A 113336-nucleotide genomic window follows, 5' to 3' on the forward strand; every position below is an offset into this window, starting at 1 on the left:
CTCTTTATTTCCACTCGACCTTTTCAGGGTGCAGTCCGTGGACGCCCTTATACGGTGAAACCTCGGGCGGTGTCCAGCCTTGCAGCAGCGCGGGATCCAGCGCGTAGACCTCCACGCCCAGCGGACGGCAGACGTCGATGGGGTCGCGCGCCTCGGGGCCCCACATGGGCACGGAGAGGTCGCCACCCGGGCAGGTGGACAGGGCGCACAGCAGGTCCATTTCGGCGAAGAACTCCAGGTAGTCGCCCGGCTTGGCCGGGCATGCCTTCATGAAGTATTTGTCGTCGTCGTTCAGGCCGGTGACCTGGAACACGTTGAGCACGTCATGGACGTCGAATTCGGTCAGGCCGTGCGGCGCCACCGCGCGCGTCAGGTTCGAGTGGCAGTGGAAGTGGAAATCCTCGCCGCTGAGCAGCTTGTTCACGTACGGGTCGCAACGCGTGCCGAGCAGATCGTGGACGCGGCCGCCATCGCTGTCGACGCCATAGTCGGCGAGCGTGTCGTCGGTGATGGTGACCATGGGCCGCAGGTACGGCAACGTGGACCAGATGCGGTCATGCGTGCTGACGTGCGCCTGTTGCAGCTGGCGGGTGCGCGACGCCCACATGCGCTCGCGCGGGTTGTGCAGGTTCCACATGTTGAAGTCCGCCACCTGGGGGCCTTCCAGGGTCACGATGCGGAACACGTGGCCGGCGGGGACCTTCCAGGCGAAGCCGCTGCGGATGGGAACGACGTGGGATTCGACAAGCTTGCGCTGCGCCGGGTCGGCGATGAGCGTGCGGTAGAAGTCCCGGTCCACATTCAATACCGAACCCTTGCCTACCTGGTACGCCGCGGGGTAATTCGACATGGTCTGCCTCCTGATCCGATCCTGGAATCAACGCCAGGATTGTTGAACAATCATGGGGCAGTATACAGGAGCGAAGCGGGGCGGAAAGGCCTTTTCAAAAGGGTTGCACGGCATTCCCGGAAGCGCTGCAAACCTGCTTGATCGTCTGGCGCAGCCAGCGATGGGCGGGGTCGCCGTCCAGCCGCGGCGGCCAGGCCTGCACGACGGTGACCGGGGCCACGGGAACCGGCACGGCGAACGCCCGCAGCTTCAAGCCCAGGCGCTCCACGCCGGGGATCAGGTCCTTGGGCATGGACGGCAGGATCAGGTCCGAATCGGCCAGCGCGAAGATGGCGGCATGGAACGTGGGAGTGATGAGCGACACGTGACGTTCCAGGCCCTGCTCGGCCAGCGCGGCGTCGATGGGGCCCTGCGAGCGGCCGCGGCGCGATACGCCAATGTGGTCGTAGGCGGCGAAGCGCCGCGGCGTGATTCGTCCGGCGAAGATGGGATGTCCGGCTCGCGCCAGGCCGCAGAAGGCGGTGGTGAAAAGGCGTTGCACCTTGATATCGGCGCCGAACTTTTGCGATGAGCCGATATAGAGGTCCGCGTTTCCGGCCAAGGCATCGCCATCGTCCTCGCCCTCCGAGACGAAGCGCAACACGGTGCGCGGCGCGTAACGGCCAAGATGCTCGCGCAGGCGGCCGCCGTAGCCGCCCACGAACACGTCGTTGGCGCGCAGCGTGAACACGCGCTCCAGGGTGGCCAGATCGACGTCCTGGCTGAATTCCGCGAACACGGCCTGCGCCTGTTCCACCACGCTTTTCACGCGTCCGTGCAGGTCCAGCGCCCGCGGAGTGGGCGCCAGGCCCCGCCCCGATCGGACCAGGACGGGATCGCCCACGGCGCGCCTTATGCGGGCCAGGCTGCGGCTGACGGCCGGCGTGCTGAGGTTGAGGCGCCGCGCCGCGCCGGCGACGCTGCCCTCCTGGATCAGCACGTCCAGGGTCAGCAGCAGGTTGAGATCTAGCGATTTCATGCGGCCAAGCATAGCGCGGGCCGATGAGCGTCCGGGGTTTGGGAGTTGTCCGGCGTGCAATTCTGGATTGCGCATGGCGGCATTCCCCGGCGTCCGGGGCCGCGCCAACATGCGGGTCTGGGCGGCGCGTGGGCGTTCGCCGGACGAGAACCGAGGAGAAAGAAATGGCGCTGGATGTTCTGGAGCTGCATCATCACGCGGTGCGCATGCCGCTGGACAAAGTCGCGGCCATGGGCGCGTTCTATGGAGACGTGCTGGGGTTGGACACCGACAAGGGCCGATGGGAGATTCCGGGCATCGCCGGATACTTCCTGGACATGGGCAACGATTGTCAGATCCATCTGCTGGGCAGCGATGGCCCTTCGCCCTATTCCCAAGGCCCGGGCCGCGATCCTGTGGAAAACCATGTGGCGCTGGCGGTGCGCGACATCGCGGCGTCCGAAGCCGAATTGCAGCGCCTGGGAGTGGAGTACTGGAAGCTGGACAACGTGGCGGCCCCGGAGCTGATGCAGCTGTTCCTGCGCGACCCGGTGGGCAACCTGATCGAGTTGCATCAGATCGGCCGCTGCCGCTGCAAGCGCAGCGACCGCGCATTCGCCGACGCCAAGGCCGCCGAAGGGGCTGCGCCCACGCAGGCGCGGGATTGAGGCGGCCGGAGACAAGCCATGTTCATCGACCTGAATGAGCTGGAGGGCCCGGCCCGCTACAAGCTGCTGACGGCGGCGATCGTGCCGCGGCCCATCGCCTGGATCGTGTCGCGCGATACGCACGGGGCGACGAACGTGGCGCCTTTTTCGTTCTTCAACGTGATGTCCGGCGATCCGCCCCTGATCTGCGTCGGCATCGGCGTGCGCGGCGACGCGCCCAAGGACACCGCGCGCAATATCGCCGAGCGCGGCGAATTCACGGTGAGCCTGGTGTCGGCCCCGCTGGCCGCGCGGATGAATGTCACGGCGGTGGACTTTCCCGCCGGCGTGGACGAGTCGCTGGAAGCGGGGCTCATCCTGTCGCCGTCCCGGCGCATCGGCGTGCCATGGGTGGCGCAGTCTCCGGTGGCGTTCGAATGCCGCGTGCACGAACTGATCCGCATCGATCGTCGCAGCCTGGTGGTGGCGGGCGTGGTTGCCATGCACGTGCGCGACGAGGTCGTGGCCGACAGGAACAACCTGTACCTGGACGGCCCCCGAATGGATCTGCTTGCCCGCCTGCACAACCCGGGCTGGTACTGCCGCCCGCAGGCGGCCTTCCAGATGCCCCAGCTGACGCTGGCGCAATGGGAGGCGCTGAAACTATCGGGCGAGGCCGACAGCTATCTGGAGCAGGATCTCGCGTGAGAGCGCGTGCGTCGGCGCGCTTTCAGCGCGCCGGGCGCGCCTTCAGATCCCCCATCTCTTCCTGCATGAGCTGGTGGGCATAGCGTGAGAACACGCTGACCAGGCGGGTGCGGGTGTGGTACGGGGGATAGAGCAAGGCCACGGTGACCGGCACCGCCGGACTGAACGGGCGCACTTCCACGCCATTGGCTTCGAATTCCTCGCGCGCCGCCAGCGGATTGATAAGGGCCACGCCCAGGCCCGCGCCGACCAGGGCGCAGATGGACGAGCCCAGCCCCGCCTCGGCCACGATCTGTCTTTCTATCTTGGCCGTCTTGAAGACCGCGTCGATTTTCTCGCGCAGGGGCGTACCGCTGGTGAAGGCCACGAACGGCTCGCCCGCGAAGTCGGCGGGCTTGAGCTTCTTCAGCCTGGCCAGGCGATGGCCCTTGGGCACCACCGCCACGCAGCTCATCGTCAGCACCGGTTCCACCTGGATGCCGGGAGAGTCTCCCGACAGCATGGCCAGCCCGGTGTCGCAGAAGCCTGAACTGATCCAGTTATGCACCGTGCTGGCGTTGCCGGAATGGATGGACACCATCACGTCCGGGTATTCCGTCTTGAAGGCGGCGACGATGCGCGCCAGCAGGCCGCCGGCCAGCCGCGGCATGGCGGCCACGCTCAGGCGGCTGGCGCTGAAGGAGCGGATGCTGGCCGCGGCCGACTCCAGGCCAGCCAGGCCGATGAAGGTTTTCTCCACCTCCTGGAAGAAGCGCGACCCATCCTGCGTGGGGGTCAGGCGGCTGCCGTTGCGGTCGAACAAGGGGAACTGGGTGATGGCTTCCAATTGCGCGATTAAGCGGCTAACGTGCGGCTGCGAGGTATGCACGCGCCGCGCGGCGGCCGTCATCGAGCCGGTCATCATGACGGCCCGGAAGGCCTCGATGTGTCGCAAGCCCATCCGTGGAATGGCCATGTCAAATCCGTATAGAGGAATACTCGATTGGAACTGGATAAAACCATACTGCTAGTTGATACTTTTCGCCAACCGCGGGGCTCATCGCGGGACGCGGCGGTTTCCGGCGGGCCAGGAAGCGCCGATCGTGAATATAAGCATGCGCCGCTTGCCCGGCGCCAAGGGAATCAGATGAAAGCACTTGCTGTGATCTCCGTCGCCGCGGCCCTCGTGGGCAGCGCCGCATCCGCTCACGCCGAAGGCCCGAGCCGCCTGGACAAGATCCGGGAATCCGGCGTGATCACCCTCGGCCATCCCGAGACCTCGGTCCCGTTCGCCTACCTGGACGGCAACCAGAAGCCGATCGGCTACACGGTGGAGATCTGCCAGGAGATCGCCCAGTACGTGAAGGCCGCGCTGAAGCTGCCGAAGCTGGACGTGCGCTACAACCCGACCACGTCGGCCACTCGCATCCCGCTGCTGGCCAACGGCACCATCGATCTCGAATGCGGCAACACCACCAACAACCTCGAGCGCCACAAGCTGGTGGCGTTCGCGCCCACCACCTTCGTGGCCCAGGTGGTGCTGGTGGCGCGCAAGGATGGCGGCGTGGACCCCAACAACCTGGAGTCCTTCCGCGGCAAATCCATCGCCGCGCAGGCCGGCGGCCAGACTTTCCGGTTGATCTCGCAGTTGAATGCGAAGGGCAACCTGGGCATCACCATGGCGCCCACCAAGGACACCGCGGAAACCCTCCTGATGGTGGAATCGGGCCGCGCCGCCGGGTCCGCCAACGACGACGGCATTGCCTACGGGGTGGTGGCTTCGGCGAAGAATCCGGACGTGTTCGTGATCGGGAAGAAGGGCCTGGAGGTGGCGCCCTACGGCATCATGGAACCCAAGGACGACCCGGCCTTCAAGAAAGTGGTGGACGACGCGGTACTGGACCTGATCAAGACGGGCAAGGTGGCTGCTATCTACGACAAGTATTTCAATTCGCCGATCCCGCCCAAGCAGATCAACCTGAAATACCCCATGAGCGACGCCTTGAAGCGCGCGCTGGCCAATCCCACCGATTCCGGCGACCCCAAGGTATACGAGTAAGCGGGCGGTCCGCGGAAGGCAGGTCTTTCCGCGGCCCTTGCCGGGGCAAGGGTGCCGGCCGCCGGACGCGGACGGCATCGCCATCGAAGGACGGGTATGAACTACAACTGGAGTTGGGGCGTCTTCCTGGAGATGTCGCCTGATGGCGTGCATACGTTCCTGGAGACGATTCTGATCGGCGTGGGCTGGACCCTCGCACTGGCCCTGACGGCGTGGGTGTTCGCGCTGTTGCTCGGGTCCTGGCTGGGCGTGATGCGCACCGCTCAGTCCCGCCTGATGAATGCGATCGGCGCGACCTACGTGGAGCTGTTCCGCAACGTGCCGCTGCTGGTGCAGATGTTCCTGTGGTATTTCGTGCTGCCCGAGCTGCTGCCGCACGCCTGGGGCCTGGCCATGAAGCAGATGCCGCAGCCTTGGGGCCAGTTCGTGCCGGCCTTGCTGTGCCTGGGCTTCTACGGCTCGGCGCGCGTGGCGGAGCAGCTGCGCGCCGGCATCCAGTCGCTGCCGCGCGGCCAGTTCCAGGCGGGTACCGCGCTGGGCCTGACCGAAGCGCAGGTCTACCGCTACATCATCCTGCCCGAGGCGTTCCGCATCGTGCTGCCCCCGCTGACGTCCGAGTTCATGGGCACGGTCAAGTACTCGTCGGTGGCGCTGACGATAGGCCTGCTCGAACTGACCGGACAGGCGCGTTCGATGGCGGAGTTCAGCTTCCACATCTTCGAGGCGTTTTCCGCCGCCACCGTCATTTACCTGATCCTCAATGGCATCGTGGTCTTCGGCATGCGCATGATCGAACGCCGCGTGGCGGTGCCCGGCCTGATCGGCGCCGCGGCCAAGAGGCCCTAGCATCATGGGCAAATTCGACTTCGATGTGATCGGCAGCGCCCTGCCGTACCTGTTCCAGACGGGCATGACGTTCACGCTGACGCTGACCGCGCTGGCGGCGGTGATGGGGCTGGCGCTCGGCACGCTGCTGGCGATGATGCGGCTGTCGCGCTTCAGGATACTGTCGGTGCCGGCGGGCATCTACGTGAACGTGATGCGTTCGATCCCGCTGCTGCTGGTGATTTTCTGGTTCTACTTCCTGATGCCCTACATCGCCGCCTGGGCGGTGGGGTCGTCCACCCCGCTGCGTATAGGCGCGTTCAATTCGGCGGTGATCACCTTCACGCTATTCGAGGCCGCGTACTTCTGCGAGATCATGCGCGCCGGCATCCAGTCGATCGCGCGCGGCCAGGTGTCGGCCAGCCTCGCCCTGGGGCTGACGTCGTGGCAGGGCATGCGCTACGTGGTGCTGCCGCAGGCGTTCCGCAACATGGTGCCCGCGCTGCTCACGCGCGTCATCATCCTGTTCCAGGACACCTCGCTGGTGTATGTGCTGTCGCTGACCGATTTCCTGGGGGCGGCGGCCAAGATAGGCCAGCGCGACGGCCGCCTGGTGGAGCTCTATCTGTTCGTGGCGGTGGTGTATTTCGTGATCTGCTTCACGGCGTCCCGCCTGGTCAAGCTGCTGGAAAAGCGCACGCGGGTGCTGCGCTAGCCCGCCGTTCCGGTCCTCTCCAAGTTATCCACAGGGTTCAACGATGCAACTTACCCCCAAGCCCCCGATGATCGAGATCAGGCAGGTCAGCAAGTGGTACGGCGCGTTCCAGGTTCTGGACGATTGCTCGACGACCGTCGGCCGCGGCGAAGTCGTGGTGGTATGCGGGCCGTCCGGGTCCGGCAAGTCCACCTTGATCAAGACCGTGAACGCCCTGGAGCCCTTCCAGAAGGGGGACATCGTCGTCAACGGCATTTCGGTGGGCGATCCCCGCACCAACCTGCCCAAGCTGCGCGCCGTGGCAGGCATGGTGTTCCAGCATTTCGAGCTGTTCCCGCATCTGTCGGTGACCGAGAACCTGTGCCTGGGCCAGCTCAAGGTGCTCAAGCGCGGCAAGGACGAGGCCCGCCAGCGCGCGCTGGCCCTGCTGGACCGTGTGGGCCTGTCCGCGCACAAGGACAAGCATCCCGGCGAGCTTTCCGGCGGCCAGCAGCAGCGCGTGGCGATCGCGCGGGCGCTGTCGATGGACCCGGTGGTGATGCTGTTCGACGAGCCGACCTCCGCCCTGGACCCAGAGATGGTGAACGAGGTGCTGGACGTGATGACCGACCTGGCGGGCGACGGCATGACGATGATGGTGGTGACCCATGAAATGGGGTTTGCCCGCCGCGTTGCCGACCGCGTGATTTTCATGGACGGCGGCAAGATCGTGGAGGACTGCGAAAAAGAGCAGTTCTTCGACAACGTAGAGGAACGTGCCCCGCGCACGCGCCAGTTTCTTTCCAAAATCCTGCAGCACTGATAGCCATGACCCAGCGTACCCCCGCCGCCCCGCGCCCGCCCGTAGACTTGCGCAGCGACACCGTCACCCGTCCCACCGAGGCAATGTACGAGCGCATGCGCGCCGCGCCGATCGGTGACGATGGCCTGGACGGCGACCCCAGCGTGCGCGAACTGGAAGCGCAGGTGGCCGCGCGCCTGGGCAAGGAAGCCGGGCTGTTCGTGCCCAGCTGCACCATGGCCAATCTGCTGGCCGTGCTGGCGCAGACGCAGCGCAATGAACAGGTCGTGCTGGAATCGTCGGCCCACATGTACACCTCGGAACGCGGCGCGGCCACGTTCACCGGGCTGTTCTACCTGGGCGTGGCCGGCGCCGACGGCGCGATGGACCTGGGCCGCCTTGAAGACGCGCTGCAAGGCGGAGGACATCGGCTGAAGACCTCGCTGGTGGCGATGGAAACGTCGCACAACAACGCGGGCGGCGCGGTGCTGCCCCTGGACCACATGCAGGCCGTCCACGGCATGGCGCGCGCCGCCGGCGCGGCGGTGCACCTGGATGGCGCCCGCCTGTTCAACGCCGCCGTGGCCTTGGGCGTGGCGCCCGGCGACATCGCGCGCCACGCGGACACGGTGTCGCTGTGCCTGTCCAAGGGCCTGAGCGCGCCCGTGGGCGCCGTGCTGGCGGGCGGCAAGTCCGTCATGGCCAGTGCGCGGGTGCTGCGCCGCATGCTGGGCGGCACTCAGCGCCAGTCGGGCATCATGGCGGCCGCGGGCCTGGAAGGCGTGCAGGCGATGGGCGACCGGCTGGCCGAGGATCACGTCCGCGCCCGCCGGCTGAGCGACGGCGTCAACCGCCTGGCGCCAGCGCTGTCCGCGACCGTGCCCCAGACCAATATCGTGCAGGTGGAGACCGCCGGCACCGGCAAGGGCAATACGCAATGGGTCGCGGCGCTGCAGGCGGCCGGCCTGCTCGTGCGCCCATGGGGCCGCACGCGGCTGCGTTGCGTGACCCACCGCCACATCGGCGATGCGGACATCGACGCGGCCGTGCTCGCCTTCGAAACGGTACTGAACGCAGGCTGATCTGCTCCGTTCCTCGGGGTGCGTCCGATGCGATAATGCCGCATGTCCACGACCCACCTTTCCCGAAAAGACTATCTCTGCGCATTGGCGGTCGTTGTCATCTGGGGTTCGAACTTCGTCGTCATGAAGATCGGCATGCGGGGCCTTTCCCCCATGATGCTCGGCGCCTTGCGGTTCGCCCTGGCGGCCTTTCCCCTGATTCTCTTCGTGCGTCCGCCGAAGTTGCCCTGGCGCTGGATCGCGGCCTACGGCCTGGTGCAAGGCCTGGGCCAGTTCGGGCTGCTTTTCACCGCGCTCAAGTTCGGCATGCCGGCAGGCATGGCTTCGCTGGTCATCCAGACCCAGGCCTTCTTCACGCTGTTGCTGGCGGCGCCCATGCTGCACGAACGCGCCCAGCGGCACCATTGGATTGGGCTGGGCGTGGCCGCCGTGGGATTGGCGGTCATCGCCGGCGGCCGCGGCGAGGGGCCGGGCCAGATGACGATGCTGGGCTTTGCGCTGACCCTCGGCGGCGCTTTCATGTGGGCCGTGTCCAATATCATCGTGCGCCTGGCCAGCCGCAAGGCGCCCGGCTACGACCCTTTCGCCTTCATCGCCTGGAGCAGCGCCGCGCCGGTGCTGCCCTTCCTGCTATTGGCTGTGCTGATCGACGGCTGGGAGCCGGTGGTTGGCATGGTGACCGGCATGGGATGGGGCGAGGCGCTGTCCGTGCTTTACCTGGCGGGGCTGGCGACCTTGCTGGCCTACACCCTGTGGACGCAGTTGCTGACGCGCCATGCGGCGGCCAAGGTTGCGCCGTTCTCGTTGCTGGTGCCGGTGGTGGGCCTGTGGGCGGCTTCCATGGCCTTCGGCGAAAGCCTGCTGCCGCTGCAATGGCTGGGCGCGGCCTGCGTCCTGGCCGGCCTGGTGCTCAACCAGCTGGGCGGGCGCTGGCTGCGCACCCGCTGAGCCGAACGGCCGATCCCGCCGCCGTTCCTTCCGCCGTTTTTCAGCCTATCGGATTACGCCGTTCCGGCGGGACGGCCGGGCGGCCTTACAGCTGCTCGAAGCGGATGTAACGCTTATCCGTGTACTCCCTGCTCGTGGTGACTTCTTTCACGTCGGCGCCGGGCGGGCCGCGCCGCAGCCACTCCAGCATGTGGTCGACCTGGTCGGGCGTGCCCTGCACCACGGCTTCGACCGTGCCGTCCGGCAGATTCTGCACCCAGCCCGTCGCGCCCAGCAGATGGGCGCGGCGGACCGTGGCGTGACGGTAGCCCACGCCCTGCACGACGCCGCTGATGGCGACGCGGACGGTTTCGATGTGGGGGGCGGATTTGGGGTCTTGCATGCGGTTTCCTTCGGATGATGCGCCGCCTCTGGCGATATGCGTAGGCGGTATTGGCTACGGCGGATGATCTATAGGCCCGATGGGCATCGAAGCGATACGTTAGAGCTCATGTCAAAACGTGCCAACGGGAACACCCGCTACCAGAGCTTGGAGAAGCCATTATGGAAGAGACCAGTTTGTTGTCGGAAGTAGAGACAGCGCGCTACAGGGAACAAGGGTACCTGGCCCTGAAAGACATGTGCCCGCAAGACGAGGTGGGTTACATCCGCAGGACGCTGATGGATCTGTTCGCCAACAAGACCGGCTACAACGAGGGTGCGCAGTACGACTTCGTCAGCCGCGACGATCCGTCCAAGCCGGCCAAGTTTCCCAGTTTGCACGATCCGCGCCATTATGCCCCGGGCCTGCTGAAGACCACCTATCACGAGCGCACCCTGGAGCTGGCCCGCCAGCTGCTGGGCGAGGATGCCGCCCTCTACGGCGAGCACGCCCTGCTCAAGCCCGGCCCCCATGGCCCCGAGACGCCGTGGCACCAGGACGAGGCGTTCCGATCGCCGGACTTCGTCTATAACGAGCTGAGCATCTGGCTGGCGCTGCAGCCGGCCACGATCGAGAACGGCTGCATGCAGTTCATCCCCGGCTCGAACAAATGGGACGTGCTGGAGCACCGTTCGCCGGGCGGGGACAAGAGCCTGCATCCGCTGGAGTGCTGCGGCGACTTTCCGCGCGAGCAGGCCGTGCCCGAGCCGCTGGAGCCGGGCGGCATCACGGTGCACGACGCCCGGACCCTGCACTTCACCGGTCCCAACACTTCGCAGTCGCCGCGCCTGGCCTACATCCTCATCTACAACACGCCGCCGGTCTACAAGCCCGGGCGCCGCGAGTTTCCGTGGCTGGAAGGGCGCTGGACCGACAGCCAGACCCGCAAGAAGCAATGGCATAAGCGCGGCGGCCTGGCCGTGGACGTGATGCGCCGCCTGCCGGCCGCGAGGCTGACCAGCCCGCGCTGGGTGGCGTGGGCCACGATCCGGGCCGTAACGAAGGTCTGGCCGCGATAGGGGGCGCGGGGGCCGGAAGAGCCCTTGCGGCAGGGGGGCGACCGAGGCCGGCAAGCGACGCTTGCCGGCCTCGGCGCGTATACTGAGCGGCGCCGCGGGCTTGGAGCCCGGCGGCGCCCCGAGGCCGCCCGCAGCTGGTGGCCGGGATCCAAAAATAAAGATCGCAGCCGCCCCTCCACTCTCCATAGACCACTCCATGACCGCTAACCTTTCTACGATCACCTGCATCGAAGATTTGCGCGCCGTTGCGCAGAAACGCGTGCCGCGCATGTTCTACGACTACGCGGATTCCGGCGCCTGGACCGAAGGCACCTATCGGGCCAACGAGAGCGATTTCCAGAAGATCAAGTTGCGTCAGCGCGTGGCGGTGAACATGGAAGGCCGGTCGCTGCGCACCACCATGGTGGGCCAGGACGTGATCATGCCGCTGGCCATTTCGCCCACGGGCCTGACCGGCATGCAGCATGCCGACGGGGAAATCCTGGCGGCCAAGGCGGCTGCGGACTTCGGCGTGCCCTTCACGCTGTCCACGATGAGCATCTGCTCCCTGGAAGACGTGGCGGCCGCGACCCGCAGGCCTTTCTGGTTCCAGCTCTACGTGATGCGCGACCGCGAATTCGTGGGCAATCTCATCGACCGCGCCAAGGCCGCCGGCTGCTCGGCGCTGGTGCTCACGCTGGACCTGCAGATCCTGGGCCAGCGCCACAAGGACATCAAGAACGGCCTGTCGACGCCGCCCAAGCCCACCCTGCGCAATCTCATCAACCTGGCGACCAAGCCGCGCTGGTGCATGGGCATGCTGGGCACCAAGCGGCGCACCTTCGGCAACATCGTCGGCCACGCCAAGGGCGTGAGCGACCTGTCGTCGCTGTCTTCCTGGACGGCCGAGCAATTCGACCCGCGCCTGAGCTGGGACGACGTCGAATGGATCAAGCAGCGCTGGGGCGGCAAGCTCATCATCAAGGGCATCCTGGACGTCGAGGACGCGCAACTGGCTGCCAACAGCGGCGCCGATGCGCTGATCGTCAGCAACCACGGCGGGCGCCAGCTGGACGGCGCCATGTCCTCCATCGCCGCCCTGCCCTCGATCGCCGACGCCGTGGGCGACAAGATCGAGGTGTGGATGGACGGCGGCATCCGTTCGGGCCAGGACATCCTGAAGGCCGTGGCGCTGGGCGCGCGCGGCACGATGATCGGCCGCGCGTTCCTGTACGGCCTGGGCGCCTACGGCCAGGACGGCGTGAGGCGCGTGCTGGAGATCCTGTACAAGGAAATGGACACGACCATGGCGCTGTGCGGCCGCCGTTCCATCGAGCCCGGGGACCGCAGCATCCTGCTGCCGGGAACCTACCCGACGTAATGCGCGTGGCGTACGCCACGATCCTGGATCAACGCTGAAAACGGCGCGCGCCTGTGGAAAACCCGCAGGCTTGCGCCGCGCCTTCCCGAGGACCGACATGCGGCTCATCATCAATTCCGGCGGAGCCCGGGCGACCGACGACTGGCGTTCGAATTTCCAGGCGTGCGCTCCTGAACTGGAGGTGGTGGGCTGGCACGAAGACGTCGATCCCGCCAGCGTGGACTACGCCCTGGTCTGGGAGCCCGATCCGGGCCGCCTGGCCACGTTCCCGAACCTGAAGCTCATCATCAGCGCCGGAGCCGGCGTCGACCACATCCTGGCCGATCCGCAGTGGCCGCGCCACGTGCCGATCGCGCGCATGATCACCGCCCGCACCCAGACCGAAATGGCCGAATTCGTGCTGACGTCGGCGCTGATGCTGACCCGCGAGATCAAGCGGGCCGTGGACAACCAGGCGCGCCGCCATTGGGAGTTCTTCGATTCCGCGCGCATCGCCGCCGAGCTGCGGGTCGGCATCATGGGCCTGGGCCACCTCGGGGCGGCGTCCGCGCAGCTGCTGGCGCGCGTCGGCTTCCAGGTCAGCGGCTGGTCCCGCGGCAACAGCCGGCTGGAGGGCCTGCCCACCTATGCCGGGCAGGCGCAGTTCGGCGAGTTCCTGGCCGCGACGGACATCCTCGTCTGCCTGTTGCCCGCCACCGATTCCACGCGCGGCATCCTCAACGCCGCCACGCTGTCGCAGCTGCCGCGCGGCGCCTGCCTGATCAATGCCGGCCGCGGCTCCCACATGGTCGAGCAGGACGTCGTCGCCGCCCTGGACGGTGGCCAGCTGAGCCAGGCCGTGCTGGACGTGTTCGAAGAGGAGCCCCTGCCGCCGGAATCCGCGCTGTGGTCGCATCCCGGCATCTTGGTCACGCCGCATTGCGCGGCCATCCCGGATCGCAGGGAGCGCGCGCGGCACACCGCGTTCCTGATCGCCGCCTATGAGCGCGGCGAGGCGCTGCCGAACCTCTACGACACGCAGCGGGGCTATTGAGCCGGCGCGAGGCGCGCCGACCGCGAAACCGCAAAATCTGCAAACGTCCCTTCGCTACATTGCCCTCCAAGGAGCCCGCATGAAGCCAGGAACCCTTATCCAATACGCCCGGCGCCTGGATCCCGTCCTGCGCTGGCTGGCAAGCCACCCCGACGCCGATCCCGATCTGTACCGGCTGGCGGAGCTGGCCTGCCTGTCGCCCTATCACTTCCATCGGGTCTATCGCGCCATGATGGGAGAGACGGTGAACGCAACGGTGCAGCGCATCCGCATGCATCGCGCGGCGGCCGCGCTGGCGGACACACAGGCTTCATTGCGAGAGGTGGCGCAGCGCGCCGGCTATGAGTCGGACGCGGCGTTCAACCGGGCATTCGGCGCGGTCTTCGGCATTCCGCCGGGACGCTATCGCGCCGCCCGCTCCCGTCCCTTCGATCCTCAGGAGCTCGGCATGTATCCCATCACCATCGAGAATTTTCCCGGCGTCATCCTCGCTGCCTTGCCGCATCGGGGCAGCTACCAGGACATCGGGCCCGTGTTCGACCGCGCCTTCATGCTGGCGGGTAGCCGCGGCCTGGCCACGCCAGAGACCAGCGGATACGGGGGGTACTTCGACGACCCGGAACAGGTGCCCGTAAAGGAACTGCGCTCGCTGGCCGGCGTGCCGGTGTCCGCCGACGCGGCGCTGGGCGACGGCCTGGAGCGCTTCGAGATCCCCGAGGGCCGCTGCGCCGTGCTCGCGTACACCGGTCCCTACAGCGAGATGGGCAAGGCGTACAACTGGATGTTCTCGGAATGGCTGCCCGGCAGCGGCATGGTGCCTGCCGACTTCCCCATGTTCGAGCAATACATGAACGATCCGCGCAGCACGCCTCCCGCGCAGCTGCTGACCCGCATCCATCTTCCGTTGAAGTAGGCGGCCTGCGCGCCGCGGGCGCGCATTGGGCCGGACCTCGCGGGGGGCTCACCCCACGTTGAGCGTCATGGAGTATTTCATCTTGTCATGCGGGAACGTGGTGATGGTGGCGAGCAGCAGCACGCCGCCCTCGCCGTAATAGCGCCGCGTAATGACGAAACCCGCCGTCCGGGGCTCGACCCCCAGCTGCCTGGCCATCGTCGCGCCGATGGGCGTGGCCGAAAACTCCTGGTTGACTTCCGCGATGCGGTCCCCGAAATGGTCCTCTATCAGGCGCAGGAGCGAGATGCGCGATTTGACCTCGACCCGCAGGTCCGAATGCGCAGGGTCGGTGTAGATCAGCGTGCAGGCGGCGGCGGTGTCCTTGTCGTCCAGGGTCTTGATGGAATTGATGTGCAGCCAGGACAGGCCGGGCTCGCAGCCCAGCGTTTCGGCGAGCCGCTTGCCGAGCTTGACGGTGCGCACGTCCTGCACCAGCAAGGCGGCGTTGCGGGCGTACTGCAGCAGATCGGGGAATTGCGAAATGCGCTGCGTGAAGCGGGTGCCGGCGCGCGCGGTTTCCACTCGCGTGCCCACGCCCGGGCGGCGTGAAACCATCCCGGCCACCGTCAGCATGCGGATGGCCTCGCGGATGGTGTGGCGGCTGGCGTTGAACTGGTCGCAAAGCTCGTGTTCGGTAGGCAGCAGCGTCATGACGGGGTAGCGGCCAGAGCGGATGTCGTGGGAGAGCGTTTGGAAAATGCTCTTGTAACGGGGGCCGCCGGCACTGCCGCCGGGGGCCGGCGACTCCGGCTTGCCGTGTGCTTGCCGTGCTCCGCCGGGGCCGGCCGCGCGCTCGGAGGATCGGGTCATTGGGGAGGCTCCTGGAATTGTTATATGGGGTTTGTACGGACAATAACCCATTGACAAGGGCATCTTGCGAGATCCATTATTTGTCCGGACATTCATGTACGGACAAATTGTACGGCCGACATGAAGTCCAGGAACGTGGGAAGAGATTTTTTTGTCGTGGGGCGCCCTATCGCGCGTCCCTCTTGCGCTCCTGGCGGCATTTGGCGGTTCTTGCAGTTTTCTTCCAATATTCGGGGGTTCTCATGGGCAAGGTACTTGCAGTGCTAGCGGCGGCGGCCATGGCCGCCGGACTCGGCTCCAACGCGGCGGCGCAAAAGCTGGTGGTGGCCGGGTATGGCGGTTCGTTCGAAGACATCATGCGCAAGGACATCTTCCCGCCCTTCGCCAAGCAGCACGGTGTCGAGCTGGACTACGTGGCCGGCAATTCCACCAATACGGTGGCGCGCCTGCAGGCGCAGAAGAGCAATCAGCAGATCGACGTGGCCATCATCGACGACGGCCCCATGTACCAGGCCATCGCGCTGGGCTTTTGCGAACCCATCAAGGGCCTGCCGGCCGACGACATCTACGGGACGGCGCGCTACAAGGACGACAAGGCGGTGGCCATCGGCATCGTGGCGACCGGCATCATGTACAACAAGAAGGTCTTCGACGAAAGGAAATGGGCGCCGCCCACCTCCTGGAAGGACCTGAAGGACCCCAAGTACAAGAAGCAGCTGGTGATTCCGCCGCTGAACAACACCTACGGCCTGCATGCGCTGGTGGAGTACGCGCGCGAAGGCGGCGGCGGGGAAAAGAAGATCGATCCGGGTTTCGACACTTTCAAGAAGGAGGTCGGCCCCAATGTGCTGGTCTATGAACCGTCGCCGGGCAAGATGACGGAACTGTTCTCCAGCGGCCAGGCGGTGATATCGGTCTGGGGCAGCGGCCGCGTCAAGGCATTTGCCGACACCGGGTTCCCGGTGGGCTTCGTGTATCCGCAGGAGGGCGCATACGCCCTGCTGTCGTCCGTCTGCCCGGTGGCCAAGCCCAATCCCAACCCCCTTGCCCAGGCCTTTGTGCAATACCTGGTTTCTCCCGAGGTGCAGGAGAAGCTGGCGACAGCCTATGGCTACGGTCCGGTGAACAAGAAGGCCAAGGTGACCGACGATCCCCGCGTGCCGCTGCCCATCGGCAAGCGCGCCGCCGACCTGATCGTGATCGATTGGGACACGGTCAATCAGAACCGCGATGACTGGAACAAGCGCTGGACGCGGGAAATCGAGCGCTGAGGGCCTCTATCCATGACCTACCTAGTTTTGAACGGCCTGAGCAAGCGCTACGGCGACACCGTCGCCGTGCAGGACCTGAGCCTTTCCGTGAACCGGGGCGAATTCATTTCGCTGCTGGGGCCGTCCGGCTGCGGCAAGACGACAACGCTGCAGATGATCGCGGGCTTCGTCGAGCCCTCGGGCGGCAGCATCGTGCTGGACGGCAGGGACGTCAGCAAGGTGCCCGCCAACAAGCGCGGCCTGGGCATGGTTTTCCAGAACTATGCGCTATTCCCGCACATGACGGCCGCCGAAAACGTGTCGTTCGGGCTGGAGATGCAGCGGGTCAGGAAGGATGAGCGCGAGGCGCGCGTGGCCGATGCGCTCAAGCTGGTGGGCCTGGCGCATCTGGCCGACCGTCATCCGGCGCGCATGTCCGGCGGGCAGCAACAGCGCGTGGCGCTGGCCCGCGCGCTGGTCATCCGGCCTAGCGTGTTGTTGCTGGACGAACCGCTGTCGAACCTGGACGCGAAGCTGCGCGAGGAAATGCAGCTGGAGCTGCGCAGCATCCAGCGCACGGTCGGCACCACCACTATCCTGGTGACGCACGACCAGTCCGAAGCGCTGGCGCTGTCGGACCGGATCGTGGTGATGAACCAGGGGCGCGTGGAGCAGGTGGCCGAGCCGTTCCAGGCCTATGAGGGGCCGGCCAGCCAGTTCGTGGGCGGGTTCCTGGGCAAGGCCAATGTGTTCACGCCGCAGGCCGAGGATTACGAAGGCGAAACGCGCGCCCGCATCGGCGAGGCCCACGTTTCGATGGAAGGCGCGCCCGTGCCGCAGGGCGCCGTGATCGTGCGCCCTGAGAAGATCCTGTTCTCCGAGCCCGCGGCCTGTGCGCTGCCCGGCCGCATGAAGACCCGCGTATTCCAGGGCAACCACTGGCTGTGCCAGGTGGAGACCTCGGTGGGCGAGGTGATGGTGATCCGCCAGAACGATGGCGTGCCGGTGCCCGGCGAAGGCGAGACCGTGCACCTGCGCTGGCGCGCGCAGGACATGTGCGTCGTGTCCCAGCCGCCACGGGGCCAGCCGTCATGAGCGCGCGCGTCAATCCCTGGGTGCTCAGCACGCCGGCGCTGGCCTTGTATGCCACCTTTCTCGTGGTGCCGATGGCGCTGGTGATCCTGATCAGCTTCTTCGACTTCCAGTTCTATGGCGGCATGCAGGCCACGTTCACCTGGAAGAACTACTTCGAGATTCTGTCCGACGGCTACTACTACGAGATCTACGCCCGCACGTTTGGCGTGGCCGCCGCGGTGACGCTGGCCTGCCTGGTGCTGGGCACGGCGGAGGCCTACGTGCTGTCGCGCATGGCCAACCCATGGAAGGGGTTGTTCCTGATGGTGGTGCTGGGGCCGCTGCTGATCTCCGTCGTGGTCCGCACGCTGGGGTGGGCGCTGCTGTTCGGTTCCACCGGGCTGATCAACAAGGCCCTGATGGGCATCGGGTTGATCTCCACGCCGGTGGACCTGATGTACAGCAACCTGGGCGTGGCCATCGCGCTTACGCACGTGCTGGTGCCTTTCATGGTGATCTCGGTATGGGCATCGCTGCAGCGGATCAATCCGTCAACCGAGGCGGCGGCGCTGTCGCTGGGGGCAACGCAGTTCACCGTGATTCGCCGGGTCGTCATTCCCCAGGTCATGCCGGGGATCCTGTCGGGCGCGATCATGGTGTTCGCGATGGCCGCCAGTTCCTTCGCCACGCCGGCCATCATCGGAGGACGCCGCCTGAAGAACGTGGCCACCGCCGCCTACGACGAATTCCTGAATACCCTGAACTGGCCGCTGGGCGCGGCGCTGGCGGTTGTGCTGCTGCTGGCGACGGTCGTGGTCCTGCTGTCGGCAAACCGCATCATCGAACGCAAGTACGGCGCGGTTTTCAATCAGGCGGGAGGCTGAGATGCAATTCAGAAACGGTCCTATCGGCCTGCTGTTCCACACGCTGTTCATTCTCTTCATCCTGGCTCCCATCGTCATGGTCTGCGCGGTGGCGTTCACTTCCGAGGGCTTTATCTCGCTGCCCTCGGGAGGGCTGTCCCTGCGCTGGTTCCGCGCCATCCTGGACAATCCGCGCTTCATCGAGGCCTTCTGGTTCAGCATGGGCCTGGGCACGCTGTCGGCGAGCCTGGCGATCGTGCTTGCCGTGCCCAGCGCGCTGGCGCTGGCCCGCAACCGGTTCCGCGGCCGCGAGGCGCTGGTGGCGTTCTTCCTTTCGCCATTGATGATCCCGCACGTGGTGCTGGGCCTGGCGTTTCTGAAGTTCTTCACCACGGTGGATCTGGCGGGCACGTACGTGGGCCTGGTGGTGGCGCACGTGATCCTGATCATGCCCTACGCCCTGCGCCTGGTGCTCGCATCGGCCACGGGCATCGACCCTGCGCTGGAGCGCGCCGCGCAGTCCCTGGGCGCATCCAACTGGACGGCGTTCAGGCGCGTGGTGCTGCCGTTGCTGCTGCCGGGCGTCGTCAGCGGATGGGTGATCGCCTTCATCACGAGCTTCGATGAGCTGACCATGTCCATCTTCATCGCGTCGCCCTCCACGACCACGCTGCCCGTGCGCATCTTCTTGCAGATCGAAGACACGATCGATCCGCTGGTGACCGCGGTTTCGGCCGTTCTGATCTACATGACCATCATCGCCATATTCATCCTGGACCGCGTGGTCGGCCTGGAAAAGTTGTTTGTAGGAAAGGGACGCTAATGACGGACGAAACGGAATTGGCGCCGCGCGCGCCCGCGCATCGCGGGATTTACGACGCGGCGGTCATCGGCGGCGGCCTGGTCGGCTCGGCCATCGCCTACGGCCTGAGACGCGAACTGGGCCACGTGGCCGTGCTGGATGAGGGCGACGTGGCCTATCGGGCTTCGCGGGGCAACTTCGGGCTGGTCTGGGTGCAGAGCAAGGGCATGGGCCTGCCGCGTTATGGCGTATGGACCATGGCCTCGGCTTCGGGCTGGCCGAGGCTGGCCGCGCAGCTGCTCGAAGAGACGGGCGTGGACGTGCACCTGGAGCAGCGCGGCGGCCTGCATGCGCTGCTGAGCGAAGAGGAGCTGGAGGCCCGCGTCAAGTTCATGCAGACCCTTCTGGCGCAGCCGGGCATGGCGACGTACGACTGGAAGCTGCTCGACCGTTCCGAGGTCGCCGACCTGGTGCCGGGAATAGGTCCGGACGTGCGGGGCGCGACCTGGACGCCGGTCGACGGCATTGCCAATCCGCTCAAGCTGCTGCGCGCGCTGCACACGAGTTTTGCACAGCGGGTTGTGGATTACCTGCCGCGCCGTCCGGCGCAGCGCATCCGCCAGCGTGACGGGGTGTTCGACATCGATACGCCGGCCGGCACGGTGCGCGCGCGCACGCTCGTGCTGGCCTCGGGCCTGTCGAACAAGGAGTTGGGCGCCCAGGTAGGCCTGGACGTTCCGGTGCGCCCGCAGCGCGGCCAGATCGTGGTGCTGGAGCGCACTCGCCGCATGCTGGAAACGCCGCTGTCCACCTTGCGCCAGACCGACGAGGGAACCTGGCTGATCGGCGATTCGCAGGAAGAGGCGGGCTACGCCGACAATCAGGTGGGCCTGCCGATCCTGGGTACGCTGGCCGACCGCGCGGTGCGCACCCTGCCCGCGTTGCGCGAGGTGCGCGTCGTGCGCAGCTGGGCCGCGCTGCGCGTCATGTCCAAGGATGGTTTTCCCATCTATCAGCAATCCGAAACGTGCCCGGGCGCCTTCGTCGCCACCTGCCATAGCGGCGTGACGCTGGCCGCCGCGCACGCGCTCAATCTGGCGCCCATGATCGCCGCCGGCTCGCTCGCCGACGATATGGCGCCCTTCTCGACCCGGAGGTTCCATGTTCAAGAGGCTTGACGAGGCGCAGCGCCAGGCGCAGGGCGCGCCAGTGCGCGTAACGGTCAACGGGACCGAGCTGCAGTGCCGCCAGGGCGACAGCGTGGCGGCGGCGCTGTTCGCGGGCGGCGTGCAGGCCTGCCGCGACACGGCCGTCAACGAAGTGCCCCGCGGGCCCTACTGCATGATGGGCGTGTGCTACGACTGCCTGGTCACCATCGACGGCCAGGCGAACCAGCAGGGCTGTATGACGGCCGTGCGCGAAGGAATGAAGATCGAGCGCCAGATGGGCGCGCGCAAGGTGCAGGCATGATCGATACGACGCAATGCGATTTGCTGGTGGTGGGCGCGGGTCCGGCCGGATTGGCGGCGGCCACGCTGGCGGCGGAACTGGGCGTGGACACGATGCTGCTGGACGAACAGCCGGCGCCAGGCGGACAGATCTATCGCGCCATCACGACCACGCCCGTGACCGACCGCGGCATCCTGGGCGAAGACTATTGGCACGGCGCGTCGCTGGTGGCGCCCTTCCAGCGATCCGGGGCGCGCTACGTGCCGGGCGCCACGGTATGGGCCGTGGCCGAGCACACGGCGGTGGATCCGGAGCAGGGATTCGAAGTGGCGTATTCGGTGGCCGGCGAGGCGCGCATCGTGCACGCGCGCCGGCTGCTGCTGGCCACGGGCGCGCAGGAGCGCCCGTTCCCCATCCCGGGCTGGACCCTGCCAGGCGTGATCACCGCCGGCGCGGCGCAGATCCTGTTGAAATCCGCGGGCGTGGTGCCCGCCGACCGCACGGTGCTGGCCGGCAGCGGCCCGCTGCTGTACCTGGTGGCGTGGCAGTATCTGAACGCCGGCGTGAAGATCGACGCGCTGCTCGAAACCACGCCGCCCGGCCGCATGGGTCAGGCATTGCCCAAGATCTGGGGGTTTCTGCGCTCGCCGTACCTGGGCAAGGGCCTGAAACTGTTGCGGGCCGTCAAGGCGGCGGTGCCCGTCATCCGCGGCGTGACGGCGCTGGAGGCGGTCGGCGAGAGCAAACTGGAAGGCGTGCGCTACACGGCGGGCGGCGTCACGAAGACGCTGCCCGCGGAACAGCTGATGCTTCACCAGGGCGTGGTGCCCAATGTGAATCTGTCGCGCGCGGTGGGCGCGGAGCATCGCTGGAACGAGGCGCTGGATTGTTGGGAGCCGCGGGTCGATGAATGGGGCCTGACCTCGGTGGAGGGCATCGGCATGGCAGGAGACGGCGCGGGCATCGCGGGCGCGCTGGCGGCGGAACATCGCGGCCGGCTGGCGGCGTTGCAGGCCGCCCACCTGCTGGGCCGCATCGATGCCGCCAAACGCGATAGCGCGGCTGCGGCGCCCCGCGAGGCCTTGGCAAGGGCCGTGAGAGGCCGCGAGTTCTTCGACGCGCTCTACAAGGCGCCCGATGCTTTCCGGCGGCCCACCGGCGACACCATCGTCTGTCGGTGCGAGGAAGTCACCGCGGCGCAGGTGCGCGAAACCGTCAAGCTGGGGTGCAGCGGGCCGAACCAGATGAAGGCCTTCCTGCGCTGCGGCATGGGGCCTTGCCAGGGCCGGTTCTGCGGGTTGACGGTGTCCGAGATCATTGCCGAGGAGCGCGGCGTGCCGACGCAGGAGGTGGGCTACTACCGCCTGCGCTTCCCGACCAAGCCGCTGACGCTGGGAGAGCTTGCCTCGCTGCCGCAGACGGACGATTCCCGGCAGGCTGTCGTCCGGCTGAAGAGGTAAACCCAGCCCCTACGCGCTGCGCGCGCCCCCTCTGGGGGCGACGCCTGAAGACCGGCGGAGCCGGATCTTCGGCGTCTCCGCTCCGGGTCGCGGCAATTTGCGGGATTGCGTTCTTGAACAGCCGTGCGGCGGCTGAAGGAAAAATAGACATGACCGGTGCCACGCGGTCGGCGGAAGTCATCATCATCGGCGGGGGGCTGCATGGCGGCTCGGCGGCGCTGCACCTGGCGCGCGCGGGGTGCGGGCCCTGGTGATCGAGAAAAACTACGCGGGCCGGCACGCGTCGGGCGTGAATGCCGGCGGCGTGCGCACCTTGTCGCGGCATCTGGCCGAGGTGCCGCTGGCCCTGGCCTCGCGCGAGCTCTGGTACCGCATCGGCGAGTTGGTGGACGACGATTGCGGCTTCGAGCAGCACGGGCAGGTGCGCGTGGCGGAGAACGCCGAGGATGCCGCCCTGCTGCGCGCCCGCCTGCGGACCATGACGGACCACGGCTATAGCCATGAGCAGTGGATAAGCCCCGAGGACTTGCGGACGCTGATCCCCGCGCTGGCGCCCACTGTGCAGGGAGGCCTGATAGCGCGCGAGGACGCTGCCGCCGATCCTTACCGCACGACCCTGGCCTTCCGCATGAAGGCCGAAAGCCTGGGCGCCCGCTACCTGGAGGGCGTGCGCGTGCTTCAGGTGGCGCGCCGGGACGGGCAATGGCGGGTGGAAACGGACGCGGGAACGTACACCGCGCCCCAGGTGCTGAACTGCGCGGGCGCCTGGGCCGACCGCATCGCCGCGCAGTGGGGCGAGCCCGTGCCGCTGACCGCGATCAGCCCCATGATGCTCGTGACGCTGCGCATGGATCATTTCCTGGACCCGGTCGTGCTGGGCACGGGCCGCGCGCTGTCGTTCAAGCAGCGCGCGAACGGCACGGTGCTGATCGGCGGCGGACGGCGCGCCTGGGTGGACCGCGACGCCGAATGGACCGAACTGGATTTCCGCTCGCTGGCCGAAGGCGCGCGCACGGTCTGCGACCTGTTCCCGCACATGCGGGATGCGATCGTGAACCGGGGCTGGGCGGGCATAGAGGCCGCCATGCCGGACGAGATCCCCGTGATCGGCCGCAGCAGCCGCCACGAGACCGCGTTCCATGCCTTCGGCTTCTCGGCCCATGGTTTCGAGCTGGGCCCCATCGTGGGCCGTATCATGGCCGACCTGATCACCACGGGCGCGACGGACCAGCCGATCGCGCCGTTCAGGATCGAACGTTTCACGGACCCCGCGCCGGAGTCCGGCCCATCCACAAAGGAGCAAGACGAATGACTGATATCGTGCGCAAGGATTCCAACCAGCGCCTGAGCCGCATCGTGATCCACGGCGACACGGTGTATGTGGCGGGCGTGACCTCATCCGCGGCCGGCGGCATCGCCGAGCAGACCCGCGACGTGCTGGCGAAGATCGACGGCTATTTGGCGCAGGCCGGCACGGACAAGTCGCGCCTGCTGTCCGTGCAGATCTGGCTGAAGGACATCGACCGCGACTTCGCCGGCATGAACGCCGTGTGGGCCGAGTGGGCGCTGCCCAATGCGATGCCCACCCGCGCCACCTGCGAGGCCAAGCTGGCCGCGCCGGAGTTGCTGGTGGAGATCATCGTGACGGCGGCGCGGCGCCCCGCATTCGTCAGCGGGCCGGTGTCTGAAAGCTGACCTGGCCGGGACGTCCGGGCAGGTCCAGGGTGGCGGTGGCGGGAGGCGTGGTGGCAATCACCTTGCCGCCGCGCATCACCATCAGGCGGGTGGCGCGCAGGCGCAGCGCCTCGACGGGGTCGCGCGCCTGCAGCAGCACCAGGTCGGCGCGCTTGCCGACCTCCAGTCCCGTTTCATCCAGGCCCAGGATCTGCGCGGGCGTGGCGGTCACTGCCTGGAAACAGGCGCGCATGGCGTCCTGGCCCGTCATCTGGGCAACGTGCAGGCCCATGTGCGCCACTTCCAGCATGTCGCCGGAACCCAGGCTGTACCAGGGGTCCATCACGCAGTCGTGGCCGAAGGCCACCGGCACGCCGGCGGCCAGCAGCTCGGGTACGCGCGTCATGCCGCGGCGCTTGGGATAGGTATCGTGACGGCCTTGCAGCGTGATGTTGATCAGCGGATTGGCGATCGCGGCCACGCCGGCCTCGCGCATCAGCGGGATCAGCTTGGAAACGTAGTAGTTGTCCATGGAATGCATGGACGAGAGGTGCGAGCCCGTTACGCGGCCGTGCAGGCCCAGCCGCTGCGCCTGATAGGCCAGGCTTTCGATGTGGCGCGAGAGCGGGTCGTCGCTTTCGTCGCAGTGCATGTCCACGCGCAGGCCGCGTTCGGCGGCCAGTTCGCACAGGATGCGCACGGATTCGGCGCCGTCCTGCATGGTGCGTTCGAAGTGGGGAATGCCGCCCACGACGTCCACACCCATGTCCAGGGCCCGCTTCAGGTTGTCCAGCGCGCCCGGCGCGCGCAGCACGCCGTCCTGCGGGAAGGCCACCAGCTGCAGGTCCAGGTAGGGTTTGACCTTCTCGCGCACGTGCAGCAGCGCTTCCACGGCCAGCAGTCGCGGATCGCAGACGTCGACGTGCGAGCGGATGGCCAGCAGGCCTTTCGCCACGGCCCAGTCGCAGTACGCCAGCGCGCGTTCCACCAGCGCTTCCTGGGTCAATAGCGGCTTGAGCTCGCCCCACAGCGCAATGCCTTCCAGCAGCGTGCCCGACTGGTTCACGCGGGGCAGCCCGAAGGACAGCGTGGAATCCATGTGGAAGTGCGCGTCCACGAAGGGTGGCGACACCAGCTGGCCGCCCGCGTCGATGGTCTGCGCGGCCTCGGCCTTCAGCGCCGGCTCCAAGGCCGCGATGCGGCCATTGGCGATGCCGATATCGATGTTCCGGCGGCCGTCCGGCAGCGCGCAGTTTCTAAGGATCAGGTCGAGCATTGTGTTCCTTGCTGGAGGTTTCTATTGTTCATCGTACTGCGCCCTTCCCCCGCTGCTTCAAGCTGGCGTCGCCCCATCCGGGTCGCGCGGAGCCGGCTTTGCCGGTCCGTAGCGACGCCCCCTTGGGGGGGAAGCGCGCAGCGCTTCGGGGGGGGGGCCTACCTTTCACCCTTGCGGTAGGGCTTCATCAGGGCCTGCGGGTAGGCGGCGCGGCGCGCCATCACCACCAAGGCCAGGATGGAAAGGACGTACGGCAGCATCAGGTATACCTGGTACGGCAGCTCCGGCAGGCCGGGCAGGGCCGCGCCGCCCTGCTGCAGGCGCAGCTGCAGGGCGTCGAAGAAGGCGAATATCAGCGCGCCCAGCAGCGCCTTGCCGGGCCGCCACGAGGCGAACACCACCAGCGCCACGCAGACCCAGCCGCGGCCGTTGACCATATTGAAGAAGAAGGCGTTGAACGCCGCCAGGGTCAGGAAGCTGCCGGCCACGCCCATCAGCGCCGAGCCCGCCACGATGGCGCCCATGCGCAGGCGCGTCACGGACAGGCCCTGCCCCTCGGCGGCGGCCGGGTTCTCGCCCACCATGCGGATCGCCAGGCCGACCGGCGTGCGGTTCAGCACCCAAGCGAGGATGGGCACGGCCGCAAGGGCGATCAGGGTCATGGGCGTCTGGCCCGCCAGCACCGGCCCGATGAACGGGATGCCGTCCAGGAACTTCATCTCCGTGAACGGAGTGATCGTGGGCGGCGTGTTCACGCTGGGGAAGGTGACGCGGTACGCGAAGTAGCTGAGGCTGGTGGCCAGCAGGGTGACGCCCAGGCCGGACACGTGTTGCGACAGGCCCAGCGGCACGGTCAGCACCGCGTGCAGCAGGCCGAACACCGCGCCCGCCAGCGCCGCGGCCAGCACGCCCACGTAGAGCGGCGCGCCCAGGTACACCACCAGCCAGCCCGTGAAAGCGCCGGCGACCATGATGCCCTCGATGCCCAGGTTCAGGACGCCGGCGCGCTCGCACAGCAGCACGCCCAGCGTGCCGAGAATCAACGGCGTGGCCAGGCGCAGCACGGCAACCCAGAAAGCCGGGGAACTCATCAGATCCATCCATTCCATGGCGCGCTCCTCAGGCCTGGGTCCGGCGCAGGCGGTACTGCGCGAATAACGTCGCGACCAGCATGGCGAGCAACGAGGTGGCGACGATGACGTCGGCGATGTAGTTCGGGACGGAGATGGCGCGGCTCATGCTGTCCGCGCCCACCAGCATGCCGGCGACGAAGAGGCTGGCCAGGATCACGCCCAGCGGGTGCAGGCCCGCCAGCATGGCGACCACCACGCCCGTGTAGCCATAGCCCGGCGACATGTCGAGCGTGACGTAGCCGGTGCGGCCCGCCACTTCGATCGCGCCCGCCAGCCCGGCCAGCGCGCCCGACAGCATGGCGGTGCCCAGCATGACGCGGCTCACGGGCAGCCCCAGGAAGCGCGACGCATGGGCATTGGCGCCGACCGCGCGCATCTGGAAGCCGAACACGGTGTAGCGGTTCAAGAGCCACAGGCCTACCGCCAGCCCGGCGGCCCACAGCAGGCCGGTGTGGGCGCGCGTGCGCTCGATCAGCTTGCCCAGTTCCAGGTCGCCATTGAGCGCCACGGATTGCGGCCAGCCCATGGCCATCGGGTCTTTCATGGGGCCGTCCAGCATCATGGAGACGAACAGCAGCACGATGAAATTGCCGAGCAGCGTGGTGACGACCTCGTCCACGCCCAGGCGGGTCTTCAGCAGCGCGGGGATGAGCAGCAGCACGGCGCCCGCGAGCGCGGCGGCCAGCATCATGCCGGCAAACAGCGCGGGCAGCGGCAGGTCGAAGCCCGTGCCGTCGTGCAGGCCGCCCACGGCGACCGCTGCCAGCGCGCCCAGGTACAGCTGGCCTTCGGCGCCGATGTTGTAGAAGCGGGCGCGGAACGCCACGGCGCAGGCCAGGCCCGTCAGCATCAGCGGGGTGGCGCGGGTGAGCGTTTCGGACAGGGCGAAGCGCGAGCCGAACGCGCCTTCGAACAGCAGCGCGTAGGTGCGGCCCACCGGCGCGCCGGCCCAGGCCACCAGCAGCGTGCAGACCGCCAGCGTAAAGAGGATGGCCGCGATGGGGGCCAAGGCCAGCGCCAACCGGCTGGGCTCGGGGCGGCGTTCCAGGATCAGTTTCATGCGAAAGATGCTCAATATAGGGGCGCCGACGGTCCGTCAGGCGCGGGTGCCCGTCATGGCCAGGCCCACCGTGGCGGGCGTCCAGTCGGCCACCGGTTTGACGGCGACCAGCTTGCCGCCGCACAGCACGGCGATGCGATCGGCCAGCGCGAAGATCTCTTCCAGGTCCTCGGACACCAGCAGCACGCCGGCGCCGCGCTTGCGGGCCGCCAGGAGCTGCTCGCGCACGTAGGCCACCGCGCCGATGTCCAGGCCCCAGGTGGGCTGGTCGGCCACGATGAAGCGCGGCTCGCGCGCCAGCGTGCGGCCCAGGATCAGCTTCTGCATGTTGCCGCCGGACAGGCTGCGGGTGCGCACGTCCAGCGAGGCCGCGCGCACGTCGAACTGCCTGGCCAGCGAGGCCGCATAGGCCTTGCCCGCGCGCGCCCGGATCAGGCCGTAGCGCGCGAAGCGCTTGTCCTTGAGGTCTTCGACGATGGCGTTCTCCCACAGGGGGCTGTCGCCGATCATGCCTTCGCCGTGGCGGTCTTCGGGGATGCGGCCGACACGCGCGGCCGTCCAGCCGGCCGGCGTCGTGGGCGCGGCCGCGTGCTCGGGGCCGAGTCGTATCGTGCCGTCGGACGGCTGGCGCAGGCCGGTCAGCACGGAGACCAGCGCCTGCTGGCCGTTGCCGGCCACGCCCGCGATCGCGACGATTTCATGTTTGTGGACCACCAGGTCCAGGCCGTCCAGCCGCAATGCGCCGTCGCGGCCGTCGCGCACGGAGACCTGGGACAGTGCCACTACGGGCGCGGCCTGTTCGGCCGCCGCCACCGCCTCGGCATGCGGCATGACGACCTTGCGGCCCACCATCAGTTCCGCCAGTTCGGCGGGCGTGGTGCCGGCGGTGTCGCGTTCGGCCACCAGCCTGCCCTGGCGCAGCACGGCCACGCGGCGCGACACGGCCATCACTTCGTCCAGCTTGTGCGAAATGAAGATCACGGCCAGGCCTTCGTCCACGAAGCCGCGCAGGGTGGCGAACAGGTCCTGCACTTCCTGCGGCGTGAGCACGGCGGTGGGCTCGTCCAGGATCAGCACGCGGGCGCCGCGGTACAGCGCCTTCAGGATCTCGACCCGCTGCTTTTCGCCGACGGACAGCGTGCCGACCCGGGCGTCCGGGTCCACGCCCAGGCCGAAGCGCTGCCCCAGCTCCACCAGGCGCTTGCGCGCCTTGCCGCGGCCGGACGCCAGCTTCCACAGCGATTCCGTGCCGACCATGATGTTGTCCAGCACCGTGAGGTTGTCGGCCAGAGTGAAATGCTGGTGCACCATGCCCACGCCGGCCGCCAGCGCGGCGTCGGGCCGGCCGGGAGGCAGGGGCTTGCCGAAAACCTCGATGCCGCCGGCGTCGGCCACATAGTGGCCGAACAGGATGGACACCAGGGTCGATTTGCCCGCGCCGTTCTCGCCCAGCAAGGCCAGCACTTCGCCCTGGCGCAGGGTAAGCGAGATGTCGTCGTTGGCCGTCAGGCTGCCGAAGCGTTTGGTGATCCCCGTCAGTCGCAGGGCAAGCGGCGCTTGGTTCATCGTGCCGAGGACTTGGGTTCTTTGTCGTTGACCTTCACGCTGAAGCTGCCGTCCAGGATGGCTTTCTGCTTGGCCTGGACGCGGGCGATCAGCTCCGCCGGGATCTTGCTCTCGAAGGTGCCCAGGGGCGCCAGCGACGAACCCTTGTGCTTCATCAGCGAGTATTGGCCGTAGTCGTCGGCCTTGAAGGTGCCGGCCTTGACCTGCTTGAGCGCTTCGTCGATGGTGGGCTCCATGCTCCACAGGGCCGAGGCGACGACGGTTTCCGGATATTGAGGCTGCGTGTCGATCACGTTGCCGACGGCCAGCTTGCCGCGTTCCTTGGCGGCGTCCGACACCCCGAAGCGCTCGGCGTAGAGCACGTCCGCGCCCTTGTCGATCATGGCGAAGGCGGCTTCCTTGGCCTTCGGGGGATCGAACCACGAGCCGATGAAGGTGACGGTGAACTCGGCCTGCGGGTTCACTTCCTTGGCGCCTTCGATGAAGGCCTGCATCAGGCGGTTCACTTCGGGGATGGGGTAGCCGCCCACCAGGCCGATCTTGCCGGTCTTGCTGACGCCGCCGGCGATCATGCCGGTCAGGTAGGCGGGTTCCTGGATGTAGTTGTCGAACACCGAGAAGTTGGGCTTCTGCGGCTTGCCGGAAGAACCCATCAGGAAGGCGGTCTCGGGGTAGTCCTTGGCCACCTTGCGGGCGGCGGCTTCCACCGCGAAGGCCTCGCCCACCACCAGCTTGTTGCCCTGTTCGGCGTACTGGCGCATCACGCGCTCATAGTCGGCGTTGGTGACGTTTTCCGAAAACGTGTATTCGATCTCGCCGCGATCGCGGGCGGCCGTCAGCGCCTTGTGGATGCGCGATACCCATTGCTGCTCGACCGGCACGGTGTAGATGGCGGCGACCTTGGTCTTGGCGGGCGCCTGGGCTTGGGCGGCGCCGGTGAAGAGCAGCGCGCCGGCCGCGGCGGCAGCCAGTTTGAGCAGGCCGCGGCGGGCAATGGCGCCGGACAGGGGGAACAGGGCTTTCATGCAGGTGACTCCTACGCGGGGAAGGAAAGGGATCGGGAGGTGTTGCGGGCGCGCCGCGGAATGGCGGTCGCCGGCGGGCATGCCGGGGCGAGCGGACGAAGGCGAGGGCGCGGGATCGGTCATTGGGCGGGAGCGCCGGGTGGCGCGTCCCATCCGAAGGGGCGGGTTCGCGGCCAGTCCAGGCGAAGCAAGTTGTATGCCATGGGGCATCTCCGCGGCAAGTCGGGGAAACCTGATGGCCGGGCAGGATTATAGGCACCCTGGCGGGGAATCGCGGCACCGATGTGGTGCGCGCCGTTTCAGGGGGTGGACAGGGAGGCGCTGGAACGGGCTGTTGCGCCGCCGCGCGCGATCCGCAGCGGCCCCGCAAGCCTAAAATCCGGAGATGAGCCGCGCGCGGCGCGGCGAGCTGGAAGACTCCATGCAAGATATTCAATTGCTGCTCGAACAGTACGGCGGGTGGCTGGTGTTCGCCAACGTGCTGGTCGAGCAGGCGGGCTTGCCGGTGCCCGCCTATCCCATGCTGATCGCCGCGGGCGCCCTGGGCGGCGCGGGCGGCTGGGCGGTGCCCTGGCTGGCGGCCACGGCCGCCTGCCTGCTGGCCGACACCCTTTGGTACGTGGCCGGCCGGCGCTACGGGTCGCGCCTGCTGGGCGTGATCTGCAAGATGTCGCTGTCGCAGGACTCCTGCATCCGCCAGACGCAGCGCCTGTACCTGCGCATCGGCGTGCGGGCGCTGCTGGTCTGCAAATTCCTCCCGGGCGCGGGAGCGCTGTCCACGGTCATGGCGGGGCTGACGGGCACGGCCTATCGCCGGTTCCTGCTCTACGACCTGGTGGGCTCCCTTATCTGGGTCGGCTCCGCGCTGTTACTGGGCGGCCTGTTCCACAACGTCGTGAACGACGTCCTGGAGATCCTGGGCACCTATGGCGCGATGGGCCTGGGCGTGCTGGCGGCGGTGCTGGCGCTGTACATCCTGGCGCGCTTCCTGCGGCGCAGGATCCTGCTGCGCAGCCTGCGCGTCATTCCGCGCCTGTCGGTGGACGAATTGATGCAATGGCGGCAGGATGGCCGCAGCCCCCTCGTGTTCGACGTGCGGCCGGAGGCGGTGCGAGACGAGCAGCGGATCCCTGGGGCGATCGCGGTGGACCTGAAGGCGCCGCTGCCCGAACTGGACCCCAATGCGCTGGAGTCCGACATCGTCGTCTATTGCGCCTGCCCCAACGAGGTATCGGCCGCGCTGCTGGCTTCGCGGCTGCGCGCCGCGGGCTATCCCAATACCTGGGCCCTGCGCGGCGGATACGAGGCCTGGGCCGAACACAAGCGCGCCGCGCCCGCGCAAGGCGCATAATTCCGCCATCGGCCCGCGGCATTGGCGAAGGGCCACGACAGGAGAGAGACATGCGGTTGTTGTTCTTGGGCGCTGGCGGCACCGGCGGGTATTTCGGAGGGCGCGCCGCCCAGGCGGGCGCGGACGTGACATTCCTGGTGCGCGAGTCGCGCGCGGCCCGACTCCGCGAGCATGGCTTGCGCATCCAGAGCCCCCTGGGCGACGCCACGCTGCATCCGCAGCTGGTCACGCAAGAGACGCTGCAAGGCAGCTACGACGTGGTGGTGCTCAGCTGCAAGGCGTACGACTTGCCCAGCGCGATCGAGGCGATCCGCCCCGCGGTCGGCCCCGACACGGCCGTGCTGCCCATCATGAACGGCGTGCTGCAGTACGACGTGCTGGACCGCGAGTTCGAACCCCACCGCGTGCTGGGCGGCCTATGCCAGATCAACGCGACGCTCGGCCCCGAGGGCCAGGTGGTCCACCTGGGCAAGCACGCCAGCATCGTCTTTGGCGAACGCGCGGGCCCGGCGCGCAGCGCGCGTTGCGAGGCGCTGGAGCAGGCGTTGGCCGGGGGCGAATATTCCTGCCGCCTGAGCGGGGAGATCTACCAGGACATCTGGGAAAAGTATGTGTTCCTGACGACCCTGGCGGCCGCCACCTGCCTGATGCGCGGCTCCGTCGGGCAGATCGCCTCCACCGACGACGGCCTCGACATCCTGGGCACGCTGCTGCAGGAATCGCAGGCCGTGGCCGCCGCCTCCGGCCATGCGGTCCGGCCCGAGGCCGACGCCTCGGCGCGCAAGATACTGACCGACCCTTCGCAGCCCATGACCGCCTCCATGTTCCGGGACCTGAGCCAGGGCCTGCCGGTCGAAGCCGATCACATCGTGGGCGACATGCTCCGCCGCGCCCGGACGCTGGGCGTGGATGCGACCTATCTGCGCACGGCCTACACGCATCTGCAGGTCTATCAGGCCCAGCGCGCCGCGGGCTGAGCGCCCGGGCCCGCCACGGCTTCGCGGCCCCCTGTTCAAGCGGGGCCGCGGAGCGCAAACTGACATGGCGGTCCTGGCCGGCCGGTTCGCTCTCCCGGCCTTCGCGGTTCCATGGAATTGGTGCATGGAATGCAAAAAACTCTTCCGCTTTTACGGGTTTTTTGTTCGAATTTGAGCGAATAGTATGGCTTTGCCTGAGCCGGATATGCAGCGCCGCATGGTGCGGCGGCCTACCCGGCTTCCCTTTCCAAGGAGCAAGACCATGAAAGTCGCATTGATCGGAATTACCGGCCGCGTGGGTTCACGCGTGGCGGACGAGCTACTCAAGCGCGGCCACCAGGTCACGGGTATCGCCCGTAACCTGTCCGACGTGAACCCCCAGCCCGGCCTGACCATCAAGCAGGGCGACGCCACCGACCCGGAGGCGCTGACTTCGATCCTGGCCGGCCATGACGCCGTGATCAGCGCATCGCGCTTCGTTTCTTCCGACGCCAAGCCGCTGCTTCATGCCGTGAAGGATGCCGGCGTGCCGCGCCTGGTGGTGGTGGGGGGCGCGGGCAGCCTGCTGGTTGCGCCCGGCAAGATGCTGATCGACACCCCCGAGTTCCCCGACGCCTACAAGCCCGAGGCGCGCGCGGGCGTGGTGTTCCTGGATGTGCTGCGCCAGGAAAAAGTGCTGAACTGGACGTTCCTGTCGCCTGCCGCGCTGTTCGAGCCGGGCGAGCGCACCGGCAAGTTCCGCGTGGGCGACGATAGCCTGCTGGCAGACGACGAGGGCAAGAGCTGGATCTCCATGGAAGACTACGCCATTGCGCTGGTCGACGAGCTGGAAACGCCCAAGCACTCGCGCCGCCGCTACACCGTCGGTTACTGAGCGCCGGCGCGCCGCCCGCGGGCGGACGGAAACGGGGGCCCGTCGCGGGCCCCTTTTCTCATTGGGGGAAAGGCCACGGTATCCGCGTATTTATTTGTAAACTGGCAAACCGCGCCAACCCGGCGTCACGACCTGAGTTGTCCTGTATGCGTATGAAGTTCAAATCTCTGGCCCTCTGTATGCTGGTCGCCGCCGCCACCCTGGCGATCGCGCCGGCCCGCGCGGCCGCGCCCCAGTCCAACAAGGACATCGTGGTGGCGTTCTTCCGCATGATGTTCCAGGACCGCAATATCGACGAAGCCGTGCGCCTGTACGTCGGCCCGCGCTACACGCAGCACAATCCGTACATGCAGGACGGCGTCGAGCCCATGGTGGACTTCTTTCCCGCCTACTTCGAACAGCATCCGCAGTCCATCGTCGAGATCAAGCGGGTGATCGCCGAGGGCGACCTGGTGATGATCCACAACCTGTGGCGAGATTCCCCGGAAGACCGCGGACAGGCCGTGGTGGATATCTTCAGGGTGGAAAACGGCAAGATCGTCGAGCATTGGGACGTGAGCCAGGAGATTCCAGAAAACCCGGCCAACAAGAACGGCATGTTCTAGGCCCTGTTCATCCTCCAAGGAAGCGGATCCATGTCCCGCATCGAGCCCGTCGAGCTGCCTCGCGCCTATCTGTTGCTCAACCACGGCCCCACCGTGCTGGTGACCAGCGCGCATGGCGAGGCCCGCAACGTCATGGCCGCCGCCTGGGCCATGCCGCTGGACTTCAGCCCGCCCAAGATGCTGGTGGTGGTGGACAAGAACACCTATACGCGCGAACTGATCGAAGCGTCGGGCGAATTTGCGCTGTGCATACCCTCGCGCGCGCAGGCACGGGCCACGTTGAGGGTGGGGTCGAATTCCGGGCGCGACGAGGACAAGTTCGCCGCCAGCGGCCTGGCGACGTTTCCGGCCAGCAAGATCGGCGCGCCGCTGGTCAGCGGCTGCCTGGGCTGGCTGGAATGCCGCGTCGTGCCCGAGCCGCACAACCAGCAGGCCTACGATCTCTTCATCGGCGAAGTCGTGGCCGCATGGGCCGCGCCGGAAGTGTTTTCGGGGAACCGCTGGCACTTTCCGGACGACGAGCGCCGCTCGGTCCATTACCTGGCGGGCGGCTCCTTCTTCGCCACGGGCGAAGCCTTCAACGTTTCCGATCCGGAGTAGCCCCATGCGCAGCGTGTATCTCGCCGGTTTCGACGTATTCCTGCCCGATGCCCAGGCGCACGGCAGGCGTTTGAAGGCGCTTTGCGCCACCTATGGGTTCGAAGGCCTGTTTCCCCTGGACAACGAGGCGCCGCAGGACCTGTCCGGCCCGGCGCTGGCGCAATGGATCTATCGCGAGAATGTCGCCCTGATCCGGCGCGCCGACATGGTGATGGCCAACCTGAACCCGTTCCGTGGCGCGGAGCCCGATTCGGGAACCGCCTTCGAGGTCGGCTACGCCATCGCCTGTGGAAAACCCGTTTGGGGCTATACCCGGCAGGGCGGATCGTTGATCGATCAGGTGGCCGTTGGCGCGGCGGCCGACGATGGCGTAGCGCGCATGGTGGATGCCGAGGGCTACACAGTAGAGGACTTCGGCTTGAGCCTGAACCTGATGCTGGCGTGCAGCGCCCGCATCGTCACAGGCGGCGCTGCCGACTGCCTGGCCCGCATGGCCGAGGCGCGCTAGCGCCGCGCGGTTTTCTTCGCCGCCTTGCGCGGCGCCGGCCGGGCCGGCGAGGGCGACGTGTCCAGGTATCCCATCACGGCGTCGACCACAGCGTGTTCGAGCTGCTCCGGCGAGAAGCCGGCGGGCGGCTCCAGCGCGGCGGCATGCACCAGCGATTCCATAATGCGCAGCACCACGTAGGTCGCCAGGTCGCGGTCCTGCTGCGCGATCTCGTCGCGATGGAATTCCAGCAGGTGGCGCATGCGGCGATGGATGTCCTGGTCGGCGCGGCTGTGCTCATGCGGCTGGTCGAACAGCGGAAATTCCCTTTCCAGCACGCGGTGCAGCGCGGGCTCCAGCAGATGCGCATGCAGCATGGCCTGCACGATGGCGGCGACGCGCTCGCGCAGCGTGGCGGCGGGATTGCTGTCCAGGACCCCGTCGATCACGTCCAGCATCTGGTTGTCGTGGCGGTCATGCAGCGCCGCGATCAGTGCGTTCTTGTTGGGAAAGTACTGGTACAGCGAACCCACGCTGACGCCGGCGGTTTCGGCGATCAGGTTGGTGTTGGTGCCGGCATAGCCGTGCGCGGCCAAAACGCGAGCCGTGGCTTGCAGAATTGTTTCTACGGTGTGCTGGGACCTGAGCTGGCGTGGCGATTTCCGGGGCTGTGGGATGGCGGTCATGGACGGGATGAAAGGCGAGTATCGAACATGAGCAATGGCTCATAAAATTTCAGTCAGGCGATCCCGAAGACCGCCCCGCATGGGCGGATTATGCCATCGACGGTGTTCGCGCGATGGCGGCGGGACGCAATCACCTGTTCAAGGAATATCCATGTCGAATCTCTCTGCGGCCGGGGCCATGCCCTCGGCCCACGGACCCGCGCGTTCCGTTTTCGCGCAAATCCTGCCGCTGGCATTGGCGGTGTTCGTCGGCTTTTTCATGATCGGCCTGCCCATGCCGGTGCTGCCGCTGTACGTGGACGGCACGCTTGCCCTGGGCGCGCTGGTCGTCGGCGTGGTGGCGGGCCTGCAGTTCGCCGCCGCGCTGCTGTCTCGCGCCTATGCGGGATCCGTGGCCGACCGCCGCGGCGCCAAGCGCGCGGTGGTGGGCGGCTTCGCGCTGGGCTCCGTCGCGGGCCTGTTCTATCTGCTGGCCGACGACCTGTCGGCTAGGCCGCAGGCGGCGCTGGCCGCCCTGCTTGCCGGGCGCGCGCTGATGGGCTGCGCGGAGAGCCTTATCGTCACCGGCGCCTTGAGCTGGGGCGTGGGCCGCGTGGGGCCGCAGAACGCGGGCCGCGTGATGGCCTGGGTGGGCTTGGCCATCTACGCCGCCTACGCGCTGGGGGCGCCGGCCGGCATGCGGCTCTACGGCGCTGCCGGCTTCGCGGGCATTGCCTGGGCCACGGCGCTGATTCCGCTGGCGGCGTTGGCGCTGGTCCTGCCGCTGCGCGGGGTGCGCGCCGCGGGCGGCGCGCGCACGCCCTTCTACAAGGTGCTGGGGCTGGTGTTGACGCCGGGCCTGGGCCTGGCGCTGTGCAGCGTCGGCTTCGGCGTGATCACGGCCTTCGTGAGCCTGTTGTTCTCGCAGCGGGGCTGGGACGGCGCCGCGTGGATGTTCACCGCATTCGGAGCGGGCTTCATCCTGGCCCGCGTGTTCTTTGCCGGCCTGCCGGACAAGCTGGGCGGCGCGCGCGTGGCGCTGGTCTGCGTGCTGATAGAAGCGGCGGGACAGTGGCTGATCTGGACCGGTTCCACGCCGGCCTGGGCCTATGTCGGGGCGTTGCTGACGGGCGCGGGCTACTCGCTGGCGTTTCCGGCCTTCGGCGTGGAGGCGGTGCGCCGCGTGCCCGCGGCAAGCCGCGGCACGGCCATGGGCGCGTATGTGGCCTTCCTGGACATCGCCCTGGGACTGAGCAGCCCCGCGGCCGGCTGGCTGGCCGGGGCGCAGGGCTACGGCGCGGTGTATGCGATGGGCGGCGCGTGCGCGCTGGCGGCGATGGTCGTGGCCATGGCGCTCAAGGGACGGCGCTGAAGGCTTGGGCGGCGCCGGAACCGGCGCCGCCTGCGCAAGGATCAGACCGTTGCGGCCATCTCCAGCACTTCGTCGTCGATGGCCTCGGCCCGGCCGTCCTTCAGTTGCTGCAGGTGGTCGGCCAGCTCGGCGATGGTCAGCGCGACAAGGCCGTGCAGGGCGGCATAGCGTTCCAGCGCCGCGCCGCGCATCATCGTGCCGTCGGCGTTCATCAATTCGCACAGCACGCCCGCGGGGCGCAGGCCTGCCAGCACCGCCAGGTCCACGGAGCCTTCCGTGTGGCCGCGGCGGGTCAGCACGCCGCCGGGCTGGGCGCGCAGCGGGAATACGTGCCCCGGGCTGACGATGTCGTCGCTTTGCGCCGACGGCGAGACGGCGGCGCGGATCGTGGTGACGCGGTCCACGGCCGATACGCCGGTGCTTACGCCTTCGCGGGCTTCGATGGAGACGGTGAAGGCGGTGGCGTAGCGGCTCTGGTTGCGCTGGACCATGGGGGCAAGCCCCAGGCGGTCCAGGGTTTCGCCGGGCAGGCACAGGCAGACGATGCCGCTGCCGTCGCGGATCAGCTGGGCCATGACGGGCACGGTCAGCTTGTCGGCGGCCACGATCAGGTCGGCCTCGTTCTCGCGGTCGAAGTCGTCCATGAGAATGACGGGCCGGCCCAGGCGCAGCTGATGCAGGGCGCGCTGCAGGCGGACGGAGAACGGCTGGGAAGCCAGGCTGGGGATGGGGGACTGCGGGGTAAGGGTAACGTTGGACATTGGAAACGCTCTCGCAAGTTAAAGGGGCGAAAAACGTTCCAGGGCTACTCGACAGCCGAACGCAATACCGTTGCCCGGACGCGGGCGCGCCAGGACGAGCGGATTTGTGCCGGCACATCTTCTCTCATCCGGACTATGACCGTCGGCCCTGGCATCTCACCAGATCTGCTGACCCCGGCTTCCGCAAGGAAGACCGGGCGCTCGCGGGCTCGCCACATTGCATGGCATACCGCCGGTGGGGAGTTTCACCCCGCCCTGAAGACGTACTGCATGTCGTGTTAACGACTTGGTCGATTGTACGCCTGTCCGGCGCGGAGCGCCGAATACGCGCGCCGCGGCCGGGGTCTTGGCATGCGTGGGGACGGATAGCCTCGCGTTCAGGACGCGGCGTCGGCGGTTTCCGGCTTGGCGGATTTCTTCTTTTTCTCGGGCAGCGCCAGCATCGTGCCGCGGCAGGGCGGCGTGCCGCAGAGGCAGCGGTAGCCTTCCTTGAGCTTCTTGGTGATGCGGCCGTCCAGCACCAGGCCGTAGTCGTAGGACAGCTCGGTGCCGCGCGGGATGTCCTGCAGCGCGACGATGTAGACGCGCTTGCCGTGCTTGCCTTCCTGAGCCTCGCAATTGGGTTCGCACGAGTGATTGATCCAGCGGGCGTCGTTGCCTTCGTCGCCGCCGTCGATCACGCGGCCGGAGCTGAGCGCGAAGAAGAAGGTGTGGAAGGGATCGTCCGGATTGGTCGGGTGGCGGCGGTCGGCTTCCTTGGCGCTGATGCGCTTGCCGCCGTACTCGATGATGCGAGTGCCCGCCGGGATCTTGCGCGTGGCGAAGACGCCATTGCCATGCAGCTTGGAGCGGCGGACGACGTGCCAGGGCTTGATCGGGGTGTCTTCGGTGGTCATTGGGCAGTGGCGGTGGCGGTGAGACGAAACAGGATTATATCGGCGGCCGTTTTACAGAATGACAGGCGTATGGCGTGCGCCGCCCCGTCTCCGGCCGAATTCCCAGGATCTTTCGTCCGTGTCCTTCAGCACAGCGCCTGCTTTGTCTTGCGGGGGTTCCGTCCGGACGCTCGCCGTCAGCCCGCCAGGCCGGTCAGGGGCAGCTGGGTTTCCTTCAGCCGGCGCAGCACGAAGCACGACTTGCTGTGCCGGATTCCCGGAATCCGGTAGAGCTGCTCGCGCAGCAGGCGTTCGTAGTCCCGCGTGTCGCGCACCGCGATGCGGATGTAGTAGTCATAGTCGCCCGAAACCAGGAACGCTTCGAGCACCTCAGGAATCTGCGCCAGCGCCCGGCCGAACTCGTACAAGGTTTCCTCGCTATGGCTTTCCAGGGTGACGTGGACGATCACCGTGTCCATGAAGCCCAGGCTGGCCGGATCGATGTCCACGGTGTAGCCGCGGATCACCCCGGCGCTCTCCATGCGCTTGATGCGGTTCCAGCAAGGCGTGGACGACAGCCCCACGGCCGCGCCGATGTCGTTCAGGCTGGCGCGGGCGTTCTCCTGCAGCACCTTCAGAATGGCGAGGTCAAACTTGTCCAGGTTCATTTTCTTTGATTCCTCCATATCAAAGATAAATTTACTGCGAATGCCGGTTATTTGTGGAAAAGAAGATAAATATTCTTCCGATCTACGAATAAGATAGATAGCATGAACGATCGCCTGCACCCCACCGCCGCCGCCGCGCTTGCCGCCTCTGATCGCCCCGCCGACAACGGGGCGAAAATTCTGCTCGATACCTTGATCGCCTACGGCGTGGATACGGTGTTCGGCTACCCCGGGGGCGCGGTCCTGCCCCTGTACGACGCGCTCTATGCCGAGCCCCGCCTGCGGCACGTGCTGGTGCGCCACGAGCAGGCCGCGGTCCACGCGGCCGAGGGCTATGCCCGCAGCACGGGGCGCACGGGCGTGGTCTTCGTCACCTCGGGCCCCGGCATGGCCAACACCACTTCGGGGCTGCTGGACGCCATGTGCGACTCGATCCCGGTGCTGTGCATCAGCGGCCAGGTCACCACGGCCGCCATCGGCACCGACGCCTTCCAGGAATGCGACGCCATCGGCATCTCGCGCTCGGTGACCAAGTGGAATACCCAGATCCGGGCGGTGGACGACGTAGCCGGCGTGGTGGGCCGGGCGTTCGAACTGACGCGCCAGGGCCGCCCCGGCCCGGTGCTGGTGGATTTTCCCAAGGACGTGCAGCTGGCCGTGCCGCAAGACGCGGACGACGGCGTCCCGGTCGTGCCCTCGCAACAAAAGCTGGCGGCGCTGCGCGCGCGGCGCCAGGCCAGCAAGCTGGCGCCCAAGCTGCCGCAGTCGGCCGTGCGCCGCGCCGCCGGCCTGATCGCCCAGGCCAAGCGGCCCATCTTCTACGGCGGCGGCGGACTGGTGAATGCGGGCCCCGAGGCCTGCGAGGCCTTCACCGACCTGGTGCGCCATGCCGGCGCGCCCTGCACCCTGACCCTGATGGGCCTGGGCGCCTTCCCGGCGTCGGACCCCCAGTTCGTGGGCATGCTGGGCATGCATGGCACGGTCGAAGCCAACCTGGCCATGCACAACGCCGATCTCGTGGTCTGCATCGGCGCCCGCTTCGACGACCGCATCACGGGCAAGCTGTCGGAATTCTGCCCGCACGCGCGCAAGATCCATATCGATATCGATCCCGCCTCGATCAACAAGGTGGTGCGGGTGGACGTCGCGTTGGTGGGCGACTGCCTGCCGCTGGTCCGCGCGCTGCGCGCGGAGCTGGGCGACGAGCCCCTGGACGCCGCCCGGCTGGCGCCGTGGTGGTCCCGCATCGGCGCCTGGCGCGCCCAGGATTGCCTGGGCTACACACCCGCGGCCGACGCCATCCTGCCCCAGCATCTGATGTCGCGCCTGAACGCGGCGCTGGAAGGCCGCGACGCCATCGTCTCGACCGACGTGGGCCAGCACCAGATGTGGGCGGCGCAATACCTCCGCTTCGACGCGCCCAACCGGTGGTTGACCTCGGGCGGCGCCGGCACCATGGGCTATGGCGTGCCTGCGGCCATCGGCGCGCAGGTGGGCCATCCCGACAAGACCGTGGTCTGCGTGAGCGGCGACGCCTCGGTGCTGATGAATATCCAGGAACTGTCCACCGCCATGCAGCACCAGACGCCCGTGAAGGTCGTGCTGTGCAACAACGGCTACATGGGCATGGTGCGGCAGTGGCAGGAGCTGATCCATGGCGGGCGCTACAGCCACAGCTACAACGCCTCGCTGCCGGACTTCGTGGCCCTGGCCAAGGCCTTCGGCTGGGGCGCGGCTCGGGTGGACGATCCGGCAAAGCTGGACGCGGCGCTGGCCGAATGCCTGGCGCACGACGGCCCTTATTTCCTGGACGTGGCGGTGGCGGCGCAGGAGAACTGCTTCCCCATGATGCCCGCCGGGCACGGACATCAGAAGATGATGCTGGCCGAAGGCGTGTGGTACCAGGATGAGACGACCTGATGTTATGGCTGGTGTCTGACACCCGGGTAGGCCTGCTTCAACCTGACCGGGCGGCTCGTACGGGTGTCAGACACCTACCGCAAGCCGGGGCTGGCACCTCACAGCAGTGTCTGACACCCCTCCCGCAGTGGCTGGCACCTACACAGCAGTGTCTGACACCTACACGGCAGTGTCTGACACCCGTACGAGACACGCTTTCAGGCTGAAACCGGCGCACCCGGGTGTCTGACACCCCCCATTCAGAACTGGATCGACAATCCCCCATCCACCACCAGCACGTGCCCGTTCACGTACGAGGCCGCTGGCGAGGCCAGGAACACGGCCGCGCCGGCGATCTCTTCCGGTTCGCCCCAGCGGCCCATCGGGTTGCGCGAGGCGATGCGCGGCCCGAATTTCGGGTCCGCGACCATGGCCGCGTTGGTTTCCGTGGCGAAGGTGCCCGGCGCGATCGCGTTGCTGGTGATGCCATGGCCGCCGAATTCCGCGGCCAGCGCGCGCACCATGCCCGTCAGGCCCTGCTTGGCCGCCGGATAGACTGCGTCGCCCGAGCGGGCCAGCGCCCCCACCACCGAGGTAATGGCGATCAGGCGCCCGCCGCCCTGGCGCATCATGCGCTCGGCGGCAAACTTGGCCAGCAGCATGCCGGCCACCAGGTCGGTGTCGATCAGCTCGCGGATCTCGGCGGGGCTGGTGTCGCGCAGGGTCTTGCGGTTGCGCGCGCCCACGTTGTTCACCAGGATATCCAGCCGGCCGTGTTCGGCGTCGATGCGGCCGAACGCCGCCTGCATGGCCGCGTCGTCGCTGACGTCGAAAGCCAGCGCATGCGCGTCCAGGCCGTCGCGCTTCAGCGCGTCGGCGGCGGCCTGCGCGGCGGCGGCATTGCGGCCGTTGATCAGCACGCGCGCGCCGCAGCCGGCCAGCGCCCGCGCGATGCAGAAACCCAGCCCGCGCGCCGAGCCGGTCACCAGCGCGACCTGCCCGCCCAGTTCGAAATTGCGCAGATACGGCAGCGTGTTCATGGCAGTCATCCATAGCCTGCAAGCAGTATTGTTTTTTTGAACCGCAAAGGAACCCCGGTGGTTGCCTTGCGGCAGACCCGCCCCGACCGGCTCCGCCGGTCCGCGGCGGCGCCCCCTTGAGGGGGGAGGCGCGCAGCGCTTCGGAGGTGGGCCTACCCTTCGCGGAACTCGGGCGCCCAATGCAGCAGCCGGCGTTCCAGCCAGGTCACGCAATAGACCAGCGCGATGCCCACGACCGACAGCAGCGTCACCGCCGCGAACATGTCGGTGGCGTTCAGGGTCGCCAGCGCGGTGATCATCAGGTAGCCCATTCCTGTCGTGGAGCCGACGAACTCCGCCAGCACCACCCCGATCAGCGCGAAGCTGATGGCGTTGGGCAGCGCCGCGAACGTCCATGCGGCGGCGGTGGGGATCCGCACCCGCCACAGGATCTGGCGCGGGGAGCCGCCCAGCGTGCGGCAGAAATCCACCAGCTCGCGCTCCACGCTGCGGCCACCCTTGTAGGTATTGAAGAACACCAGGAAGAACACCACGAACCACGACGTTACCACCTTGGAGGCCAGCCCCAGGCCGAAGAACATGGTGATGAGCGGCACGAAGGCGATGCGCGGCATGGAATTGAACGCCACGATGAAGGGGTTGAACACGTCGGCCAGGAAACGGCTGCGGCTGAGCGTCATGCCCACGATGAAGCCGCTGCCCACGCCGACCACCAGACCCACCATCGTCGCCTGCAGGGTCAGCCACAGGTGCGGCCAGACCGAACGGGGGCCGGGTTGCAGCCACTCCCATAGCCGCACCGCCACGCGCGAGGGCTGGCTGATGAAGAAGGGGTCGAACAAGGTGTTCTGGGCGAACCACGGGATGCGCGTCAGGATTTCCCAGGAGCCCAGGATGAAGGCGAGGATCAGCGCTTGCCACAGGGTGATGCGCAGCCGGCGCGCCACGCCGGCGCGGCGGTCCAGGCGCAGCTGGTCCTGCAGGGAATCGGAAGTATCGGTAGGGCTCATGTCAGGCGGCGGCGCGGAACTGCTGTCCCAATACGCTCCAGAGGCTTTGCACGTGGGTCACGAACTGCGGTGTTTCGCGCAGCGTGAAGACATCGCGCGGATGCGGGATGGCGATGCGTTCGTCCAGCAGCACGCGGCTGGGCGGCCCCGACAGCACGATCACGCGGTCGGACAGCAGGATGGCCTCGTCCAGGTCGTGCGTGACCATGACGATGGTCTGGCCCAGCTTGCGCCAGATCTCGATGAGTTCGCGATGCAGGTGCGTCTTGGTGTGCGTGTCCAGCGCGCCGAAGGGCTCGTCCAGCAGCAGGATGCGCGGTTCCACCGCCAGGCTCATCAGCAGCGCCACGCGCCGCCGCATGCCGCCGGACAGCTGGTGCGGAAAGGCGTCGGCGAAGGCGCTGAGATGGCCCAGCTCCAGCAGCTCGGCCACGCGGCGTTCGATCCTGCCGGCGGGCACGCCCTGGAACTTCAGGCCCAGCGCCACGTTCTTCCTCACGCTGAACCAGGGCAGCAGCGTGTCTTTCTGGAAGATGTAGCCCAGCGCGGGCGGCACCTGGCCGTCCACCACGCGGCCGTCCACGCGGATGATGCCCGTGGTCGGGCGCAGGAAGCCCGCGATCATGTTCAGCAGCGTGCTCTTGCCGCAGCCCGAAGGGCCCACGATGGAGACGAACTCGCCTTCCGGGATCGTCAGGCTGACTTCGCCCACCGCGTGGGTCGTGGCCTGGCGCGTCTGGTACGCCTTGCCGACGTTGTCCAGCGTGATCATCAAAGGCCCCGGGCGCGGCGCACGAAGCTCATGTTCACGCAGCGGTCGTACGGCACCGTCTTGATCTCTTCGTTGGAGAATTGGCGGCCGTCGCCCATGACCGCCGTCATGCGGTCGTAGGCGTCCTGGGTGATGATGTTGTCCTTCAGGAACACCGTTTCCTTGTAGACGCCCAGCGTCTTCTCGATCGCTTCGCGCGGGAAGGCGTTGAGATAGTCGTCGTAGATGGCGTCGGTGACGGCCGCCGCGCTGTTGGCGCTGATGAAATCCTGGGCGCGGACCAGGCCCGTGACGAAGGCCTGCACCACCTCGGGACGTTTCTGTATGGTGTCCTGCAGCGTCAGCGCCGCGATGCCGGGCACGTCGCCGCCCATGAACTCGTTCCATGAGCTCTCGGTGGTGGCGTCGAAGATGGGCACGCCCCAGCCCTCCTGGCGGGCCTGTTCCATCATGGACATGGTGGCCATGCTGGCGGACACCGAACCCGTCTTGAGCGCGCCCAGCATGGTCGCCAGGTCGCCCAGGGGGCGGATGTCGACCTTGTCGGCCACGCCGGCCTTCTGCATCAGGTACAGGGCCATCAGCCAGGTGCTGGACTGCGGCTGCGTGGCGCCCACGCGCTTGCCGGCAAGATCCTTCAAGGATTTGATCTTGCCGCTTTCGAAGTCCTCGCGGCGCACAATGATATTGGCGTAGGTGAGCTTGCGGTCGAAACCGAACACCAGGGTGGCGGGCTTGCCGGCCAGGGTCAGGGCGGGCGCGGCGGTGGCGGCGGTGGCGCCGAACACGATCTGGCCCGCGGCCAGCAGCTGGTTGGTGCGCGGTCCGCTCTGCGAGTTCAGGTATTCGACCTCGAGCCCGCCCTCGCCGAAATAGCCCTTCTTGAGCGCCACGTAGCCGGCGGCGAAGAAGGGATCGATGCTGCCCTGCCCATAGGCCACGCGGCCGAGCTTGGGCTGCGCGAAGGCGACGCGGCCATTGACGAGGCCGATGCCGGCCAACGCTCCGGCTGCGGCCAGCACGCGGCGGCGGGTGGTGAAATCGGGGCTAGCGCTCATGTCATCCTCGGTCTTGGTCTGGTTGCTGCGGTTTGGCGTAGACAATACCCCAGCATCCCGCGTCCAACAATGGAAAACGCCCGGTTGCCCGGGCGTTGCGGAACTGCTGGCCGCTCGTGAGGTGTCTGACACCCGACGAGACGGCCTTACCGTTCGAATCGGCGTCTCAGGGTGTCAGACACCGGCGGTTTTCTTCGGCGCTGCCTTCTTCACCGCCTTCTTGGCGGCCGTTTTCGTGGCCGTCTTGGTCGCGGTCTTTTTCACCGCGGCCTTCTTGGCCGGCGCCTTTTTGGCGGCCGTCTTGGTGGCGGTTTTCGTCGCCGTCCTGGCCGGCGCGCGGCCGGGCTTTTCCGGACGCGGCTCGAACTCGAAGCCGATCTTTCCGTCCGGCTGGCGGACGAGGAAGGCCTTGAACTTGCGGTTCGTGCGACTGGAGACGAAGCCGTCGAGCAGGTCGGTGCGGCCGTCGGTCAGCAGCTTTTCCATCTGCTCGCGCGAGATCTCCTGCTGCAGGATGACCTTGCCCGAACGGAAATCGCAGGTCTTTTCAGGGCCGACGGATTTCTCGCAGACGTAGCTCATGCCGTGCTCGAACACGCGCGACTGGCACTTCGGACATTTGCCGACCGGCGTGTGGCCCGAGAAGTCCACGGCCTCGGTGTCGTCCTCGTCGTTCTGGCCGAAGTCGAATTCCAGCTTGTATTCGTCGCTGATGCGCAGGATGGCGGCGAATGGCCGGCCCATCTTGCTGATGAAGCCTTGCAGCGGACCGATTTCGCGCTTGGCCAGCAGTTCTTCCACTTCCGGGAGCTCGAAGGTGCGGCCGCCCGGGTGCTTGCCGATGGAGAAGTCGCAGGCGGTGCAGGCAAAGCGGCGATAGTTTTCCTTCACCACGGCGCCGCACTTTGGGCAAGGGGTTTGCAGCGTGGCGTAGTCGCCGGGCACCGTGTCGCGCTCGTATTCCTTGGCGCGCTTGACGATGACCTGCGTCATCTGCGCGATTTCGCGCATGAAAGCCTCGCGGCCCAGGCCGCCCTGCTCGATCTGCTTGAGCTTGTGCTCCCATTCGCCCGTGAGTTCGGGCGAGGTCAGTTCGGTCACGTCCAGGCCGGACAGGAGCGTCATCAGCTGGCGCGCCTTGGCCGTGGGGACCAGATCGCGGCCCTCGCGGCGCAGGTAGCTTTCGTTGAGCAGGCCTTCGATGATGGCCGCGCGCGTGGCCGGGGTACCCAGGCCGCGCTCGGACATGGCCTCGCGCAGTTCCTCGTCGTCCACCAGCTTGCCCGCGCCTTCCATGGCCGACAGCAGCGTGCCTTCGTTGAAGCGGGCGGGCGGCTTGGTGGTCAGGCCCACGGCTTCCACGTCCTCGGTGCGCACGGTCTCGCCGTCCGCCACGGGAACCAGGTTGGCGTCCTCGCCCTGGGCTTCCTTGCCGTAGACGGTGAGCCAGCCCGGGTTGACCAGCACCTTGCCGTCGGTGCGGAAGCGGTGCCCCTGCACCTCGGTCATGCGCGTGGTGACGCGATATTCCGCGGCGGGGAAGAACACCGCCAGGAAGCGCTTGAGCACCAGGTCGTACAGCTTGCCCTCGGCTTCGCTGAGATCGTGCGGGATCTGCAGCGTCGGGATGATGGCAAAGTGGTCCGAAACCTTTTTGTTGTCGAAGATACGGCGGTTCGGCTTCACCCATTGCTTGCCGACCACCGTCTCCGCGTGGCGCGCCAGGCCGCCCACGGCATTGGAGCCGCCCTTGGCCAGCGCCCGCATGGTTTCCTGCACCGTGCCGATGTAGTCCTCGGGCAGGTAGCGCGAATCGGTACGCGGGTAGGTCAGCGCCTTGTGGCGTTCATACAGGGTCTGGGCCAGCGCCAGCGTGGTCTTGGCCGAAAAGCCGAAGCGGCCGTTGGCTTCGCGCTGCAGCGAGGTCAGGTCGTACAGGGCCGGCGACATCTGGGTCGACGGCTTGGATTCCTCGGTGACGCTGCCGGGCTGGTCGCGGCAGGCGGCCACCACGCTCTGGGCGGCGGCCTGCGACCACAGGCGCGATTCGCGCTTTTCCGGGTCGCGCTCGTCTTTCTTGAACTCCGGGTCGATCCAGCGGCCTTCGTACAGGCCGGCGGCGGCCACGAACTGCGCGCGCACTTCCCAGTAGTCGCGCGGCACGAAGCGGCGGATGCGCTCTTCGCGCTCGGCCACGATGGCCAGCGTGGGGGTCTGCACCCGGCCGACCGGCGTCTTGAAGAAGCCGCCGTCCTTGCTGTTGAAGGCGGTCATGGCGCGCGTGCCGTTGATGCCCACCAGCCAGTCGGCCTCGGCGCGGGAACGGGCGGCCGCTTCCAGCGGCTTGAGCTGCACGTCGTCGCGCAGATTGGCGAAGGCTTCGCGGATGGCGGCCTGGGTCATCGACTGCAGCCACAGGCGCTGGATCGGCTTTTTCACGCCCGCGTACTGAATGATGTAGCGGAAGATCAGCTCGCCCTCGCGCCCCGCGTCACAGGCGTTGATGATGGCGTCCACGTCCTTGCGCTTGGCCAGGCGGACAAGCAGCTTCAGGCGTTCGGCGGATTTCTTGTCGGTCGGGCCCAGCTCGAACTCGGGTGGAATCACGGGCAGGTGCGTGAAGCTCCATTTTCCCTTGACCGGATCGTTGGGCGCGACCAAGCTGAGCAAATGACCGATGCTGGACGCGAGGACGTAACGTTCGCTTTCAAAATAGTCCCCCTCGCGCGCGAAGCCTCCCAAGGCGCGTGATATATCAAGGGCCACCGAGGGCTTCTCGGCAATAATCAGCGTTTTATTCATGTGTATCCAGTGGCGGTAGTCCCGCCTTAGTAGCGCGGATAATAAGATCGGAGATTCGCCAGATGCAAGTCGGCACTGAAAGGCAAGCGGGATCCGAACTGCACGCTTGGCGTCAATTCCTGGCGCGAAGCACCCTGTGGCTGGGCGTTTTGCTGCTTGGCAGCGCGGCCGTCTGCTGGGTCGCCGCCAACTGGCAGGAAATGACCAAGGTGCAGCGCTTCGCCGGCGTACAGGCGCTGTTGGCGGTCTGCGCGCTGGCCGCCGCTTGGGCCGGGTTGCGCCTGCGCGCCAGCCCCGGCGTGCGGCGCAGCATCCCCGGCGCCCTGCTGGCGCTGGCCGGCATCCTGCTAGGCGCCCTGCTTGCGCTATTGGGCCAAACTTACCAGACTGGGGCCGATACCTGGGAACTGTTCGCCTGGTGGGCGGCCTTGCTGCTGCCCTGGGCGCTGGCGGCGGCCAGCCAGGCCGTCTGGCTGCTCTGGGTGCTGGTGCTGAACGTGGCCACCGCCTTGTGGCTGGGCGAGCGCGCGTTCGACTGGTGGCTGGTCTTCGGCGGCCCGGGGGCCGCCAGCCTGATCATCGCTGCCCTGAACCTCGTGCTGCTGCTGGCCTGGGAAATGGCCGCGCACCGCTGGCGCGCCAGCACGCTCTTCGGCCCGCGCATCCTGGCCGCGTTCACCATCAGCGCGCTGGTGGTGTCCCTGATGTTCGGCGACTACATCCTGCGCGGCCTGGGCACCGCCAACGGCGTGGCCTGGCTGGCCGTCACGCTGGGGCTGGGCTTTTATTATCAGCGAGGCCGGCGCGACCTAGTCATCCTGGCCATGCTGGCGGCGGGCGTCATCTGCGTCTCGCTGCGGGTGGTGGGCGAATGGTTGCTGCGGCTCGAGCCCGGCGTCTGGGCCGCGCTGCCGCTGGCCGCGCTGCTGATGGCGGAGGCCGTCTGGGCCGCCCGCTGGCTGCGCCGCCTGGGCACCGAACCGGTCGCGCCCGTGGCCGCGGCGGATGCCGAACCGGCCGCCGCCTCGGCGGGCAACTCGGTCGATCCGGCCGACGCGGGCACGCCCGTGGCACAGCTGGCGCCCGCCTCGCCGCAGGCCGATCCGCCCTGGTACGTGCAGTGCCTGCTGGGCCTGAGCGCCTGGCTGGCCACCCTGCTGCTGCTGGTGTTCGTGGCCTTCTCCGGCGTCGTCACGACGGAGGAAGGCGCGCTGGTGGCCGGCCTGGTGCTGTGCGCGGCGGGCGTGGCGGTGCTGCGCAGCGACGCCGGGCCCTTCTGGCGCCAGTGCGGCACGGCCATGGCCTTCACCGGCCAGATCCTGATCATCTACGGCCTGTCCAGCTCCACCTCGTTCACCAATGCCTGCCTGTTCGTGCTGCTGATGGCCACCGCCGTCTATGCGCTGGGGCCCGACGCGATCCTGCGTTTCCTGAGCGGGCTGCTGATCGCCTCGGCGGCCGCGGGCCTGGTCTGGCGCGGCGTGGCGCCGGAGCTGATGCGCGAGGATCTGCTGGACGCCTGGCTGGATTTCGACGTGGCCGAGGCTACCTTCATCTGGCTGCCCATCGCCGTGACGGGGGCCTGGGCGACGGCGGTCCTGTTCAGCCTCGGCCGCCGCCTGGGCGGCAAGCGCGCCCACGCCCTGCAGCCGCTGGCCTGGGCCTTCCTGCTGTCGGTCCAGGGCATGGTGTGGCTGGCCAGCGGGATTTCGGCGCTGCAACTGCCGGCGATGTGGCAGCTCAATCCGCGGACGGCGGTGCTGGTGACGGCCGGCGCCGTGCTGCCCGCCGCCGCCGCCCTGGCCGTGCTGTGGCCCCGGCGCCACGTGCTGACTGCCGGCGTGACCTGGGGCGTGCCGCTGGCGCTGCTGGTCCTGGCCCTGTTCTGGCTGCCCAGCCCCGGCGTGGGCTTCGCCCTGGCGTGGCTGTTGCTGGGCTTCGGCCTGAACCAGCCGCGGCTGGCGATCTTCGGGGTGCTCAGCCTGCTGGCTTACCTGGGCGTCTATTACTATCAGCTCGACGTGCCGCTGCTGCAGAAGGCGCTGTGGCTGAGCGGCGCCGCGGTGCTGCTCTTCCTCCTGCGGGGCCTGGTGTGGCTGGTGCCGAGGCTGATGCGCACCCAGGCGCCCGTGGCGCGCGGGCCGTTGCCGCCGGTGTCGGGCGTGTTGCGCTGGCGCACGCTGGCCATCCTGGGCGGCCTGGCGCTGGTGCTGGCGGTGGCCAACGGCGGGATCTGGCAGCGCGAGAAGCTGCTGGCCTCCGGCAAGGTGGTCATCCTGGAGCTGGCGCCGGGGATCCCAGGTCCTTGATGCAAGGCGACTACATGGCGCTGAACTTCGCCGCCAGCCGGGAAGTCACGCGGCTGCGACTGGGCGGCGAAAACCGCAGCGAAGATGACTCCATCCTGGGTTACGAGCCCGACGGCTACGTCATGCTGGCGCGCGACGAGCGCGGCGTGTCGCAGCCGCTGCGCATCCAGCCCGACGTGCATCCGCACACCGATGCCGAGGTGCCGCTGCGCTACCGCGTGCGCAACAACGGCGTGCGTATCGTGACCAATGCCTATTTCTTCCCAGAAGGGCAGGCAGAGCGCTACCAGGTCGCGAAGTATGGCGAACTGCGCGTGGCCGACAACGGCGAGGCGCTGCTGGTGCGGATGCTGGGAGAGGACCTGCAGCCGCTGTAGGCGTCCATAGAGCCCGATCCGGCCAGTCTCCATAGAGACCGTCCGGCCCAGTGTCTGACACCCGTACGCGAGGCCGCCGCGGGCTTCCGGGAGCTTCGCGGGTGTCTGACACCCGGGAAAAGCAAGCACCAGCCTGACGGGCCTCGCGTACGGGTGTCAGACACTTCCACCCGCAGCCGCAGTAGGAACGAAGCGGCGGCTGGGAAGTCAGGGAAAGCGCCGCGCCCAGCGCGCGGTGGCTTCGCGCAGGAAGGCGGCGCGGTCGTCCGCCGGGAAGGGCTCGAAGCCCAGGGCCGCCCAGGCGCTCTTCAGCGCCTCCAGCGGCGCGCCGGTATCGATGGGCGGCGCGCCGTTCTGCTTGGACAGCTTGAGCCCGCTGCCGGCATCCAGGATCAGCGGCACGTGCAGGTAGCGCACCGGCGGCAGCCCCAGCAGGCGGCCCAGCACGCGCTGGCGCGCCGTGGAGCTGAGCAGATCCGCGCCGCGCACCACGTCCGTGACGCCTTGCGCCGCATCGTCCACCACCACGGCCAGCTGATAGGCCCACAGGCCGTCCGCGCGCCGCAGCGCCATGTCGCCCACGGCCCGGGCCACGTCCTGTTCCTGCGGGCCCAGCCAGCGGTCCTCGAAGCGTTCCACGCCTTCCGGCAGCCTCACGCGCCAGGCCCGGGCCTGGCGGCCCTCCGGCAGGCCATTGCGGCAGGTGCCCGGATAAGGCCGTTCGCCGTCGGCGCCGGGCTGGGTCTGGCCGCGCAGGGCGGAATCGGCGATTTCGCGCCGGGTGCAGCCGCAGCCGTAGATCAGGCCGCGCGCCGCAAGGGCGTCGAAGGCGGCCTGGTAGGCGCCGCCGCGACTGGACTGCCACATGATCTCGCCGTTCCAGGACAGGCCCAGGGCCTCCAGCTGCGCCATGATGCGTTCAGCCGCGCCGGGCACGGTGCGCGGTGTGTCCACGTCTTCGATGCGCAGCAGCCAGCGGCCGCCATGGGCGCGCGCGTCCAGCCAGCTCGCCAGCGCGGCCACCAGCGAGCCCGCATGCAGCGGACCGCTGGGGCTGGGGGCGAAACGGCCTACGTAGGTCACAGGGCAATGCCCGCGCGATTGCGCGCGGGGGGCGGCAAGGGGAATCGGGGGCGGCGGCGCGCCGCGCTCAATGGAGGCGGCGCACGCCTTCGTCGTCCAGCAGCTCTTCCAGGACCAGATTGTCGATCTCGGCTTCCTGGCTCCAGAGAACCATGAGGGCGATGATCTTGATCTTGGACAGCGGCACGGGCGATTCCGGCGCAGCCAGGCCACGGTCGATGACGATTTCGCGCAGGGGCGCGGGCAGCACGCCGGCGGATTCCAGGAAGGCGATGAAGCCGATGGATTCGGTGCCGAGCTGCTGGTACTCGTTATCGGTGTAGATCCGGGTGCCGGTGGCGGGCGCCTGGGCGAGATCGACGCATCGTTCGGTGGTCTCGGCCAGGCCGTAAAGCCACCCGAGCGCGTCGTCGATGTCTTCGTGCTCGAACCCGGCGGCGGCAAGCCGCTTGGCCAGCACGTCGGCCGCAGGACAGGCTTGCGGCGTGTAGTAATTCTCGTACAGATAAACCAGGATATCGAACATATGGCGCAGTTTTGTGCCTGTTTGCACAGTCGGCCCGCATATCGGCAGACCAGCAAACATGAATTTTACTTTACGCCGATTTATAGGGGCGGGCAACCGACCGGCCGGGGAATGTTGTATGCCGTCACTATGGGGCAACATGGCGGCCATCGTCGGCCAATTGCTGACAAAATGCATGGTTCAGAGAAAAAGGGGCGGACCTGGTTGGTCCGCCCCTTTTTACAATGGCCGGCGTGGGCGTCAAGCCGTCTTCGGGGTGTTTTCCAGCTTGAGCTGCGCCAGCTGGCGCATGAACACCGGGATGCAGATGGCCAGCCCGATCAGGCCGCTGGTCAGCCCCGGCAGGATCGTGAGCAAGGCGCCGATGGTGCACAGCCAGCGCTCCCAGGCCTTCATGCCGACCAGCATGTAGCGCGAGAAGGCCGCCGACAGCAGCACCAGCCCGACCATGCAGCCGAACAGGGTCACGAAGAAGTCGTACCAGGTGAAGCCCTGGACCGAAATCAGCAGCGACGGCGAGAACACGAACACGAAAGGCACGATGAGCTTGGTGATGCCCAGCCGGAAGGCCGTGTTGCCGGTCTTGAACGGGTCGCTGCCCGCCATCCCGGCCGCCGCATAGGCCGCCAGCGCCACCGGAGGCGTGATGTCCGCCAGGATCCCGAAATAGAACACGAAGAAGTGCGCCGCGATCGGCTGCACGCCCAGCTGCACCAGCGTGGGCGCGGCCACGGCCACCATGATCAGGTAGTTCGCCGTGGTGGGAATGCCGCAGCCCATCAGGATGCAGACGATGCCGGTCATGACGAGCGCTGCGATCAGCGTGAGCGTTTGCGTGTTGGCGATGACGTCGGGAATCACGGTGGCCGCGCCGCCGGCGATCGCCTGGGCCGCCGAAATCACGATGTACGAGATCTTGAAGCCCACGCCGGTCAGCGTGACCACGCCGATCACGATGCCCACCGTGCCCGCGGCCGCGCCCACGGCCAGCGCGTACTTCGCGCCGGTCTCGAAGGCTTCGTACAGGTCGCGCAGGCGCAGGCGCTGGAACGGGTTCAGCATGCCCACCACGATGCAGCCCGTGATGCCCGCGAAGGCCGCCAGGTAGGGCGTGCGGCCGCTGGCCAGCACGCCGATCAGCAGCACCAGCGGGATCAGCGTGGGCCAGCGCATCTTGAACGACTGCTTCAGCTTGGGCATTTCCTCGTCGGTCAGGCCGCGCAGGCCTTCGCGCTTGGCCTCGAAGTGCACCTGCATGAACATGCCGAAGAAGTACAGGAAGGCCGGGAAAATGCCCGCGATCGCGATCTGCTGATACGGAATGCCCAGGAATTCGATCATCAGGAAAGCGGCCGCGCCCATGATGGGCGGCGTGATCTGTCCGCCCGTGCTGCTGGCCGCCTCCACGCCCGCCGCGAAGTGCCGCGGATAGCCGATGCGGATCATGGCGGGAATCGTGAGCGAGCCCACCGTCACGGCGTTGGCCACGGACGAACCGGACAGCATCCCGAACATGGCGGAGCCGAACACCGACACCTTGGCCGGGCCGCCGGCATAGCGCCCCGCGATGGTCGAGGCCACGTCCAGGAACAGCTGGCCCAGGCCGATGCGGGTGGCCAGCACGCCGAACAGCACGAAGTGGAACACGTAGGTCGCCACCACGCCCACCGCCACGCCGTACACGCCCTGGCTGGTCAGGTACATATGGTTGACGACCTGGGACCACGTATTGCCCGCGTGTTGCAGCAACCCGGGGAAATAAGGCCCGAACATGGCGTAGGCCATGAATACCAGCGCGATGATGGGCAGCGGCCAGCCCATGGCGCGCCGCGTGGCTTCCAGCAGGCCGATCAGCAGGATCGAGCCCATGAACACGTCGATCGGCAGCGGATTGCCGACGCGGAAGGCCAGGTCCTCGAAGATGTAGGGGATGTACAGCACCGACAGCGCCAGCGCGATGGCGATGATCCAGTCGTACAGCGGAATGCCGCCCGGCGCATACCAGGTGGATTTGGGTTCGCGGTTGTAATGCGCCTTCGAAAAGCCGAAGACGAGGAAGATGAGGCTCAGCACGAACGCCAGGTGCACGCCGCGGTGCGTGGCTTCGCGCAGCAGGCCGAAACCGGCCGTGTAGTAGTGGAAGATCGAGAGCGTTACCAGCAGGCCGGAGACGATCCAGGTAGCCGTCTTGTCCAGCGGCCGGAAGCGGATTTCCGAGTCGTACTTCTCCGCCAGCTGCTGGGTTTTTTCGTGATCAATTTCCATCGCAGTAATTCTCAGGGTGATTCAGCAAGCAGGGCCGCTCGTGGCGGCCCTACTCAAGCGCGGCGCGTCGCTCCGCGGACATACATACTTCAATCTGGCCGCGCGGCACACTCGCCGCATAATCCCGCCGCCGCCCCATCGGGGCCGCGTGGATCCGGCTCCGCCGGTCCACTGCGGCGCCCCCTTGAGGGGGAGGCGCCACAGGCGCCTCGGGGGTGGGTCTACCTACTTCAGCAGCCCGATTTCCTTGTAGAACTTCTCGGCGCCCGGGTGGAACGGAATGCCGGCGCCCTTGATCGCGTTGTCGCGGGTGATGAGCTTGCCCTTGGCGTGGCCGTTGTCCAGCGTCTTGCGCGTGGCGTCGCTGTACAGGGCCTTGGTGACGTCGTACACGACCTGTTCCGGCAGCTTGGCCGAGGTGACCATCTGGGCGTTGACCGAAATCGTCTTCACCTCGCCCACGTTCTGGTAGGTGTTGGCGGCGATGGTGTCGGGCGTGAAGAACTCCTGCTTGGCGCGCAGCGCGTCGATTTCGGGACCGACCAGCGGCACGATCTCGATGCCGGCGCCGCTGGACGCCAGTTCCGCGATGGCGCCGGCGGGGGCGCCGCCCACGAAGAAGAACGCGTCCAGCCCTCCGTCCTTGAGCTTGTCGCCGGCCTGGTTGGGCTTGAGGTATTCAGCCTTGATGTCCTTGTCGGTCATGCCGTAGGCGCCCAGGATCAGGCGCACGTCGACCAGCGTGCCGGAGCCCGGCTCGTCCATCGAAACGCGCTTGCCCTTCAGGTCGGCCACGCTCTTGATGCCGGAGCCCTTGCGCGCCACCAGGTGGATGCTTTCCGGGTACAGCGTCGAGATCAGGCGCAGGTCCTGCGCCTTGGGCTTGCCTTCGAAGGTGCCGGTGCCGCTGTAGGCCCAGTAGGCCACGTCGGATTGCGTGAAGCCCGCTTCGAACGAACCGCCCAGGATGCCGTTGATGTTGGCCACCGACCCGTTGGAGGCGACCGCCGTGGCGACCAGCTTGCCCGGTTGGGACACCGCGTTGGCGATGATGCCGCCGATGGGATAGTAGGTACCGGCGGTGCCGCCCGTTCCGATGCGGAAGAATTGCTGCGCCTGCGCGGTGCCGGCGGCGCCGACCGCGGCGACGGCCAGGGTCAGGGTGGTGATCCAGTGCTTCAGTTTCATGCGGGCTTCTCCGTGATTTTGCTGACGGTTGAATATTGTTCGTTTTCGCCGCCGGGTCTTGCGCCCGGCGGCAAAAAACGTGCCTCCCCTTGGGGGCTTTCTTTATGATGAAATTCTGTCATGCCGACTTCCTGTAGCCAATGCTTACCGGGCTATCGTTTACCAGGGGGTCGCATGCCATTTAGGTTATGACCTGCCCATGTTTGGTTATGGCGCGGTTACATCCACGCGTGCAAATAACGGAGCATTCCCGATGTCCCAGGAAGTCATACGCGGCATAGCGCTGCCCCCGGCGGCCCAGCCGGGCGATCCCTTGGCCCGAGTCGACACGCCCAGCCTGGCGCTGGACCTGACGGCCTTCGAGGCGAACCTGCGCGCGATGCAGGCCTGGGCCGATCGGCACGACGTGGCCTTGCGGCCCCACGCCAAGGCGCACAAATGCCCCCAGATCGCCCTGCGCCAGCTGGCCCTGGGCGCGCGCGGCATCTGCTGCCAGAAGGTCAGCGAGGCGCTGCCCTTCGTGGCCGCCGGCATCCGCGACATCCACATCAGCAACGAGGTCGTCGGCCCGGCCAAGCTGGCGCTGCTGGGCCAACTGGCGCGCGCCGCCAAGATGAGCGTCTGCGTGGACAACGCGGAAAACCTGGCGCAGCTGTCCGCCGCCATGGTCCAGGCCGGCGCCGAGATCGACGTGCTGGTGGAAGTGGACGTGGGCCAGGGCCGCTGCGGCGTGTCGGACGACGCCACGGTGCTGGCGCTGGCGCAGCAGGCCCGCGCATTGCCGGGCGTGAATTTCGCCGGGCTGCAGGCCTACCACGGCTCGGTGCAGCACTTTCGCACGCGCGAGGAGCGCGCCAGCGTCTGCCGCCAGGCCGCGCGCATCGCCGCTTCCTATGCGCAGCTGCTGCGTGAAAGCGGCATCGCCTGCGACACCATCACCGGCGGCGGCACGGGCAGCGCGGAATTCGACGCGGCCAGCGGCGTCTACACCGAATTGCAGGCCGGCTCCTACGCCTTCATGGACGGCGACTACGGCGCCAATGAATGGAACGGCCCGCTGGCCTTCCAGAACAGCCTGTTCCTGCTGTCCACCGTGATGAGCGCGCCCGCGCCGGGCCGCGTGGTGCTGGACGCCGGCCTGAAATCGGCCTCCGCCGAATGCGGCCCGCCTGCCGTCCATGGCGAATCCGGCCTGACCTGCACCGCCATCAACGACGAACACAGCGTGGTCCGCGTGGAACCCGGCGCCACGCCGCCCGCGCTGGGCAGCGTGCTGCGCCTGGTGCCCGCGCACGTGGACCCCACCTTCAACCTGCACGACGGCCTGGTGGTGTTCAAGGACGGCGTGGTGCAGGACATCTGGGAGATTTCCGCGCGCGGCTTTTCCCGCTGAGCCGTGATGCAGCAGCCCGTATCCTTCGATTGGAAGATTCTCCTGCCCGACGTGCTGGACACGCTCAGGCAAATCTATTCGACCCGCCACCCGGCGCTTGCGTCCGCGCGCCTGGACCTGCTTCGGTCCGTCATGAGCGACGACCGCGCCGAGGACTTCCTGCCCGCGCTGGGCCAGGAACTGGAGGCGTTGGGGCTGGCGCTCATCGAGCAGCGCGAAGAGGACGACGCGATTCGTCTGCTGATCGTGTCGCAGGCCCAGGCGGAAAGCCTCAAGACGCAAATACAGACGCAGGGCTGGGAAGCCGTCGCGCATCGCCAGGATGGCGCCGCGGCTGGCGCGCAGGCAGCCCTGCCCAAGCCGGCCTCGGGTCCGCTGTGCGGCCCCGAGGACTATCTGGACATCCCCTACGCGGTAGCGGTGGCTCCGGGATGGGCCTGCGCCGTCATGGCGGACTGGGATGCTCCGGCGCTCACCGATCTGCGCGCATGGCCGGCATTGCGCGCGATAGCCGGCAAGTTTCCGGCGCGGCGTGGGCTGCTCGCCTCCTGCGTAAACCCCAATGGTGTACATGCCTGGATCGAGCAGGGCCCGGACGGACTGTCCAGCACCCCTTATGCGCGGCTGCTGCATTCCAGCCAGGTCGAACTGCCCCCTTCAAACCGGCCCGGCATGCCCCTGCCGCCGCGCGCCGCGCAAGTGCAACGCCGGACGCCGGAATTCAGCCTGGGGTTCGCGGGCGACGATCTGCTGCTGGTGGACCGTGGCATGGTCTTTCTTTATCCGGGCTACGCGAGGCAGGCGGAAGACGCCGCGGCGGAGCCCACGCTGCTGTACACGGCGCCCCCGCAACGCCGTCCCGTCAGTGACAGGTCCGCCGTCATTCCTACGCCGGACGGCCGTACCTGCGTGCTGTGCCGCGGCCAACTGCTGGAGTTTCGCGAAGGGCGGCTGCATCCCTTGCCGCTGTCTTATGCCGCGCCCACGTCGGGCGACATCTCGCACCCCGTCGCCTTGGGCGACAGTGCCATCGCGTGGCTGGAGGACGGCATGCTTTGCCAGGCAGGCCTGGATGTCGGCGCCGTTCATCAACACGAAGTGGGGCATCTGCCTTCCGGCGGCATGACGCTGCAAGCGCTGCCGGGCGGCTGGCTGTTGCTGGGCCACTGGCATGCGCCGCATCGCAGCATGGATCTGGGCCAGCTCTGGCATCCGGCGTCGGGCCAGGTGCTTCGAATCCGCCACGGCGCGCTCGATCTGGATAGCGGGATACAACGGTGGATCGATCTGCCAGGCGGCGAGGTCGTGGCGGGCGGCCAGACGCGGTACGCGCGGCTGGGCCGTTTCGATGCCCTGCTGGGCCGCCTGGACGCAAAAACGCAATAGGACGCAACGCGCAATCAGCGCAAAAAGGCCGGCGCGCCGTCAGCGCGCCAGCCATTCAAGCAGGCTGCCGATGCAGGACCTACTGGGCTTTCTGCTGGATCTTCTCTCCGCCGCGTTCAATGTCCTTGCCGGCGCCTTCCATCGTGTTGCAGCCGGCCGAGATGGCGGTTATTGCCAGCATCAGCGCAAGCCAGAGTCGATGAATCATTTTTTTCTCCTTTCGGCGTTCATGGGCTAGCGGGCCATGCCGATGGGCAGCCGCGCTATTTCTTGTTCAGCAAGTCGCGTGCCTGATCCTTGGCCTCGCCCACGTTGCGCTGCACCTTGCCCACGGTTTTCTCGGCCTTGCCCTCGGCTTCCGTCTGGCGGTTGCCGGTCAGCTTGCCGGCCGTTTCCTTGACCGTGCCTTTGACTTCCTTCGCAGCGCCCTTGATGCGGTCGTTATCCATGTTTCGCTCCTCGTTGCAGGTTGCGTGAAACCGCGCCGGAGCTCCGGCGGCGGACGAAACCACTATAGAAAGCGCATGGCGCGCGCGTAAGAAGCGCGCACATCAGGCCGGCTGGTACTTTTCTACCGATTCCTGCGGGTGGACGTTTGCGTGCTCGGCTTCGCCTGCTTCTGCGCCCGCTTGCGCGCCGGCTTCTCATAGCCCACGATGCCGCGCTGCCGCGCCCAGATGATGGCGGCGCTGCGCCGGTGCACATCGAGCTTGCTGTACAGCGCGGCCACGTGATTGCGCACGGTGTTGCGCGACAGGTGCAGGCTGGACGCGATCTCGGTGTCAGTATGGCCTTGGCACATCAGGCCCAGGATCTCGCGTTCGCGCGGCGTCAGGTCGGCGAGTTCGGCCTGCCCTTGCGGCGTGCCCTGAGGCGCGCGGATCTGCGCCAGTTTTTCAATGACGGTGCGGCTGAACCACGAGGTGTCCTGCATGACCGTCTCGATCGCCTCCATCAGCTCGACCTCGCTGCGCTTGCGCTCGGTGATGTCCTGGATCGCCGCCAGCACGCAAGGCTGGTCCTGGATGGACACCGGCGCGGCCGACACCAGGCAGTCCAGAAGCGCGCCGTCGCGCGTGCGCAGCGCCATTTCCTGGCCGTGCACGCCGGCGCCCTGCTCCAGCGATGCCATGGCGCGGTCATAGGCTTGGGGGTCTGTCCACAGCAGCGCCAGCGCGTCTTCGTCGCGGGCCAGCGTCTTGGCGTCATAGCCCGTCGTGGCGACGAAGGCATCGTTGACCTCAAGCAGCCGGCCTTCCGTGGTGCTGAGCGTCATGGGCACGGGCGCCAGCCGGAACGCCGTGGCGAAGCGCTGCTCGCTATCGCGCAGCGCCGTCTCGGCCTTGCGCCGCGGCTCCAGGTCGTTGAAGGTGAACAGCATGCAGGGCTGGTCCGCCACTTCGATGGGCTGGCCGGCCACCACCACCAGCTTGGCGCCGCCGTCCTGCACCGAAATAATGGTTTCCATCTGCGGAATCGTCGCCCCTTCCGCCAGCCGGTGCAGCGCGTCCTCGCGTTGCGGCGTGTCGCCCAGAACGTCCAGCTGGCGCAGCGTCTTGCCCAGCACCTGCTCGCGCGCGTAGCCGGTCATGGCCAGAAAGCCGTCATTGACCTTGATGTGGCGCAGGTCCGCCAGCGAGCAGATCACGGCCGGCGCGGGATTCGCGCTGAAGGTGCGCTCGAAGCGTTCTTCCGCGCTGTACTGCTCGGTCACGTCCAGCAGCACCAGCACCATGCCTTCAACCGCGCCCTGCGCATCGCGCAGCACCAGGTTGCGCACCTGCAGCATGCGGCTGAATTCCGGATCGCGCCGGCTGTTCACTTCCACCACCACATCCTTGTAGGCCTCGCCCGCCAGGGCCCGGTCCAGCGGATACTGCGCTGCGCGCAATGCGCGGCGGTTGCGGTAGCGCAGCGAGAATGCCTTGCGGTAGCCGGCGGCCGTGCCGCCCAATGCGGGCAGCTCCGTCACGCCATGCATGGCCAGCGCGGTGTCATTGGCCCAGACGATGCTGCGGTCCTGGTCCAGCAGGATGATGCCCTCGATCAGGCCGTCGATGATTTCCAGCAGATGGCGGCGTTCCGTCGTGAACGCCGTGGCGGTCTTCTTCATTCCCGCTCCCGGTTGGGCAAGAGATAAGAAGAAAGTACTAGATAAAGTCGTGCCGCGTGATCTGGGCGCGCGCGCGCATGGCCTCTATCGTGGACTTGCACGATACGCGTGCCGGTGCGCGTGTAGCGGCTGCATGAATCTTTCAGGAGACATCCATGAACACGAATCAAAAGCCTGGCGATCCCGCCACCCAGCCGGGTATCGACCCGTCGCCGCGTCCCGGACAGGAGCCGGGGGACGCGCCCGAAAAGCAGGCCCCCGGCCAGGTGCCGGGCAAGCCCGGGCCGGACGACACCGGGTCCGGACGCACACCGCCGGAAGTGCCCGGCAACCCGGGCCAGCCTGGAGAGAAGCCCAGGCAACCCGGCGAACCCGGACGCCCGGACCAGCCGGGCGGTCCCGCCTGAAGCGCGCGCCGGCCGCGCTGCATCGAGCGCGGCCAGCGCAGCTTCGCTTACGTCAAACCGTCCCTGCGCCTGCGGGGGCGGTTTCAGGCAAATCAGTCGACCTGGGCGCCCGACTGCTTCACCGCCTTGCCCCACTTTTCGACTTCGCCGGCGATGAACGTGCCGGTGGCCTGCGGCGTCAGCGGCATGGGTTCCGCGCCGCGGTCGCGGAAGAACTTCTGCATTTCCGGGGCGTTCAGCACCTGGCCGATCTGCTGGCTCAGGTAGTTCGTCACCTCGGGCGGCGTGCCCGCTGGCGCCAGCACCGAAGCCCAGCCGATCGCCTCGAAACCCGGATAACCCGATTCCGCCACGGTCGGCACGTCCGGCAGCTGCGGCAGGCGCTTGGCCGTGGTTACCGCCAGCGCCACCGCCTTCTTGCTCTGCACGTGCGGCAGCCCCGCCGTCACCGAATCCACCATCAGCGGAACCTGGTGCCCCAGGAAATCCGCCTGCGCGGGGCCGCTGCCCTTATAGGGAATGTGGCGGATATCGATATTGGCGGCCGCCTTGAACATCTCGGCCGACAGATGCTGCGTGCCGCCGATCCCGGCGCTGGCGTAGGCCAGCTCGCCCGGATTGGCGCGGGCCTGGTCCACCAGCTGCTTCAGCGAGGTAATGCCCGAGGCCGGCGTCGCCAGGAACATCAGCGGCACCGAAAACACCCCCGACACCGGCGCGAAATCCTTGGTCAGGCTGTAGTTGATGGTCTTGTACAGCGTCTGGTTCACCGCGGCGGCAGAGCCCGCGATCACCAGCGTGTAGCCGTCCGGCGTCGCGCGCGCCGCCTGCTCCATGCCGATATTGCTGCCGGCGCCGGCGCGGTTCTCCACCACGATCGGCTGCTTGACCGCCGCGCCCAGCTTTTCGGCCAGGGCGCGCGCGAAGATGTCGGTGGCCTGGCCGGGCGGGAACGGCACGATCAGGCGGATGGGGCGCTCGGGGTAGGCGGCCTGGGCGGTCGCGGCGGCCGCCGTCAGGGCCAGGCCGGCGGCCAGACTGGAAAGAATACGTTTCATGATTGGTCAGTAAAAAGCGACAAAGGGCTGCGCGCGGGGTTGCGCCTGTTGCATAAAATAGAACGCCCCGCGCTGGCAGCCCTTTTGAGGCGGCCGTGGGGCGGATCGGCAGGGGTTCGTCACGATAGCATTCCCCCGCCGGTGCTAAATTCGCGTTTTAGCGTTTCCCACCCTTTTTCAACCCCTGTTCTCTCATTCAGCAGGAACCGCCATGGAATTCAGCCAGTTCAACGTCAACACCCTCATGGAGATCACCTCCCGCCCGGACCTCGTGTTCGTGCGAGGCCAGGGATCCTGGCTGGAGGATCACGCGGGCAAGCGATACCTGGACTTCGTCCAGGGCTGGGCCGTCAACACCCTGGGACACAGCGCCCCGGAAATGCAGAAGGCCCTGCTGGACCAGTCCAAGCTGCTGATGAACCCCTCGCCGGCCTTCTACAACGTGCCGTCCATCGAACTGGCCCAGCGCCTGACCGGCGCCTCCGACTTCGACCGCGTCTTCTTCGCCAACAGCGGCGGCGAAGCCAACGAAGGCGCCATCAAGCTGGCGCGCAAATGGGGCCAGGTGCACAAGAAGGGGGCCTACAAGATCATCACCATGAACCACGGCTTCCACGGCCGCACCCTGGCGACCATGTCCGCCTCCGGCAAGCCGGGCTGGGACAAGATGTTCGCCCCGCAGGTCGAAGGCTTCCCCAAGGCCGAACTGAACGACCTGGAATCCGTGCGCAAGCTGATCGACGACCAGACCGTCGCCATCATGCTGGAACCCGTGCAAGGCGAAGGCGGCGTGCTGCCCGCCACCAAGGAGTTCATGCAAGGCCTGCGCAAGCTGGCCGATGAGCACAAGCTGCTCTTCATCGTCGACGAAGTGCAGACGGGCATGGGCCGCACCGGCAAGATGTTCGCCTACCAGCACTCCGACGTGGTGCCGGACATCATGACCCTGGCCAAAGGCATCGGCGGCGGCGTGCCGCTGGCTGCGCTGCTGGCCCGCCAGGAAGTCTGCGTCTTCGCGCATGGCGACCAAGGCGGCACGTATAACGGCAATCCGCTCACCACCGCAGTCGGCGTCGCCGTCTTCGACGCGCTGGTCGCGCCGGGCTTCATGGAGTCGGTGAACGCGCGCTCCAAGCAGCTGTCGGAAGGCCTGCTGGCGCTGTCGGCCAAGTACGGCATGAAGGGCGAGCGTGGGGTTGGCCTGCTGCGCGCCTTGATCATGGATCGGGATGACGGTCCGGCCATTGTCGACGCTGCGCGGAATCTGACGCCGAATGGGTTGCTGCTGAATGCGCCGCGTCCGAACCTGCTGCGTTTCATGCCGGCATTGAATGTGACGGCTGAGGAAGTGGATACGATGCTGGCGCAGTTGGATGGGTTGATTGCGCAGGTGCGCAAGGCGTAATCGAAGCGAGACGTTAAGCAGTGACGACAAGGGCCGCGATTAGCGGCCCTTTTCTTTGGCATCTCCCGAACGCAAGGCATGGACTATCATCAACCGGCATTCATGTGTGTGCATCGCAGTATTGACCTATTGTTGAACTAGCCAGATATTGGAAGTTTCCATGAGCGGTTACTACGAGTTGACGCGCAGCGGCGATCAGTACATGTTTAATCTGAAAGCGGGAATCATGAAGTTATTCTGACAAGCGAGCGGTACACCACTAAAGCCAGCGCTCAGGATGGCATTGCGTCTGTTCGGCAGAATTCGCCGATCGATGAGCGGCATCAGCGCAAGACGGCCACCAACGGTTCGCCTTATTTCTCGTTGAGCGCGGCGAATGGGCAGTCCATTGGACGCAGTGAAATGTATTCGAGCACCGCGACTCGGGACGCGGGGATTGCATCTGTGAAGACCAATGGGCCAAGCACTGTGGTGAAAGACAATACGTGAGTGGTTGGGGTGTAAGCCCTTATTCGCATCTATCGGTGTCGGGACTAGAGAGCCGCAATGTTTGGGGCCCTTGTTCCGCTGGTTTGCTTTAGTGCGGCCGCCCGGCCTCGACCCATTGTTGGACTAGGTCCATCGACAAACGATAGCGAGCGCAGTTGCACACGTCCAGTATGCGCAGTTCTTGCGCCAGTATCGGGCGGAATAATTGAAAATCGTCTTCGGACAAGCCCAGCGCCGCTGTTGCGGCGTCGGCGGTTTGCTGCTCACGTAGTACCCGGCCAATCGCTTCGTTCAGTTTTTCCCGGAATCGGAATCGCACCGGATCCGGCACGCCCGCAGCGTTCAGTTGCACGGCGTACTTGCGGATCGAGCGCCGATAGGCCCAGGCGAACAGCTCCGTCGCCAGCGTCACGTCGCCGTATTCGTAGACTCCCAACATGGCGTAGACATAGTCCTGTACTTCCACGTCCAGGAAGGACAGCGGCGCGCAGTTGTAAAGCATCAGGGGGATGTTGGCCGACAGGCGGCTGGTGCGCTTGTTGCCGTCTTCGAACGGCTGAAGATAGGCCAGGTTCACCCACAGAAAGAATGCCGCTTCGACCGGGTTCTTGATAAGCCGCGCCTTCTCCACAATCTGGTCGAACATTTCCTGCAACAACAAGGGCGCCTGAAGGGGTACGTAAGTCGTGTCCCCGATGTTCACCACGATCTGACGGATACGGCCCAGGCCGTCAGTATTGGGTAATAGTTCCTGCAGAAGGATCGCGTGCATGTTGCCGATCACGGCGGACGTAAGGCCATGTGCGGGCACCGCATCGACCATGAACTCGATGGCCGTCTTATGGTTGAGCAGCATCACTGCATCCAGATCTCCCCCCGCCATTCCGTGCTTGAAGAGTTCCTGTGTGGCCAACACGGAATACCGGTTGCCTTCCAGCCGAGAGGATGACCAGGACAGGTCGAGCAGCAGCGGCTCCAGGACGCGGCGCGCGTAAGTGCCGGCTGGCGACTGACCTGGCATGCGGCCTTCGTCGGCCAAGTCTTGAGCCAGCGGAGGCGGCAACAGGAAGCTCTGGTTTGGCACATAGCTTTCCACGAAGGCGCGGTCGTATCCCACGGGCGTCCGGGCGGATAACGGCTGCCGGAGTCGGGCCAGCAGGGCTTGACCACGCTCAGACCAGATCATCCCGGTGGCCTCGGACGCCGGCTCCGCCAGCCGCATGGCAATGGCCGTTGGGAGTGTCGATGCGGTTGTTTCGTCCGCAATCCGGTAACGGGTTGCCCGGCCCTGGCCCTCGCGCAGCACCAGTCCGGCCTTGCGCAGGCTTTCCAATTGACGCTTCACCGTGGACCAACTGACGCCGGTTCGGTGGGTCAATTCGCTGGAACTCACCCAGGGGAGATTCTCGCGCTGTTGGGCGCGCAAGAACTGAAGAATGTCGTCGCGGATGGTCATGGTACGAGCCGAAGCTGTCAAATCAGCTCAATTTAGCAGCAATCAGCTCAAAAAAATGAGCTGACTCAATGATCGTATGAGCTGATTTGGTCTGATTCTGAGCTGATTCCCAATCCTTCCGTTCGAGGATATCGATCACTACGATTTTCTCTCTCACGCACCCAACTTAAAACGTGTACTTCGCGGTCAACAAAAATGACGGCGGCGTTCCGAAGTGGTGGTTGTCCCGGTGCGGCTGCCTCGCTACGGCGTTTCATATGTTGTGGTCGCCGGGGCACGTTGTACGCGGGCAAGCTGCCCGCGCTGTATGAGTGCCGCTCCACTCACTCGCCAAGCATTCAGCGAGCCGGCGCAAAAATTGTAGTCTGGCATCATTATTTTCCCAGTTTTCTATCCGAATCTGCCCTGCCTCGTGCATAATCCTGCGCATCGGTTAGTTCATAAGTTTCAGGAATATTTGGAGCGAACAGCAATGACGGATATCAAGGCGCCTGTCTTTGAAGTGACTCAGGGAAAGCGCACATTCTTACTGACCAAGCTTTCAGCGAAGGTGGTGACCAACATAAGCTATGCCGCCGTTCGAGGTAGAGACGAAGAGGAAGGTGCCATTCAAAGGGTACTTAACGCCTCGCGTATCAGTGGTATTAAGGCCTTTACACTTTCCGGGGGGGATTACCCTAACGCGATTGTATTGAACTGGGTTAGTTCGACAAATAAATTAAAACGCCTTGCTCGAGAAATTCGCTTTTCGGATGTTTCAAATTCTGCGCAGATAATCGATGGCCAACATAGAGTAGCAGGAATTAAGGCTGCGATTGAGGAGAGGAAGGCAATTGGCGATCTGCAACTCCCCGTTGTCATTTACACCGGCCTGACGACTAAAGAATGCGCCGATATTTTTTTGGCTATTAATGAAGAGCAAAAGCCGGCGCCGCGTAGCTTGGTTTTCGATTTATTTGGATTGGCTAGCCAAGAATTGGTTGATCCTGCCGCAGTGCGGGCCCGGGACATTGCTCATTTTTTAAATGACGGTGAAGACTCTCCATATAATGGAGAGATCAAATTGCCCGGTGGGAAAATGCGTAAAGGAGGCATCGCGCTGTCTACTGCCGTGGTCGCAATTAAACCGCTTGTTGACGAAAAGGGTTCCTTTGACCAAATTGGTCTTACCAATTTGGAGGACCAGCGGCAGGTTATTTTGAATTTGTTTCTTGCACTGCAAGGAAAGTACGGAAATAAATGGGCGGAAAAAGATAACGCCTTTCTATGGGCAGCCGGATTTACCGCTGCATTGGAATTTCTGCATCTCAAACTTATATCTTATTGCAGCAGCAAGCAATCGTTTGAGAAGGCAACCATTTCGAATGCTCTTAATCTAGATGGTGATTCTCTAATTCTACAATCGGATTTAAGAGGTTTGGGGGGAAGTAGAGCTACAAGCGAGGTCTATGATAGGCTATTGAAAGCCTTCACGCCGCAACAACAGAAGGCAAGAAAGTTCAAGATCTAGTGTGCAAAAAATGCACCATATACAGTCTGTTGTCGAAACACTCGGGACCAATGGTGGTTTTCTGGACCGACCGTTGACTGCCCTTGAGGTTACGAAAGTTGATGAGCGATTGCAGGTAGACGCGACAAACTATTTGTACTCTGCTTGTGTGTCAATAGGGGATGCTCTACAGGGAATTGATAAAGGACTTTTTACTTGGTCGACTGTAAAGCTGTATTACTCGACGTTTTATCTTCTTCGCTGTTTTTTGGCGTTGTCGAGTCGCGCTCTTGTCTACGACGGTACCAAACCACGAGCGCTTCTAGTCAAGGTTGGCGAAACGCCGATACCTTTTGGGGGGAAATCTCGTGGTACCCATCAAACTATCATTAATTATTTCACCAAGGAATTTCCGCATAGTCCGCTGCTATCGCAGGAAATAATTGATGAGTCACCTTTAACCTGGTTACTGCATAGGCGTGAAGAAGCGAACTATTCGACTAGCCGCTTCGAAGACCCCCGGTGTCCTATGTATTTTTCATCAATCGTCAAGACGGGAGTGAGGAAATCTACAACGGAATATATTGCAGATAAAACGTTTCTCTACGCATTTGATCCTGCACATGCCATCGTTGCGCTTCCAATTGAAGTCCTGAAAACTGTTTTGAGCCATGCGAGAATCAACTTGGGACCTAACGCGGACGGCGACGCGCAAAGGTTTTTTCGATCCCTATTCTCCGATAGAGCCGGCCCCCTTACAGAATTAATCGCTCTGCTAAGAATAAAACCTTGATATAAATTCTGAAAAGGTGTCAACAACGATTTGTCAGCATGTGGCTGCCGAATTGTAGTCAGACACCATTTTCTAAGGCGACCGACGGGTCGGAAGCCGCCTGTCACCAGCGGCGGCTCGCGGCCAGAAGTGGGAAGTTGAGTCGCACCACCTCACAGGCAGCTTCAGACTGTGGCAATGGCCATTGCCAACTCACTGCCCGTATGCAGAACGCAAGCCACGCGCCAAGCGTTGATTCACTTGCGAATGCTGCATTCATGCCTCAACGCGAATCTCGGCCCTTCCAATGGCTATACCGCGTGGGGAAAAACTTCTAACAATAAAAGATTCAATGCGTTGCTTCAGAGTTTTTTCTCCCTTTCACAGCGTTTCGACATAGCAGCGCGACGTGGTCGGAAAATTCATCTGCCAACGGCATGATTCTTTCGAGCCTTCTCTCATGTTCAGAAAATGGGCTGGAAAACATGAAGCTGACCATATTCTCAATCTGGCGATTTACGTCAGGAGCTCCGCCGACAACTTCCATGCTTTCAATTAGATGATGATGAAACCGAAGGGTCTTCGCTAAATCAGCGTCGAATGTTTGACCAAGGAGAAGGTAGTCCAGAGGCTGTTTGTACTGTCGGCTGATATCGCAAATCTGAAGCAGATCAATGTCCCCTAAGCCTTGTAGTACCCCCTTTTTCGTAATGGTGTTCAGTTTGGCTAACGCAGCCGTAATTTTTCCAGTTCTTATTGGCTGATAGTTGAAAACCCCCTCAGACTGGTCCGCAATATGTCCTTCGATTCGACTTCCGAAAACCTTTCGGATGTAAAACGGGTCGAAGTACCTAAGCGGCATGTCTTCTGGGATCGCCTTGTCGGCCCAGGCCGTTGCCAGAATCTCACCACCATGCCAGGCACGCAGATCACGTTCCCACTCGGACTGCTCGATCTGATTAGCAAACACCTCCAGATAGTTCGCGTCCGCGTGAACGTCCAGCATCCGCTTGTAAAGTGTATTCCCGTCGTCGAAGCCAATCATTGCGACAGGGAGTCCGCAATAGCGAAGTATCGTTTGCACCTGAATAAATCGGTCGATGGCATGCTCTGGAGAACTTGCCGGCTTACGGCCACCGTGCTCATAGGGAGCGACTGGCGATACTGCCAGATAACTTGGCAAATCGCTCCACTGTGCTACAAAGCGGCAGAATGCAGCGTAAGCCATTGCTCTGGGGCGGCGCCTCTTGTCTTCAAGATGCTTAAAGTCCTGCACAATGCTGTTGTCCAGCACTAGAAACATCTTCCGGCTTAGTTGGTATCCAGCTATATATGAATGAAGGAGATGGTGCAGACTCTTATAGAAGAGCAAAATTTGCTCTTCAGTCATCCGATTGAGATCAGGTGTGAATTCGATCGAAAGTTCGGCCTTTAATCTTTCTGTATGCGTCATGGAGCTTGCATGGGAAGTTAAGCTTCCGCTTAGAGCAAAGCAAAGATGATATCCGGTTGTCCGCACTTGCTGCAGAACAGACCTGCACGAAATTTGGCCGACTGATAGCAACGGGTCGGTTGGGCTAATTGGCGTTGGCTCAAATCGGCCAACAGCAGAAGTTCGCTTAGTTGATTTCGATGTCTGGTGGAGGCTGGTAGCGGTCACCAAAGCCTGAGGCGTCGACGACTGCTATCGATGCATCGCGGACGTCGGATTACTGTGCCTGTTTGGCCATTTTTACTAGTGGATTCCACCGTTCAACCCACCCACGCTGCCCCAGCGACGGCCAACAAACTGCATTGCAAGCTCCAACAGTCGAGATTGTGCAGCCCAACTTCGATCCTCGCTAGACAGCCCCCTGGCGGGAGCACCACCTTCTCCTCTGCGGGCCGGTATGGTGCGTCGACAGTTAAGCCCGGCGGAGATTGGGGTGGCGTCTGCGAAATGACGGCTTGTATGGCTTGTACAGTGGCAAAATGACTGTATAAAAATGTAGCGTCAGCCGATAATCCCAATGTCGACACCGGAGCGTGCGCTAAGTCGGATTTGGTGGAAGCTGTAAACAGCAGCCGTTTCAAAGTTGAGCTGGCTCAATTAGTGAACTGCGGTTGAGCAAGTCTCGCGGACGTACATATAGCTCCCGACCGAACAGCGGGAAGCCGGTGGCACCGCGTCGTGACGCTCCGAAAGCAATCTTTCAGTCCTCATGAACTCAAAAACAACTACAGTTGGCGCCACAACCACCGACTCCGACTTGGTGCGAATGAGCAGAGACGGAGACCAGTTCCATTACCACTGGGCCGCGCGCCACTGCCTCTCGCTCTTGCCTGGTGTGAGCGACTTGGTCGCCATCTCTATTGAGGGCGCATCGGCTGCCGAAGGCCCTGGCTCAGCCAACGAAGGCGACGAACTCATCGACGTGGGGTTCTACTTTGGCAGCGAGTCCCTGAAGGACGCCCGCCTCGTTCGCTATGTGCAGCTGAAGCATTCCACGCAACGTGTGCAGAAGCCCTGGACAGCCAGCGGGCTGAAAAACACGCTTGAAGGCTTCTCCGAGCGGTTTGCGAAACTGCGTAAGACGTTCACCTGGAAGGAGCTTAAGGACAAGTTGCGCTTTACCTTCACGACCAACCGTCCTATCGATGAAAAAGTGGCTGAGTCGCTGGAGGACCTTGCAGAGGGGAAGCCAGCGAGACATTCGTCAGTCGCGAAGACGCTACTTGGTTATGTGAAGGGGCTCGACAGCGAAACTGCAAACTTCTTCACTCTCTTCTCCGTTGAAGCAGGTGAGCCCGACCTGTGGAATCAACGCAATCTACTGTTCAAGGATGTAGGAAAATACTTGGCCGAGGCAGACTCGGACGCATCACTTCAGCTCAAAGAATTGGTTACTAAGAAGGCCACCTCTGAGCACGCCTTAAACCCGTCCATTCGTCGCCTCGATGTTCTGCGAGCACTTGGGGCCGACGAGGCGGACCTCTGGCCTGCAAAGTGTCTGATTGCTGAGCCTACCGACGGTGCATTTCCTCGCGAGCAGGAGCGAGAGATTCGCACGATTCTGGAGTCCACCACTCAACCCGTCGTCCTTCATGCCGAAGGAGGAGTTGGGAAGTCCATCCTCGCGTGGCAACTTTCCAAGTCTTTCCCTGAAGGTTCCGTAGCGGTGCTCTATGACTGCTTTGGCGACGGACTGTATAGAAGCTCCCAACACTTCCGGCATCGACAAAAAGACGCCCTCCCGCAGATTGCAAATGAGCTCGCTGCTCAAGGGCTATGCAATCCTTTGATTCCAATCCGCGGGACGGATAGCAAACAGTACATGCGTGCGTTCGTTGCAAGACTGACTCAGGCCGTCGGTCTGCTCCGGGCTAAAAAGCCCTTTGCCAATCTCTATTTGATAGTCGACGCTGCCGACAATGCCGTTATGGCAGCTACTGAGTTCAATGATGCGGCCTTCGTGCCTGACCTCATTCGCACGGAGATGCCAGACGGCGTCAAACTGGTCTTTACTTGTCGGACCCATCGGCGAGACCATCTGCGAGCTCCGCCCGACGCGACGTACGTTGAACTGCGCCCGTTTAGCCGTTTGGAGACAGAAAAGCACCTCAAAAAGTACTATCCGAACGCGACTGACAAAGATGTCGCCGACTTCGATTTCTTAAGCAGCTCCAACCCACGAGTTCAGGCGCTAGCACTCAGCCGAAAACTGCCGTTAGAAGGCATGTTGAAGGCGCTCGGACCATCACCCTCCACAGTTGAGCGGGCAATTGCCGAACTGCTGGAGCGCGCAGTCGAAAAGCTCAAGTTTCGAGAAGGCTCTATCGAATCAGAACAGATTAACCAAATCTGCCAGGGCTTGGCCGTGCTGCGACCACTCGTTCCAATCGCGGTACTAGCTGAGATTTCGGGAACTACTGAAAGTGCGGTACGAAGTTTCGCCTATGACTTAGGACGACCGTTGCTGGTCAAAGGTGGCAGTCTTCACTTCCTGGATGAGCCTTCCGAGACCTGGTTCCGCGAACGTTTTTGGCCAAACAAGGCAAAGTTGGCGACGTTTCTGGACCGATTGAAACCCCAAGCTGCCACCAGCTCCTACGTCGCATCAACAATTCCTCAACTGCTTCTTGCCGCGGGGCGAATGGATGAGTTGGTTGACCTGGCCCTTTCTGCTGATGGCCTACCTACGTCGAACCCACTCGAGCGCCGTGATGTGGAGGTCCAGCGCCTGACCTTTGCGCTAAAGGCCTGCCTGCAAGAGAAACGCTACGCCCCGGCGGCGAAGCTCGCACTTAAGGTGGCAGGCGAACTTGCCGGTGTCGAGCGACAGAATGACCTGATACAGGGGAACACGGACATCGCCTCTGCACTTCTTTCTCCAGACCGCATCGACGAACTGGTGTCTCGACGCACATTCGGAGGAAGCTGGACAGGCGCACATCATGCCTATGAAGCAGGCCTGCTGGCGGGCCGTCCGGAATTCATTGCTGAAGCACGAAGCCGCCTAAGAATGGCGACAGATTGGCTGTATTCCTGGGCGAGGATGGCGCATGAAGAGCGCGAGGAAAAAAACGAGCGCGTCGAAACTAGCGATATGGCCGAACTCGCAATGGCCAAATTGCTTGCGGAAGGACCGGAGCACGCAGTCAGATTTCTCAGAGGGTGGACGCCTAGGTCTCTCTCGATGGCCGCCGGAGGCATCTTGGCGCGTCGGCTTGTGGACCTTGGTCGATACGACCTTCTTGACCAACTGGCGGAACACGGTGCGCAAGATGTATGGCTGATGCTAGGCCTGGCAGCGGAAGCGTGCGACGGGGGACACTCACTGCCTTCCAAGCCTGTGGAAAAGCTCATGCGTGCATTGAGTTCCCGTCGCATTCAACTGCAAGAACCAGGTGGTCATAGCGCTAAATGGAGCGTGCTAAATGGTGTCACGTCCGCTGTTCTACAAGCGCTGAGAGTGCTGCCACGTGATGACGTGACGTGGGCAAATGTCATACGCCGTTACTTGCCGGACCATCCCCCCCGAAACCTGGCGGAGCGGTACGCGTCCGACAGGTCTACGCTGCTGAGAGCGTACACGCTTGAGGCTGCCTTGTTGGGCAAGCAACTCGCGCTCATCGACTTGGCTCCAAAGGAAATCCGAGAAGAGCTGGAAAAGAAGCAGAGTCACTACAGCGTAAGTTCTGATGCCGAAGCGTTTAACAGGGGGACGGGCGGTGTCTTCGCTTGGTACCGACTGAGCGCGGAAATTGCCTGCTGCAGAACCTCGGCAGATTTCAGCGAGGCCGCACAGGAAGCACTCAAGGCAACGAACGCAGCTAGGTCCAAGGACTACAGCAACGTCTTCAATCTAGACCAAGTCGCTGCACTGGAATGGATAAGGGCGCTACGCGATGCGTCGATTTCTGACGTCACGTCACTGGCTGCATATCGGGCCTGGTTTGAAGAGAAGGCGAAAGGTTTCTGGCCCGCCACCATGGCAGGTGTCTGTCGCTTGGCCGCCCGTACAAAGGTACTCGAGAGCTTTGCGCTCGAGGTGTCCGTCAAGGCCTACGAAGCTATAGAACAAAATCGCGAGCACGCTGAGTCCAGAGTTGAGTCCTACCAAATTCTGGCGCGTGCCGTTTTTCCGGCCAGCATAGCGGAGGCCCGCAACTACTTTGAGCGGGCAGTGGAGATGTCGAACCGCGTTGGGCAAGAGAACTTGGCCCGATGGGACGCGCTCATTTGCCTGGCCGAAGCGAGCGGAAGAGACAGTCCCCCCCGGCCCGAGTCCGCCTACCGCCTGGCACGAGGCACGGAGCTGGCGTACGAATATGTGGAAAGAGACAAGCACTTCGACTGGGAACGCACAATTGATGGATTGTTGAGCTTGTGCCCAGCCTCGACAATCGCCGCTCTCAGTCGCTGGAGAGACCGCAAGTTCGGTTATGCAGACAAGCTTCTAAAAATTGCAACCGACCGCCTTGTAAAGCGCGGCTTGCTTCCGCGCATCGCGCCAATTGCGCTATGCCCGATTGGCGAAGAATGGGCGCGCGCCGAAGACCTGGTGAAAGCGGTCGAACACGAATCGAATAAGGAAGTACAGCGGAAAACGCTCAGCGTTGGCTACCGCTACCTAAGGGTCAGTTCGCCGTCGCTGGAGGAACTTGAAAGGGTTTCTGAGCTGGCACGCACTTGTAACTTCGTGGCTCCAGACATCGATAGGCTTCTCGCCCAAGCGAGGGTGCCTAAGCATGAGGGTGGGAACTCCGCTCGGCAATACGCACCGGAGACGCCAAAGAAACGAAGCGACCCAGACTGGAATGTCCTATTCAAGGGGGTCGACCTAACAAGCTCCGCGGAACTACGTGCGGCGTATCTGCACCTTAGGACTTTCGACCCGCCTTATAAAACTGACGAGTTCTACCAAGAAGCACTACAACGATGCGGTTTAGGCCGAGCGGCCGAATTCTGTCTTGCTATTTCGCAGTGGCCAGAATTTGGGAGCTATGAACTCAGGCAAATTTTCGGCGTGCTCGGAAAACAAAACATCAAGCCGGTTTCTCTGCGCAAAGCGATGGCAGAAGTGGTGCTATCCGTATGCCGAACAAATCCTGAATCGGCTAGGCGAAAAGGATGGTGGAGCTCGTTTCCGTACAGTGAGATTATTGACGAGGGCATTGTTAGCGACGGCCAGATTGTGGACGCAGTGCTTGAAGGGTTTCTAGCCAAGGTCACAGTGCTAACAGCCGGCGAGCTCTTCCAGATGTTGGAGCCGTTGGCCTCTCGTTTGACAAACGATGAGGCGGACGACGCACTGCACTTTGGGTTATCTCTCCTCGAAAGTGACCTTCATCCTGACGATGGCGATGGACCCTGGAATGAGGGCATGAAGCCGCTCGACAGCTGCGAGGCTGCACTGGCTGGTTACCTCTGGGCAGCGTTAGGTTCACCAACCACTTCTGTACGTTGGGAGGCCGCACACGCCGTTCGAGCGACTATCGAGCTTGGCTGGAATCCGGTTGTGAATGCGCTTGCGAAATTCGCAGTCGTCGGTTCACCCGAAGCGTTCGTCGACAAACGGTTTGTCTTCTACGAATGGCATTCCCGTCTGTGGCTCACCTTAGCGCTAGCTCGGTGTGCGGCCGAGCACCGAAACATGGTGAGCATGTTTGGCGAATTCCTTTTGATGTCCGCCAAGGAGGAGCACGTACTATTGCGCCATTTCGCAGCCTGCGCTTTGCACGAACTACCTGAACTCCTAGGTGAAATGACCGCGCTGGGCTCGCCTGAGAAAATCAACGCAAGTGAACTTCCACTCGTTGAGTATGACGCCTACAGGAGGCCCGAGGTAGAGACCCAGCCATCCAACGACTCGTCGGGCGATGTGGTAGATAAATACTACTTTGGCATTGACATTGGCCCATATTGGCTTGAACCTCTCGGTCGAGTCTTCGGCATCTCGCCGAGTGGCATTACTCGACGCGCCATCGAGGCTATCAGCGAACGTATCGGGGCTATCACCACCAAGCATTACGACGACATTCGTTATAAAAGGGGCGTGTTTCAACACGAGCAAACCAGCCACTCGCACGGAACCATGCCGAGAGTGGAAGACCTTCAGGTCTACAGCGCCTATCACGCAATGATGATAGTGGCAGCTAGGCTGCTTAAGACCCACTCAGTTGGCAAGGCGAGTTACAGCTTAGAGGATGAGTTTAGCGAGTGGCTTGAGCGTCATCTTTTGAAGTGCAAGGATGGCATGTGGGCCGCCGATAGGCGTGACCCTCAGCTATCCAAGTCTCCACCCGTGTCCGAGCAATATGGTGACAAGGAGTGGCGCTGGCAGGTAACTGCTGAGCACCTTGATAGTCTTCTAGAGACTGACGAAGGGCTGCTGGTTGTAGCGGGGGATTGGACAAGTGGCCCCCAGGAGTCCCAAGAGGCTATTTCTGTGACCAGCGCGCTGGTGCCGAGAGCTACCGCGACAGCGTTTCTCGCTGCGGCGCAAACTTCCTCGAACCCAAACGACTATTTCTTCCGGTACGACCAAGAACAAGGGACTCCAAACGAGGAGGACATAACATCCGAAGGAGGTCTCCCTGAGCCCACATTGAAAGTGGGCTCTCATGGACAGTTCAACCTTCATCGTTGGATATCTGACCGAGGAGAATCCTACGGAATTGACGACTACGACCCATGGGGTGAACGTGTGCGCGTTCCGGGCGATGAGCCGAACGCTGCAACTATCTCGGCAATGGGCCTGACCTCGGCGGACGATGTGCGAAGATGGGTGACCAAGAGTGGTGCGCACGTTCGAAGTGAGACATGGACCCATTCGAATGGGTATGGCCGTGAGAAGGAAACGATTCCTGGTAACCGCTTGAGTGCTGACAGAGCGTTTCTGAAGGAACTCCTCACCGCCAATCCAGAGCATTGGCTTGTTGTCAGTCTTAGTCTGCGTCGACGGGGCTCGCGATACAGCTCAAGTGACGAAGGTTTGGGCTCGTACGTACCACCTTATGTTCGCTACTACCTGATTAAAGAAGATGGAATCGCTAGAACGCTCAAGCGCAGTAATTGACCTCGGCAAGCGGCTCGTCACCCAGTTGAAGCTTGGGGATGATGAACCTGCTCAGTGGATGGCGCACGCGCTCGCTGAGCGAATCAAAGATGCAGAAAATGCCCCTCCTGAGAAACGAGTCGCAGCACAAAGCTCCTGCGCGGAACTGGTTTTTCAGCTGTGGGAGCGAAGATATAGCCTTCCCACTCAACTTCGCCCCTTGAAGAGTCTGGAGCCGCTTCTACGGACGCTCAATTCACTTGATACGACAAGCGGTCCGCGATTTCGCTTCATGCAGGAGCGGCCTGCCGACATGAAAGTCGATGAGGGTGTCGAGAAGACGCTCGACTTGGCCATGAAACTCGACGACGCAGCGCGGATTCTGGTGCAGTACTTCCTGGCCACAGCGGCAGAGCAAGCCTCAGAGGAGACGCAGCCTTGGATTCAGAGTGCCATTGACGCAGGAGCGGACGTGTCGTTAGAAGTCCGCGTTGTTAGATTTGTGGATAGTGGCCTTGACCGTTCCTCTGAAGCAGCGAAGATGGCCAAGGAAGCCTTGAATGACAAGATACAGAAGCTTGAGGTTTTTGCATCTCTTGCGGCAGCCCTCGCAAAGGACTTGAGAGCAAAGCACGGCCTGCTGACCGATGAAGCGGACGACGCCGAGCCAAATGATGAATGATCGGGTCCGCTGGCAATGTGGTGCGACAGGCTGAAGTCGACAGCTTTGTGGTGGTTGCGGTCATCCGTGACGCAGAAAAATACGTCTGCAATCGCTGCGAAGCAGGCATCGGGCTTCCCACATCGAACTTCCGCTTTGGGTCGATAGCAGACCTAGGCTTAATGAGCATTTGGCACCAACTGTCGCCAAATTGTCTCTCCTGACCGCTAAGGCATCCTCGTCGCCGTATACTCACCCTACTACCGCAACAACGGTAGCCCGGTTTGGAAGCCGGTAATGTCTTTGGCGGACAGCCGCCGCTTCGGCGGCATTTTCACGTCCGAACGCCTTTGCACGTCCCTATGGGCGGGTCTTGGCGAGGGTGCGTTCGCGCACGCCGGTTTCCAAAGACGCCGGTCTTCCAACCTTGCCTTGTGCCCGCCCACCCCATTTGGAAGTGGGGAGCAGGCCTAACTTGTCTTTGGAGCCTGTCATGCCATCCCACCCCCTCACCCAAAACCCCTGGTCCGTCGACGCCGATCCCGAGCACGGCCTCGTCCCCCTTTCCCCCCTCTACCAAATCGACCGAGCCCGCTATGCCATCGCGGCCATGGCCCGCATGGTAGGCAACAGCGCGTCCGAGCCTGACGCAACCGGCGGGCAGCCGCTAGACGCGTGGACAGTGGCGGCGCTGATGGGCGGGGTGGAAGGCTTGTGCGATCACTTGGGGACCTTGGCGGACGCCATGCTGGAGCAGGCGCGGGCTTGCGGCGCGGACGCGGATGCGGACCCTTGCGGCGTGTTGCACGACGCGCCGGCTTCGTTGCAGTAGGCGCTCGTCCAAAGCAAAGACCCGCCCGTGCCGGCGGGCATGGGGACGAACACCGGGCTTGGGCCGGTATTCGTCTGGATATAATGGGAACAATTCCCATTCACAACATATCCCCATGCCCGCTACCCCTAGCGCCAGTCCGGACGCCGGCATCGCGACGCTGTACCGCGACCATCATTCTTGGCTGCACGGCTGGCTGCGGCTGAAGCTGGGCGATGCGCATCGCGCGGCGGATCTGGCGCAGGACACGTTCGTGCGCCTGCTGTCGGCAAACTCCATCTCCCCTTCTGACACCGCGCTGCGCGAGCCGCGGGCCTACCTGCGCACCATCGCGAACCGCTTGCTGGTGGACCATTGGCGGCGGTTGGAGATCGAGCGCAGTTATCTGGCGGTGTTGCAGACTTATCCGCAGAGCCATTGGCCGTCAGAAGAATCGCGGCTGTTGATTCTGGAGTCGCTGGAGCAGGTGGCGCAGATGCTGGGCCGGTTGAAGCCGGAGGTGCGAGAGGTGTTTCTGTTGGCGCAGATGGAGGGGCATACGTGCCCGCAGATTGCGCGGCAGGTGGGGAGGTCGGTGGCGACGGTGGAGCGCTATCTGGCGCAGGCGTTGCAGCACTGCTATCGGCTGGTCTATGGGGTTTGATCGGGCGGGCGTGTCGCCAGGGGCGCCAAGCGCGCGTCCGGAGGACGGCGCGGAGGGCGCGGTGGATCGGGCGATGTTGGACGAAGCGATCCGCTGGCGCATCAAGCTGCAATACAACACGGCGGACGCGTCGGCGTGGCAGGCGTTCGATGCCTGGCTGCGGGCGCGGCCGGCGCATGCGTTGGTGTGGGAGCGCTTGCAGGCGCTGGGCGCGCGTTTGCAGCGGCCGGCGGCGGAGATGCCGGCCGAGGCCGCGGCGCGGATTCTGCGGCAGACGGAGGCGGCGCAGGTGCGGCGGTCGCGCCGCAAGGCCTTGATGTCACTGGGTGCGTTGGCGGCGGGCGGTTGGGTGGCGTGGCGGGCGGGGGATGTGCCGGTGGTTCGGCAGGCGCTGGCCGATGTGTCTACGTCGCGGGGCGAGCGGCGTCGCGTCGCGCTGCCGGATGGCGGGACGCTGGTGCTGAATACGGAGACGGCGGTCGATATTGATTATGGCGGGCCGGTGCGGCGCATTCGTTTGCTGGCGGGCGAGGTGTATGTGATCTCGGGGCATCATGATCCGCTGTCGCGGCCGCTGTTCGTGGAGACGCGCGACGGGCGGGCGCAGGCGCTGGGTACGCGGTATCGGGTGCGGCAGTGGGACGACGGCAGCGAGGTGGCGGTGGATGAAGGCGCGGTGGCGTTGCTGCCGCGCGATGGCGCGGGCGAGGCGGCGGGCGCGACGTTGCGGGCCGGGGAGTCTGCGCGGATGACGCCGCAAGGCGTGCGGGCGCTGGCGCCGGTGGAGGGGCGCATGATGGATGGCGGGGCCTGGGTCGAGGGGGCCTTGTCGGTGCGCGATATGCCGCTGGACGCCTTCTTGCAGGAGCTGTCGCGCTATCACGGGGCGATCGAGTGCGATCCGGCGGTGGCGCGGTTGCCGGTGTCGGGGGTGTTCCAGTTGGACGATACGCGCAAGGTGCTGGCGCTGCTGCGTCAGATTCTGCCGGTGGAGCCGCAGGCGGGACGCTTGTGGTGGGGCGGGCGGGTGACGCGGGTTCGGGCACGCGCACGGGCGCCGGAACGGGCACGGGGCTGAACAAACAAAAAATGCCCCCACGCTGCGCCTGCGGCTTGCTGCCCCCCGAGGGGGCGCTTTTTGTCTTGGGGCGGCCCGGCAACAAAAAAATCTGAGGGGATGAGCGAATTCGTTCGTCATACCGGTTGTAGCAGTGCGCACTGCCCAGCACCGACCGACCCTCATTGGAGTATCCCTTTCGTGAAGACCCATCGTCTCCGGGCCGCGACGCCGTCGTCCGGCGCGCGGGCTTGCTTGCGCGCTTGCCCCCAGCCCTTCTTTACCGTGCTGTTGCCGTTGGCGGCGGCCTTGGCCGCCTTGTCGGCGCCGTCGCCCTCCTACGCCCAGGCCGCGCCGGCCACGGCGGCGCAGTCCGAATCTGCCCGCGTGTACGCGATTGCGCCGGGGCCGTTGAATGACGCGCTGGCCGCGTTTGCGCGGCAGGCGGGGATTTCGTTGGGGTATTCCTCGTCGCAGTTGAGCGGGGCGCGCAGCGCGGGCCTGAGTGGCCAGTATGGCGTGGCGGATGGCTTGCGCGCGCTGTTGGCGGGCACGGGTTATCGCGCGGTGAATGTGGACGGCGGTATCCGTGTGGAAGCCGAGCCGCCGTCCGCCACCAGCACGCTGGCGCCGGTGCTGGTGACGGGCGCCTATCATGCGCAGACCGAGGGCACGCAGTCTTACGGGTCCAGCATGGCGACCATCGGCAAGACCGAGCAGGCGCTGAAGGACATTCCGCAGTCGGTCACGGTGGTGACGCGCAAGCGGTTGGATGACCAGAACCTGTCGACGATCAGCGAGGTCTTGGAGAACACCACGGGCGTGACGATCAGCGAGGTGGCCGACGGCGGGCGCAATTTCTATTCTCGCGGGTTCAAGATCACGAATATCCAGTACGACGGCGTGCCGCTGTCGCGCAGTTTCTATGCGGTGGGCAATAGTTTTACCGGCAGCACGGCGTATCTGGACCGGGTGGAGGTGTTCCGCGGCGCGCAGGGCCTGTTCGAAGGCGCGGGGCAGCCGGGCGGCTCGGTGAACCTGGTGCGCAAGCGCCCTACCGCCGAGACGCAGGTGTTGATGGAGGCGCGCGCGGGCTCGTGGGATCACGTGGGCGGTATGCTGGATGCGGGCGGGGCCTTGAACGCGGACGGCAGCCTGCGGGCGCGGGCGGTGCTGGATCTGGATTCCAAGGGTTCGTTCATCGACGTGGTGAAGGAGCGCAACACCAATCTGTACTTCGCGCTGGATTACGACTTGTCGCCCAGCACGACGGTGGGCGCGGGCGTGCTGGTGTCGCGCCTGCGGTCCACGCCGTTCTTCGGCGGACTGCCGCGTTATAGCGATGGCAGTTCGCTGGGGCTGAAGCGGTCGACCTTTCTGGGCGCGGACTGGAACCAGTGGGACCGGGACGAGACGCAGGTGTTTGCAGACCTGACGCATCGCTTCAATAGCGATTGGCGCGTGAACGTGGCGGCCACCTACGTGAAGGAGACGAGCCTGACCTCGGCGCTGGACGCGACGGGCGCGGTGGATCCGGTGACCTTGATGGGGCCGATGCGCAACGCGTGGAATTACGACAAGTCGGCGGAGCACATCGGTTTTGATGCGAATGTGAACGGGCGCTTCACGGTGCTGGGCATGGCGCAGGACCTGACGGTGGGTGTGAGTATGTCGCGGCTGACGTCGAAGGATCGTATCGAGTACGCGTCCAACTATCTGCCGCTGGACGTGTTCCATCCCAATCCGCATGTGCCCAAGCCGGACAGCTTTCCGGATTCTCAGCGCACGTCGCGTTATGAGCCGCATGTGCAGAAAGGCATTTATGCGCAGTTGCGCAGCAGCCTGACGGAAGACCTGACGCTGGTGTCGGGCGGGCGCTTCAGCTGGTTTGAAAGCCGCTATACCACGCAGGCCGCCACGTGGGACGATGTCAGTACCGCCAAGGCCAGCGCGGAGTTCACGCCTATGGTGGGGCTGGTTTACGCGCTGACGCCGCAGTGGTCGGCCTACGCCAGCTATGCGGATATCTTCGAGCCGCAAACGGCCACCACGCTGGACGGCAGCATCTTGAAGCCCATCGTCGGCGCAAACTACGAAGTGGGCGTGAAGGGCGAGCTGATGGACGGCAAGCTGAATACGTCGTTCGCTTTGTACCGCATCGGCCAGAAGAACCGCGCGGTGCAGGACTACGAGGCGGGGCCGGTGTGCAACGGCGGCTACTGCTCGCGCGCGGCGGGCAAGGTTCGAAGCCAGGGCTTCGAGGCGGAGATGAGCGGCGAGCTGATGCGGGGCCTGCAAGTGGCGGCGGGCTATACCTTCAACAGCAACAAGTACCTGAGCGATCCGGACCGCGAAGGCCAGACTTTCAGCGAGGAAACGCCGCGGCACCTGTTGCGTCTGTGGAGCGAATACCGCTTGCCCGGCCAGTTGAACCGCCTGAGCGTGGGGGCGGGCGTGAATTGGCAGAGCGCGCTGACCAACAGCATTTCGAAGGTGCGCCGGCCGTCGTACAGCGTGTGGAACGCGCGGGTCGCGTATGACGTGACGTCGAATTGGACGGCGGCGTTGAACGTGAACAATCTGTTCGACAAGGTGTATTACGAGTATCCGGGCTATGTCGAGAACCGCAACAACTACGGCGCGCCGCGCAACATGATGCTGACGTTGCGCGGGCGGTTCTAAATCCCTGGACAACAAAGGTCAGGCGGCATGATGTGCCGCCTCGTCCTCCAGCGTTATCCAAGAGGACGGGATTGATGCGCATCTTTTAAGATGTCTGCATCCCCATTGCCAGAGTCCCGACATGTCCTCCTCTGCCGCTGACGACGTGATCGCCCTGTACCAAACACATGCCGCGGCGTTTGAGTCGCTTCGGAGTACGGAATTGATCGAGCGCGCCTGGCTGGCTGCGTTCCTGGAGCGGCTTGCCGTCCCGCATCCGCAGGTGCTGGATGTGGGGTGCGGCACTGGCGTTCCCATCGCCCGCCATCTGATCGAAAACGGCTGCCGCATCACCGGCATCGATACCTCGTTGCCGCTGCTGTCCCGGGCCCAGGCGTCGTTTCCCGATCATCATTGGATCGCCGCCGACATGCGGCAGCTGTCTGGCATCGGACCGTTTCATGGCGTGATTGCGTGGCACAGCTTTTTCCATCTTCGGCCCGAGGACCAGCGGCTGATGTTCCCGATCTTTCGGCGCCTGGCCGCGCCTGGCGCGCCGTTGATGTTCACCAGCGGCACGGCGTTGGGCGAAGCCATTGGAACGTTTGAGGGCAAGCCGCTCTATCACGGCAGTTTGGATGCCTCCGAATATCGTCACCTACTGGCGGAAAACGGGTTTTCGGTGCTTCGGCATCAGCAGGAAGATCCGGCGTGCGGCGGCGCGACGGTGTGGCTGGCCATGCAAGGCGCCCGCAACGACGCACGGCGTCCGAGTACGGACCTGCCCGAAGGGTGAACACCCCAATGCGCGGCTCTACACATGGTGAAAACCTGGCGAAATGGTTGGTGTCAGACTACGCCGCGCGAGGACGATGTTAATTTGTAGTCCGACCGCCGCATCCGCCGCACTCCTCTTCAAGAGATTTTTCGATGTCCAATCTTCAGTCTGCGCGCCCCGTTGCGCTTGTCACGGGTTCGACCTCCGGCATAGGTGAGGCCATCGCCCGCCGTCTGTCGCGGGACGGCTATGCGGTAGTCGTGCATTCCCGGCGCTCGGCTGAAGCCGGCCATGCGCTGGCACGCGAGCTGGGTGAGGCGGCTTATGTGCAAGCGGATCTGGCGAACGATGCCGACAGGATCCGGCTGGTGCGAGAAGCCGTCGCCGTTTGGGGGCGGCTGGATGTGCTGGTCAATAACGCGGGGATCAGCCGGGTCATTCCTCACGCGGATCTGGCGGCCGCCACGCCGGATATCTGGCATGCGTTGCATGAGGTCAACGTCGTTGCGCCGTTTCGCCTGGTGGCCGAGGCGCAGGCTGCGTTGCAAGAGGCGGCGGCGAAGGGCCGGCCCGCTTGCGTGGTCAATGTGAGTTCCCACGCCGGAATCCGGCCCAAGGGCGCTTCCATTCCCTACGCGGCGACCAAGGCGGCGCTCAACCACGTGACGCGCCTGCTCGCGCTTTCGCTGGCTCCGGATATCCGGGTGAATGCGGTGGCGCCCGGCCTGGTGGATACGCCGCTGACGGCCGATTGGACGCAGGCCCAGGCGTTGTGGCGCGACAAGGCGCCGATGCGCCGGGCGGCCAGTCCGGAGGATATCGCCCAGGCGGTCTCCATGCTTGTCGCGTCGGATTATCTGACCGGCGAGGTGCTGCTTTCCGATGGCGGATTGAACCTGACGTAGTCTTGCGCGACTGCCGAAGCGTTGCTGGCGGAAATCTAAGAGCGTCTCCCGAAAACCCGCCCAGCCACTACCGCTTCACAACCCCCTGGCCCGCTCCCGCAGCATGAACTTCTGTATCTTGCCGGTGGCGGTCTTGGGCAGCGGTCCGAAGACGATGGTGCGCGGGACTTTGAATCGGGCGAGGTGTTCGCGGCAGTGGGCCTGGATGTCTTCGGCGCTGGCGGCGGCGCCGTCTTTCAGCGCCACGAAGGCGCAGGGGGTTTCGCCCCAGGTGGGGTCGGGGCGGGCCACCACTGCCGCCTCCAGCACATCGGGGTGCCGGTACAGCACGCCTTCGATTTCGACGGTGGAGATGTTCTCGCCGCCGGAAATGATGATGTCCTTGGCGCGGTCCTTGATTTCGATGTAACCGTCGGGATGCACGACGCCCAGGTCGCCGGAATGGAACCAGCCGCCGGCGAAGGCGTCGGCGGTGGCGGCGGGGTCGTGCAGGTAGCCTTTCATGAGGGTGTTGCCGCGCAGCACGATTTCGCCCAGGCTGGCGCCGTCGGCGGGCACGGGCTGGCCTTCGGGGTCCCATACCTGTACTTCTTCCACGTTCAGTTTGCGCACGCCGATCCTGGCCTTGCGCGCGGCGCGTTGCGCCAGCGGCAGGGCGTCCCATTCTTCGTGCCAGGCGCAGCTGATGGATGGCCCGTAGGTTTCGGTGAGGCCGTAGAGGTGGGTGACGCCGATGCCCAGTTCGTCCATGGCTTCGATGATGGCGGCGGGCGGGGCGGCGCCGCCGGTCATGGCCTGCACGGGATGGGCGGCGCGCCGCCGGAGGGCGGCTGGGGCGTTGACCAGCATGGTGAGCACGACCGGGGCGGCGCAGAAGAAGCCTACGCGGTAGCGTTCGATGGCTTCGAAGATGGCGGCGGGTTCTACGCGCCGCAGGCAGACGCTGGTGCCGGCCAGCGCGGCGAGGGTCCACGGGAAGCACCAGCCGTTGCAATGGAACATGGGCAGCGTCCACAGGTAGACCGCGTGCGGCGGCATGCCGCAGGACAGCACGTTGCCCATGGCGTTGAGATAGGCGCCGCGGTGGTGGTAGAGCACGCCTTTGGGGTTGCCGGTGGTGCCCGAGGTGTAGTTGAGGCAGATGTTCTGCCATTCGTCGGCGGGCCGTTCCCAGCCCGTGTCGGGCGGCTGGGAGGCGAGCCAGGTTTCGTACTCGGCATCGCCGAGCGTGCCGTGTTCGCCTTGGAATTCGCTGTCCTGGATGCGCACGGTGCGGGGCGGCGAGTCGAGCAGGGCCAGTACTTCGCGCACCTGCGCGCTGTATTCGCTGTCGAAGAGCAGCACGGTGGCTCCGCCATGAGACAGGATGTAGGCCAGGGTGGCCGCGTCCAGCCGTGTGTTGAGCGCATTGAGCACCGCGCCCGCCATCGGGACGCCGAAATGCGCTTCGTACAGCGCGGGGGTGTTCGGCGCCAGCACGGCCACCACGTCGCCGCGCGCGACGCCCCAGCTTCGCAGCGCGGCCGCCATGCGCTGGCAGCGGTCTCGCGTGGCGCTCCAGCTCTGGCTGAAGCTTGCGCCATGCACGAGGGCCGGACGTTCCGGGAATACGCTGGCGGCCCAGTCCAGGAAGCCCAGCGGCGAGAGGGGCACGTGGTTGGCGGCGTTGCGCGGCAGGTCGTCGGCGTCGGCAATCATTGCGGTGTCTCCTGGTCCGCCGGCGCGCGGCGGGATTCGCGGCAGGCGGCCTGCCAGCCCAGCTCGGCCAGCGGGGCCACGCGCGCGCCCATTTCCAGGGCGTCCTCGGCGGCGGCGTTGCCGGCGCGGGCGCGCGCGTACACGCCTTGCAGAATGGCGGCGATGCGAAAGAAGCTGTAGGCCAGATAGAAATCCCAGTTGGCCGGCGGCGCGATGCCGCGCTCGCGACAATAGGCGGCGACGAAGGCGTCTTCGCCGGGGATGCCCAGCGCGTTCAGGTCCAGGCCCGCTATGCCGCGCCACAGGGCGGGAGGGATGCGCCAGCACATGCAGTGGTAGGCCAGGTCCGCCAGCGGGTGGCCCAGCGTGGACAATTCCCAATCGAGCAGCGCGATGGCCCGGGGCTCCGTGGGGTGGAACACCAGGTTGTCGATGCGGTAGTCGCCATGCACGAGCCGGGTCTGGCCGTCGTCCTGGGGCAGGTGGCGCGGCAGCCAGTCGATGAGGGCGTCCATGGCGGCGATGGGCTCGGTCTGCGTGTCGCGGTATTGGCGGGTCCAGCGGCCCACCTGCCGCGCGAAGTAGTCGCCGCTGCGGCCGTAGTCGGACAGCCCGGCCTCGGCCGGGTCCACGGCGTGCAGCGCGGCCAGCACCCGGCCCGCCTCGGCGTAGAGGGCGGCGCGCTCGGCCGCGGCCATGCCGGGCAGCGCCGGGTCCATGAAAACGCGCCCCTGCGCAAAGCTCATCAGGTAGAACGGCGTGCCGACGATGGCGCGGTCGGCGCAGTAGTGCAGCATGCGCGGCACCGGCACGGCGCTGTCCGCCAGCGCTGACATCACGCGGTACTCGCGGTCCACCGCGTGGGCCGAGGGCAGCAGTTCGCCCGGCGGCTGCTTGCGCAGCACGCGCCGGCCGGTGGCGTCTTCAAGCAGGTACGTGGGGTTGGACTGCCCGCCGGACAGCGGCCGCAGCGTCAGCGTGGCCGGGTCCGCCAGGCCCAGGCCGCCCAGGTAGGCGGCCAGCGCGGGCAGCCACGGCGGCGCGGGAGCATGGGCGGGGCTCGTCATACCAGCGCCTTGCGCGGGGCATCCGCGTCGTCCCAGCGCCAGTAGGCGTCGCCCTCGTCCATGAGATAGCGAGCCAGCACCATTTTGTGCACCTCGGAGGCGCCGTCCACCAACCGGGCCTGCCGCGCGTAGCGGTAGATCCATTCCAGCGGCGTGTCCTTGGAGTAGCCGCGCGCGCCGTTGAGCTGAAGCGCAGTGTCCACCACCTTTTGCAGGGTTTCGGACACCACGATCTTGGCCATGGAGATCTCTTTGCGCGCGTAGTCACCCTGGTCCAGCCGGACGGCGGCGCGCATGGTCAGCAGGCGGCCGATCTCGATCTGCATGGCGGCTTCGCCCAGCAGCCATTGCACGCCTTCGCGTTCGGCCAGCTTCTGGCCGAAGCTGCTGCGCTGGCCCACGTAGTCCACCGCCACCGCCATGGCGCGGCGCGCCAGGCCCAGCCAGCGCATGCAGTGGGTCAGCCGCGCCGGCCCCAGGCGGATCTGCGTAAGCTTGAGGCCGTCGCCCACTTCCATCAGCCGGTTCTCGTCGGGGATCTCCAGCCCGTCGAACACCAGTTCGCAGTGGCCGCCGTGTTCCTCCGGGCCCATGATGGGAATGCGGCGCTCGATGCGCCAGCCCGGCTGGTCCGCGTCGAACAGGAACGCGCTGAGGCCCTTGCGGGCATCGTCGGAGGTGCGGGCGATGAGAATGAAGTGCCGCGCCACGCCCGCGCCGGTGATGAACCATTTGCGGCCGTTCACCACCCATTTGCCGTTCCTCAGCGTGGCGGTGGTGCGCATCATGGAGGGATCCGAGCCGCTGCCGGGATGAGGCTCGGTCATGATGAAAGACGAACGCACCTTGCCGTCGACGATGGGCTGAAGCCAGCGCGCTTTCTGGTCCGGCCGGGCCACTTGCGCCAGCACGCGCATATTGCCGTCGTCCGGCGCCGCCGCGTTGAAGCACACCGGCCCGAAAATGGAGCGGTTCATTTCCTCGTAGCAGGCGGCCAGCCCCGCCATGGGCAGGCCCTGGCCGCCGAGTTCACGCGGCATCTGCAGGGCCCACAGGCCGGCCTCGCGCACCCGGGCGCGGGCGCGTTCCAGCGCGGCTTCGGCAATGTTCTCGTGGTCGTCGTAGTTGGCCCGGTCGGCTTCAAGGGGGATCAGTTCCCGGTCGACGAAATCGCGCACTCGGCGGCGGTAGTCTTCCAGTTCGGGCGGTAGCGAGAAATCCATGCGGCGTCTCCTAGTCGGGGCGCGCGGCCCCGGGGTGCGGGGTTGCGGGTTATAGCGAGCTGGCCAGGTGGCCGCCGTCCACGTCGATGACCGAGCCGGTCATGAACGCCGAGGCGTCGGAAGCCAGCAACAGCAGCGGCCCGTCCAGGTCCTGCGGCTGACCGAGCCGGCGCTGGGGGACGCGCTTGATCAGCGCCTCGCCGGCCGGCGAGGCAAAGAATTCGCGGTTGAGATCGGTGGCGATGTAGCCGGGGGCGAGCGCGTTAACGCGGATGCCGTGGCGCGCCCATTCCAGGGCCAGGGCGCGCGTCAGGTGCAGCAGGCCCGCCTTGGCGGCCGCGTAGGGCGCCACGTGCGAGGCCACGCGCTGGCCCAGGATGGACGCGATGTTGACGATGGCGCCCGGGGTGCCGTGGGCGATGAAGTGGCGGGCGGCAGCCTGGGCCACTCGCCAGGCGCCGTTCAGGTTCACGTCCACCAGGCCGGTCCAATCGTCTTCGCTGAGCTCCAGCGCGGGCCGCGATACCGCGATGCCGGCGTTGTTGACGACGACGCTGACCGGCCCCAGGGCCTCGGCCGCGGCGTCGAACGCCGCCTGCACGCTGGCCGGCTGGGTCACGTCCATGCCGATCACGCATGCATGCCCGCCTGCCGCGCGGATGGCGGCGGCGGCCTCTTCGCCCAAGGCCGTGCGGCGCCCGCATAGCGCCACCCGGGCGCCCGCGCCCGCCAGCACGCCGGCGAAGTGGCGCCCCAGTCCGCTGTACGCGCCTGTGATCAGCACGGTGCGGGATTTCAGGTCTTCGAACATCCGCTACCCTCCTTGGTGGGTTGGGGACCTCGCAGCAAAGGCGCCAGATCGTCCGGCACCTCCAGTTGCAACCGTAGCACGGCGCTGGCCAGGGCCTTGCCGTAATTGTCGATGGCCAGGCTGCGCGACACGCCGCCGCCCAGCGCGCCGTCCAGCACGAAGTTCAGCACGCCCAGTCCGTCCACCTCGTAGCGCGTGATGTCGCCGCGCACGGCCTGTTCGTTGTAGATGGCGCGCATGGCCTGCACCGTGAGCGCGCTTTTGATGTGGGGATAGAACTGCGGCTCGTAGGCAATGACCGCGATGTTCGAGGTATTGCCCTTGTCGCCGCAGCGCGTGTGCGCCACGCTTCGTAACGTAACCCGCATGAGATGTCTCCTTAGACGAATTCCACGCGGCAGGCCACGCGTTCGCGCGGCACCAGCGTGGACCACAGGCCGATGACTTCGCGCGTGCGGTCCTGGTGCGGCACGCGCTTGCCGGTGGAGGCCAGCCCGCAGACCGCCATCCCGTCCACTTCCCGGCCGATCTTCTCGGCCTGGGCGCGGCTGGCGCAGCGCGCGGCGATGCGCACCGCCACCTCGGCCGGTTCTGCCCGCAGGGCGGCCGAGGCGGCGCCGTGCACCGCGTTCACGCCGATGAAATCGATGCGCAGGTCCTCGGCTTGCAGGCCTGCGGCGCGCAGGCGTTCGCGCAGAATGGTTTCGGCCAGCCGCGCCTTTTCCAGGCAGCCCGGGCCGGCAAAGAAAAACATGTCTTCGCCGATATGGCCTTCGGTGCAACCGATGGATACCTTGAGCGTGGGCGTGCGCGCATGCCCCGAAATGCCGCTCACGCGGACGCGGTCCCGGGCGGCCTGTTCCAGGCGCGCCGTCGTGAAGTCCACCACCACGTCGGGTGTGATGTAGCGCGCCGGGTTGTGCACTTCGTAGAACATCTGCTCTTTCACGGTGCGCAGGTCGATGCAACCGCCCGTACCTTCCACCTTGCCGATTTCCGCCGTGCCGTCGGCGTCCACGTCGGCGTAGGGAAACGCCAGGTTCCAGGGCTCGGGCACGTCCTTGTAGCCGGGGTCGCCGAAGTAGCCGCCCGTGACCTGCGCGCCGCACTCCAGCAGATGGCCGATGCCGCTGCCCTGGCCCAGCCGCGTCCAGTCGTCCTCGCGCCAGCCGTAGTGATGCATCATGGGCGCCAGGAACAGCGAGGGGTCGGCCACGCGTCCGGTGATGACGATGTCCGCGCCCTGGTCCAGCGCCTGCACGATGGCGGCCGCGCCCGCATAGGGCTCGGCGGAAATCAGCGTGTCGCGCACGGCGGAGACCGGCGCGCCGGTCTCCATGATGCGCAGCTCGCTCGCGGCGATTTCCGCGCTCAGGTCGATGGCCGTCACGGCGGCCACGCGGGCGCCGGGCCAGCCCGCCTCTGCGCACAGCTCGGCCACGCGGCGGGCCGCGCCTTGCGGATTGATCCAACCCTGGTTGGAAATGATGCGGGTGCCGTTCGCCTTGCAGTGCGGCAGCACCGCGCGCATGCGGTCATCCAGCCAGGTGTCGTATCCCGCGAATGCCGGATCGCGCCGCTTGCGCACCTGCGCGGCCGAGACGGTGGCCTCCGCCATGGTCTCGAAGCACAGAAAATCCAGCGCGCCGCGCTCCGCGTTCCAGCGCGCCGGGTCGATGCGGTCGCCCCACCAGCCCGCGCCCGAGCCGATGCGCAGCCTGCCTGCCTTGTCGTTCATGTCTGCCTCCTTTGTTCTGGCGCCGCCGCCTTACTGGGGCCGGATGCCGGCGTCCTGGATGACCTGCCGCCATTTGGCGGTGTCGGCGCGGATGGTTTCCGCGTATTGCGCGGGCGTGCCTGCCACGGGGATCGCGCCCAGTTCCTCGACCTGGCGGCGGGTGCCCGGCTCGGCCAGCGCCGCGGCCACCGCGTCGCGCACCTTGCCGACGATCTCGGGCGGCGTGCCGGCCGGCGCAAGCAGGCCGAACCAGGAGTTCACCTCGTAGCCGGGCAGCCCGGCCTCGGCCACCGTGGGCACGTCCGGCAGCATGGGCACGCGTTGCGTGGTCGTCACTGCCAGCGGCTTGACCGCGCCGGCCTTGATCTGGCCCATGGCCGAGGGCAGGTTGTCGTACATGAGCTGCACCTGCCCACCCAGCAGATCCGTCATGGCGGGAGCCGAGCCCTTGTACGGAACGTGGCGGATGTCCACCTTGGCCAGCCGGTTGAACAGCTCGCCCGACAGATGCGGCGAGCCGCCCAGGCTGGTGGACGCGAAATTCAGCGAGCCCGGCGCGCGCCGCGCCTGCTCGATGAGCTGCGCCACGGAGGCAATGCCCAGCTTGGGGTTGACCAGCAGCACGTTGGGCGAGTTGGCCACCAGCGTTACCGGCGCAAAGCCCTGCGCCGAGTCATACGGCATCTGCGCGTAGATGAACTGGTTGGTGGCCTGCGTGCCCAGCGTGCCCATCAGCAGCGTGTAGCCGTCGGGCTGGGCGCGCGCCACCGCGGCCGCGCCGATGCCGCCGCCCGCGCCGGGCCGGTTCTCCACCACCACGCTCTGGCCCAGCCGCGTGCCCGCTTCGCGCGCCACCAGCCGCGCCAGCAAGTCCGTCGTGCCGCCAGGCGGAAACGGCACCACCAGCGTGATCGGACGCGCGGGCCAGGCCGGCGCGGCCTGGGCGGCGGCGGACAGGGCCAGCGCTGCGCCCAGGATCAGGGTCCTGCACAGGTTCTTTGCCATGGGTGTCTCCATTGGTTTTTTTCGTTCAGGCAGCGCGGCGCGTCGCCCGGTCCACGCCATCCGACAGTTCCACCAGCGCGTCCAGCGCCACCGCGCCCTCGCCCTGCGCGCCCACCAGCACCGGGTTGATGTCGATGGAGGCCACATGCCCGGCCGCCGCCAGTGCGTAGCGGCCCAGGAGCGCCGCCTGCTCCGCCACGGCCCGCACATCGGCCGGGGGATCGCCGCGCACGCCGGCCAGCAGCCTGCCGATGCGCAGGCCGCGCAGCGCCTCCAACGCGTCGTCGGCCGCAAAGGGCGGCATCAGCAGAGCCACGTCGCCCAGCGCTTCCACGTACTTGCCGCCCGCGCCCAGCATCACCACGGGGCCGAACACCGGGTCGTTGCGCACGCCCAGCGCCAGCTCGTGCAGGCCGCGCTGCATGCGCGCCACGATCCAGCTTGCGTCGTCCACGCCCAGGGCGGCCAGCGTGTCCGCCTGCCGCGCCAGCGCGTCGCGCAAGGCGGCCTCGTCGTTCAGGCCCAGCGCCACCAACCCGTGTTCGGACTTGTGCGGCAAGCGCGCCGAGCACGCCTTCAGCGCCACCGGCGCGCCCATCCGGCGCCACGCGGCCACCGCCGCATCGGCATCCGCGCATAGCGCATGCTCGCCGACGGCGATGCCCTGCGCGCCCAGCAAGGCCAGGCTGGCGGCTTCGGACAGGAAGCCGGGCCGCGCGCCGGCTGGCGCATCCAGGCGAGCCTCGGGCGCGGCCGGGCCGGTGCGGCCACGCAGTGCGTGCAGCCGCCACAGGCCGGCCATCGCTTCCACCGCCTGCTGCTCGTCCGCGTAGACCGCCACCCCGTGCGCCCGGAACGTGGCAGCGACGTTGTCCTGCCACGCCACCACCGCCACCGGCTTGGCCGCGGCCTGCGCGAAGCGCGCGGTGTCCGACGCGAACCGCGCCACGTCGTAGCCGCGGCCCGCCACCGGGATGTCGATCAGGAACATATCGGCCGCCGGATCCCGCGCAATGGGCGGCAGCACCTCGCCGAACAGACCGTTGTTCGAGAGCAGCGCGGCGGTGATGTCCACGGGGTTGCCGGTGGTGGCGAAGCCCGGCAGCCGCCGGCCCAGCTCTTCCTGCGTGGCTCGGCCCAGGGGAGCGATCTCCAGGCCGCGCTCCACCGCCGCGTCGGCGGCCAGCACGCAGCTCGCGCCCGAATTGCTCACCACCACGACGCGGGGCCCTTGCGGCAGCGGGCCGCGCAGCGCCAGCTCGGCGTAGCGCACCAGCTCCTGCGGGTCGCGCGCGCGCAGAATGGCGTGGTGGGCAAAGAAGGCATCCACCGTGCGGTCTTCATTGGCCAGCGCGCCCGTGTGCGAGGCGGCGGCCCGCGCGCCCGCCTCCGAACGGCCTGCCTTCACGGCGATCAACGGCACGTTGCGCGCCCGCGCCAGCGCCGCTGCCTCGGCCAGCGCGCCGGCGTCGCGCAGCGATTCCAGGTACAGCAGCACGATGCGCACTTCGGGGTCGCGCAGCGCCGCGCAGGCCAGCTCGGCCACCGTCACGTCGGCCTCGTTGCCCGTGGCGTGCACGTGCCGCACGCCCACGCCGCGCTGGCGCAGCAGGCCATACACCATTGCGCACATGCCGCCGCTCTGGCTGATGACGGCCACCGGGCCGTCCTGCGGTTCCACCTCCAGGAACATGGTGGAGAAACTCGCGATGGCGCCGTTGCCGAAATTGGCCAGCCCCTGCGAGTTCGGCCCCACGATGCGCATGCCGGCCGCGCGCGCCCGCGCCGTCATGGCGTCCTGCCGCTGGCGGCCCGCCTCGCCGGTTTCCGAGAACCCCGCCGAGATCACGATGGCGGCCGACACGCCCAGCGCCGCGCAGCGGTCCACGGCCTGCACGGCCTGCTCGCCGGCCACCGCCACGATGGCCAGGTCCGGAGCGGCGGGCAGCGCGTCCAGGTCGGGCCAGGCGCGCTCGCCCTGCACTTCGGCGCGCTGCGGATTGATGGGGTACAAGGTGCCCGCATAGCCGTGGCGCCGCATGTAATGTATGGGCCGCCCGCCGATCTTGTCGGGGTTGTCGGACGCGCCCACGATGGCAATCGATGCCGGGGCCAGCAGCCGGTCCAGCGCGGCCGCGTCGCGGTTGTCGGAAACCATGAATGCTCCTTTCAATGTGTAGAGGCCCGCGCCTTCAATTGACGGTGGCCCCGGAGGCGCGCACCACCTCGGCCCATTTCCGCACCTCGTCGCCGACGAAGCGGCGCGTGTCGTCCGGCGTCATCCAGTCCGCCGCGAAGCCCTGCGCCGCGAACTTCTGCTGCACGTCCGGCCGGCCCAGCACCTGCTGCAAGGACGCGCTCAGCTTCTGCACCACGGCCGGCGACGTGCCCGCCGGCGCCATCAGGCCGTTCCATGCCGTGGCTTCGTAGTTCTCCAGGCCCGCCTCCGCCACCGTGGGCAGATCCGGCGCGGCGGGCGAACGCTGCGCGCCGGTAATGGCCAGCGCCTGCAGCTTGCCGGCCTTCACATAGGGCATGGAAGACAGCATGGTGTCGAACATCAGGTCGGCCTGCCCGCCCATCACGTCGGTAAGCGCGGGCGCGCTGCCGCGATACGGCACATGCACCATGCGCGTGCCGGCCATGGTGTTGAACAGCTCCGCCGACAGATGGGTGGATTGCCCGTTGCCCGAGGACGCAAACGTCAGCTGGCCCGCGCGCTGCTTGGCCAGGGCGATGAGTTCGCTCACGCTGTGCGCGGGCAGGTCGGGCCGCGTCACGATGACCAGCGGGCCCTTGGTCAGCAGCGACACCGGAACAAAGCTCTTCTGCGTGTCGTACCCCAGGTTTTTGAACAGGGACATATTGATGGCGTGCGCCGTGGTGGCAAGCAGCAGCGTGTAGCCGTCCGGCGCGCTCTTGGCCACCATGTCGGCGCCGATATTGCCGCCCGCGCCCGAGCGGTTGTCCACGATCACCGTCTGGCCCAGGGCCTCGCCCAGGCCCTGCGCCACCACGCGGGCCACGATGTCGGTGGGGCCGCCGGGCGGATACGGCACCACCAGCGTCACGGGTTTCTCCGGCCAGGCCGACGCGGCCGGCGCCAGGCCCGGCGCCGAGCACGCCGCCAGGGTAAAAGCGGCCAGCGCCGCGCGCCATGCGGAAATTGCAGGCATGAGTGTCTCCTCCGTCCTCGGTGGGACGTTTTTTTCAGTGGGTTGGAAGGGGGCTACGCTTGCCGGCGGTGCATCACGGCGGCCGGCGCGCCTCGAAGCAAAGCAGGGTGTTGCCACCGTGCTCGAAATCGCGGGCGCATACCGCCTGCCCGATCGCCACGCCGGGCGTGGCATGGCCCATCAGCACCGCGCCCTCGCGCAGCCGCACCAGCGCCAGCACATACGGGGCCAGCGCGCGCCACGAGGCGTCCGGCGCGCGGTGCACCGTGCTGTGCGCAAGTACCTCGCCCTCGCCGCTTGCGCGCGCCCATTGCAGGTCCGTGCCGCCGCAGGCCGCGCAGGCATAGGGGCGTAGCGCCCACCACGCGCCGCAATCCGCGCAGCGCCGCAAATCCAGGGGATGCCGTCCGTTCATGCCTGGTCCTCCGCCTGCAATACCAAGCTCACGTGCGCCGACAGCACGCCGCCGTCCGCGTGCACCAGCGCCCGCCTGCGCGGCGCAACCTGCCGGCTGCCCGCCAGGCCCGCAAGCTGGGTCCAGGCCTCCGCCACGTGCGCCAGCCCGCCCGCCACGCCCGAATGCCCGAACGACAGCAGGCCGCCATGCGTATTGAGCGGCAGCGGCCCCGCCGCATCGAAATCCCCGCGGCGCACCCGTTCGGCCGAGCCGCCGCGCGGCGCAAAACCCAGTTCTTCCAGCAGCATGGTCAGCGTGATCGTGAAAGAGTCGTAGATCGCCAGATAATCGATGTCCGCTTTCGCCACGCCCGCCTGCGCCAGCGCCCGCCGGGCTGCGCGCGCCGCGCCCGTGTCCATCACGTCGCGCATGGCCGATAGATGCTGGTGGCGGTGCGCCTGGCCGGCTCCGGTAATGCGCACGGGCCCTTCGTCCGCGCCCACCACCAGCGCCACCGCGCCATCGGAAATCGGGCAGCAGTCCAGCAAATGCAGCGGCGTCGCGATCGGCTTGGAATCCAGCACGGACTGCACGCTGACGGGCTCGCGCAGCTGCGCCAGCGGATGCCCGCCCGCGTTCCGGCGCATCAGCACCGCCAGCTCGGCCAGATCCTCCCGCCGTGTGCCGGTGGCATGCATATAGGCCGACGCCAGCAGCGCGTAATACGCCGGCACCGACGCCCCATTGGGCACCTCCACGTCCGCCTCGCCCACCTGCGCCAGCGTCTGGATGGACGCGTCCACCGCCTGCCCGGTCAGGCGGTTCTCTCCCGCCACCACCAGCACCCGGCGGCAGGTGCCCGTGCGCACCAGCTCGCGCGCCAGCATCACCATGCCGGCTCCCGTCGCCCCGCCCATCTGCATGCCGTGCGCGTAGTGCGGATCCAGCCCCAGCTTCTCGCTCAGGAGGCTGGCCAGCATGAGATGCGGAAATGTCGTCGCATAACCGCACAGCACGCCATCGATGGCGCCGCGCTGGCGGGCGAGTCCGGCGCGCTCCAGCGCGGCCTCGGCCGCCTCGGCCATCAGGTCCAGCGCGCCGCGCCCCTCATGCCGGCCAAAGCGCGTCACCGCCGCGCTCTGCATATAGGCATGCGCCAGGCCAGGGTTGTCCGTGCGCTCAAGCATGCGGCATCCACGCGCGTTCGATCGCGCGCGCCTCCTCTGCCAGGGCCTGCGCCAGCTCTTGCTCGCGAGGCTCGATACGTTCGTTCAAGGCGGCCACGCTGAGCGCCCCGATCGCGCGGCCGCTCGGCCCTCGCACCGCCACGCCCAGCCCGCCCATCTTTTCCACCACCACATCCAGCAGCATCGCATGCCCCAGTTCGCGCGCCCGCCGCGCCGCTGCGTCGAGCGCCTCGGCCGGGAACCGCGGATACCGCGCCGCCAGCCGCTCGCGCACCAGCGGCAAAAGCGCTTGCGCCTCGTCCTCGTCCAGCGCCGACAGCAACGCCAGGCTGCCGGCGCCCACCCCCAGCGGCCGGCGGCTGCCCACCTCAAGATAGTTCGCCCGTATCGGGTAATCGCCGAAGCACAGGTCCACGCACACCGACTCCCAGCCCACCGGCATCGACAGAATCACCGTATCCCTGAACCGCCGCGCCAGCCGGATCAGCGCCGGCCGCGCCAGCCCGCGCAGATCCAGCCCGTCGACCATGGCATGGTGCATGGCGTATACCTGCGGGCCAAGCATGTAATGCTTGCTTTCGGGGTCTCGCTCTACGAAACCCTCGGATTCCAGGTCCTTCAGAATGCGCAGCGCCGTGGAGATGTCCAGGCTTGCGTGCTGGGCGATATCCGTCAGCCGGTGGATGCGCCGGTCCGACAGGCTTGCCAGCACGCGGCAGGCCTTTTTCGTAGAGGAAACAACGGCGGAATCCAGGGTGGGCATGAGGCGGGCGGCGGGAAAAAGAGAACAGGGGTACAAGATAAGAAAGCCGCGCGGCGCGGGTAAAGTTGCAGCGCAACAAAGTTTTATCTGGCGAAAGTCGGCGTGAATGCCCTACGGGCGAGCATGGGCGGATTGAAGCCCCCGGCCCCCGCGAAGGCGTAATGGCACGCAAGCCGTGCCGACCTGCCCGTTCCTGCGTAAACTTCCCGCATGCTACGAATCGACAAGCTCAGCAAACGCTACGGCGACCATCTCGTCTTCCAGGGCCTGACCCACTCCTTCACCCCTGGGTGCGTGGCGCTATGCGAGGAAGACAGCACCGGGAAATCCAGCCTCCTGAACATCATCGCGGGCGCCGTCGCGCCGGATGGGGGCGACGTCTGGATCGACGGGCATTCCATGATCCACGCGCCGCAGCAGGCCCGGGCCCGCCTGGCCTACGTGCCCGATAACTGCCTGGCGTTTCCCACGCAGACCGGGCGCGGGCTGCTGGAACGGGCGGCGGCGGAAAAGAATGTGCCGCTGGACGAGGCCACCCTGGAGCTGGCCCACGACCTGGGGCTGGAGCCGCACCTGGACAAGCGCTTTGAACAGATGTCGACGGGGACGCGCCGCAAGGTCTTCGTGACGGCGGCGGCCTTGGGCAACCCGGCCGTAGTGATCGCGGACGGGCCCAGCAACGGGTTCGACGCGCAGGGGCGCGCAGTGCTGGCCGAGCTGTTCAAGGCCTGGGGCAAGAATCGCGTGGTGCTGTTTGCCAGCCATGACGCGGAGCTGGTGGAGGCTTGCGGGGCAAGAACGGTGGACGTGGCGGCGTTGCGCTAGGCGTCTTCCCGAGACTCGCCCGGGCCCGACGCCATGAACATCAGCCAGCGCCTCAAAGCCTGGGCCAGGCGCATCAAGCGCGACAGCCTGACGCTATGGTTTGCCGGCAAGCACGCCCGCACGCCCTGGTATGCGAAGGCGCTGGGATTGTTCGTGGTGGCCTACGCGCTCAGCCCCATCGATCTGATACCGGACTTCATTCCGGTGCTGGGCTATCTGGACGATGTCCTGCTGCTGCCTGGCCTGATCTGGCTGGCCGTCAGGCTCTTGCCGCCCGACGTGCTGCGGGAATGCCGGGAGCAGGCCGAGGCGTGGATGCGGATGAATGGCGCCAAGCCTCGCAGCCGGATCGGCGCGGTGCTGATCGTGGTGCTGTGGCTGGCTCTGGCGGCGGCGGCCGGGTTCTGGCTCGCGCCGCATTTCCGATAGCGCGCGCCCGGGCGGCGCTCAGCGCGGCTTCCAGTTGAGCCCGTCGCTTGACCGGTATTCCGGCGTGCCGGTGCAACAACCGCCCGCCCCGAATGCCTGCCGCCCGATGAACGCGGTAACCACGCCCTTGCTCTCGGTCAGCGATTGCCGGATGCAGCTGGTCGGCAGCGGATAGAACTCGCCTTCCAGCACCAGGGTCCACGCCACGTTCTCGCCTTCGGTCCGGTCGACCTTGTACACCTTGCAGTTGTGGACGAGCAGGTGCACGGGCCGGCCCGCCAGCACGCCTTTGAATTGCTGTTCCGGCGGCGTGTCGCGGGTGGCGATGGCCTCGGCGTTGAGCTTCGATCCCGGCGGCGCGGCGGGCAGCGAGGAGTCGCAACCGGCCAGCGCGCTCGCGGCGCTCAACGTGATGAGGATCAGGCGTGCCAGGCGCGTCATGCAGGCGGGTTTCCGTCAGGCCACATTCGCGAAGCGTTGCTCAAGATAGGCGATGATTTCGCTGGATTCGTACATCCAGCGCGTGCCGTCCGCTTCGTCGATGCGCAGGCACGGCACCTTGACCTTGCCGCCGCCCGCCAGCAGCTGTTCGCGCGCTTCGGGATCGCCCTTGGCGTCGCGCAGCGCGATCGGCGCGTTCAGTTTGTGGATGGCGCGCCGCGTCTTGATGCAGAACGGGCAGGCGTGGAATTGGTAGAGCGACAGCCTGGCCGCTTCCGTGTTGACGGCGGCCTGGCCTTGCGCCGAACGTCGTTGCGGGCGCGGACGCGTGAGGACGTCGCCCAGCACGATCATTTGACCCAGGCCGACACGCAGGGCTTTGACTAGCATGGAGGTGGACTCGATACGGATAGACAGGCGACAAGTCTACTCCGTGCCCTTCATTCTTCCACGAAGCCCAGCTTTTTCAGTTCGGCAATGGCGCCTTTCTCTTCTTCGCGCCGCGCCTTCTATTCTTTTCATGCCGCGTGGGGTGTCGCTGGAAGCGCGCCGGACTACGATTCCGCAGGCAAGAAGCCTGGAAATTGCAGTCCGGCGCTGGGGGCGGGATTCGCGGGGCGCTCCGCTATGTGCGTGCGGCAGGACGGCGGCTTACGCCACCAGGCGCAGATGGCGCTTGGCTACCGGCACCGTAGGCTGCTGCTTGACCAGGCTGACGGGCACGAACTCCAGCGGCTTGCGGCCGGCCGTGGCGTCGCTCAGGCCGGCGGTGAGCAACATGGCGCGGGATGCGCCCGGCGCGCGCGCGCGCTGGAGGCCACGGGCCAGTTCCATCGCCTGCTGTTCGGCCATGTCCCGGGATGGCCAGACGGTGCGGCAGAAGTACGTCTTGCACATGGGAGTCTGCTGCGAGTGATCTATGACGTCCACGTAGCCACGAAATGCGCCGTACTCGACCTCCATGACATTGGGGCGTACCGACTTGAGGGCAAGCGGTTTTTGCGAGGTAGGAGCCATGATGGGTTTCCTTGATAGGACACGAATTCATCCTAGCTCACAATGCTTGCAAACTTCGCATTGCTTTGCAGTTATTTAGATAACTGTCTAGAGTTGCCGAGGTGCAAGAAAATCTTTCGTGACGCGGATTTCCAACACTTTCGCGGTGGGGAATCGCGCTCGGCAACCACATTGAACGGGATATTCATGCCGGATTTTTCCTGGGACCCCAACGATTTTCTCGATATTCTCGGCGTGCTGCCGTCCGAGGACGAATATGGCGTTTCCTATCGCTACGTGGTGGATCGGCGGCCGCTGTTCCTGGCGCTGACGATCTGGCCTTTCGATGGCGATGTGGAACTTGCGATCCGCTGCGAGGGAGTGAGCGAGCCGGTCGTGCACTTGAATATTCTGGATTGCCCCGGCGCGCGGGTGATCGCCGAAAAAAGTGGGAAATACATCGAATTCGCGGCGGCGAACCTGTTCGCCGGCCGATACGATAATGCCCGCCCCGCGCCTTACGGATTCCGGCTTCGGATCGAACCTGGCCTGCAGGTCACGACTTTCAGTTATGACATTTAGGCGGCAAAAAATAATCGGCTGAAAGCTTCTGGAAAGACCGGCCGCCCTTGAATGGCGCTTCGACGCGATATCATGGCCTCGCTTCTTGCCGAGGCACTGCGGTGCCAATACTCGAATGCCGCGATGCCTCGTCCTTCCGCTTCGAATACAGGAACCAAGAACGATGCCGTCTTTCCCCGTGCTTGTCCGAGCTTGCCTGATTGCTTTTCTTGCCCCGGTGCTGGCGTTTGCCGAGCCCGTTTCCGATTCGGAGTTGGCGGCGCGCGCGGCAGCGATGAGGGAGCGCCACCGCGAGCACATTGATGGTTTGCTGGGCGATGCGCGGCAACAGGGGCTGGCGCTGCTTGTGATTCCGACCGTCAATCTGGACGCCGCGCCCCGGCGCGATTTCGATGACGAAGCGACGCGCGATCGCTACCTGCGTGAGCGCAGTACCTTGCTGCGCTGGAATCACACGTCGGAAAAGGGCCCGGCGATCAGCGCCGGACAGGGCGATCACAAGCCGGATCTGCTGGATGTCGGCCCGTCGTTTCAAACGCCTCGAGGCAAGCTGCTTTATCAGGTGATTCCCGTGTGGCCGGGCGAGTACCGGCTCAACCGTATTACGTATCATCAGCCTCGCACCGAGCTGCCCGATATCGAGCCGGGGCCGGGTTCGCTGAGCTCGGCCGACAGGCTGAAGAAGATCGGCATGGCGGAGCTGGGATACGCGGTGGATCGCGACTTCAAGCGGACCGCCGGCGCGCCGCAATCGGAGCAAGAGGCCGACGATGGCCTGGGCCAGGGCTGCGAGGTGTTGCTGCGGCTGGGCGGCGGTTGCGATGAGGCGGCACGGGAGTTCCGCTGGTGGATTGATGTGGAGCGCGCGTTCAAGCAGGGCAAGGCCGATGCCGCGCGAGTGCCCGCCATCGACGTCGACCTGGCGTTCTCGCCGATCGCCGCAATCAAGCTGGAGGCGGGAGAGGCGGTGCTGACGGACGGTTTCGTGCTGCCGGTGGACCAGCCGGTGATCACGCCGGATTCGTGCGAGGTGATGGCCGCCGATCCCATTTGCTTTATAGACGCGATTACCTTGAAGCATCTGCCCGCCAGCCTGGACGATTTCCGGCAGGCGCCGAGCGCGGCGGATTTCAAGATGCCCAAGCTGGAGGCGGCGCTGCGCGACCTGGTGTATCGGGCGCCCACGCTGTACTTCAAGCCGCAATCCGATGCCGCGCCCGACCTGATCCGCGCCGTGCGAGAAGAATAGCGGCCTATCGGGCGGCCGCAGCGCCGCCTTGCCGGACGAAACGGACGTGCGCGTGGCGCGTATTTCCAGAACACAGGACTTGCACTACTATCAGCCAGCGTTCAAGTGTGCGCATCGCAGTATCAGCCAATTCCTAGACCAAGCCAGAATATTGGAGATTGCTATGAGTGGTTACTACGATTTGAAGCGCAGCGGCGATCAGTACATGTTCAACCTGAAAGCCGGCAACAACGAAGTCATCCTCACTAGCGAGCGATACACCACCAAGGCCAGCGCCCAGGATGGCATCGCATCGGTCCGCCAGAACTCGCAGGTCGACGCGAGATACCAGCTCAAGACGGCCAGCGACGGCTCGCCCTATTTCACGTTGAACGCGGCGAACGGCCAGGCCATCGGCCGCAGCGAAATGTATTCGAGCGCGGCGGCGCGGGACAAAGGCGTTGCGTCCGTCAAGGCCAACGGGCCCACGCCTACCGTGAAAGACAACACCTGATTCCCTGCGAGCCCTGATGCCGCCGCGCCGCAAGGCGCATGGCGGCTGCGCGTTCCGGCGCGATGTTCAGTACGTCGCCCGCAGGTTCAGCATCACGCTTCGCGGCTCGCCGTAGTAGTTCGAGCCGTAGGCCGCCCATACGCGCTGGTAATAGACCTTGTCGAACAGGTTGTTCACCGTCAGGGTGGCGTCCAGGTGCTTGTTGAAGCGGTAACCGGCCTGCGCGGACACGGTGGTGTAGGGGCGCTGCTCGAATTTCACCGGGCCGTTCAGGCGGTACATGCTGCTGACGCTGCGCACGCCCGCGCCCAGCGACAGGCCTTCCAGCGACCCCGTGGCGAAGGTGTACTTCGTCCATAGGTTGAAGGTGTGGCGCGGCGTGATGAAGGCGTATTGCTGCGACTTCTGCTCTTCCGTGCCCTTCAGGGTCTTGGTGGTGGTGTAGGCGTAGCCTGCGGTGATGTCCCAGCCCGGCGCCGGGCTGCCGCTGATTTCGGCCTCGAAGCCCTGGCTGCGCATCTTGCCCGCGGCCATGGAGAAGAGCGGATTGTCCGGGTCGGTCATGGCGCGGTTTTCGTCTTCCATGCGGAAGAGCGCGGCATGGCCGTTCAGCCGCTTGTCCAGGAACTCGCCCTTCAGGCCGATCTCGAACTGCTTGCCGGTGCGCGGGTCCAGCAACTGGCCGTTGACGTCGGTGGTGGTCTGCGGCGTGAAGATGCTGGTGTAGCTGGCATAGGCCGACAACTGTTCGTTCAGGTCCACCACCAGGCCGAGGTAGGGCGTGAACTTGCCATTGATCTTGTCGCTGGTGTCGGTGAACTGGTTGAAGTAGGCGTTGCGGTTCTGGGTGCGGTTTTCCCACCAGGTGAAGCGGCCGCCGGCGATGATGGTGGCCGCGTCGGCCACTCGCAGATTGGTGCGCGCATACAGGCCGTACTGGTCGGTCTTGCTGTCGTTGCCGTTGGTGAACTCGTAGTCCGGCTTGGGGATGTCGTTGTCCGGGTGGTAGAGGTTGATGTCGGCGTTGTCGCCGCCGCCGTAGCGGAAGTTCTTGTGGATGTTGCGGTAGTCCGCGCCCACGATCAACTCGTGTTCACGGCCGAAGGCCTGGAACGGCGTGGCGACGAAGGCGTCCAGGCCATAGGTTTTCCAGTGGCTGCGGTATTTCCACGAGACGAGGCAGGTGTCGCCCGTGACCGGATCCACCGCGCAGTCGGACCAGCCGAATTCGCGGCTGGGCTCGTCCTGTTCGCGGTAGACGCCGCTGACCTTGATGCGGCCGCCGTTGGACAGGCGGTGTTCCACGTCGGCGAAGTACTCGGTGATCTCTTCGGTGATGTGGTTCCAGCTGGGATCCAGGTTGGTGGAGCGGCGCACGTCCAGCAATTGGCCATCCTCGTAGCCGGGCAGGCCGAAGAAGGGGCGGCCCTTGTACTGCTGGTAGGTGGCGCCGGCGGTCAGGACGGTGTCGGGCGTCAGGTCGAAGCTCAGGGTGCCGTAGAACAGGGGCTTTTCGGTGTAGACGCCGTCGACGAAGGAGCGGCGGTCGTCATAGGACGCCACCAGACGGCCGCGCAGCCGGCCATCGCTGTCCAGCGGGCCGGTGATGTCGGCCTCGGCGTAGTAGCGGTCCCAGGATCCCGTCATCACCTGCCCGCTGAAGGCGAAGTCCTTCATTGCGCGCTTGCGCACCAGGTTGACGGTGCCGCCGGGGTCGCCCGCGCCCTGGAACAGGCCGGAGGGGCCGCGCAGCACCTCGATGTGGTCGTAGATGGCCAGGCCGAAACCCGAGCTCAGGTCGTTGCCGGTGCTGGCGGGCGTGTTCACGCCGTCCACCTGGATGGTGTCCAGCGCATAGCCGCGCGAATAGAAGTTGCCGTGGTTGCCGCCGATGCTGCCCGCTTCCACCGTGATGCCGGTCACGGTGCGCATCGCGTCGTCCAGGTTCACCAGGTTCTGATCGTCCAGCAGCTGGCGCGTGACCACGGAAACAGACTGCGGGATCTGGCGCAGGCTTTGCGCGTTCTTGCCCAGGGTGACGGCGGACGAGGTGTAGGAGCCCGTGCCCTCGGTGACGGCGAGATCGCTGCCGGTGACCGTGACCGGCGCCAGCGTCGTTGCGTCGGTGGCGGTGGAGGCCGCCGGGAAGCGCACCACGAAGCCCGTGGCGCTGGGCACCGCGACCAGGCCGCTCTTCGCCAGCAGGCGGTTCAGCGCCGCCTGCGCGCTCATCTTGCCGGACACGGCGGGCGCCTGGCGGCCCGCGACCGCGTCGGGGCTGAACAGCACCTGCACCTGCGCCTGGCGGCCCAGCGCCACCAGCGCATCGGCCAGGCTGCCGGCAGGCAGGTCGAAGGCCTGCGCGGCGGCGGTTTGGGCGTGGGCCACGGACGGCGCGAAGGCCTGGACCGCCAGCGCGGCGCTCATCGACAGCGCGCACAGCAGCGCGTAACGGCCGGCATTCAGCCGGCGGCGAAAATGGCGTTGCGCCATGGACTTTCCCCAGTCAAGAAGTGGATCTTCATCGGGGAAGACGCGCCAGGCGCCGGAACCCGTACGTCCGAAAGAAAAATTATTCGCAATTCGAGACGGACAGGGTTCAGCGGCTGGCGATCACCGCCGAGCCGTCGGGACGGCGGTTCAGCGTCACGGGCAGCAGGCCGGGCAGCGTGTCCAGGAAGGCCTCGGGATGGCGCAGGTCCAGCGTGCCGGACAGGCGCAGGCCGCGGGCGCGCTCGTCGGCGAAACGCACCGGGGCGTCGCGGTACAGGCCCAGGTAGCCGGCCAGCTGCTGCAGGGTGGCGTCGTGGACGACCGCCACGCCATCCTGCCAGGCGCCGATCTCGCCGGGCGCCACCTGCTGGCGGCCCAGCAGACGGCCGCCGGCGCGCGCCAGCAGCACGGTGTCGCCGGCCCGCAGCGTGTGCTCCTTCGGGCCTTCCGCGCCGCTGGCGTCCAGCATCACTTGCCCGCTGCGCACGCCCACCTGCAGCGTGTCGGGCAGCAGCAGCACATTGAATTCGGTGCCGATGTCGCGCAGCTCGGCGCCACCGGCGGACACGACGAGGGGGCGGCGGTCGGAGGCGGCGTCGATGTAGACCTCGCCGCCGTCGATGTCGATGCGCCGCTCGGCCAGCGTGTAGCGCACGCTGACACGGGTGCCGACATTGGCGTGCACCCGGGTGCCGTCGGGCATGTCCAGGCTGCGGGTCTGGGTGGACGCGTTGGCGACCGATTCATAGCTGACGGGCAGGTACTGGTAGGCCGCGCTGGCGACCAGCACCAGGGCGGCCAGCGCCCCGCTCCAGCGCAGGAAGGCCGGCCGGCGCGCGGGCCGGGGCGGCGCAGGGGGCCTGGCTGGCGCCGCGGCCGGACGCGGCAGGGAGGCCATGTCTTCCCAGACCTGGGCCAGGCGCTCGTACTCCTGCCTGTGCCGTGGCGATTCCGCCAGCCATGCCTGGAACGCCTGTTCGGCGCCCGCGTCGGGCGAGCGCTCGCGGCGGCGCATGAACCATGCGCTTGCGGCCTCTTCGATTGGGGACAGGGAACGGGATCGGGTCATGATGCTTCGCCGTGCACGTGGCGTTTGCAGTGCGCCAACGCCAGTTGCAGGTGCTTTTCCACCGCCCGCAGCGAAATGCCCATGCGGTCGGCGATTTCCTCGCAACGCAATTCATCATACCGATAAAGCAGGAAGGCCTCGCGCTGGCGCGGGGGCATGGCGTCGATGGCGGCCTGCAGCATCCGCAGGCGCTGGTTGACGTCGGCGCGCGCCTCGGGCTGCGTCGCCGGGTCGGCGGCCAGGCTGCCCGCTTGCGGCGCGAATGCCTGGTCGTCGAGGCTGGCCGCCAGGTGTTCGCCGCGCACGCCTTCGCGGCGCCAGTGGTCGCGCAGCAGGTTGCGGGCGATTTCGTAGAGGTAGGCGCGGGGCTTTTCGGGCGGCTCGGCGCCATTGCTGGCCGCCAGCCACCTGGCGAAGGTTTCCTGCGCCAGATCCTGGGCGGTATCCGGCGAACGCTTGAGCTGGCGGTTCAGGAAACCGGTCAGCTCCGCGTTCCACGCTTTGTACGCCTCGGCGATCACGCCGAAGAAACGCTCCCCCATGATGCCCCTGGAGCCATGGCCGCCGAGCGGCGGGCGGGGCCGGGCGCGTGGTCAAGGCTTGAATGGAATGATAATGATTCCTATTGTATCAACTTTGGCCGGCGGCGCGGAGAGGATAGGGGGAGCTGGCGGTCCTATTTTGCGGAGACGATTTCCAGCGAGCGTTCCCGCGCCATCGTGAACTGCGCCTCGTCGCCCATCGACGCGGCCACATTGGCGATGGCCTGGTAGGCCAGCAGATCGAAAGCCAGCCTGACCGGATCCGTGGACGCCGGCAGTTCTTTCGCCGCGACGGCCTCGCGAGCGAGCGTTTCGAAGCGCTCGCGGGCTTCGCTCCTATGCTGGTTCACGCGGTCGCGGATCGCGCCGGGCCGGGTGCGGTATTCGTTGCTGGCCGCCGTCAGGAAACAGCCGCCGGGCAGGCTGCGGCCCTGCACGAACCGGAACCAGCCCTTGACCAGCGCTTGCAGCCGCTCGCCGGGGCTGGCAAGGGCCATCGCGGGCGCCACCACCTCCAGGCGGTAGAGATCCACCGCGCTTTCCAGCGTGGCCAGCTGCAAGGCTTCCTTGTCGCCGAACAGCACCTGGATATTGCCCTTGGCCACGCCCGCCTCGGTGGCCAGGCGGCCGAACGTCAGCCCTTCCAGCCCTTCGACCGACGCGATGCGCGCCGAATGGGCCAATACCCCGGCGCGCGCCTTCTCGCCCCGGATGCGGCGGCGATCCGTTTCAACCATGAGTCCGTCCTCGCTTGTCAGCATGCGATTCTTCAATTTAATATACGGTCGTACGTATATTAATGCTTTCCATCCCCTCGGGCCAACGACATGACCGACTCTTCTTCCTCCGGCACGGGCCGCTGGTTTGCCCTGGCCGCCCTGCTTTCGGCGAATTTCCTCATCATTCTCGACCTCTTCATCGTCAATGTATCGCTGCCCAGCCTGCAGACCCGGCTGGGCGCGAGCTTCTCGCAGGTCCACCTGGTCATCGTCGCCTACGACGCCGCGCTCGCCGTGCTGCTGGTCATCGGCGCGCGGCTGGGCGATCTGTACGGCCGCCGCCGCATTTTCCTGTGGGGCATGGGCTTGTTCACCGCGTCGTCATTGATTTGCGGGCTGGCCCCCGGTCCCGGGATTCTAATTGGCGGGCGCGTGATCCAGGGCGCCGCGGCCGCCCTGCTGATGCCGCAGGTGCTGGCCTCCATCCGCGTCATGTTCGACGGCGCCAGCCGCGCGCGGGCCTTCGGGGCGATGGGCGCGGTGCAGGGCGTGGCGGCGACCATATCGCAGCTTGCGGGCGGGTTCCTGATCGAGCAGGACTATGCCGGCCTGGGCTGGCGCACGATATTCCTGATCAACCTGCCTATCGGGCTGGCGGCGATGCTGGCCGCCCGCCTCTGCATCCCCGAGACGCGCGCATCCGTTTCCAGCCGGCTCGACTTCGCGGGCGCCCTGCTGGCGGCGCTGGGCCTGTTCCTGCTGCTGGTGCCCATCATGCTGGGGCACGACCACGGCTGGCCCTGGTGGTCGTACGCCGGTCCGGTGGCGGCGGTGCCCGTGCTGGCCGCCTTCGTGCGCTATGAGCGGGGTCTGTCGAGGCGCGGCGGGGTGCCGCTGATCGAGATGGCCTTGTTCGCCAATCGCCGCTTCGTCACGGGCGTGAGCGCGGTGTTCCTGTTCTTTTCCGCGATCAGTTCCTTCTTCCTGTCGTTGACCATGCTGCTGCAGTTCGGCCTGGACCTGGGCCCGCTGGCCGCGGGCGCGGTGTTCACGCCGTCTGCGGTCGCGTTCTTCGCGGCCTCGCTCAGCGGCCCGCGCCTGGCGGAGCGGCTGGGCCGCCGCGCGCTGCTGCTGGGTGTGCTGGTGTTCGGCGCGGGCATCGCCTTGTCGGCGGCGGGCGCGCTCCTGGACGTGGCCAACATGAGCCTGATCGTGGCGGCGCTGGTGCTCAATGGCGCCGGCCAGGGCGTCGTGATACCGCTGGCGTTCAACGCCGTGCTGGGTTCGGTGCGGGCGGAAGACGCGGGCATGGGATCGGGCATCTCGTCCACCATGCAATTGACGGGCACCACCGTCGGCGTGGCGGCGGTGGGCGTGGTGCTGTTCGCGGCGATCGGATCGCCCGAGCTGCTGGGCGTGGACCGCGCGCAGCGCTATGGCCATGCGCTGGCCTGGGCCACGATCTACAACCTGGTGGCGGTGGCCGCCAGCTTCCTGCTGTTCGCGCGGCTCACGGGCGGCGCGCAAGCGTCCCGCGCCGTGCCGGCGGCGCGGGCGGAGGCGGCGGGGGACTGAACCCGTCGCCGCCCCGCGTGGGCTTCATGCCGGGGTCAGGGTGCGCAGTTTGCGCAATTCCGGGAACCACCACATCCACAGCCCCGCCACCGCCACGGTGCCCACGCCGCCGATCACGACGGCGGGCACCGCGCCGACCAGGGCGGCCAACATGCCGGACTCGAATTCGCCCAGCTGGTTGGAGGCGCTGACGAACAACGTGTTCACCGCGCTGACGCGGCCCAGCATATGGTCGGGCGTGTTCAGCTGCACCAGCGAGGACCGCACCACCACGCTGATGGAGTCGGCAGCGCCCAGCACCACCAGCGCGGCCACCGACAGCGGGATCGAGGTGGACAGCCCGAACACCGTGGTCGCCGCGCCGAACAGCACCAGGGCGCCGAACAGCAGCCGCCCCACATGCTCGCCCAGGCTCAGCCGCGCCAGCGTGAGGGACATGAGCATGGCGCCGCAGGCCGGGGCGGCGCGCAGCGCGCCCAGCGCCCAGGGGCCGGCGTTCAGGATGTCCTTGGCGAAGATGGGCAGCAGCGCCGTCGCGCCGCCCAGCAGCACGGCGAACAGGTCCAGCGACAGCGTGCCCAGCAGCAGGCGGCGCTGGAAGATGAAGGTGATGCCCGCGAACAAGGTGCGCCAGGTGGTGGGCTCCTTGCGCGGGGGCGCGCGGTCAACGGACATGCTGGCGATGGAAGCGAAGGCGGTCAGGTACAGGGCGGCGGCCACGCAATAGATCCAGCCCGCGCCCAGGCCGTAGCCCACGCCGCCCAGCGCGGGCCCGGCGATCTGCGCGATCTGCCCGCCCGAGGACGACAGCGCGGTGGCGCGCGGCAGCCAGGCGCGCGGCACGATGGCGGGGATCAGCGTGGTGAGGGTGGGCGCCTCGAAGGCGCGCGCCGAGCTCATGACGATGAGCGTGGCGTAGATCAGCGGCCTGCCGCCCAGGCCGTGGAGCGCGGCCGCCGCCAGCGTCAGCGTGGCCAGGGCCTCGATGGCCATGCAGATAGCCACGATCTTGCGGCGGTCGTAGCGGTCGGCCACGTGGCCGACCACCAGCGTCAGCGCCGCCATGGGCAGGAATTGCGCCAGCCCGATCAGGCCCAGGTCCAGCGCGCTGCCGGACAGTTCGTAGATCTGCCAGCCCACCGCGACGGACACGATCTGGAAGGCCAGCGACGCGCCCACGCGGGCGCAGAGGAAATGCAGGAAGGCGGGACGGGAAAGCGGACTGGAGGCGTCGGGGGCAGGCATGGGGGGGTGGGCGGGGGCGCGCGGCGGGCGCCGGAACCGGCATTCTAGGGACAATTCGCTGACGGGAAACTAAGAGGGGGGCCGCGCGCCCGGCCCGGATTCATGCATGAAATGGAGGTCGGGCGTATATATTTCCAGTTTCCGCATCAGCGTCTTCGATGGACGTATCCCCCATGGCCACGCTTCCCGATCTGAGTTCCCGCGAGCTGCAGGCGATCTGCACCGTCGCCGAATGCGGCAGCTTCGTGGCTGCCGCCCTGACGCTGCACATCTCGCAGCCCGCGTTGACGCGCACGGTGCAGCGCGTGGAAAAGGCGCTGGGCGTGGAGCTGTTCCATCGTTCCACGCGGCGGGTGGAGACCACGGCGGCGGGCCAGGAGTTCGTGTCGCTGGCGAACCGCGTTCTTTCCGACTTGCGTATTTCGTTCGAGAACATGCGCGAGATCTCCGATGAGCAGCGCGGCCGCAGCATCGTGTCCGCGGTGATGTCGGTGGCCTATACCCAGCTGCCGGGCATCGTGGCCCGGTACCGGGAATCCCGGCCCCGCATCGAACTGCAGATCCGCGAGGGCGTGCATGGCACGGTGCTGGACGACGTGCGCAGCGGCGTGGCCGACATGGGGATCACCTACATCGACGAGGTGCCGGGCGAGTTTTCGGTCGTGTCGCTGGGCCGCGAGGTCTTCCACGTGGTGATGCCGCGCAAGCATCCGCTGTCCACGCAGGCGGGCTTGACGCTGGAGCAGCTGGCGCCGTATGCGCTGGTCTCGCTGCCCAGGGAGGCGCAGACGCGGCGCCTGATCGACAGCCATGCCTCGATCGCCGGCGTGCCGCTGCGGCACGCGGTCACCGTGAGCCAGTTCGCCACGGTGATGCAATGCGTGTGGGCGGGCGTGGGGATCGCCATCGTGCCCGGCGGCGCGGTGCCCGCCGCGCTGAGCGCGGACCTGGTGGCGCGGCCGCTGACCCGGCCGGCGCTCAGCCAGGCCATCGGCGTGGTGTATCTCAAGGAGCGCGGCCTGACGCCCAGCAGCAGCGGCTTCCTGGCGCAGTTGCGCAACGACTGGGTGCAAGTGGTTCCCGCCGCGCGCGGCCGCCGGGGGCGGCGCGAAGGGGCCTGACCGGCCAATCAATCCGCCCTCAAGGCGTCATGGACCGTCAGGGCGGCGCCGACGCCCAGGCCCGTCAGGAACACGCCTGCCGCCAGCTGGCCGCTTCCTGCCGCGAGCAGCGGTGACGCCAATGGAACGAACGACAGGATCGAAACGTTGTTCAGGGTTTCCGCGGCGGCCAGCACCGCGCCCTTGTCGCGCTCAGAGCGGTTCGCCAGCACGGCGGTGGACAGCGGCGCGCCCGCGCCCAGCGCGGCTCCCCATGCGGCCAGGCAAACGAGCGCGCCCGGCAGCGGCAAGGGCAGCAGATAGAACGCGGCCACGGAGGCAATGAGCAGCGCGGTGGTGATGACCAGCGCCCGCTCTTCGCCGGAACCAAGGCGCCGCAACGTGCCGGCGCAGAGATTGCCCGCGGCGAGCCCGATGCCGAATGCGGCCACGCTAAGCCCGACATGGGCCACGTCCAGCTGATAGCGCATGCGCAAGACTTCCCCCGACAGCAGGAACGCGGCAACGCCGGTCCCATTCCAAAGCCCCTTGGCGAGCAGGGGGCGCACGATGAGCGGCCTGCGCAGCCATTGCATCGCGCGCATGGGGCCCGGCGAGGCGGGAGCGCGGCGGCCGGGTATCGCGATGGCGCCCGCGATGCAGGCGGCGAGGCATCCCGCCGAAGTCAGCACGAAGGGCGCGCGCCAGCCTATCCACTGGGTAAGCAGGCCGGCAAGCGCGGGGCCCGCCGCGATGCCCGCGGTCATGCCGAGCATGACGGCGCCCATGGCCGACGCATGGCGCTCGCGCGGGACGGATTCGGCGACCAGCGCGAACGCATTGGGGACGATGATCGCGGAGGCGAGGCCGCCAAAAATCCGCAGTGCCACCGCGATTTCGAAAGTCGGCGCGAAGGCGATGCCCAGGCCGTCTGCCGCGGACAATAGCAACGCGAAGAGCAATAGGCGGCGCCGGTCGATACGGTCCGACAGGTGGCCGAAGACGGGCGCCGCGATCGCGTACGCGAGCGCATAGCTGGAGATCAGCCATGCGACCTGGGCGGAACTGGCGCCGAAGGCGCCGCTGAGCGGGTTCAACATCGCCGTGAGCATGAATTCGCTCGCGCCGACGAAGAATACGGACATCGAAAGAACGGACAGCAAAGGTCCGTCATTGCCCGCAGGGGCAATTGTTTTGGAATGGCGCATGCTTTTCCCGTGGAAACGCGGGTTGAGGGGAGTGAGGAAAACCGGGGGAGATCGTCGGCGCCGGGCGGTGGCCTAAGAGGCGGCCTGGGAGGCGGCGGGACGATGGAGTGCGCGAGGCAGAGACAGCCGCGAGGGCCGGAGAAGATCAGGACCGGTCAGTGGACCGGCCCTGCCAGGCAATGATATGGGGTTGCCAGGGAACTTTCAAGCCGGCCAGGCAGAAGCCTGTTCCAGGAAGCGCTGCGCGTCCAGCGCCGCCATGCAGCCGCTGCCCGCGCTGGTGATGGCCTGGCGGTACACGTGGTCCTGCACGTCGCCCGCGGCGAACACGCCGTTCACGCTGGTCATGGTGGCCAGCCCCTTGCGGCCTGCCCGCGTCACGATGTAGCCGTCTTCGAGTTCCAGCTGGCCCTGGAACAGCTCGGTGCTGGGCCGGTGGCCGATGGCCACGAAACAGCCGCTGACCTCCAGGTCCGCGCATGCGCCGTCGGCCAGGTTGCGGATGCGCACGCCGGTGACGCCGGATTCGTCGCCCAGCACTTCCTCCAGCACGCTGCGCAGGCGCAACCGGATCTGCCCCTGCTCCACCTTGGCGGCCAGCTTGTCCAGCATGATGGGCTCGGCCCGGAAGGCGTCGCGCCGGTGGACCAGGGTGAGGGAGCGCGCGATGTTGGACAGGTACAGCGCTTCCTCCACCGCCGTATTGCCGCCACCCACCACGCATACGTCCCGGCCGCGATGGAAGAAGCCGTCGCAGGTGGCGCAGCCGGATACGCCGCGGCCCATGTAGGCCTGCTCGGATGCAAGCCCCAGATAGCGCGCGACCGCGCCCGTGGCCACGATCAGCGTGTCGCAGGTATAGGCGGCGCGCTCGCCGCGCAGGACGAAGGGCCTGCGCGACAGGTCCACGCTCTGCACGTGGTCGGCGATGACCTCGGTGCCGAAGCGCAGCGCATGGTCCTGGAAGCGCTGCATCAGTTCCGGCCCTTGCACGCCGGCCGCGTCCGCGGGCCAGTTGTCCACGTCGGTCGTGGTCATGAGCTGGCCGCCCTGCGCCATGCCGGCGATCAGGACAGGCTGCAGGTTGGCGCGGGCGGCATACACGGCGGCGGCGTATCCGGCCGGGCCGGATCCCAGGATGAGCACCCGCGCGTGGCGCGGAGATCCGGCGGCGTTCATTGCAGGCGGATCCCGGCGCGCCGCACGATCTCGGCGTAGCGCTTGGCTTCGCTGCGGCAGTAGGCATCGAAATGCTCGGGCGTGTCGCCCACCGGCATGGCCTGCGAATCGGCCAGCCTGGTGCGCACGTCGGGCTGCTGCAGTACGCCGCTCACCGTTTCGTAGATGCTGGCGATCAGGCCGGGCGGCGTCTGGGCCGGCGCCCACATGCCATACCAGGTGGTCAGGTTCACGTCCGGATACCCCAGCTCGGCGAAGGTCGGCACGTCGGGCAGCGCATCCACGCGCTGGGCGGAAGTGACCGCCAGCGCGCGCAGCTTGCCGCCCTTGACCAGGCTGATCGAGGAAGGCATCGAATCCAGCATATAGGTGACCTGGCCGCCCACCACATCCGTGAGCGCGGGCGCGCTGCCCTTGTACGGGATGTGGGTGACGTCGAGCTTGGCCGCGGCCTTGAAGACCTCGCCGGCCAGATGGCCGGGGGTGCCGTTGCTGGACGACGCGAAATTGTGCCGGCCGGGCTGCGAGCGCACCAGCTCGATCAGTTCCGCCACGGAGCGCACCGGCGAGTTGGCGCTGATCACCAGCTGGATCGGCGTGGAAGCCAGGTTGGTGATGCCGCGGAAGTCCTTGAGCGGATCATGCGACATATTCGCGTACAGCGCGGGATTGACCAGCTGGCCGGAGACGTTGATC

Annotated in this window: 102 protein-coding genes, 3 pseudogenes and 1 riboswitch (1 of these 106 running past the window's edge); of the genes and pseudogenes, 52 read left to right on the top strand and 53 right to left on the bottom strand. The window is 66.3% G+C overall.

Annotation, left to right across the window (positions count from 1 at the left end):
* Positions 1–4: 4 nt before the first annotated feature.
* Positions 5–850 carry a DUF1989 domain-containing protein gene (locus tag JL37_RS00270; RefSeq protein ID WP_043541188.1) on the bottom strand — a complete coding sequence of 282 codons (846 nt, stop codon included), beginning with the start codon at positions 848–850 and terminating at the stop codon, positions 5–7.
* 94 nt (positions 851–944) lie between these two features.
* On the bottom strand, positions 945–1868 hold the full coding sequence (locus tag JL37_RS00275) for a LysR family transcriptional regulator (protein ID WP_043541189.1): 924 nt from the start codon (positions 1866–1868) through the stop codon (positions 945–947).
* 164 nt (positions 1869–2032) lie between these two features.
* Between JL37_RS00275 and JL37_RS00280 the strand changes: the two genes are divergently transcribed.
* Together JL37_RS00280 and JL37_RS00285 are read left to right on the top strand one after the other, a co-directional pair.
* Positions 2033–2515 carry a VOC family protein gene (locus JL37_RS00280; protein ID WP_043541190.1) on the top strand — a complete coding sequence of 161 codons (483 nt, stop codon included), beginning with the start codon at positions 2033–2035 and terminating at the stop codon, positions 2513–2515.
* 18 nt (positions 2516–2533) lie between these two features.
* Positions 2534–3202 carry a flavin reductase family protein gene (locus tag JL37_RS00285; RefSeq protein ID WP_043541192.1) on the top strand — a complete coding sequence of 223 codons (669 nt, stop codon included), beginning with the start codon at positions 2534–2536 and terminating at the stop codon, positions 3200–3202.
* A 22-nt stretch (positions 3203–3224) separates the two neighbouring features.
* On the opposite strand, the gene JL37_RS00290 is transcribed toward JL37_RS00285, so the two are convergent.
* On the bottom strand, positions 3225–4157 hold the full coding sequence (locus tag JL37_RS00290) for a LysR substrate-binding domain-containing protein (RefSeq protein WP_081954935.1): 933 nt from the start codon (positions 4155–4157) through the stop codon (positions 3225–3227).
* A 171-nt stretch (positions 4158–4328) separates the two neighbouring features.
* Between JL37_RS00290 and JL37_RS00295 the strand changes: the two genes are divergently transcribed.
* The 6 genes from JL37_RS00295 to JL37_RS00320 all read left to right on the top strand — a co-directional run bounded on the left by JL37_RS00295 (position 4329) and on the right by JL37_RS00320 (position 9591).
* Positions 4329–5240: an amino acid ABC transporter substrate-binding protein gene (locus JL37_RS00295; RefSeq protein ID WP_043541195.1), complete on the top strand. Its 912-nt coding sequence runs from the start codon at positions 4329–4331 to the stop codon at positions 5238–5240.
* A 96-nt stretch (positions 5241–5336) separates the two neighbouring features.
* The gene (locus tag JL37_RS00300) at positions 5337–6086 is read left to right on the top strand and encodes an amino acid ABC transporter permease (protein ID WP_043541196.1); all 750 of its coding nucleotides are present in this window, start codon (positions 5337–5339) and stop codon (positions 6084–6086) included.
* Positions 6087–6090: 4 nt separating this feature from the next.
* Positions 6091–6780 (top strand): amino acid ABC transporter permease, encoded by a 690-nt coding sequence (locus JL37_RS00305; RefSeq protein ID WP_043541197.1) that lies wholly within the window; start codon positions 6091–6093, stop codon positions 6778–6780.
* 67 nt (positions 6781–6847) lie between these two features.
* Entirely contained in the window at positions 6848–7582 is a 735-nt protein-coding gene (locus JL37_RS00310) for an amino acid ABC transporter ATP-binding protein (RefSeq protein ID WP_043541199.1), read from the top strand.
* A gap of 5 nt (positions 7583–7587) precedes the next feature.
* Positions 7588–8643, top strand: coding sequence for a low specificity L-threonine aldolase (locus tag JL37_RS00315; RefSeq protein WP_043541200.1), 1056 nt, complete (start codon positions 7588–7590; stop codon positions 8641–8643).
* A gap of 42 nt (positions 8644–8685) precedes the next feature.
* Complete coding sequence (locus JL37_RS00320; protein WP_043541201.1) at positions 8686–9591, top strand: EamA family transporter; 906 nt, start codon at positions 8686–8688, stop codon at positions 9589–9591.
* Between the two features lie 85 nt (positions 9592–9676).
* Here the strand turns inward: JL37_RS00320 and JL37_RS00325 are convergent, their stop codons facing one another.
* The gene (locus JL37_RS00325; protein ID WP_043541202.1) at positions 9677–9973 is read right to left on the bottom strand and encodes an acylphosphatase; all 297 of its coding nucleotides are present in this window, start codon (positions 9971–9973) and stop codon (positions 9677–9679) included.
* 161 nt (positions 9974–10134) lie between these two features.
* Between JL37_RS00325 and JL37_RS00330 the strand changes: the two genes are divergently transcribed.
* The 4 genes from JL37_RS00330 (at position 10135) to JL37_RS00345 (ending at position 14337) form a co-directional block, all read left to right on the top strand.
* Positions 10135–11031, top strand: coding sequence for a phytanoyl-CoA dioxygenase family protein (locus JL37_RS00330; RefSeq protein ID WP_043541203.1), 897 nt, complete (start codon positions 10135–10137; stop codon positions 11029–11031).
* Positions 11032–11227: 196 nt separating this feature from the next.
* Positions 11228–12391 carry an alpha-hydroxy acid oxidase gene (locus tag JL37_RS00335; RefSeq protein ID WP_043541204.1) on the top strand — a complete coding sequence of 388 codons (1164 nt, stop codon included), beginning with the start codon at positions 11228–11230 and terminating at the stop codon, positions 12389–12391.
* A gap of 97 nt (positions 12392–12488) precedes the next feature.
* Positions 12489–13424, top strand: a complete 936-nt coding sequence (locus JL37_RS00340) for a glyoxylate/hydroxypyruvate reductase A (RefSeq protein ID WP_043541356.1) — start codon at positions 12489–12491, stop codon at positions 13422–13424.
* 79 nt (positions 13425–13503) lie between these two features.
* Entirely contained in the window at positions 13504–14337 is an 834-nt protein-coding gene (locus JL37_RS00345) for a GyrI-like domain-containing protein (protein ID WP_043541205.1), read from the top strand.
* 48 nt (positions 14338–14385) lie between these two features.
* On the opposite strand, the gene JL37_RS00350 is transcribed toward JL37_RS00345, so the two are convergent.
* Positions 14386–15189 carry a GntR family transcriptional regulator gene (locus tag JL37_RS00350; protein ID WP_043541207.1) on the bottom strand — a complete coding sequence of 268 codons (804 nt, stop codon included), beginning with the start codon at positions 15187–15189 and terminating at the stop codon, positions 14386–14388.
* A 278-nt stretch (positions 15190–15467) separates the two neighbouring features.
* Here JL37_RS00350 and JL37_RS00355 point away from each other — a divergent pair, with 278 nt between their 5' ends.
* The 9 genes and pseudogenes from JL37_RS00355 to JL37_RS00395 all read left to right on the top strand — a co-directional run bounded on the left by JL37_RS00355 (position 15468) and on the right by JL37_RS00395 (position 23782).
* The gene (locus JL37_RS00355) at positions 15468–16460 is read left to right on the top strand and encodes an ABC transporter substrate-binding protein (protein ID WP_231570257.1); all 993 of its coding nucleotides are present in this window, start codon (positions 15468–15470) and stop codon (positions 16458–16460) included.
* A gap of 12 nt (positions 16461–16472) precedes the next feature.
* Positions 16473–17534, top strand: a complete 1062-nt coding sequence (locus JL37_RS00360) for an ABC transporter ATP-binding protein (protein WP_043541209.1) — start codon at positions 16473–16475, stop codon at positions 17532–17534.
* Positions 17531–18397: an ABC transporter permease gene (locus JL37_RS00365; RefSeq protein ID WP_043541210.1), complete on the top strand. Its 867-nt coding sequence runs from the start codon at positions 17531–17533 to the stop codon at positions 18395–18397. The genes JL37_RS00360 and JL37_RS00365 overlap by 4 nt, the downstream gene beginning before the upstream one ends.
* Before the next feature lies 1 nt (position 18398).
* Entirely contained in the window at positions 18399–19199 is an 801-nt protein-coding gene (locus JL37_RS00370; protein WP_043541211.1) for an ABC transporter permease, read from the top strand.
* On the top strand, positions 19199–20356 hold the full coding sequence (locus JL37_RS00375) for an FAD-binding oxidoreductase (protein WP_043541212.1): 1158 nt from the start codon (positions 19199–19201) through the stop codon (positions 20354–20356). Before JL37_RS00370 ends, JL37_RS00375 begins: the two co-directional genes overlap by 1 nt.
* The gene (locus JL37_RS00380) at positions 20340–20648 is read left to right on the top strand and encodes a (2Fe-2S)-binding protein (protein WP_043541213.1); all 309 of its coding nucleotides are present in this window, start codon (positions 20340–20342) and stop codon (positions 20646–20648) included. Before JL37_RS00375 ends, JL37_RS00380 begins: the two co-directional genes overlap by 17 nt.
* On the top strand, positions 20645–22087 hold the full coding sequence (locus JL37_RS00385) for an NAD(P)/FAD-dependent oxidoreductase (protein WP_043541214.1): 1443 nt from the start codon (positions 20645–20647) through the stop codon (positions 22085–22087). The genes JL37_RS00380 and JL37_RS00385 overlap by 4 nt, the downstream gene beginning before the upstream one ends.
* A gap of 149 nt (positions 22088–22236) precedes the next feature.
* Positions 22237–23399: pseudogene (locus JL37_RS00390) on the top strand (NAD(P)/FAD-dependent oxidoreductase).
* Positions 23396–23782 (top strand): RidA family protein, encoded by a 387-nt coding sequence (locus JL37_RS00395; RefSeq protein ID WP_043541215.1) that lies wholly within the window; start codon positions 23396–23398, stop codon positions 23780–23782. Before JL37_RS00390 ends, JL37_RS00395 begins: the two are co-directional and overlap by 4 nt.
* Here the strand turns inward: JL37_RS00395 and JL37_RS00400 are convergent.
* The 5 genes from JL37_RS00400 to JL37_RS00420 all read right to left on the bottom strand — a co-directional run bounded on the left by JL37_RS00400 (position 23757) and on the right by JL37_RS00420 (position 29821).
* Positions 23757–25037 carry an amidohydrolase family protein gene (locus tag JL37_RS00400; RefSeq protein WP_043541216.1) on the bottom strand — a complete coding sequence of 427 codons (1281 nt, stop codon included), beginning with the start codon at positions 25035–25037 and terminating at the stop codon, positions 23757–23759. The two genes, JL37_RS00395 and JL37_RS00400, sit on opposite strands and share 26 nt — an antisense overlap.
* 158 nt (positions 25038–25195) lie before the next feature.
* Positions 25196–26146: an ABC transporter permease gene (locus JL37_RS00405; RefSeq protein ID WP_043541217.1), complete on the bottom strand. Its 951-nt coding sequence runs from the start codon at positions 26144–26146 to the stop codon at positions 25196–25198.
* Between the two features lie 10 nt (positions 26147–26156).
* On the bottom strand, positions 26157–27230 hold the full coding sequence (locus tag JL37_RS00410) for an ABC transporter permease (RefSeq protein ID WP_043541218.1): 1074 nt from the start codon (positions 27228–27230) through the stop codon (positions 26157–26159).
* Between the two features lie 36 nt (positions 27231–27266).
* Positions 27267–28796: an ABC transporter ATP-binding protein gene (locus JL37_RS00415; protein ID WP_043541219.1), complete on the bottom strand. Its 1530-nt coding sequence runs from the start codon at positions 28794–28796 to the stop codon at positions 27267–27269.
* On the bottom strand, positions 28793–29821 hold the full coding sequence (locus tag JL37_RS00420) for a BMP family protein (protein WP_043541220.1): 1029 nt from the start codon (positions 29819–29821) through the stop codon (positions 28793–28795). The genes JL37_RS00415 and JL37_RS00420 overlap by 4 nt, the downstream gene beginning before the upstream one ends.
* Positions 29822–30242: 421 nt before the next feature.
* Between JL37_RS00420 and JL37_RS00425 the strand changes: the two genes are divergently transcribed.
* From JL37_RS00425 to JL37_RS00450, 6 genes are all read left to right on the top strand, one after another.
* Positions 30243–31172, top strand: a complete 930-nt coding sequence (locus tag JL37_RS00425; protein WP_043541357.1) for a DedA family protein/thiosulfate sulfurtransferase GlpE — start codon at positions 30243–30245, stop codon at positions 31170–31172.
* 50 nt (positions 31173–31222) lie between these two features.
* Positions 31223–32149, top strand: coding sequence for a 2-dehydropantoate 2-reductase (gene panE, locus JL37_RS00430; RefSeq protein WP_043541221.1), 927 nt, complete (start codon positions 31223–31225; stop codon positions 32147–32149).
* Between the two features lie 262 nt (positions 32150–32411).
* Positions 32412–33023, top strand: a complete 612-nt coding sequence (locus JL37_RS00435; RefSeq protein WP_043541222.1) for an NAD(P)-dependent oxidoreductase — start codon at positions 32412–32414, stop codon at positions 33021–33023.
* Positions 33024–33169: 146 nt separating this feature from the next.
* Positions 33170–33628 carry a nuclear transport factor 2 family protein gene (locus JL37_RS00440; protein ID WP_043541223.1) on the top strand — a complete coding sequence of 153 codons (459 nt, stop codon included), beginning with the start codon at positions 33170–33172 and terminating at the stop codon, positions 33626–33628.
* 30 nt (positions 33629–33658) lie between these two features.
* A complete protein-coding gene (locus JL37_RS00445) occupies positions 33659–34228 on the top strand; it encodes a flavin reductase family protein (RefSeq protein WP_052096701.1) in 570 nt (189 codons plus the stop codon).
* A gap of 4 nt (positions 34229–34232) precedes the next feature.
* Positions 34233–34736 carry a nucleoside 2-deoxyribosyltransferase gene (locus JL37_RS00450; protein WP_043541226.1) on the top strand — a complete coding sequence of 168 codons (504 nt, stop codon included), beginning with the start codon at positions 34233–34235 and terminating at the stop codon, positions 34734–34736.
* On the opposite strand, the gene JL37_RS00455 is transcribed toward JL37_RS00450, so the two are convergent.
* On the bottom strand, positions 34733–35401 hold the full coding sequence (locus tag JL37_RS00455) for a TetR/AcrR family transcriptional regulator (protein ID WP_052096703.1): 669 nt from the start codon (positions 35399–35401) through the stop codon (positions 34733–34735). The genes JL37_RS00450 and JL37_RS00455 overlap by 4 nt on opposite strands.
* 151 nt (positions 35402–35552) lie before the next feature.
* Here JL37_RS00455 and JL37_RS00460 point away from each other — a divergent pair, with 151 nt between their 5' ends.
* Positions 35553–36752 (top strand): arabinose transporter, encoded by a 1200-nt coding sequence (locus JL37_RS00460; protein WP_043541227.1) that lies wholly within the window; start codon positions 35553–35555, stop codon positions 36750–36752.
* A gap of 41 nt (positions 36753–36793) precedes the next feature.
* Here JL37_RS00460 and ribB read toward each other — a convergent pair whose 3' ends face one another.
* The 3 genes from ribB to JL37_RS00475 all read right to left on the bottom strand — a co-directional run bounded on the left by ribB (position 36794) and on the right by JL37_RS00475 (position 39056).
* Entirely contained in the window at positions 36794–37513 is a 720-nt protein-coding gene (gene ribB, locus JL37_RS00465) for a 3,4-dihydroxy-2-butanone-4-phosphate synthase (RefSeq protein ID WP_043541228.1), read from the bottom strand.
* A 112-nt stretch (positions 37514–37625) separates the two neighbouring features.
* A riboswitch (FMN riboswitch) is annotated at positions 37626–37780 on the bottom strand.
* A gap of 110 nt (positions 37781–37890) precedes the next feature.
* Complete coding sequence (locus JL37_RS00470) at positions 37891–38409, bottom strand: SET domain-containing protein (protein WP_043541230.1); 519 nt, start codon at positions 38407–38409, stop codon at positions 37891–37893.
* Positions 38410–38585: 176 nt separating this feature from the next.
* The gene (locus JL37_RS00475) at positions 38586–39056 is read right to left on the bottom strand and encodes an Lrp/AsnC family transcriptional regulator (RefSeq protein ID WP_043541232.1); all 471 of its coding nucleotides are present in this window, start codon (positions 39054–39056) and stop codon (positions 38586–38588) included.
* A gap of 93 nt (positions 39057–39149) precedes the next feature.
* Here JL37_RS00475 and ilvB point away from each other — a divergent pair, with 93 nt between their 5' ends.
* Complete coding sequence (gene ilvB, locus JL37_RS00480) at positions 39150–40976, top strand: biosynthetic-type acetolactate synthase large subunit (RefSeq protein WP_156124176.1); 1827 nt, start codon at positions 39150–39152, stop codon at positions 40974–40976.
* A gap of 239 nt (positions 40977–41215) precedes the next feature.
* On the opposite strand, the gene JL37_RS00485 is transcribed toward ilvB, so the two are convergent.
* The 5 genes from JL37_RS00485 to JL37_RS00505 all read right to left on the bottom strand — a co-directional run bounded on the left by JL37_RS00485 (position 41216) and on the right by JL37_RS00505 (position 47637).
* Positions 41216–41995, bottom strand: coding sequence for an SDR family oxidoreductase (locus JL37_RS00485; protein WP_043541234.1), 780 nt, complete (start codon positions 41993–41995; stop codon positions 41216–41218).
* A gap of 152 nt (positions 41996–42147) precedes the next feature.
* Positions 42148–43005 carry an ABC transporter permease gene (locus tag JL37_RS00490; protein WP_043541236.1) on the bottom strand — a complete coding sequence of 286 codons (858 nt, stop codon included), beginning with the start codon at positions 43003–43005 and terminating at the stop codon, positions 42148–42150.
* A 1-nt stretch (position 43006) separates the two neighbouring features.
* Entirely contained in the window at positions 43007–43777 is a 771-nt protein-coding gene (locus tag JL37_RS00495; RefSeq protein WP_043541238.1) for an ABC transporter ATP-binding protein, read from the bottom strand.
* Positions 43777–44835, bottom strand: coding sequence for an ABC transporter substrate-binding protein (locus JL37_RS00500; RefSeq protein WP_043541240.1), 1059 nt, complete (start codon positions 44833–44835; stop codon positions 43777–43779). Before JL37_RS00500 ends, JL37_RS00495 begins: the two co-directional genes overlap by 1 nt.
* A gap of 174 nt (positions 44836–45009) precedes the next feature.
* Positions 45010–47637, bottom strand: coding sequence for a DNA topoisomerase III (locus tag JL37_RS00505; protein ID WP_043541241.1), 2628 nt, complete (start codon positions 47635–47637; stop codon positions 45010–45012).
* A gap of 62 nt (positions 47638–47699) precedes the next feature.
* Between JL37_RS00505 and JL37_RS29655 the strand changes: the two are divergent.
* Positions 47700–50323 (top strand): annotated as a pseudogene (locus tag JL37_RS29655) (GDYXXLXY domain-containing protein).
* Between the two features lie 207 nt (positions 50324–50530).
* Here JL37_RS29655 and gluQRS read toward each other — a convergent pair.
* From gluQRS to JL37_RS30960, 5 genes are all read right to left on the bottom strand, one after another.
* A complete protein-coding gene (gluQRS, locus tag JL37_RS00520) occupies positions 50531–51406 on the bottom strand; it encodes a tRNA glutamyl-Q(34) synthetase GluQRS (protein WP_043541243.1) in 876 nt (291 codons plus the stop codon).
* A 67-nt stretch (positions 51407–51473) separates the two neighbouring features.
* Positions 51474–51932 carry a DUF494 family protein gene (locus JL37_RS00525; RefSeq protein WP_043541245.1) on the bottom strand — a complete coding sequence of 153 codons (459 nt, stop codon included), beginning with the start codon at positions 51930–51932 and terminating at the stop codon, positions 51474–51476.
* 240 nt (positions 51933–52172) lie between these two features.
* Positions 52173–54197: a TRAP transporter permease gene (locus JL37_RS00530; protein ID WP_043541247.1), complete on the bottom strand. Its 2025-nt coding sequence runs from the start codon at positions 54195–54197 to the stop codon at positions 52173–52175.
* Between the two features lie 225 nt (positions 54198–54422).
* On the bottom strand, positions 54423–55385 hold the full coding sequence (locus JL37_RS00535) for a TAXI family TRAP transporter solute-binding subunit (protein ID WP_043541249.1): 963 nt from the start codon (positions 55383–55385) through the stop codon (positions 54423–54425).
* Entirely contained in the window at positions 55382–55507 is a 126-nt protein-coding gene (locus JL37_RS30960; RefSeq protein WP_255352840.1) for a hypothetical protein, read from the bottom strand. Before JL37_RS30960 ends, JL37_RS00535 begins: the two co-directional genes overlap by 4 nt.
* Before the next feature lie 131 nt (positions 55508–55638).
* Here JL37_RS30960 and JL37_RS00540 point away from each other — a divergent pair, with 131 nt between their 5' ends.
* Both JL37_RS00540 and JL37_RS00545 read left to right on the top strand, forming a co-directional pair.
* Complete coding sequence (locus tag JL37_RS00540) at positions 55639–56778, top strand: DSD1 family PLP-dependent enzyme (protein WP_043541251.1); 1140 nt, start codon at positions 55639–55641, stop codon at positions 56776–56778.
* A 6-nt stretch (positions 56779–56784) separates the two neighbouring features.
* Positions 56785–58164 carry a hypothetical protein gene (locus JL37_RS00545; protein WP_043541253.1) on the top strand — a complete coding sequence of 460 codons (1380 nt, stop codon included), beginning with the start codon at positions 56785–56787 and terminating at the stop codon, positions 58162–58164.
* 79 nt (positions 58165–58243) lie between these two features.
* Here JL37_RS00545 and JL37_RS00550 read toward each other — a convergent pair whose 3' ends face one another.
* From JL37_RS00550 to JL37_RS00560, 3 genes are all read right to left on the bottom strand, one after another.
* On the bottom strand, positions 58244–58372 hold the full coding sequence (locus tag JL37_RS00550) for an entericidin A/B family lipoprotein (protein WP_043541255.1): 129 nt from the start codon (positions 58370–58372) through the stop codon (positions 58244–58246).
* Positions 58373–58427: 55 nt separating this feature from the next.
* Entirely contained in the window at positions 58428–58613 is a 186-nt protein-coding gene (locus tag JL37_RS00555; RefSeq protein ID WP_043541256.1) for a CsbD family protein, read from the bottom strand.
* 122 nt (positions 58614–58735) lie between these two features.
* On the bottom strand, positions 58736–60277 hold the full coding sequence (locus tag JL37_RS00560) for a helix-turn-helix transcriptional regulator (protein WP_052096707.1): 1542 nt from the start codon (positions 60275–60277) through the stop codon (positions 58736–58738).
* Positions 60278–60432: 155 nt separating this feature from the next.
* Between JL37_RS00560 and JL37_RS30305 the strand changes: the two genes are divergently transcribed.
* Positions 60433–60684, top strand: a complete 252-nt coding sequence (locus JL37_RS30305; protein WP_156124178.1) for a hypothetical protein — start codon at positions 60433–60435, stop codon at positions 60682–60684.
* Positions 60685–60776: 92 nt separating this feature from the next.
* Here JL37_RS30305 and JL37_RS00565 read toward each other — a convergent pair whose 3' ends face one another.
* On the bottom strand, positions 60777–61742 hold the full coding sequence (locus JL37_RS00565; RefSeq protein WP_043541257.1) for a tripartite tricarboxylate transporter substrate binding protein: 966 nt from the start codon (positions 61740–61742) through the stop codon (positions 60777–60779).
* A 211-nt stretch (positions 61743–61953) separates the two neighbouring features.
* Between JL37_RS00565 and JL37_RS00570 the strand changes: the two genes are divergently transcribed.
* Complete coding sequence (locus JL37_RS00570; protein ID WP_043541258.1) at positions 61954–63147, top strand: acetylornithine transaminase; 1194 nt, start codon at positions 61954–61956, stop codon at positions 63145–63147.
* A gap of 160 nt (positions 63148–63307) precedes the next feature.
* Positions 63308–63636 (top strand): annotated as a pseudogene (locus JL37_RS29860) (YegP family protein).
* A gap of 88 nt (positions 63637–63724) precedes the next feature.
* Here the strand turns inward: JL37_RS29860 and JL37_RS00575 are convergent.
* A complete protein-coding gene (locus JL37_RS00575) occupies positions 63725–65092 on the bottom strand; it encodes a Fic family protein (protein ID WP_043541259.1) in 1368 nt (455 codons plus the stop codon).
* A gap of 472 nt (positions 65093–65564) precedes the next feature.
* Here JL37_RS00575 and JL37_RS29865 point away from each other — a divergent pair, with 472 nt between their 5' ends.
* Complete coding sequence (locus tag JL37_RS29865) at positions 65565–66602, top strand: DGQHR domain-containing protein (protein ID WP_081954936.1); 1038 nt, start codon at positions 65565–65567, stop codon at positions 66600–66602.
* Position 66603: 1 nt separating this feature from the next.
* Positions 66604–67374: a hypothetical protein gene (locus JL37_RS30310; RefSeq protein WP_156124179.1), complete on the top strand. Its 771-nt coding sequence runs from the start codon at positions 66604–66606 to the stop codon at positions 67372–67374.
* Between the two features lie 328 nt (positions 67375–67702).
* Here JL37_RS30310 and JL37_RS30315 read toward each other — a convergent pair whose 3' ends face one another.
* A complete protein-coding gene (locus JL37_RS30315; RefSeq protein ID WP_156124180.1) occupies positions 67703–68806 on the bottom strand; it encodes a hypothetical protein in 1104 nt (367 codons plus the stop codon).
* Between the two features lie 748 nt (positions 68807–69554).
* On the opposite strand from JL37_RS30315, the gene avs3a reads away from it, so the two are divergent.
* The 8 genes from avs3a (at position 69555) to JL37_RS00620 (ending at position 83430) form a co-directional block, all read left to right on the top strand.
* Entirely contained in the window at positions 69555–75914 is a 6360-nt protein-coding gene (avs3a, locus tag JL37_RS00585) for an AVAST type 3 anti-phage nuclease/ATPase Avs3a (RefSeq protein WP_052096709.1), read from the top strand.
* Entirely contained in the window at positions 75880–76575 is a 696-nt protein-coding gene (gene avs3b / locus JL37_RS29870) for an AVAST type 3 anti-phage proein Avs3b (protein ID WP_043541262.1), read from the top strand. The genes avs3a and avs3b overlap by 35 nt, the downstream gene beginning before the upstream one ends.
* A gap of 472 nt (positions 76576–77047) precedes the next feature.
* A complete protein-coding gene (locus tag JL37_RS00595; RefSeq protein ID WP_043541263.1) occupies positions 77048–77386 on the top strand; it encodes a hypothetical protein in 339 nt (112 codons plus the stop codon).
* Between the two features lie 115 nt (positions 77387–77501).
* Positions 77502–78029, top strand: a complete 528-nt coding sequence (locus tag JL37_RS00600; RefSeq protein ID WP_043541264.1) for a sigma-70 family RNA polymerase sigma factor — start codon at positions 77502–77504, stop codon at positions 78027–78029.
* Between the two features lie 73 nt (positions 78030–78102).
* Positions 78103–79107, top strand: coding sequence for a FecR domain-containing protein (locus tag JL37_RS31010; protein WP_304413493.1), 1005 nt, complete (start codon positions 78103–78105; stop codon positions 79105–79107).
* A gap of 180 nt (positions 79108–79287) precedes the next feature.
* Positions 79288–81768, top strand: a complete 2481-nt coding sequence (locus tag JL37_RS00610; RefSeq protein WP_231570258.1) for a TonB-dependent siderophore receptor — start codon at positions 79288–79290, stop codon at positions 81766–81768.
* A gap of 121 nt (positions 81769–81889) precedes the next feature.
* Positions 81890–82543 (top strand): class I SAM-dependent methyltransferase, encoded by a 654-nt coding sequence (locus JL37_RS00615; protein WP_043541268.1) that lies wholly within the window; start codon positions 81890–81892, stop codon positions 82541–82543.
* A gap of 134 nt (positions 82544–82677) precedes the next feature.
* Positions 82678–83430, top strand: coding sequence for an SDR family NAD(P)-dependent oxidoreductase (locus JL37_RS00620; RefSeq protein WP_043541269.1), 753 nt, complete (start codon positions 82678–82680; stop codon positions 83428–83430).
* A 75-nt stretch (positions 83431–83505) separates the two neighbouring features.
* Here the strand turns inward: JL37_RS00620 and JL37_RS00625 are convergent, their stop codons facing one another.
* From JL37_RS00625 to JL37_RS00680, 12 genes are all read right to left on the bottom strand, one after another.
* On the bottom strand, positions 83506–85128 hold the full coding sequence (locus tag JL37_RS00625; protein WP_043541270.1) for an AMP-binding protein: 1623 nt from the start codon (positions 85126–85128) through the stop codon (positions 83506–83508).
* Positions 85125–86195, bottom strand: coding sequence for a phosphotransferase (locus JL37_RS00630; protein ID WP_043541271.1), 1071 nt, complete (start codon positions 86193–86195; stop codon positions 85125–85127). The genes JL37_RS00625 and JL37_RS00630 overlap by 4 nt, the downstream gene beginning before the upstream one ends.
* Positions 86192–87418, bottom strand: coding sequence for an acyl-CoA dehydrogenase family protein (locus JL37_RS00635; protein ID WP_043541272.1), 1227 nt, complete (start codon positions 87416–87418; stop codon positions 86192–86194). The genes JL37_RS00630 and JL37_RS00635 overlap by 4 nt, the downstream gene beginning before the upstream one ends.
* Before the next feature lie 49 nt (positions 87419–87467).
* Positions 87468–88229, bottom strand: a complete 762-nt coding sequence (locus tag JL37_RS00640) for an SDR family NAD(P)-dependent oxidoreductase (protein WP_043541273.1) — start codon at positions 88227–88229, stop codon at positions 87468–87470.
* Positions 88214–88597, bottom strand: coding sequence for a hypothetical protein (locus JL37_RS00645; RefSeq protein WP_043541274.1), 384 nt, complete (start codon positions 88595–88597; stop codon positions 88214–88216). Before JL37_RS00645 ends, JL37_RS00640 begins: the two co-directional genes overlap by 16 nt.
* An 11-nt stretch (positions 88598–88608) precedes the next feature.
* Positions 88609–89967, bottom strand: a complete 1359-nt coding sequence (locus JL37_RS00650; protein WP_043541275.1) for an acyclic terpene utilization AtuA family protein — start codon at positions 89965–89967, stop codon at positions 88609–88611.
* A gap of 30 nt (positions 89968–89997) precedes the next feature.
* On the bottom strand, positions 89998–90972 hold the full coding sequence (locus JL37_RS00655) for a tripartite tricarboxylate transporter substrate binding protein (RefSeq protein WP_043541277.1): 975 nt from the start codon (positions 90970–90972) through the stop codon (positions 89998–90000).
* Between the two features lie 25 nt (positions 90973–90997).
* Positions 90998–93130 carry an acetate--CoA ligase family protein gene (locus JL37_RS00660; RefSeq protein WP_052096716.1) on the bottom strand — a complete coding sequence of 711 codons (2133 nt, stop codon included), beginning with the start codon at positions 93128–93130 and terminating at the stop codon, positions 90998–91000.
* A gap of 34 nt (positions 93131–93164) precedes the next feature.
* A complete protein-coding gene (locus JL37_RS00665) occupies positions 93165–94148 on the bottom strand; it encodes a tripartite tricarboxylate transporter substrate binding protein (protein WP_043541278.1) in 984 nt (327 codons plus the stop codon).
* A 73-nt stretch (positions 94149–94221) separates the two neighbouring features.
* Complete coding sequence (locus tag JL37_RS00670; RefSeq protein ID WP_043541279.1) at positions 94222–94563, bottom strand: Zn-ribbon domain-containing OB-fold protein; 342 nt, start codon at positions 94561–94563, stop codon at positions 94222–94224.
* Positions 94560–95732 carry a thiolase family protein gene (locus JL37_RS00675; RefSeq protein WP_043541281.1) on the bottom strand — a complete coding sequence of 391 codons (1173 nt, stop codon included), beginning with the start codon at positions 95730–95732 and terminating at the stop codon, positions 94560–94562. The genes JL37_RS00670 and JL37_RS00675 overlap by 4 nt, the downstream gene beginning before the upstream one ends.
* Complete coding sequence (locus JL37_RS00680) at positions 95725–96495, bottom strand: IclR family transcriptional regulator (protein WP_043541282.1); 771 nt, start codon at positions 96493–96495, stop codon at positions 95725–95727. Before JL37_RS00680 ends, JL37_RS00675 begins: the two co-directional genes overlap by 8 nt.
* A gap of 210 nt (positions 96496–96705) precedes the next feature.
* Here JL37_RS00680 and JL37_RS00685 point away from each other — a divergent pair, with 210 nt between their 5' ends.
* Positions 96706–97320 (top strand): ATP-binding cassette domain-containing protein, encoded by a 615-nt coding sequence (locus JL37_RS00685; RefSeq protein ID WP_043541283.1) that lies wholly within the window; start codon positions 96706–96708, stop codon positions 97318–97320.
* A gap of 33 nt (positions 97321–97353) precedes the next feature.
* Entirely contained in the window at positions 97354–97749 is a 396-nt protein-coding gene (locus tag JL37_RS00690) for a YkvA family protein (protein ID WP_043541284.1), read from the top strand.
* A gap of 18 nt (positions 97750–97767) precedes the next feature.
* On the opposite strand, the gene JL37_RS00695 is transcribed toward JL37_RS00690, so the two are convergent.
* From JL37_RS00695 to JL37_RS00705, 3 genes are all read right to left on the bottom strand, one after another.
* A complete protein-coding gene (locus JL37_RS00695) occupies positions 97768–98190 on the bottom strand; it encodes a hypothetical protein (protein WP_043541286.1) in 423 nt (140 codons plus the stop codon).
* Between the two features lie 15 nt (positions 98191–98205).
* Positions 98206–98580, bottom strand: coding sequence for a glutathione S-transferase N-terminal domain-containing protein (locus tag JL37_RS00700; protein WP_043541287.1), 375 nt, complete (start codon positions 98578–98580; stop codon positions 98206–98208).
* Between the two features lie 261 nt (positions 98581–98841).
* Positions 98842–99207 (bottom strand): hypothetical protein, encoded by a 366-nt coding sequence (locus tag JL37_RS00705; RefSeq protein WP_043541288.1) that lies wholly within the window; start codon positions 99205–99207, stop codon positions 98842–98844.
* A 186-nt stretch (positions 99208–99393) separates the two neighbouring features.
* On the opposite strand from JL37_RS00705, the gene JL37_RS00710 reads away from it, so the two are divergent.
* The 3 genes from JL37_RS00710 to JL37_RS00720 all read left to right on the top strand — a co-directional run bounded on the left by JL37_RS00710 (position 99394) and on the right by JL37_RS00720 (position 101510).
* Complete coding sequence (locus JL37_RS00710; RefSeq protein WP_043541363.1) at positions 99394–99768, top strand: hypothetical protein; 375 nt, start codon at positions 99394–99396, stop codon at positions 99766–99768.
* A gap of 163 nt (positions 99769–99931) precedes the next feature.
* On the top strand, positions 99932–101017 hold the full coding sequence (locus tag JL37_RS00715) for a hypothetical protein (RefSeq protein WP_043541289.1): 1086 nt from the start codon (positions 99932–99934) through the stop codon (positions 101015–101017).
* A gap of 163 nt (positions 101018–101180) precedes the next feature.
* Complete coding sequence (locus JL37_RS00720) at positions 101181–101510, top strand: YegP family protein (RefSeq protein ID WP_043541290.1); 330 nt, start codon at positions 101181–101183, stop codon at positions 101508–101510.
* 66 nt (positions 101511–101576) lie between these two features.
* Here JL37_RS00720 and JL37_RS00725 read toward each other — a convergent pair whose 3' ends face one another.
* From JL37_RS00725 to JL37_RS00740, 4 genes are all read right to left on the bottom strand, one after another.
* Complete coding sequence (locus JL37_RS00725; RefSeq protein ID WP_156124181.1) at positions 101577–104003, bottom strand: TonB-dependent receptor; 2427 nt, start codon at positions 104001–104003, stop codon at positions 101577–101579.
* A 106-nt stretch (positions 104004–104109) separates the two neighbouring features.
* Positions 104110–105072, bottom strand: coding sequence for a FecR domain-containing protein (locus tag JL37_RS00730; protein WP_043541291.1), 963 nt, complete (start codon positions 105070–105072; stop codon positions 104110–104112).
* Positions 105069–105614 (bottom strand): RNA polymerase sigma factor, encoded by a 546-nt coding sequence (locus tag JL37_RS00735; protein WP_043541292.1) that lies wholly within the window; start codon positions 105612–105614, stop codon positions 105069–105071. The genes JL37_RS00730 and JL37_RS00735 overlap by 4 nt, the downstream gene beginning before the upstream one ends.
* A gap of 134 nt (positions 105615–105748) precedes the next feature.
* Positions 105749–106351, bottom strand: coding sequence for a TetR/AcrR family transcriptional regulator (locus JL37_RS00740; RefSeq protein ID WP_043541367.1), 603 nt, complete (start codon positions 106349–106351; stop codon positions 105749–105751).
* Between the two features lie 90 nt (positions 106352–106441).
* Here JL37_RS00740 and JL37_RS00745 point away from each other — a divergent pair, with 90 nt between their 5' ends.
* Positions 106442–107908 carry an MFS transporter gene (locus JL37_RS00745; RefSeq protein WP_081954938.1) on the top strand — a complete coding sequence of 489 codons (1467 nt, stop codon included), beginning with the start codon at positions 106442–106444 and terminating at the stop codon, positions 107906–107908.
* A gap of 24 nt (positions 107909–107932) precedes the next feature.
* Here JL37_RS00745 and JL37_RS00750 read toward each other — a convergent pair whose 3' ends face one another.
* The gene (locus JL37_RS00750; RefSeq protein ID WP_043541293.1) at positions 107933–109153 is read right to left on the bottom strand and encodes an MFS transporter; all 1221 of its coding nucleotides are present in this window, start codon (positions 109151–109153) and stop codon (positions 107933–107935) included.
* A 173-nt stretch (positions 109154–109326) separates the two neighbouring features.
* Between JL37_RS00750 and JL37_RS00755 the strand changes: the two genes are divergently transcribed.
* Positions 109327–110274, top strand: a complete 948-nt coding sequence (locus JL37_RS00755) for a LysR family transcriptional regulator (protein ID WP_043541369.1) — start codon at positions 109327–109329, stop codon at positions 110272–110274.
* Positions 110275–110282: 8 nt separating this feature from the next.
* Here JL37_RS00755 and JL37_RS00760 read toward each other — a convergent pair whose 3' ends face one another.
* The 3 genes from JL37_RS00760 to JL37_RS00770 form a co-directional block, all read right to left on the bottom strand.
* Positions 110283–111416: an MFS transporter gene (locus JL37_RS00760; RefSeq protein ID WP_231570259.1), complete on the bottom strand. Its 1134-nt coding sequence runs from the start codon at positions 111414–111416 to the stop codon at positions 110283–110285.
* Between the two features lie 249 nt (positions 111417–111665).
* Complete coding sequence (gene trxB / locus JL37_RS00765; protein ID WP_043541295.1) at positions 111666–112640, bottom strand: thioredoxin-disulfide reductase; 975 nt, start codon at positions 112638–112640, stop codon at positions 111666–111668.
* Positions 112637–113336: the 3' portion of a tripartite tricarboxylate transporter substrate binding protein gene (locus tag JL37_RS00770; RefSeq protein ID WP_043541296.1), read on the bottom strand. Its footprint extends 317 nt past the window's final position; 700 of the gene's 1017 nt are visible here — the last part of the coding sequence; the start codon falls outside the window, past its right edge; the stop codon is at positions 112637–112639. The genes trxB and JL37_RS00770 overlap by 4 nt, the downstream gene beginning before the upstream one ends.

The sequence above is a fragment of the Achromobacter sp. RTa genome (genome assembly GCF_000757485.1).
Taxonomy (GTDB): Bacteria; Pseudomonadota; Gammaproteobacteria; order Burkholderiales; family Burkholderiaceae_B; genus Achromobacter.

Coding starts and splice junctions, on each gene's coding strand:
- JL37_RS00270 (WP_043541188.1), bottom strand. CDS start 850: ATGTCGAATTACCCCGCGGCGTACCAGGTAGGCAAGGGTTCGGTATTG.
- JL37_RS00275 (WP_043541189.1), bottom strand. CDS start 1,868: ATGAAATCGCTAGATCTCAACCTGCTGCTGACCCTGGACGTGCTGATC.
- JL37_RS00280 (WP_043541190.1), top strand. CDS start 2,033: ATGGCGCTGGATGTTCTGGAGCTGCATCATCACGCGGTGCGCATGCCG.
- JL37_RS00285 (WP_043541192.1), top strand. CDS start 2,534: ATGTTCATCGACCTGAATGAGCTGGAGGGCCCGGCCCGCTACAAGCTG.
- JL37_RS00290 (WP_081954935.1), bottom strand. CDS start 4,157: ATGGCCATTCCACGGATGGGCTTGCGACACATCGAGGCCTTCCGGGCC.
- JL37_RS00295 (WP_043541195.1), top strand. CDS start 4,329: ATGAAAGCACTTGCTGTGATCTCCGTCGCCGCGGCCCTCGTGGGCAGC.
- JL37_RS00300 (WP_043541196.1), top strand. CDS start 5,337: ATGAACTACAACTGGAGTTGGGGCGTCTTCCTGGAGATGTCGCCTGAT.
- JL37_RS00305 (WP_043541197.1), top strand. CDS start 6,091: ATGGGCAAATTCGACTTCGATGTGATCGGCAGCGCCCTGCCGTACCTG.
- JL37_RS00310 (WP_043541199.1), top strand. CDS start 6,848: ATGATCGAGATCAGGCAGGTCAGCAAGTGGTACGGCGCGTTCCAGGTT.
- JL37_RS00315 (WP_043541200.1), top strand. CDS start 7,588: ATGACCCAGCGTACCCCCGCCGCCCCGCGCCCGCCCGTAGACTTGCGC.
- JL37_RS00320 (WP_043541201.1), top strand. CDS start 8,686: ATGTCCACGACCCACCTTTCCCGAAAAGACTATCTCTGCGCATTGGCG.
- JL37_RS00325 (WP_043541202.1), bottom strand. CDS start 9,973: ATGCAAGACCCCAAATCCGCCCCCCACATCGAAACCGTCCGCGTCGCC.
- JL37_RS00330 (WP_043541203.1), top strand. CDS start 10,135: ATGGAAGAGACCAGTTTGTTGTCGGAAGTAGAGACAGCGCGCTACAGG.
- JL37_RS00335 (WP_043541204.1), top strand. CDS start 11,228: ATGACCGCTAACCTTTCTACGATCACCTGCATCGAAGATTTGCGCGCC.
- JL37_RS00340 (WP_043541356.1), top strand. CDS start 12,489: ATGCGGCTCATCATCAATTCCGGCGGAGCCCGGGCGACCGACGACTGG.
- JL37_RS00345 (WP_043541205.1), top strand. CDS start 13,504: ATGAAGCCAGGAACCCTTATCCAATACGCCCGGCGCCTGGATCCCGTC.
- JL37_RS00350 (WP_043541207.1), bottom strand. CDS start 15,189: ATGACCCGATCCTCCGAGCGCGCGGCCGGCCCCGGCGGAGCACGGCAA.
- JL37_RS00355 (WP_231570257.1), top strand. CDS start 15,468: ATGGCCGCCGGACTCGGCTCCAACGCGGCGGCGCAAAAGCTGGTGGTG.
- JL37_RS00360 (WP_043541209.1), top strand. CDS start 16,473: ATGACCTACCTAGTTTTGAACGGCCTGAGCAAGCGCTACGGCGACACC.
- JL37_RS00365 (WP_043541210.1), top strand. CDS start 17,531: ATGAGCGCGCGCGTCAATCCCTGGGTGCTCAGCACGCCGGCGCTGGCC.
- JL37_RS00370 (WP_043541211.1), top strand. CDS start 18,399: ATGCAATTCAGAAACGGTCCTATCGGCCTGCTGTTCCACACGCTGTTC.
- JL37_RS00375 (WP_043541212.1), top strand. CDS start 19,199: ATGACGGACGAAACGGAATTGGCGCCGCGCGCGCCCGCGCATCGCGGG.
- JL37_RS00380 (WP_043541213.1), top strand. CDS start 20,340: ATGTTCAAGAGGCTTGACGAGGCGCAGCGCCAGGCGCAGGGCGCGCCA.
- JL37_RS00385 (WP_043541214.1), top strand. CDS start 20,645: ATGATCGATACGACGCAATGCGATTTGCTGGTGGTGGGCGCGGGTCCG.
- JL37_RS00395 (WP_043541215.1), top strand. CDS start 23,396: ATGACTGATATCGTGCGCAAGGATTCCAACCAGCGCCTGAGCCGCATC.
- JL37_RS00400 (WP_043541216.1), bottom strand. CDS start 25,037: ATGCTCGACCTGATCCTTAGAAACTGCGCGCTGCCGGACGGCCGCCGG.
- JL37_RS00405 (WP_043541217.1), bottom strand. CDS start 26,146: ATGGAATGGATGGATCTGATGAGTTCCCCGGCTTTCTGGGTTGCCGTG.
- JL37_RS00410 (WP_043541218.1), bottom strand. CDS start 27,230: ATGAAACTGATCCTGGAACGCCGCCCCGAGCCCAGCCGGTTGGCGCTG.
- JL37_RS00415 (WP_043541219.1), bottom strand. CDS start 28,796: ATGAACCAAGCGCCGCTTGCCCTGCGACTGACGGGGATCACCAAACGC.
- JL37_RS00420 (WP_043541220.1), bottom strand. CDS start 29,821: ATGAAAGCCCTGTTCCCCCTGTCCGGCGCCATTGCCCGCCGCGGCCTG.
- JL37_RS00425 (WP_043541357.1), top strand. CDS start 30,243: ATGCAAGATATTCAATTGCTGCTCGAACAGTACGGCGGGTGGCTGGTG.
- panE (WP_043541221.1), top strand. CDS start 31,223: ATGCGGTTGTTGTTCTTGGGCGCTGGCGGCACCGGCGGGTATTTCGGA.
- JL37_RS00435 (WP_043541222.1), top strand. CDS start 32,412: ATGAAAGTCGCATTGATCGGAATTACCGGCCGCGTGGGTTCACGCGTG.
- JL37_RS00440 (WP_043541223.1), top strand. CDS start 33,170: ATGCGTATGAAGTTCAAATCTCTGGCCCTCTGTATGCTGGTCGCCGCC.
- JL37_RS00445 (WP_052096701.1), top strand. CDS start 33,659: ATGTCCCGCATCGAGCCCGTCGAGCTGCCTCGCGCCTATCTGTTGCTC.
- JL37_RS00450 (WP_043541226.1), top strand. CDS start 34,233: ATGCGCAGCGTGTATCTCGCCGGTTTCGACGTATTCCTGCCCGATGCC.
- JL37_RS00455 (WP_052096703.1), bottom strand. CDS start 35,401: ATGACCGCCATCCCACAGCCCCGGAAATCGCCACGCCAGCTCAGGTCC.
- JL37_RS00460 (WP_043541227.1), top strand. CDS start 35,553: ATGTCGAATCTCTCTGCGGCCGGGGCCATGCCCTCGGCCCACGGACCC.
- ribB (WP_043541228.1), bottom strand. CDS start 37,513: ATGTCCAACGTTACCCTTACCCCGCAGTCCCCCATCCCCAGCCTGGCT.
- JL37_RS00470 (WP_043541230.1), bottom strand. CDS start 38,409: ATGACCACCGAAGACACCCCGATCAAGCCCTGGCACGTCGTCCGCCGC.
- JL37_RS00475 (WP_043541232.1), bottom strand. CDS start 39,056: ATGAACCTGGACAAGTTTGACCTCGCCATTCTGAAGGTGCTGCAGGAG.
- JL37_RS00485 (WP_043541234.1), bottom strand. CDS start 41,995: ATGAACACGCTGCCGTATCTGCGCAATTTCGAACTGGGCGGGCAGGTC.
- JL37_RS00490 (WP_043541236.1), bottom strand. CDS start 43,005: ATGAGCCCTACCGATACTTCCGATTCCCTGCAGGACCAGCTGCGCCTG.
- JL37_RS00495 (WP_043541238.1), bottom strand. CDS start 43,777: ATGATCACGCTGGACAACGTCGGCAAGGCGTACCAGACGCGCCAGGCC.
- JL37_RS00500 (WP_043541240.1), bottom strand. CDS start 44,835: ATGAGCGCTAGCCCCGATTTCACCACCCGCCGCCGCGTGCTGGCCGCA.
- JL37_RS00505 (WP_043541241.1), bottom strand. CDS start 47,637: ATGAATAAAACGCTGATTATTGCCGAGAAGCCCTCGGTGGCCCTTGAT.
- JL37_RS00525 (WP_043541245.1), bottom strand. CDS start 51,932: ATGTTCGATATCCTGGTTTATCTGTACGAGAATTACTACACGCCGCAA.
- JL37_RS00530 (WP_043541247.1), bottom strand. CDS start 54,197: ATGGAAATTGATCACGAAAAAACCCAGCAGCTGGCGGAGAAGTACGAC.
- JL37_RS00535 (WP_043541249.1), bottom strand. CDS start 55,385: ATGAAACTGAAGCACTGGATCACCACCCTGACCCTGGCCGTCGCCGCG.
- JL37_RS30960 (WP_255352840.1), bottom strand. CDS start 55,507: ATGACAGAATTTCATCATAAAGAAAGCCCCCAAGGGGAGGCACGTTTT.
- JL37_RS00540 (WP_043541251.1), top strand. CDS start 55,639: ATGTCCCAGGAAGTCATACGCGGCATAGCGCTGCCCCCGGCGGCCCAG.
- JL37_RS00545 (WP_043541253.1), top strand. CDS start 56,785: ATGCAGCAGCCCGTATCCTTCGATTGGAAGATTCTCCTGCCCGACGTG.
- JL37_RS00550 (WP_043541255.1), bottom strand. CDS start 58,372: ATGATTCATCGACTCTGGCTTGCGCTGATGCTGGCAATAACCGCCATC.
- JL37_RS00555 (WP_043541256.1), bottom strand. CDS start 58,613: ATGGATAACGACCGCATCAAGGGCGCTGCGAAGGAAGTCAAAGGCACG.
- JL37_RS00560 (WP_052096707.1), bottom strand. CDS start 60,277: ATGAAGAAGACCGCCACGGCGTTCACGACGGAACGCCGCCATCTGCTG.
- JL37_RS30305 (WP_156124178.1), top strand. CDS start 60,433: ATGAACACGAATCAAAAGCCTGGCGATCCCGCCACCCAGCCGGGTATC.
- JL37_RS00565 (WP_043541257.1), bottom strand. CDS start 61,742: ATGAAACGTATTCTTTCCAGTCTGGCCGCCGGCCTGGCCCTGACGGCG.
- JL37_RS00570 (WP_043541258.1), top strand. CDS start 61,954: ATGGAATTCAGCCAGTTCAACGTCAACACCCTCATGGAGATCACCTCC.
- JL37_RS00575 (WP_043541259.1), bottom strand. CDS start 65,092: ATGACCATCCGCGACGACATTCTTCAGTTCTTGCGCGCCCAACAGCGC.
- JL37_RS29865 (WP_081954936.1), top strand. CDS start 65,565: ATGACGGATATCAAGGCGCCTGTCTTTGAAGTGACTCAGGGAAAGCGC.
- JL37_RS30315 (WP_156124180.1), bottom strand. CDS start 68,806: ATGACGCATACAGAAAGATTAAAGGCCGAACTTTCGATCGAATTCACA.
- avs3a (WP_052096709.1), top strand. CDS start 69,555: ATGAACTCAAAAACAACTACAGTTGGCGCCACAACCACCGACTCCGAC.
- avs3b (WP_043541262.1), top strand. CDS start 75,880: ATGGAATCGCTAGAACGCTCAAGCGCAGTAATTGACCTCGGCAAGCGG.
- JL37_RS00595 (WP_043541263.1), top strand. CDS start 77,048: ATGCCATCCCACCCCCTCACCCAAAACCCCTGGTCCGTCGACGCCGAT.
- JL37_RS00600 (WP_043541264.1), top strand. CDS start 77,502: ATGCCCGCTACCCCTAGCGCCAGTCCGGACGCCGGCATCGCGACGCTG.
- JL37_RS31010 (WP_304413493.1), top strand. CDS start 78,103: ATGTTGGACGAAGCGATCCGCTGGCGCATCAAGCTGCAATACAACACG.
- JL37_RS00615 (WP_043541268.1), top strand. CDS start 81,890: ATGTCCTCCTCTGCCGCTGACGACGTGATCGCCCTGTACCAAACACAT.
- JL37_RS00620 (WP_043541269.1), top strand. CDS start 82,678: ATGTCCAATCTTCAGTCTGCGCGCCCCGTTGCGCTTGTCACGGGTTCG.
- JL37_RS00625 (WP_043541270.1), bottom strand. CDS start 85,128: ATGATTGCCGACGCCGACGACCTGCCGCGCAACGCCGCCAACCACGTG.
- JL37_RS00630 (WP_043541271.1), bottom strand. CDS start 86,195: ATGACGAGCCCCGCCCATGCTCCCGCGCCGCCGTGGCTGCCCGCGCTG.
- JL37_RS00635 (WP_043541272.1), bottom strand. CDS start 87,418: ATGGATTTCTCGCTACCGCCCGAACTGGAAGACTACCGCCGCCGAGTG.
- JL37_RS00640 (WP_043541273.1), bottom strand. CDS start 88,229: ATGTTCGAAGACCTGAAATCCCGCACCGTGCTGATCACAGGCGCGTAC.
- JL37_RS00645 (WP_043541274.1), bottom strand. CDS start 88,597: ATGCGGGTTACGTTACGAAGCGTGGCGCACACGCGCTGCGGCGACAAG.
- JL37_RS00650 (WP_043541275.1), bottom strand. CDS start 89,967: ATGAACGACAAGGCAGGCAGGCTGCGCATCGGCTCGGGCGCGGGCTGG.
- JL37_RS00655 (WP_043541277.1), bottom strand. CDS start 90,972: ATGGCAAAGAACCTGTGCAGGACCCTGATCCTGGGCGCAGCGCTGGCC.
- JL37_RS00660 (WP_052096716.1), bottom strand. CDS start 93,130: ATGGTTTCCGACAACCGCGACGCGGCCGCGCTGGACCGGCTGCTGGCC.
- JL37_RS00665 (WP_043541278.1), bottom strand. CDS start 94,148: ATGCCTGCAATTTCCGCATGGCGCGCGGCGCTGGCCGCTTTTACCCTG.
- JL37_RS00670 (WP_043541279.1), bottom strand. CDS start 94,563: ATGAACGGACGGCATCCCCTGGATTTGCGGCGCTGCGCGGATTGCGGC.
- JL37_RS00675 (WP_043541281.1), bottom strand. CDS start 95,732: ATGCTTGAGCGCACGGACAACCCTGGCCTGGCGCATGCCTATATGCAG.
- JL37_RS00680 (WP_043541282.1), bottom strand. CDS start 96,495: ATGCCCACCCTGGATTCCGCCGTTGTTTCCTCTACGAAAAAGGCCTGC.
- JL37_RS00685 (WP_043541283.1), top strand. CDS start 96,706: ATGCTACGAATCGACAAGCTCAGCAAACGCTACGGCGACCATCTCGTC.
- JL37_RS00690 (WP_043541284.1), top strand. CDS start 97,354: ATGAACATCAGCCAGCGCCTCAAAGCCTGGGCCAGGCGCATCAAGCGC.
- JL37_RS00695 (WP_043541286.1), bottom strand. CDS start 98,190: ATGACGCGCCTGGCACGCCTGATCCTCATCACGTTGAGCGCCGCGAGC.
- JL37_RS00700 (WP_043541287.1), bottom strand. CDS start 98,580: ATGCTAGTCAAAGCCCTGCGTGTCGGCCTGGGTCAAATGATCGTGCTG.
- JL37_RS00705 (WP_043541288.1), bottom strand. CDS start 99,207: ATGGCTCCTACCTCGCAAAAACCGCTTGCCCTCAAGTCGGTACGCCCC.
- JL37_RS00710 (WP_043541363.1), top strand. CDS start 99,394: ATGCCGGATTTTTCCTGGGACCCCAACGATTTTCTCGATATTCTCGGC.
- JL37_RS00715 (WP_043541289.1), top strand. CDS start 99,932: ATGCCGTCTTTCCCCGTGCTTGTCCGAGCTTGCCTGATTGCTTTTCTT.
- JL37_RS00720 (WP_043541290.1), top strand. CDS start 101,181: ATGAGTGGTTACTACGATTTGAAGCGCAGCGGCGATCAGTACATGTTC.
- JL37_RS00725 (WP_156124181.1), bottom strand. CDS start 104,003: ATGGCGCAACGCCATTTTCGCCGCCGGCTGAATGCCGGCCGTTACGCG.
- JL37_RS00730 (WP_043541291.1), bottom strand. CDS start 105,072: ATGACCCGATCCCGTTCCCTGTCCCCAATCGAAGAGGCCGCAAGCGCA.
- JL37_RS00735 (WP_043541292.1), bottom strand. CDS start 105,614: ATGGGGGAGCGTTTCTTCGGCGTGATCGCCGAGGCGTACAAAGCGTGG.
- JL37_RS00740 (WP_043541367.1), bottom strand. CDS start 106,351: ATGGTTGAAACGGATCGCCGCCGCATCCGGGGCGAGAAGGCGCGCGCC.
- JL37_RS00745 (WP_081954938.1), top strand. CDS start 106,442: ATGACCGACTCTTCTTCCTCCGGCACGGGCCGCTGGTTTGCCCTGGCC.
- JL37_RS00750 (WP_043541293.1), bottom strand. CDS start 109,153: ATGCCTGCCCCCGACGCCTCCAGTCCGCTTTCCCGTCCCGCCTTCCTG.
- JL37_RS00755 (WP_043541369.1), top strand. CDS start 109,327: ATGGCCACGCTTCCCGATCTGAGTTCCCGCGAGCTGCAGGCGATCTGC.
- trxB (WP_043541295.1), bottom strand. CDS start 112,640: ATGAACGCCGCCGGATCTCCGCGCCACGCGCGGGTGCTCATCCTGGGA.